The organism is Streptomyces diastatochromogenes, from assembly GCF_002242805.1.
Lineage (GTDB): Bacteria > Actinomycetota > Actinomycetes > Streptomycetales > Streptomycetaceae > Streptomyces > Streptomyces diastatochromogenes.
Map to the genome: position 1 here is coordinate 1 of NZ_MCGQ01000042.1, position 112,082 is coordinate 112,082.

General features: G+C 69.6%; 104 protein-coding genes, 2 tRNA genes and 16 pseudogenes (1 of these 122 running past the window's edge). 65 read left to right on the top strand and 57 right to left on the bottom strand.

Annotated features, from left to right (window positions below):
- The 3 genes from BEK98_RS37670 to BEK98_RS37680 form a co-directional block, all read right to left on the bottom strand.
- Positions 1-1,117: GTP-binding protein (locus BEK98_RS37670; protein ID WP_208643344.1), on the bottom strand; the 1,117-nt coding region annotated here is incomplete at its 3' end.
- Positions 1,108-2,436: an L-seryl-tRNA(Sec) selenium transferase gene (gene selA / locus BEK98_RS37675; protein WP_094221274.1), complete on the bottom strand. Its 1,329-nt coding sequence runs from the start codon at positions 2,434-2,436 to the stop codon at positions 1,108-1,110. The genes selA and BEK98_RS37670, both read right to left, overlap by 10 nt.
- A gap of 38 nt (positions 2,437-2,474) precedes the next feature.
- Positions 2,475-2,569: transfer RNA gene (locus tag BEK98_RS37680), tRNA-Sec, on the bottom strand.
- A gap of 72 nt (positions 2,570-2,641) precedes the next feature.
- Between BEK98_RS37680 and selD the strand changes: the two genes are divergently transcribed.
- Entirely contained in the window at positions 2,642-3,661 is a 1,020-nt protein-coding gene (gene selD, locus BEK98_RS37685) for a selenide, water dikinase SelD (RefSeq protein WP_425276647.1), read from the top strand.
- 112 nt (positions 3,662-3,773) lie between these two features.
- On the opposite strand, the gene BEK98_RS37690 is transcribed toward selD, so the two are convergent.
- On the bottom strand, positions 3,774-4,913 hold the full coding sequence (locus BEK98_RS37690; protein WP_094221276.1) for a glutathione-independent formaldehyde dehydrogenase: 1,140 nt from the start codon (positions 4,911-4,913) through the stop codon (positions 3,774-3,776).
- 214 nt (positions 4,914-5,127) lie between these two features.
- Here BEK98_RS37690 and BEK98_RS37695 point away from each other — a divergent pair, with 214 nt between their 5' ends.
- On the top strand, positions 5,128-5,316 hold the full coding sequence (locus BEK98_RS37695) for a hypothetical protein (RefSeq protein ID WP_094221277.1): 189 nt from the start codon (positions 5,128-5,130) through the stop codon (positions 5,314-5,316).
- 245 nt (positions 5,317-5,561) lie between these two features.
- Here BEK98_RS37695 and BEK98_RS37700 read toward each other — a convergent pair whose 3' ends face one another.
- Complete coding sequence (locus tag BEK98_RS37700; RefSeq protein WP_094221389.1) at positions 5,562-6,521, bottom strand: Lrp/AsnC family transcriptional regulator; 960 nt, start codon at positions 6,519-6,521, stop codon at positions 5,562-5,564.
- 143 nt (positions 6,522-6,664) lie between these two features.
- Between BEK98_RS37700 and BEK98_RS37705 the strand changes: the two genes are divergently transcribed.
- A complete protein-coding gene (locus BEK98_RS37705) occupies positions 6,665-8,284 on the top strand; it encodes an amidohydrolase (RefSeq protein WP_094221278.1) in 1,620 nt (539 codons plus the stop codon).
- The gene (locus tag BEK98_RS37710) at positions 8,200-9,045 is read left to right on the top strand and encodes a PhzF family phenazine biosynthesis protein (RefSeq protein ID WP_208643345.1); all 846 of its coding nucleotides are present in this window, start codon (positions 8,200-8,202) and stop codon (positions 9,043-9,045) included. The genes BEK98_RS37705 and BEK98_RS37710 overlap by 85 nt, the downstream gene beginning before the upstream one ends.
- A 7-nt stretch (positions 9,046-9,052) precedes the next feature.
- Here the strand turns inward: BEK98_RS37710 and BEK98_RS37715 are convergent, their stop codons facing one another.
- Positions 9,053-9,499 (bottom strand): Lrp/AsnC family transcriptional regulator, encoded by a 447-nt coding sequence (locus BEK98_RS37715; RefSeq protein WP_094221279.1) that lies wholly within the window; start codon positions 9,497-9,499, stop codon positions 9,053-9,055.
- Between the two features lie 153 nt (positions 9,500-9,652).
- On the opposite strand from BEK98_RS37715, the gene BEK98_RS37720 reads away from it, so the two are divergent.
- Complete coding sequence (locus BEK98_RS37720; RefSeq protein WP_094221280.1) at positions 9,653-10,837, top strand: trans-sulfuration enzyme family protein; 1,185 nt, start codon at positions 9,653-9,655, stop codon at positions 10,835-10,837.
- A 229-nt stretch (positions 10,838-11,066) separates the two neighbouring features.
- Positions 11,067-12,365, top strand: coding sequence for an amidohydrolase family protein (locus BEK98_RS37725; protein WP_094221281.1), 1,299 nt, complete (start codon positions 11,067-11,069; stop codon positions 12,363-12,365).
- A gap of 47 nt (positions 12,366-12,412) precedes the next feature.
- Here BEK98_RS37725 and BEK98_RS37730 read toward each other — a convergent pair whose 3' ends face one another.
- The 4 genes from BEK98_RS37730 to BEK98_RS37745 form a co-directional block, all read right to left on the bottom strand.
- Positions 12,413-12,904 carry a cupin domain-containing protein gene (locus BEK98_RS37730; protein ID WP_094221282.1) on the bottom strand — a complete coding sequence of 164 codons (492 nt, stop codon included), beginning with the start codon at positions 12,902-12,904 and terminating at the stop codon, positions 12,413-12,415.
- Positions 12,905-13,003: 99 nt separating this feature from the next.
- Positions 13,004-13,528, bottom strand: a complete 525-nt coding sequence (locus BEK98_RS37735) for a hypothetical protein (RefSeq protein ID WP_094221283.1) — start codon at positions 13,526-13,528, stop codon at positions 13,004-13,006.
- Positions 13,529-13,892: 364 nt separating this feature from the next.
- Positions 13,893-15,116 (bottom strand): MFS transporter, encoded by a 1,224-nt coding sequence (locus BEK98_RS37740; RefSeq protein ID WP_094221284.1) that lies wholly within the window; start codon positions 15,114-15,116, stop codon positions 13,893-13,895.
- Positions 15,117-15,203: 87 nt separating this feature from the next.
- A complete protein-coding gene (locus BEK98_RS37745) occupies positions 15,204-15,779 on the bottom strand; it encodes a helix-turn-helix domain-containing protein (protein WP_167444349.1) in 576 nt (191 codons plus the stop codon).
- A gap of 62 nt (positions 15,780-15,841) precedes the next feature.
- On the opposite strand from BEK98_RS37745, the gene BEK98_RS37750 reads away from it, so the two are divergent.
- Both BEK98_RS37750 and BEK98_RS37755 read left to right on the top strand, forming a co-directional pair.
- On the top strand, positions 15,842-16,753 hold the full coding sequence (locus BEK98_RS37750) for an ornithine cyclodeaminase family protein (protein WP_143684212.1): 912 nt from the start codon (positions 15,842-15,844) through the stop codon (positions 16,751-16,753).
- Positions 16,750-17,877 carry an aminotransferase gene (locus BEK98_RS37755; RefSeq protein ID WP_094221287.1) on the top strand — a complete coding sequence of 376 codons (1,128 nt, stop codon included), beginning with the start codon at positions 16,750-16,752 and terminating at the stop codon, positions 17,875-17,877. The genes BEK98_RS37750 and BEK98_RS37755 overlap by 4 nt, the downstream gene beginning before the upstream one ends.
- Before the next feature lie 7 nt (positions 17,878-17,884).
- Here BEK98_RS37755 and BEK98_RS37760 read toward each other — a convergent pair whose 3' ends face one another.
- The 6 genes from BEK98_RS37760 to BEK98_RS37785 form a co-directional block, all read right to left on the bottom strand.
- The gene (locus BEK98_RS37760; RefSeq protein ID WP_094221288.1) at positions 17,885-18,862 is read right to left on the bottom strand and encodes an MBL fold metallo-hydrolase; all 978 of its coding nucleotides are present in this window, start codon (positions 18,860-18,862) and stop codon (positions 17,885-17,887) included.
- Positions 18,859-19,317 (bottom strand): PaaI family thioesterase, encoded by a 459-nt coding sequence (locus tag BEK98_RS37765; protein WP_094221289.1) that lies wholly within the window; start codon positions 19,315-19,317, stop codon positions 18,859-18,861. The genes BEK98_RS37760 and BEK98_RS37765 overlap by 4 nt, the downstream gene beginning before the upstream one ends.
- Before the next feature lie 201 nt (positions 19,318-19,518).
- On the bottom strand, positions 19,519-20,433 hold the full coding sequence (locus BEK98_RS37770) for a YceI family protein (RefSeq protein ID WP_094221391.1): 915 nt from the start codon (positions 20,431-20,433) through the stop codon (positions 19,519-19,521).
- Positions 20,434-20,588: 155 nt separating this feature from the next.
- Entirely contained in the window at positions 20,589-21,668 is a 1,080-nt protein-coding gene (locus tag BEK98_RS37775; RefSeq protein WP_094221290.1) for a maleylacetate reductase, read from the bottom strand.
- The gene (locus BEK98_RS37780) at positions 21,665-22,558 is read right to left on the bottom strand and encodes an intradiol ring-cleavage dioxygenase (protein ID WP_094221291.1); all 894 of its coding nucleotides are present in this window, start codon (positions 22,556-22,558) and stop codon (positions 21,665-21,667) included. Before BEK98_RS37780 ends, BEK98_RS37775 begins: the two co-directional genes overlap by 4 nt.
- A gap of 72 nt (positions 22,559-22,630) precedes the next feature.
- Complete coding sequence (locus BEK98_RS37785) at positions 22,631-24,379, bottom strand: FAD-dependent oxidoreductase (RefSeq protein ID WP_094221292.1); 1,749 nt, start codon at positions 24,377-24,379, stop codon at positions 22,631-22,633.
- A 161-nt stretch (positions 24,380-24,540) separates the two neighbouring features.
- Here BEK98_RS37785 and BEK98_RS37790 point away from each other — a divergent pair, with 161 nt between their 5' ends.
- The gene (locus BEK98_RS37790) at positions 24,541-26,262 is read left to right on the top strand and encodes a sigma-54-dependent Fis family transcriptional regulator (RefSeq protein ID WP_094221293.1); all 1,722 of its coding nucleotides are present in this window, start codon (positions 24,541-24,543) and stop codon (positions 26,260-26,262) included.
- Positions 26,263-26,443: 181 nt separating this feature from the next.
- Here BEK98_RS37790 and BEK98_RS37795 read toward each other — a convergent pair whose 3' ends face one another.
- Together BEK98_RS37795 and BEK98_RS37800 are read right to left on the bottom strand one after the other, a co-directional pair.
- On the bottom strand, positions 26,444-26,941 hold the full coding sequence (locus BEK98_RS37795; protein ID WP_094221392.1) for a GNAT family N-acetyltransferase: 498 nt from the start codon (positions 26,939-26,941) through the stop codon (positions 26,444-26,446).
- Positions 26,942-27,073: 132 nt separating this feature from the next.
- On the bottom strand, positions 27,074-27,511 hold the full coding sequence (locus BEK98_RS37800) for a GNAT family N-acetyltransferase (protein WP_094221294.1): 438 nt from the start codon (positions 27,509-27,511) through the stop codon (positions 27,074-27,076).
- Between the two features lie 293 nt (positions 27,512-27,804).
- On the opposite strand from BEK98_RS37800, the gene BEK98_RS37805 reads away from it, so the two are divergent.
- The gene (locus BEK98_RS37805; RefSeq protein ID WP_341869031.1) at positions 27,805-28,926 is read left to right on the top strand and encodes an IS630 family transposase; all 1,122 of its coding nucleotides are present in this window, start codon (positions 27,805-27,807) and stop codon (positions 28,924-28,926) included.
- Between the two features lie 72 nt (positions 28,927-28,998).
- Here BEK98_RS37805 and BEK98_RS49625 read toward each other — a convergent pair whose 3' ends face one another.
- The gene (locus BEK98_RS49625; RefSeq protein ID WP_094221296.1) at positions 28,999-29,376 is read right to left on the bottom strand and encodes a hypothetical protein; all 378 of its coding nucleotides are present in this window, start codon (positions 29,374-29,376) and stop codon (positions 28,999-29,001) included.
- Between the two features lie 188 nt (positions 29,377-29,564).
- Positions 29,565-29,927 (bottom strand): peptidase inhibitor family I36 protein, encoded by a 363-nt coding sequence (locus tag BEK98_RS49220; RefSeq protein WP_167444350.1) that lies wholly within the window; start codon positions 29,925-29,927, stop codon positions 29,565-29,567.
- 382 nt (positions 29,928-30,309) lie between these two features.
- Here BEK98_RS49220 and BEK98_RS50335 point away from each other — a divergent pair.
- Positions 30,310-30,599 (top strand): annotated as a pseudogene (locus BEK98_RS50335) (transposase family protein); the annotation flags it as partial.
- A gap of 56 nt (positions 30,600-30,655) precedes the next feature.
- Here BEK98_RS50335 and BEK98_RS37825 read toward each other — a convergent pair.
- A complete protein-coding gene (locus BEK98_RS37825; RefSeq protein WP_094221298.1) occupies positions 30,656-31,702 on the bottom strand; it encodes an RICIN domain-containing protein in 1,047 nt (348 codons plus the stop codon).
- Positions 31,703-32,073: 371 nt separating this feature from the next.
- Here BEK98_RS37825 and BEK98_RS37830 point away from each other — a divergent pair, with 371 nt between their 5' ends.
- Entirely contained in the window at positions 32,074-32,565 is a 492-nt protein-coding gene (locus BEK98_RS37830) for a hypothetical protein (RefSeq protein ID WP_094221299.1), read from the top strand.
- Here the strand turns inward: BEK98_RS37830 and BEK98_RS37835 are convergent.
- Positions 32,558-32,824: pseudogene (locus BEK98_RS37835) on the bottom strand (IS110 family transposase); the annotation flags it as partial. The gene BEK98_RS37830 and the pseudogene BEK98_RS37835 overlap by 8 nt on opposite strands.
- 365 nt (positions 32,825-33,189) lie before the next feature.
- Here BEK98_RS37835 and BEK98_RS37840 point away from each other — a divergent pair.
- Positions 33,190-34,089, top strand: a complete 900-nt coding sequence (locus tag BEK98_RS37840) for a Vgb family protein (protein WP_094221300.1) — start codon at positions 33,190-33,192, stop codon at positions 34,087-34,089.
- Here BEK98_RS37840 and BEK98_RS37845 read toward each other — a convergent pair.
- Complete coding sequence (locus BEK98_RS37845) at positions 34,076-34,372, bottom strand: transposase (protein ID WP_244202145.1); 297 nt, start codon at positions 34,370-34,372, stop codon at positions 34,076-34,078. The genes BEK98_RS37840 and BEK98_RS37845 overlap by 14 nt on opposite strands.
- A gap of 261 nt (positions 34,373-34,633) precedes the next feature.
- Here BEK98_RS37845 and BEK98_RS37850 point away from each other — a divergent pair, with 261 nt between their 5' ends.
- Complete coding sequence (locus BEK98_RS37850) at positions 34,634-35,089, top strand: hypothetical protein (RefSeq protein WP_094221301.1); 456 nt, start codon at positions 34,634-34,636, stop codon at positions 35,087-35,089.
- Positions 35,090-35,435: 346 nt separating this feature from the next.
- On the opposite strand, the gene BEK98_RS37855 is transcribed toward BEK98_RS37850, so the two are convergent.
- The gene (locus tag BEK98_RS37855; RefSeq protein ID WP_094221393.1) at positions 35,436-35,729 is read right to left on the bottom strand and encodes a hypothetical protein; all 294 of its coding nucleotides are present in this window, start codon (positions 35,727-35,729) and stop codon (positions 35,436-35,438) included.
- 286 nt (positions 35,730-36,015) lie between these two features.
- On the opposite strand from BEK98_RS37855, the gene BEK98_RS51390 reads away from it, so the two are divergent.
- Both BEK98_RS51390 and BEK98_RS37860 read left to right on the top strand, forming a co-directional pair.
- Positions 36,016-36,186, top strand: coding sequence for a hypothetical protein (locus tag BEK98_RS51390; RefSeq protein ID WP_107428316.1), 171 nt, complete (start codon positions 36,016-36,018; stop codon positions 36,184-36,186).
- A 5-nt stretch (positions 36,187-36,191) separates the two neighbouring features.
- On the top strand, positions 36,192-36,374 hold the full coding sequence (locus BEK98_RS37860) for a hypothetical protein (RefSeq protein WP_094221302.1): 183 nt from the start codon (positions 36,192-36,194) through the stop codon (positions 36,372-36,374).
- Positions 36,375-36,536: 162 nt separating this feature from the next.
- On the opposite strand, the gene BEK98_RS37865 is transcribed toward BEK98_RS37860, so the two are convergent.
- On the bottom strand, positions 36,537-37,463 hold the full coding sequence (locus BEK98_RS37865; RefSeq protein ID WP_094221303.1) for a DUF2867 domain-containing protein: 927 nt from the start codon (positions 37,461-37,463) through the stop codon (positions 36,537-36,539).
- A gap of 53 nt (positions 37,464-37,516) precedes the next feature.
- Here BEK98_RS37865 and BEK98_RS37870 point away from each other — a divergent pair, with 53 nt between their 5' ends.
- Positions 37,517-38,122 carry a TetR/AcrR family transcriptional regulator gene (locus tag BEK98_RS37870; RefSeq protein ID WP_094221304.1) on the top strand — a complete coding sequence of 202 codons (606 nt, stop codon included), beginning with the start codon at positions 37,517-37,519 and terminating at the stop codon, positions 38,120-38,122.
- 581 nt (positions 38,123-38,703) lie between these two features.
- Entirely contained in the window at positions 38,704-40,137 is a 1,434-nt protein-coding gene (locus BEK98_RS37875) for a gluzincin family metallopeptidase (protein WP_094221305.1), read from the top strand.
- A 22-nt stretch (positions 40,138-40,159) separates the two neighbouring features.
- On the opposite strand, the gene BEK98_RS37880 is transcribed toward BEK98_RS37875, so the two are convergent.
- Entirely contained in the window at positions 40,160-40,375 is a 216-nt protein-coding gene (locus tag BEK98_RS37880) for a hypothetical protein (protein ID WP_094221306.1), read from the bottom strand.
- 83 nt (positions 40,376-40,458) lie between these two features.
- Positions 40,459-41,145 carry an HAD family hydrolase gene (locus BEK98_RS37885; RefSeq protein ID WP_244202146.1) on the bottom strand — a complete coding sequence of 229 codons (687 nt, stop codon included), beginning with the start codon at positions 41,143-41,145 and terminating at the stop codon, positions 40,459-40,461.
- Positions 41,146-42,083: 938 nt separating this feature from the next.
- Here BEK98_RS37885 and BEK98_RS37890 point away from each other — a divergent pair.
- From BEK98_RS37890 to BEK98_RS51395, 3 genes and pseudogenes are all read left to right on the top strand, one after another.
- Positions 42,084-42,479: an Imm7 family immunity protein gene (locus BEK98_RS37890; protein WP_094221307.1), complete on the top strand. Its 396-nt coding sequence runs from the start codon at positions 42,084-42,086 to the stop codon at positions 42,477-42,479.
- Positions 42,480-42,597: 118 nt separating this feature from the next.
- Positions 42,598-43,086 carry a hypothetical protein gene (locus tag BEK98_RS37895; RefSeq protein ID WP_244202147.1) on the top strand — a complete coding sequence of 163 codons (489 nt, stop codon included), beginning with the start codon at positions 42,598-42,600 and terminating at the stop codon, positions 43,084-43,086.
- A 47-nt stretch (positions 43,087-43,133) separates the two neighbouring features.
- Positions 43,134-43,331: pseudogene (locus BEK98_RS51395) on the top strand (hypothetical protein); the annotation flags it as partial.
- Positions 43,332-43,347: 16 nt separating this feature from the next.
- Here BEK98_RS51395 and BEK98_RS37905 read toward each other — a convergent pair.
- From BEK98_RS37905 to BEK98_RS37915, 3 genes are all read right to left on the bottom strand, one after another.
- Positions 43,348-43,719 carry a nuclear transport factor 2 family protein gene (locus BEK98_RS37905; protein ID WP_094221309.1) on the bottom strand — a complete coding sequence of 124 codons (372 nt, stop codon included), beginning with the start codon at positions 43,717-43,719 and terminating at the stop codon, positions 43,348-43,350.
- Between the two features lie 448 nt (positions 43,720-44,167).
- A tRNA-Tyr gene (locus BEK98_RS49225) sits at positions 44,168-44,273 on the bottom strand.
- A gap of 175 nt (positions 44,274-44,448) precedes the next feature.
- Positions 44,449-44,952, bottom strand: a complete 504-nt coding sequence (locus BEK98_RS37915) for a hypothetical protein (protein WP_143684213.1) — start codon at positions 44,950-44,952, stop codon at positions 44,449-44,451.
- A 421-nt stretch (positions 44,953-45,373) separates the two neighbouring features.
- Between BEK98_RS37915 and BEK98_RS37920 the strand changes: the two are divergent.
- The 3 genes and pseudogenes from BEK98_RS37920 (at position 45,374) to BEK98_RS51400 (ending at position 48,875) form a co-directional block, all read left to right on the top strand.
- Positions 45,374-46,116, top strand: a pseudogene (locus tag BEK98_RS37920) (ABC transporter ATP-binding protein).
- Positions 46,113-48,458 carry an ABC transporter permease gene (locus BEK98_RS37925; protein ID WP_094221312.1) on the top strand — a complete coding sequence of 782 codons (2,346 nt, stop codon included), beginning with the start codon at positions 46,113-46,115 and terminating at the stop codon, positions 48,456-48,458. Before BEK98_RS37920 ends, BEK98_RS37925 begins: the two are co-directional and overlap by 4 nt.
- Before the next feature lie 24 nt (positions 48,459-48,482).
- Positions 48,483-48,875, top strand: coding sequence for a DeoR/GlpR family DNA-binding transcription regulator (locus BEK98_RS51400; protein ID WP_425276648.1), 393 nt, complete (start codon positions 48,483-48,485; stop codon positions 48,873-48,875).
- Here BEK98_RS51400 and BEK98_RS37935 read toward each other — a convergent pair.
- Positions 48,793-49,152, bottom strand: coding sequence for an excisionase (locus BEK98_RS37935; protein ID WP_094221314.1), 360 nt, complete (start codon positions 49,150-49,152; stop codon positions 48,793-48,795). The genes BEK98_RS51400 and BEK98_RS37935 overlap by 83 nt on opposite strands.
- 68 nt (positions 49,153-49,220) lie before the next feature.
- Here BEK98_RS37935 and BEK98_RS37940 point away from each other — a divergent pair, with 68 nt between their 5' ends.
- The 7 genes and pseudogenes from BEK98_RS37940 to BEK98_RS37985 all read left to right on the top strand — a co-directional run bounded on the left by BEK98_RS37940 (position 49,221) and on the right by BEK98_RS37985 (position 57,598).
- Complete coding sequence (locus BEK98_RS37940; protein ID WP_094221315.1) at positions 49,221-50,192, top strand: Clp protease N-terminal domain-containing protein; 972 nt, start codon at positions 49,221-49,223, stop codon at positions 50,190-50,192.
- A gap of 1,420 nt (positions 50,193-51,612) precedes the next feature.
- The gene (locus BEK98_RS37955) at positions 51,613-53,532 is read left to right on the top strand and encodes an ABC transporter ATP-binding protein (RefSeq protein ID WP_244202148.1); all 1,920 of its coding nucleotides are present in this window, start codon (positions 51,613-51,615) and stop codon (positions 53,530-53,532) included.
- Positions 53,529-53,846, top strand: a complete 318-nt coding sequence (locus tag BEK98_RS37960; RefSeq protein WP_094221318.1) for a MazG-like family protein — start codon at positions 53,529-53,531, stop codon at positions 53,844-53,846. The genes BEK98_RS37955 and BEK98_RS37960 overlap by 4 nt, the downstream gene beginning before the upstream one ends.
- Before the next feature lie 343 nt (positions 53,847-54,189).
- Positions 54,190-54,751, top strand: a pseudogene (locus tag BEK98_RS37965) (class I SAM-dependent methyltransferase); the annotation flags it as partial.
- 316 nt (positions 54,752-55,067) lie between these two features.
- Positions 55,068-55,550: a GNAT family N-acetyltransferase gene (locus BEK98_RS37970; protein ID WP_094221319.1), complete on the top strand. Its 483-nt coding sequence runs from the start codon at positions 55,068-55,070 to the stop codon at positions 55,548-55,550.
- 307 nt (positions 55,551-55,857) lie between these two features.
- Entirely contained in the window at positions 55,858-56,769 is a 912-nt protein-coding gene (locus tag BEK98_RS37975; RefSeq protein ID WP_094221320.1) for an ADP-ribosylglycohydrolase family protein, read from the top strand.
- Between the two features lie 400 nt (positions 56,770-57,169).
- On the top strand, positions 57,170-57,598 hold the full coding sequence (locus tag BEK98_RS37985; RefSeq protein ID WP_094221322.1) for a hypothetical protein: 429 nt from the start codon (positions 57,170-57,172) through the stop codon (positions 57,596-57,598).
- A 380-nt stretch (positions 57,599-57,978) separates the two neighbouring features.
- Here the strand turns inward: BEK98_RS37985 and BEK98_RS37990 are convergent, their stop codons facing one another.
- Both BEK98_RS37990 and BEK98_RS37995 read right to left on the bottom strand, forming a co-directional pair.
- Positions 57,979-58,167, bottom strand: coding sequence for a hypothetical protein (locus BEK98_RS37990; RefSeq protein ID WP_143684214.1), 189 nt, complete (start codon positions 58,165-58,167; stop codon positions 57,979-57,981).
- A 343-nt stretch (positions 58,168-58,510) separates the two neighbouring features.
- Positions 58,511-59,452: an NADP-dependent oxidoreductase gene (locus BEK98_RS37995; protein ID WP_094221396.1), complete on the bottom strand. Its 942-nt coding sequence runs from the start codon at positions 59,450-59,452 to the stop codon at positions 58,511-58,513.
- A gap of 100 nt (positions 59,453-59,552) precedes the next feature.
- Here BEK98_RS37995 and BEK98_RS38000 point away from each other — a divergent pair, with 100 nt between their 5' ends.
- From BEK98_RS38000 to BEK98_RS38010, 3 genes are all read left to right on the top strand, one after another.
- On the top strand, positions 59,553-59,966 hold the full coding sequence (locus BEK98_RS38000) for a winged helix-turn-helix transcriptional regulator (RefSeq protein ID WP_094221324.1): 414 nt from the start codon (positions 59,553-59,555) through the stop codon (positions 59,964-59,966).
- A gap of 75 nt (positions 59,967-60,041) precedes the next feature.
- Positions 60,042-60,398, top strand: a complete 357-nt coding sequence (locus tag BEK98_RS38005) for an SCO4402 family protein (RefSeq protein ID WP_425276649.1) — start codon at positions 60,042-60,044, stop codon at positions 60,396-60,398.
- Positions 60,399-60,708: 310 nt separating this feature from the next.
- On the top strand, positions 60,709-61,152 hold the full coding sequence (locus tag BEK98_RS38010) for a hypothetical protein (RefSeq protein WP_094221326.1): 444 nt from the start codon (positions 60,709-60,711) through the stop codon (positions 61,150-61,152).
- Positions 61,153-61,169: 17 nt separating this feature from the next.
- Here the strand turns inward: BEK98_RS38010 and BEK98_RS38015 are convergent.
- Positions 61,170-61,749 (bottom strand): annotated as a pseudogene (locus BEK98_RS38015) (transposase family protein); the annotation flags it as partial.
- Positions 61,750-62,249: 500 nt separating this feature from the next.
- Between BEK98_RS38015 and BEK98_RS38025 the strand changes: the two are divergent.
- A complete protein-coding gene (locus BEK98_RS38025; RefSeq protein WP_094221327.1) occupies positions 62,250-62,924 on the top strand; it encodes a hypothetical protein in 675 nt (224 codons plus the stop codon).
- 114 nt (positions 62,925-63,038) lie between these two features.
- Here BEK98_RS38025 and BEK98_RS51405 read toward each other — a convergent pair.
- A pseudogene (locus tag BEK98_RS51405) lies at positions 63,039-63,191 on the bottom strand (IS256 family transposase); the annotation flags it as partial.
- A 158-nt stretch (positions 63,192-63,349) separates the two neighbouring features.
- On the opposite strand from BEK98_RS51405, the gene BEK98_RS38030 reads away from it, so the two are divergent.
- The 3 genes and pseudogenes from BEK98_RS38030 to BEK98_RS50350 form a co-directional block, all read left to right on the top strand.
- A complete protein-coding gene (locus BEK98_RS38030) occupies positions 63,350-63,586 on the top strand; it encodes a DUF805 domain-containing protein (RefSeq protein ID WP_094221328.1) in 237 nt (78 codons plus the stop codon).
- Positions 63,587-64,122: 536 nt separating this feature from the next.
- On the top strand, positions 64,123-64,407 hold the full coding sequence (locus BEK98_RS51410) for an NUDIX domain-containing protein (RefSeq protein ID WP_425276650.1): 285 nt from the start codon (positions 64,123-64,125) through the stop codon (positions 64,405-64,407).
- Positions 64,408-64,424: 17 nt separating this feature from the next.
- Positions 64,425-65,291 (top strand): annotated as a pseudogene (locus BEK98_RS50350) (Mu transposase domain-containing protein); the annotation flags it as partial.
- A gap of 12 nt (positions 65,292-65,303) precedes the next feature.
- Here the strand turns inward: BEK98_RS50350 and BEK98_RS38040 are convergent.
- On the bottom strand, positions 65,304-65,780 hold the full coding sequence (locus BEK98_RS38040) for a hypothetical protein (protein ID WP_094221329.1): 477 nt from the start codon (positions 65,778-65,780) through the stop codon (positions 65,304-65,306).
- A gap of 73 nt (positions 65,781-65,853) precedes the next feature.
- Here BEK98_RS38040 and BEK98_RS38045 point away from each other — a divergent pair, with 73 nt between their 5' ends.
- Positions 65,854-66,645 (top strand): ATP-binding protein, encoded by a 792-nt coding sequence (locus BEK98_RS38045; RefSeq protein WP_094221397.1) that lies wholly within the window; start codon positions 65,854-65,856, stop codon positions 66,643-66,645.
- 124 nt (positions 66,646-66,769) lie between these two features.
- Here the strand turns inward: BEK98_RS38045 and BEK98_RS49635 are convergent, their stop codons facing one another.
- The 9 genes and pseudogenes from BEK98_RS49635 to BEK98_RS38090 all read right to left on the bottom strand — a co-directional run.
- Entirely contained in the window at positions 66,770-67,258 is a 489-nt protein-coding gene (locus BEK98_RS49635; RefSeq protein WP_094221330.1) for a hypothetical protein, read from the bottom strand.
- Between the two features lie 315 nt (positions 67,259-67,573).
- Positions 67,574-68,437: an LLM class flavin-dependent oxidoreductase gene (locus tag BEK98_RS38055; RefSeq protein ID WP_094221331.1), complete on the bottom strand. Its 864-nt coding sequence runs from the start codon at positions 68,435-68,437 to the stop codon at positions 67,574-67,576.
- An 807-nt stretch (positions 68,438-69,244) separates the two neighbouring features.
- Entirely contained in the window at positions 69,245-70,312 is a 1,068-nt protein-coding gene (locus BEK98_RS38060; RefSeq protein ID WP_094221332.1) for an MBL fold metallo-hydrolase, read from the bottom strand.
- A gap of 293 nt (positions 70,313-70,605) precedes the next feature.
- Positions 70,606-71,373 (bottom strand): pirin family protein, encoded by a 768-nt coding sequence (locus BEK98_RS38065; protein WP_094221333.1) that lies wholly within the window; start codon positions 71,371-71,373, stop codon positions 70,606-70,608.
- A 158-nt stretch (positions 71,374-71,531) separates the two neighbouring features.
- Complete coding sequence (locus BEK98_RS38070) at positions 71,532-71,999, bottom strand: ester cyclase (RefSeq protein WP_244202151.1); 468 nt, start codon at positions 71,997-71,999, stop codon at positions 71,532-71,534.
- Between the two features lie 115 nt (positions 72,000-72,114).
- On the bottom strand, positions 72,115-72,753 hold the full coding sequence (locus tag BEK98_RS38075) for a TetR/AcrR family transcriptional regulator (protein WP_208643348.1): 639 nt from the start codon (positions 72,751-72,753) through the stop codon (positions 72,115-72,117).
- 126 nt (positions 72,754-72,879) lie between these two features.
- The gene (locus BEK98_RS38080; RefSeq protein ID WP_094221335.1) at positions 72,880-74,391 is read right to left on the bottom strand and encodes an FAD-dependent monooxygenase; all 1,512 of its coding nucleotides are present in this window, start codon (positions 74,389-74,391) and stop codon (positions 72,880-72,882) included.
- A gap of 52 nt (positions 74,392-74,443) precedes the next feature.
- Complete coding sequence (locus BEK98_RS38085; RefSeq protein WP_094221336.1) at positions 74,444-75,568, bottom strand: FAD-dependent oxidoreductase; 1,125 nt, start codon at positions 75,566-75,568, stop codon at positions 74,444-74,446.
- A 563-nt stretch (positions 75,569-76,131) separates the two neighbouring features.
- Positions 76,132-76,722, bottom strand: a pseudogene (locus BEK98_RS38090) (DUF6000 family protein); the annotation flags it as partial.
- 187 nt (positions 76,723-76,909) lie between these two features.
- Between BEK98_RS38090 and BEK98_RS38095 the strand changes: the two are divergent.
- A complete protein-coding gene (locus BEK98_RS38095; protein WP_094221337.1) occupies positions 76,910-77,245 on the top strand; it encodes a hypothetical protein in 336 nt (111 codons plus the stop codon).
- 578 nt (positions 77,246-77,823) lie between these two features.
- Here the strand turns inward: BEK98_RS38095 and BEK98_RS38100 are convergent.
- Entirely contained in the window at positions 77,824-78,390 is a 567-nt protein-coding gene (locus BEK98_RS38100; RefSeq protein WP_094221338.1) for a MepB family protein, read from the bottom strand.
- Positions 78,391-78,837: 447 nt separating this feature from the next.
- On the opposite strand from BEK98_RS38100, the gene BEK98_RS38105 reads away from it, so the two are divergent.
- Both BEK98_RS38105 and BEK98_RS38110 read left to right on the top strand, forming a co-directional pair.
- Positions 78,838-79,821 (top strand): S8 family peptidase, encoded by a 984-nt coding sequence (locus BEK98_RS38105; RefSeq protein ID WP_244202152.1) that lies wholly within the window; start codon positions 78,838-78,840, stop codon positions 79,819-79,821.
- A gap of 648 nt (positions 79,822-80,469) precedes the next feature.
- Complete coding sequence (locus tag BEK98_RS38110; protein WP_094221340.1) at positions 80,470-80,865, top strand: LppU/SCO3897 family protein; 396 nt, start codon at positions 80,470-80,472, stop codon at positions 80,863-80,865.
- Between the two features lie 40 nt (positions 80,866-80,905).
- Here the strand turns inward: BEK98_RS38110 and BEK98_RS48200 are convergent.
- Both BEK98_RS48200 and BEK98_RS38120 read right to left on the bottom strand, forming a co-directional pair.
- Positions 80,906-81,001: pseudogene (locus BEK98_RS48200) on the bottom strand (IS5/IS1182 family transposase); the annotation flags it as partial.
- Positions 81,002-81,163: 162 nt separating this feature from the next.
- Positions 81,164-81,832, bottom strand: a complete 669-nt coding sequence (locus BEK98_RS38120; protein WP_094221342.1) for a TetR/AcrR family transcriptional regulator — start codon at positions 81,830-81,832, stop codon at positions 81,164-81,166.
- Positions 81,833-81,889: 57 nt separating this feature from the next.
- On the opposite strand from BEK98_RS38120, the gene BEK98_RS38125 reads away from it, so the two are divergent.
- Together BEK98_RS38125 and BEK98_RS38130 are read left to right on the top strand one after the other, a co-directional pair.
- Entirely contained in the window at positions 81,890-83,338 is a 1,449-nt protein-coding gene (locus BEK98_RS38125; protein WP_094221343.1) for an MFS transporter, read from the top strand.
- Positions 83,335-83,739, top strand: coding sequence for a cupin domain-containing protein (locus tag BEK98_RS38130; RefSeq protein ID WP_094221344.1), 405 nt, complete (start codon positions 83,335-83,337; stop codon positions 83,737-83,739). The genes BEK98_RS38125 and BEK98_RS38130 overlap by 4 nt, the downstream gene beginning before the upstream one ends.
- Before the next feature lie 190 nt (positions 83,740-83,929).
- On the opposite strand, the gene BEK98_RS38135 is transcribed toward BEK98_RS38130, so the two are convergent.
- Positions 83,930-85,135 (bottom strand): hypothetical protein, encoded by a 1,206-nt coding sequence (locus tag BEK98_RS38135; protein WP_208643349.1) that lies wholly within the window; start codon positions 85,133-85,135, stop codon positions 83,930-83,932.
- A gap of 444 nt (positions 85,136-85,579) precedes the next feature.
- On the opposite strand from BEK98_RS38135, the gene BEK98_RS49640 reads away from it, so the two are divergent.
- Positions 85,580-86,026 (top strand): hypothetical protein, encoded by a 447-nt coding sequence (locus BEK98_RS49640; protein WP_208643350.1) that lies wholly within the window; start codon positions 85,580-85,582, stop codon positions 86,024-86,026.
- Between the two features lie 244 nt (positions 86,027-86,270).
- On the opposite strand, the gene BEK98_RS38145 is transcribed toward BEK98_RS49640, so the two are convergent.
- Positions 86,271-86,606 carry an ArsR/SmtB family transcription factor gene (locus BEK98_RS38145; protein WP_094221346.1) on the bottom strand — a complete coding sequence of 112 codons (336 nt, stop codon included), beginning with the start codon at positions 86,604-86,606 and terminating at the stop codon, positions 86,271-86,273.
- A gap of 109 nt (positions 86,607-86,715) precedes the next feature.
- Here BEK98_RS38145 and BEK98_RS38150 point away from each other — a divergent pair, with 109 nt between their 5' ends.
- The 6 genes and pseudogenes from BEK98_RS38150 to BEK98_RS48220 form a co-directional block, all read left to right on the top strand.
- Entirely contained in the window at positions 86,716-87,882 is a 1,167-nt protein-coding gene (locus tag BEK98_RS38150; RefSeq protein ID WP_094221347.1) for a Gfo/Idh/MocA family protein, read from the top strand.
- A gap of 47 nt (positions 87,883-87,929) precedes the next feature.
- Positions 87,930-88,082, top strand: a pseudogene (locus BEK98_RS48205) (IS5 family transposase); the annotation flags it as partial.
- 117 nt (positions 88,083-88,199) lie between these two features.
- A pseudogene (locus tag BEK98_RS51415) lies at positions 88,200-88,295 on the top strand (IS5/IS1182 family transposase); the annotation flags it as partial.
- A 22-nt stretch (positions 88,296-88,317) separates the two neighbouring features.
- A complete protein-coding gene (locus BEK98_RS51420) occupies positions 88,318-88,683 on the top strand; it encodes a hypothetical protein (protein ID WP_208643351.1) in 366 nt (121 codons plus the stop codon).
- Positions 88,673-89,188, top strand: coding sequence for an NUDIX domain-containing protein (locus BEK98_RS38165; protein ID WP_279635498.1), 516 nt, complete (start codon positions 88,673-88,675; stop codon positions 89,186-89,188). The genes BEK98_RS51420 and BEK98_RS38165 overlap by 11 nt, the downstream gene beginning before the upstream one ends.
- A gap of 70 nt (positions 89,189-89,258) precedes the next feature.
- A pseudogene (locus tag BEK98_RS48220) lies at positions 89,259-89,366 on the top strand (IS5/IS1182 family transposase); the annotation flags it as partial.
- 68 nt (positions 89,367-89,434) lie between these two features.
- Here BEK98_RS48220 and BEK98_RS49230 read toward each other — a convergent pair.
- Positions 89,435-89,746: a hypothetical protein gene (locus tag BEK98_RS49230; RefSeq protein WP_167444348.1), complete on the bottom strand. Its 312-nt coding sequence runs from the start codon at positions 89,744-89,746 to the stop codon at positions 89,435-89,437.
- Between the two features lie 390 nt (positions 89,747-90,136).
- Between BEK98_RS49230 and BEK98_RS38175 the strand changes: the two genes are divergently transcribed.
- The 4 genes and pseudogenes from BEK98_RS38175 to BEK98_RS51425 form a co-directional block, all read left to right on the top strand.
- Entirely contained in the window at positions 90,137-90,622 is a 486-nt protein-coding gene (locus BEK98_RS38175; protein ID WP_094221352.1) for a DUF2975 domain-containing protein, read from the top strand.
- The gene (locus tag BEK98_RS38180; protein ID WP_094221353.1) at positions 90,622-90,843 is read left to right on the top strand and encodes a helix-turn-helix domain-containing protein; all 222 of its coding nucleotides are present in this window, start codon (positions 90,622-90,624) and stop codon (positions 90,841-90,843) included. The genes BEK98_RS38175 and BEK98_RS38180 overlap by 1 nt, the downstream gene beginning before the upstream one ends.
- A gap of 478 nt (positions 90,844-91,321) precedes the next feature.
- On the top strand, positions 91,322-91,966 hold the full coding sequence (locus BEK98_RS38185) for a dihydrofolate reductase family protein (protein ID WP_094221354.1): 645 nt from the start codon (positions 91,322-91,324) through the stop codon (positions 91,964-91,966).
- A gap of 395 nt (positions 91,967-92,361) precedes the next feature.
- Positions 92,362-92,571 (top strand): annotated as a pseudogene (locus BEK98_RS51425) (DUF5958 family protein); the annotation flags it as partial.
- Positions 92,572-92,587: 16 nt separating this feature from the next.
- On the opposite strand, the gene BEK98_RS51430 reads toward BEK98_RS51425, so the two are convergent.
- On the bottom strand, positions 92,588-92,857 hold the full coding sequence (locus tag BEK98_RS51430) for a DUF6233 domain-containing protein (protein WP_425276651.1): 270 nt from the start codon (positions 92,855-92,857) through the stop codon (positions 92,588-92,590).
- A gap of 295 nt (positions 92,858-93,152) precedes the next feature.
- On the opposite strand from BEK98_RS51430, the gene BEK98_RS38195 reads away from it, so the two are divergent.
- The 5 genes and pseudogenes from BEK98_RS38195 to BEK98_RS38210 all read left to right on the top strand — a co-directional run bounded on the left by BEK98_RS38195 (position 93,153) and on the right by BEK98_RS38210 (position 97,438).
- Positions 93,153-94,370 carry a PP2C family protein-serine/threonine phosphatase gene (locus tag BEK98_RS38195; RefSeq protein WP_244202159.1) on the top strand — a complete coding sequence of 406 codons (1,218 nt, stop codon included), beginning with the start codon at positions 93,153-93,155 and terminating at the stop codon, positions 94,368-94,370.
- 151 nt (positions 94,371-94,521) lie between these two features.
- Positions 94,522-94,769 (top strand): annotated as a pseudogene (locus BEK98_RS38200) (LysR family transcriptional regulator); the annotation flags it as partial.
- A 306-nt stretch (positions 94,770-95,075) separates the two neighbouring features.
- Positions 95,076-95,207: a hypothetical protein gene (locus BEK98_RS51015; RefSeq protein WP_279635499.1), complete on the top strand. Its 132-nt coding sequence runs from the start codon at positions 95,076-95,078 to the stop codon at positions 95,205-95,207.
- A 54-nt stretch (positions 95,208-95,261) separates the two neighbouring features.
- Entirely contained in the window at positions 95,262-96,044 is a 783-nt protein-coding gene (locus tag BEK98_RS38205) for a DUF899 domain-containing protein (protein WP_094221356.1), read from the top strand.
- Positions 96,045-96,325: 281 nt separating this feature from the next.
- Positions 96,326-97,438 carry an ABC transporter substrate-binding protein gene (locus tag BEK98_RS38210; protein ID WP_094221357.1) on the top strand — a complete coding sequence of 371 codons (1,113 nt, stop codon included), beginning with the start codon at positions 96,326-96,328 and terminating at the stop codon, positions 97,436-97,438.
- Between the two features lie 471 nt (positions 97,439-97,909).
- Here BEK98_RS38210 and BEK98_RS38220 read toward each other — a convergent pair whose 3' ends face one another.
- Complete coding sequence (locus tag BEK98_RS38220) at positions 97,910-98,575, bottom strand: hypothetical protein (protein ID WP_094221358.1); 666 nt, start codon at positions 98,573-98,575, stop codon at positions 97,910-97,912.
- 625 nt (positions 98,576-99,200) lie between these two features.
- Between BEK98_RS38220 and BEK98_RS38225 the strand changes: the two genes are divergently transcribed.
- Positions 99,201-99,551 (top strand): antibiotic biosynthesis monooxygenase family protein, encoded by a 351-nt coding sequence (locus tag BEK98_RS38225; RefSeq protein ID WP_094221359.1) that lies wholly within the window; start codon positions 99,201-99,203, stop codon positions 99,549-99,551.
- Between the two features lie 914 nt (positions 99,552-100,465).
- Here the strand turns inward: BEK98_RS38225 and BEK98_RS38235 are convergent.
- Together BEK98_RS38235 and BEK98_RS38240 are read right to left on the bottom strand one after the other, a co-directional pair.
- Positions 100,466-100,807, bottom strand: coding sequence for a hypothetical protein (locus BEK98_RS38235; RefSeq protein ID WP_094221360.1), 342 nt, complete (start codon positions 100,805-100,807; stop codon positions 100,466-100,468).
- Positions 100,808-101,120: 313 nt separating this feature from the next.
- Complete coding sequence (locus BEK98_RS38240; protein WP_094221361.1) at positions 101,121-101,840, bottom strand: DUF6082 family protein; 720 nt, start codon at positions 101,838-101,840, stop codon at positions 101,121-101,123.
- Positions 101,841-102,426: 586 nt separating this feature from the next.
- Here BEK98_RS38240 and BEK98_RS38245 point away from each other — a divergent pair.
- Both BEK98_RS38245 and BEK98_RS38250 read left to right on the top strand, forming a co-directional pair.
- Positions 102,427-106,167: a CHAT domain-containing protein gene (locus BEK98_RS38245; RefSeq protein ID WP_094221362.1), complete on the top strand. Its 3,741-nt coding sequence runs from the start codon at positions 102,427-102,429 to the stop codon at positions 106,165-106,167.
- Positions 106,168-106,325: 158 nt separating this feature from the next.
- Positions 106,326-107,006, top strand: a pseudogene (locus BEK98_RS38250) (hypothetical protein); the annotation flags it as partial.
- A gap of 160 nt (positions 107,007-107,166) precedes the next feature.
- Here BEK98_RS38250 and BEK98_RS38255 read toward each other — a convergent pair.
- Positions 107,167-107,829: a Type 1 glutamine amidotransferase-like domain-containing protein gene (locus tag BEK98_RS38255; RefSeq protein WP_094221399.1), complete on the bottom strand. Its 663-nt coding sequence runs from the start codon at positions 107,827-107,829 to the stop codon at positions 107,167-107,169.
- A 611-nt stretch (positions 107,830-108,440) separates the two neighbouring features.
- Positions 108,441-109,853 (bottom strand): aminotransferase-like domain-containing protein, encoded by a 1,413-nt coding sequence (locus BEK98_RS38265; protein ID WP_167444351.1) that lies wholly within the window; start codon positions 109,851-109,853, stop codon positions 108,441-108,443.
- On the opposite strand from BEK98_RS38265, the gene BEK98_RS38270 reads away from it, so the two are divergent.
- Entirely contained in the window at positions 109,852-111,108 is a 1,257-nt protein-coding gene (locus BEK98_RS38270) for an aminotransferase class V-fold PLP-dependent enzyme (RefSeq protein ID WP_094221364.1), read from the top strand. The genes BEK98_RS38265 and BEK98_RS38270 overlap by 2 nt on opposite strands.
- Positions 111,108-112,082, top strand: the 5' portion of a protein-coding gene (locus BEK98_RS38275; protein ID WP_094221365.1) for an MFS transporter. Its footprint extends 333 nt past the window's final position; the window shows 975 of its 1,308 coding nt (coding positions 1-975); it begins with the start codon at positions 111,108-111,110; the stop codon falls past the right edge of the window. The genes BEK98_RS38270 and BEK98_RS38275 overlap by 1 nt, the downstream gene beginning before the upstream one ends.

Below are 112,082 nucleotides of genomic sequence, written 5' to 3' on the forward strand. Positions count from 1 at the left end.
CGGCCACCGCGCGCGGTGGCGCATCGGTCAGAGCGGCCAGCTCGTCGGCGCGCAACCGTGCGGCTCCGCGTCGGCTCAGCTCGGGGGGCGTCACGTCGAGTACGTCGACACCGGCGGCGATGCGGTGCCGGCCGGGATCGCGCAGCAACGCGCGGTCGCCGACGCGCAGCGGCAGGGGCCGGGCCAGCCGCAGCCGGGCGCTGCCGGCCCCCAGCGGCCGGACCCGGGCAGCGACGGACGCGGATCCCACGTGCAGTACGAGTTCGCGCGGGAGGTCGCGGCGCTCGCCGCTGTCGGCGGTGCGCAGCGCAACGTCGACCTCGGCCGTCGTCAGCCATCTGCCCGGGGTGAGGAGCGCGTCGCCACGGCCGATGGCCTGGTGCTCGACGCCGCGCAGATTGACCGCCACGCGGGCCACGGCGCGGACCTCGGGCGTGTCCCGGCCCAGCGTCTGCAGGCCGCGTACCCGCAGCACCGCCCCGGTGGACGCCAGCTGAAGCTCCGTATCCCCGCGCAGCGTGCCGGCCGTCAGTGTTCCGGTGACCACCGTGCCCGCGCCGACGATGCTGAACGAACGGTCCACCCACAACCGCACGTCGGCGTCCGGATCGGCGGGCGGCAGGGCGCCCACCAGCCGCACCAGTGCGGCACGCAGCCCGTCCAGGCCCTCGCCGGTGCGCCCGCTCACCGTCACCGAGCCGACCGGTCCCAGGCTGGTCGCCGCCATGCGGGCCAGCGCCTGTTGCCGGGCCGGTTCGGGGTCGGCCAGGTCGCAGCGGGTGACGGCGAGCAGCGCATGCCGCACGCCGAGCGCGTCCAGTGCCTCCAGATGCTCGGTCGACTGGGGCATCCAGCCCTCGTCGGCGGCCACCACGAACAGTACGGCGGGGACCGGACCGACACCGGCCAGCATGTTGGGCACGAACCGCTCGTGCCCCGGGACGTCGACGAACGCCACCTCCGCTCCGCCGGGGAGGGTCGTCCAGGCGAAACCGAGGTCGATGGTCAGCCCGCGCCGGCGCTCGTGCTCCCAGCGGTCCGGCTCCATCCCGGTGAGCAGCCGCACCAGCGTCGACTTGCCGTGATCGACATGACCGGCGGTGGCGATCACGTGCACGGCGGCACACTCGCATCGCCTGTGTGCGACCGCCGCACAGCCAGTACGGCCTCCACCACCGACTGCTCCTGCTCCGGCTCGACCGTGCGCAGATCCAGCAGGCAGCGGCCATGTTCCAGCCGGCCGATCACCGGGACCGCGCCGCCGCGCAGCAACGGGCCGTACGGCGCGGGCAGGCCGACGGCCGCGCTGGGCAGGGTCACGCCGGGCGCGCCGCCACCGCCCACGGCCGCCTCCGTACGCAGCACCTCCGCCGGTACTCCCTCGGCCCGGAGCCGTTCGACGAGCCGGGCGGCACGCTCGCGCAGGTCGCTCTCGTCGGCAGCGAGCGCGGTGCGCACGGGCGGCTCCGGACCGCGCAGCGTCGCTTCCAACGCGGCCAGGGTCAGCTTGTCGACCCGCAGGGCCCGGGCCGCTGGATGCCGTCGCAGTCGCTCGACCAGCCCCGCTTCGCCGAGCAGCAGCCCGGCCTGCGGACCGCCGAGCAGCTTGTCCCCGCTGGCCGTCACCAGCGCCGCCCCGGCACGCAGCGCGCTGGTGGCGTCCGGCTCTTGGGGAAGCAGCGGGTGCGGGCTGAGCAGACCGGAACCGATGTCCACCACCACCGGCGGTCCGAGCGCCGCCAGCTCGGTCACCTCTGCCGCCGCGGTGAAACCGCTGATGTGGAAGTTGGATGCGTGCACCTTGAGCAGAAAGCCGGTGTCGGGGCCGATGGCATCGGCGTAGTCCCGCGCATGGGTGCGGTTGGTGGTGCCGACCTCGCGCAGCCGCGCGCCGCTGGAAGCCAGCAGGTCCGGGATGCGGAACCCGTCGCCGATCTCGACCAGCTCGCCCCGGCTGATCACGATCTCCCGCCCCTGAGCCAGCGCAAGGGCGCACAGGAGCAGCGCGGCCGCGTTGTTGTTCACCACGTGCACCGCTCCGGCATCGGGTACGGCCTCGGCCAGCGCGGCGAGCGCCCCGCGTCCGCGGCGGGCCCGGCGGCCTTCGGCAAGGTCGAACTCGACGTCCGTGCACCCGCAGGCGGCCAGCACGGCGTCCCGGGCGGCGTCCGACAGCGGCGCGCGGCCGAGATTGGTGTGCACCAGCACGCCGGTGGCGTTGATCACCGGCCGCAGACCGCAGGCCCGCTCGGGCAGATGACCGACCGCCGCGTCCACCACGTCCTCGGGAGCGATCTCGCCGGCCCGCGCCCTGCGCTGGGCCTCCTCGATGGCCGCCTTCACCAGGGGGCGCCCCAGCCTGCGGACGGCGGTGGCGATGCGCGGATCGGCCAGCACGGAGTCGGTGCCGGGGACGAGACGGCGCGGATCGCTCATGGCACCCCCTCTGCTCGCGGTGGCCCTCTTGCCGGACGTGGCGGAGGCGGACGGGAATCGAACCCGCCAACGGCAGGTCCTGCCGTTCAACGGTTTTGAAGACCGGGCCGGTCACCAGGCCGGACACGCCTCCCCGCGCCACGCGGCAATCTTCGCAAAAGCCGTATATAGGCGCTAATGGAGCGCGTAGGGAATCATGGCCGAGGTGACCTCACCGACGTCGCCCCGCGAATCCGTCCGCCTCACCCAGTACGCGCACGGCGGCGGATGTGCCTGCAAGATCCCGCCGGGCGAGCTGGAGGAGGTGCTGCGGGGCCTGGGGGCCGCCGTCCAGGTCCGTGACCCCGCGGGCGAACTGCTGGTCGGGCTGGACGACGGCGACGACGCCTCCGTCGTACGGCTGCCGGACGGCACGGCGGTACTGGCGACCACCGACTTCTTCACGCCCGTGGTCGACGACGCCTACGACTGGGGCCGGATCGCCGCGGCCAACGCACTCTCGGACGTGTACGCCATGGGCGGCCGTCCGCTGCTCGCCGTGAACCTGCTGGCCTGGCCGCGCGGTGTGCTCCCGCTCGAACTGGCCCGCGAGGTGCTGCGCGGCGGCCTGGACACGGCCGCGGCCGCGGGCTGCCACGTCGCCGGCGGCCACAGCGTGGACGACCCCGAGCCCAAGTACGGCCTGGCGGTCACCGGCCTGGTCGACCCGGACCGTCTGCTGCGCAGCGACGCGGGCAAGCCGGGTCTGCCGCTGTCGCTGACCAAGCCGCTCGGCCTCGGCGTGCTGAACAGCAGGCACAAGGCCACCGGCGAGGTGTTCCCGCAGGCGGTCGAGGTCATGACGCGGCTCAACCGGGAGGCGGCCGAAGCGGCGCTGGCCGCCGGGCTCACCTGCGCGACGGACGTCACCGGGTTCGGGCTGCTCGGACACGCCTACAAGCTCGCGCGGGCGAGCGGGGTCACGGCACTGATCGACGCGACCGCCGTGCCCTACCTCGACGGCGCCCGGCAGGCGCTGCGCGCGGGATACGTCAGCGGCGGCACCCGGCGCAATCTCGCCTGGGTACGCCCGCACAGCGACCTGTCGGCGGTGAGCGAGGACGAAGCACTGCTCCTGGCCGACGCGCAGACCTCCGGCGGGCTGCTGGTGGCCGGCGAGATCCCCGGCGCGCCCGTCGTGGGCGAGCTGCTGCCGCGCGGCGAGCACGTCCTGGTGATCCGCTGAACCCGGCCACCGAGCCGACGGTCAGCCCGATCGTGGGTTCTCGCGGCCGCAGTGCAGCCGGCGCCCGCCGACCCGGGCCTCGCCCCGGCCGACGGGCGCCATCGCGCAAGAACTAACGCCCTGGGTGCAGAACCACCTTGGTGTAGCCCTCGACACGCTTGTCGAACTTCTCGTACGCCGTGGGCGCCGCGTCCAGCGGCAGCTCATGGGAGACGACGAAGCTCGGCCGTGCGCGCCCCGAGATGATGAGGTCGCGCAGCTGCCGGTTGTAGCGCTTCACGTTGCACTGCCCGGTGCCCAGACGCAGCCCCTTCTCGAAGAGCTTGCCGATCGACACCATGAGCCGGCCGTGCTTGGCCTGCTCGTCCGGTGCCCCCGGGTCGGCCGGCACATAGAGGCCCGGGATGCCGAGCGCTCCGGTCGGCCGGACGGTCTCGATGATCGAGTTCAGCACCGCCGCGGGCTCCTCGCGGTTCTCGCCCCGGGCCATGGCCTGGTAGCCGACCGCGTCTATGCCCTTGTCCGTGCCTTCGCCGTTCGTCTGCTCCTTGATCTGCTCCACCGGGTTGCCCTCGGCGAAGTTGATCGGGGTCGCGCCTATCTCCTCGGCCTTCTGCAGCCGCTCGAGCACGCGGTCCACGACGAACACCCTCGACGCACCGCGGATCATGGCCGAGTAGGCGGCCATGAGTCCGACGGGTCCGCCGCCGTACACCACGACACTCTCGCCCGGGGAGACCTGGGCGAGTTCGTTGCCGTGGTAACCGGTCGGGAAGATGTCGGCGAGCAGAATGAAATCGGTCTCGTTCTCGGTGCCCTCCGGCAGTTTCAGACAGTTGAAGTCGGCATACGGTACGCGCAGGTATTCGGCCTGGCCCCCGGTCCACGGCCCCATCGCCACATAGCCGTATGCGCCACCGGCGAAGCCCGGATTCACGGTGAGGCAGAATCCGGTGTAGTCGGCCACACAGTTCTTGCAGAAACCGCAGGCGACATTGAAGGGCATGACCACGCGGTCGCCCTTCTTGAGAGAGGTGATCCCTTCACCGATCTCCTCCACGATGCCCATGTTCTCGTGGCCGAAGACGATGCCCGGTTCGGCGGCGGTGCGCCCCTCATACATGTGCAGGTCAGAGCCGCATATAGCGGTGGAGGTCACCCGTACGATCACCTCGTTCGGGTGCTGGAGCTTAGGCTTCTGAACCTCTTCCACCGCTACCTCGAACGGTCCCTTGTAGACGACAGCCTTCATATGACACCTCCGATGAGCGGTGCGTGCTCGCTGCCGGAGGCCAAACAGCCGTCAACCGAACGTAGCCTTGTGCGAACGGGCAGTAGAAAGGTCGCGGCCGTTCGCCTCACGTGACCTAACTCTCATGGTCCCCCTATGGAAGAACATGAAACAAGCCAGCTATTGTCAATTAAATTCCGATTTCAACCTCGCGCCGATTGGGAGGACGAGGAAAGTGACTCAGCGCTTCGGGACCTTGATCGTCCCGGTGCCCGGCGTGTCCGGCACCATGTACCCGGTGGGAACGCCGGTGGCCATCAGTGGACGGGGCTCGTCCGTCGACGGATTCGTGGACGGCGACTGGCTCCCGCTCGCCTGGTGGGAGTTCGCCGAGGGGCGTACCGAGGACGTCGCCGGCAGCTGACGGCCGTCCTCCTCGCCGACGGACCGGCCTTCGTCACGGCTTGGACGCGATCGCGTCCAAGGCGGTGGGGTGGGTGAAGCGGGCGTGAGCGCCGAGCGCGTCGAACTCGGAGAAGCCCCGCGGAGGCTTCGTGCGACCTACCCGTCGAGCGGGACGCCGTGGCGTCGCATCGACGCGTCCCGCAGTTCCGGGTGGAGCCGGCGGGGACAGGTGAACGGCCGCGTGCGCGGACGTCGTCGCCTTCCTCAGTGGCGGATCAGACCCGTGCGTTTCACGGTCGCCAGCAGCGGGGTGGTGTCGATGGCGGTGACGCCGTCGAGGGGGCCGACCGTGTCGGTGAGGAAGGTGTACAGGGCGTCGAGGTCCGCGGCGGCGAGAGCGACGAGCAGGTTGGCGGGGCCGGTGATGGCGGCGCAGAACCGGACGTGCGGGTGGCTGCTGAGGGTCTGCGCGGTCTCCTGCAGCGCGCCCGGGCGTACGGCGATCCACAGCAGGGCTTCGGCGTGCGCGCCCAACAGCGCGAGGTCGAGCTCGGTCGCCAGGCGCAGGACCTGGCCGCGCAGGAGCGTGTCCAGCCGCCGGCGGGCGGTGAGCGCGGTGGTGCCGGCGCGGCGGGCGAGTTCCGTGTAGGTGGCCCGGCCGTTCTCGGTCAGAGCCGTGATCAGTGCGGTGTCGATGTCGAGGGGCGCGGGTGGCGCCGTTCGTTGTGCCGGGTCTGGGGTGAGCCGGTCCAGTTCCTCGGGGGAGAGGAGACCGGCGGTCCAGCGGAACGCGGTGGGGAAGACCCGCAGCAGGGTGTGCGAGGTCCAGGAGCCGACGGCGTCGGTGGCGGGCAGGTCGCGCAGCAGGAGGGTGTTGCGGGCGTCGGGGTCGTCGAGGAAGAAGATCGTGGAGATCTCGTCGCCGCCGCCGAGGATGTCGACCCAGACGGTGTCGGTGCGTCGGGCGAGTGCGCGCGCGACCTGATGGATCTTGTTGGGGCGGCAGCGGATGCGCAGGGCGAGGGGGATCAGGTGCGGGAAGCATGCCGGGTTGCGTACGGCCGTGGCGCGCAGGGTGCCGTCGGCGTACAGAGGTGTGACACGGCGTACGACGGTGCGCTCCGACAGGCCCAGGCCGTGGGCCAGCTCGCGCCAGGAGGCGCGCGGTGAGGCGACGAGGGCGGCCGCGATCCGGCGGTCGGTCTCGTTGAGCGTCTGGCGCATGATCTGCATCATAGGGCGCCTCAATGACGTCTTTCCTGTACGGGCGGCCGCCGAATGTCGATGGATCGGCTGAGCGGCCGTACACCTGTCTCTGTCAGTGGACGTGGTGAACGGCCGCGTCGAGACGGCGATGGGAGAAGACGATGACCGATCACGGAGCCGATCTGCTGATCCGGGCCGGTGCGGTGCACACGCTGGTGCCCGGACAGGCCCCGCAGCGGGCGCTGGCGGTGCGGGGCGACCGTGTCGCCGCCGTGTCCCCGGACCCGAACGGCCTTGACGGCCTGGTGAGTTCGCGCACCGTGGTGCATGACCTGCCCGGTGCCACGGTGCTGCCCGCGTTCGACGACACCCACACCCACCTGATCTTCGCCGCGCACGGCGCGCACGACGTTCCCGTCCACCAGGCTCGTACCATCGGCGAGTTCCTGGACCTGATCCGGCAGCGGGCCAGGACCACCCCTGAGGGCGAGTGGATCCGCACCACCACCAACTGGCAGGAGCTCAACCTGGCCGAGCGCCGCCTGCCCACCGCGGCCGAACTGGACCGGGCCACCGACCGGCACCCGGTCCTGGTCAAGCGCGGCGGCCACAACGACGTCGTCAACACCTACGCGCTGCGCCTGGCCGACATCACCGAGGACACCCCCGTACCGCCGGGCGGCGTCATCGGCCGCGACGCCGACGGCCGCCTCAACGGACGACTGGTCGGCAACGCCCTGCCCCTGGTGGAGCGCCTCCTCCCCGCCCCGAACCTGTCCGAGCGCATCGACGGACTGCGCCTGGCCAGCGGCCAGTACGCCGCCACCGGCATCGGCACCGTGCGCGACTGCGCGGTCAGCCCCGAGGACTACCGGGTGCTCCTGGCCGCCCGTGAGGCCGGTGCGCTGAGCACCCGGGTGCGAGCCCTGATCTCCGCGCTCGGTCTGACCAGCAGGGCGCAGGTGGAGGACCTGCTCGACACCATGGAGGAGTGGCGCTACGGGTCCGACCCGTGGCTGCGGGTGTGGGGCGTGAAGTTCGGCCTCGACGGCGGCCTGGAGGCCGGGGCCACCGAGGAGCCGTACGCCTGCGACCACTCCTTCTCCGGAACGCTGATCTGGGAGCCGGACGCACTGGTCGAGGCGGTCGAGGCCGTGGTCCGGCGTGGCTGGCGGGTCGGCACCCACGCCTACGGCGACCGCGCGGTCCGCGTCCTGCTGGACGTCTACGAACGCGTCCTTCAGCGCAACCCCGGCCTGCCCGCCGGCACGCTGGTGATGGAGCACGGGGGCCTGGCCGGCCCCGAACAGCGCGCCCGCGCCGTTGCGTTGGGCATCCCCGTCACCATCCAGCAGCCGCTGCTGCACGACACCGCCGAGGTGGAGGAGGGCTTCTGGGGCCCGGAACGCGTGGCCCGCCTCTTCCCCGCCCGCGGCTGGGTCGACCTGGGCGCCCAGGTCAGCGCCGGATCCGACTTCCCCGTCGGCCAGTTCGGTGCCATGCGCTCCGTCTGGGGCATGACCACCCGGCAGACCGTCATCGGCGTCAAGGGCCCCGAGCACGCCATCTCCTACGACGAGGCCCTCACCCTGCACACCACCAACGCCGCTCGGCTGACCGGCGAGGGGAACCTGCGCGGCACCCTCACCCCCGGCCGCCTGGCCGACCTCACCGTCTGGGACCAAGACCCCGCCCAGTGCCCCGACGACACCCTGCGCGACCTCAAGCCCACGCACACCTTCGTCGGCGGCCTCCTGGTCGCACCCGCCGGCACGCGGTAAGCGGGAGGGTTCAATCAGTACGGAACCCGCTGCGTCTGGCGCGCTGGACGAATCTGTCCGAGACCACGTTCGTACTGCCTCCCACTGTCCCGGAGTCGGACTACCGGCTGCGGATCTTCACCCCGGGAGGCGAACTGCCGTTCGCCGGGCACCCCACCCTCGGCTCCGCGCGCGCCTGGCTGGACGGCGGCGGCATGCCGCGGCACGCCGACCGTGTCGTGCAGGAGTGCGCCGCGGGCCTGGTCACCGTGCGCCGGGGCGAGGACACTCTGTCCTTCGCCGCCCCGCCTCGTGTGCGTGACGGCGCGCTCGACGACGACTATCTGAACCGGATCGTGGCCGCATTCGGCATCACACGTGACCGGGTCGTGGCCCACCAGTGGGTCGACAACGGTCCCGGCTGGGCCGTGGTCCAGTTGGCCACGGCCGAGGAGGTCCTCGCCCTCGAACCCGACCTGGCCCTCATCCCGACCTCGATGGTCGGCGCGATCGGCGCCCACCCCGAGGGATCCGAGTACGACTTCGAGATGCGTACCTTCGCCCCGGGCGCCGGCGTGCCCGAGGACCCCGCGTGCGGCAGCATGAACGCCGCCGTCGGGCAGTGGCTCACCGCCACCGGCGCCGCACCCTCGGCCTACCGGGTCTCCCAGGGCACGAGGCTGGGACGGGCGGCGAGCATCGAGATCGCCGCCGATGCGGACGGCACCGTCTGGGTCAGCGGCGCCGCCGTCATCTGCGTCCGCGGCACCATCACTCTCTGACCGCCCGTCATGCGGTGGGGTCGGCGGAGAGCGTCTTCATGGTGACGTAGCTGGTCACCGTGGCCACGCCGGGCAGGCTCGCCAACTGGTTGGCGTGGAAGTCCTCGTAGGCGGGCAGGTCGGCGACCTCGACCTGGAGCAGATAGTCGAAGTTGCCGGTGATGTGGTGGCTGTGGACCACCTCGGGCAGCCGGGTGACCGCACTCTCGAACGCGACCACGTCCGCGCGGGTGTGCCGCATCAGCCGCACCCCGGCGAACACCCGCAGGCTGCGGCCGACCGCGGCGGGATCGATCAGCGCCCGGTAACCGCGGATGACGCCGGCTTCCTCCAGTTGCCGCACGCGCCGCAGGCACGGTGACGGCGACAGCCCGACCCGGGCGGCCAGCTCGGCGTTGCTGATCCGACCGTGCTTTTCGAGTACGGCCAGAATCGACCGGTCCACCTCATCCATGGTGGCAGATTATTGCTCTCATGGATTGAGTACCACAATCTCATGCCTGCCCTGAGCGCAATTTGCTGCCAAAGTTGCTGAGATCCGCCCACATCGGAGCGATGGTCGGTCACGCTTCATGGCGTCAGACCGACGGTCCACGGAAGGGCAGCCATGCCGGGCAACAGCACCATCACCGTCCATGCCGATCGCGAAGTCCATCCCAGCCGCGCCGTGGCACCGCCCATCTATCAGACGGCGACGTTCTGGGCCGAGGACGGCGAGACGTTCGCACAGGTCGCCGTCGACCCGCGGGGCAAGGACTTCTACACCCGCTTCGGCAACCCGAACCACGCACAGGTCGCGGCCGTAGTCGCGGAGCTGGAGGGCACCGAGGCGGCCATGGTCACCGCGTCCGGGATGGCCGCGCTCACCACCGCCGTGCTGGCCCTGGTGTCCGCCGGTGACCACGTCATCGGGCAGAAGTCCACCTACGGGGGCACGGGCTCGCTGCTGCTGAACCTGCTGCCGCGCCTCGGTGTGTCGACCACCCTGGTGGACCAGACCGACCCGGAGGCGTTCGCGCAGGCACTGACCCCGCAGACCCGCCTGATCCTGGTGGAGTCGCCGAGCAATCCGCTGCTGCAGATCACCGACCTGCGCGCCGTCGCGGAGCTGGCCCGCGCGCACGACGTGCTGACCATGGCGGACAACACCTTCGCCACTCCGCTGAACCAGCGTCCGGCGGACCTCGGCATCGACCTGGTCTGGCACAGCGCGACCAAGTACCTCAACGGCCACTCCGACGTCTCCGCCGGAGTGCTGGCCGGGCCGGCCGAGCTCCTCAACCGGATCTGGGACGTCGGCCTGCTCACCGGTGCCACCCTCGGCCCCATCGACGCATGGCTGCTGCTGCGCGGCATGCGCACCCTGCCCCTGCGTGTGGCACGGCACAACGCCAACGGCCAGGCGCTCGCGGAGGCGTTGAACGAGCATCCAGCCGTGGCCAAGGTGCACTATCCCGGTCTGGCGACCCACCCGCAGCACAAGCTGGCGTCCCGTCAGATGAGCGGTTTCGGTGGGGTGCTCGGCATCGAGTTCACCGGCGGTTTCGAGATGGCCGACGCGTTCCTCGGCCGGCTCCGCTACCCCCGCCGGGCGGCCAGCCTCGGCGGCGTGGAATCGCTGGCTGTGCATCCGGCGTCCATGTGGCGCGGGATGCTCAACGAGGAACAGATCGCCGAGTCGGTCCCGCTGGGCCTGGTCCGGCTGGCCGCGGGCACGGAGGACACCGCCGACCTGGTCGCCGACGCGCTCGCCGCGGCCGACGCGGTACACGCCACGGCGGCGAGTGCTTGAACCACCGAGAGAGCGCCGGTCGCACGGTGCGGCGACGCCATCCATCCGTGTGCACACCCGTGACCGGCGCGGTTCTCGACACAACCGGCCCCTGAGAGTCCAGCAGCTCAGTGAACTCAGTGAAGGGGTGGATCTGCATGTCTCACCTGCGCGGCCGCGAGCAGAGCCGCGGCGGCCGCCGCAACATGATCTTGAACAATCGGAAAGCGTCTGTGAAGGAGTTCACCCGATGAAGACCCTGCTCACCGGCGGCACCGTGGTCAGCATGGACCCGGCTGTCGGAGATCTCGACCGCGGTGACGTGCTCATCGAAGACGGCGTGATCGTCGAGGTGGCCGAACGGATCGACGCGCCGGACGCCGAGGTGATCGACGCGACCGACCGGATCGTCATGCCCGGCTTCGTCGACAACCACCGCCACACCTGGCAGACCGCGTTCCGAGGCGTCGGCGCGGACTGGACGTTCCCCGAGTGGGCGGTGGCCATGCACGGCACCGTCAAGCCCCACTACCAGCCCGAGGACGTCTACGTAGGCACCTTGCTCGGCCGCCTGGAGGCCCTGCACTCCGGCGTGACCACGATGCTGGACTGGTACCACGTCGCGCAGAGCCCTGAGCACGAGGACGCCGCCGTCGCGGCGCTGCGGGACGCGCCGGGGCGGTCGATCTTCTGCCTCGGCGCCGGATGGGGCACCCTCGACCCCGTCGACGCCGCCGTCCGCCGCGTCCGCGCCGACCTGGCCGGAGACGGCCCGGTCACCATGGCTCTCGGGCTGCGCGGACCGGAGGACACCAGCATGGACACCGTCGCCCGGGAGCTGAAACTGGCGGCCGAACTCGGCCTGCGCACCAGCCTGCACATCGCCTCTGACGGGACGCAGCGCCCGGTCGCCGAGTTGCGCGAGCACGGCCTGCTGCGGGACACCACCACGTTCGTGCACGCCAACGGGATCAGCGACGAAGAGCTGCGGATGCTCGCCGACGCGGGCAGCTCGGTGTCCATCAGCCCCGACGTCGAGCTGAAGATGGGGTTCGGCTGGCCGATGACCGGCCGGGTACTGGCCGCCGGCCTGCGCCCGACGCTGTCCATCGACGACGTCCCCTCGGTCGGCGGCGACATGTTCTCCACCATGCGCACCGCCTTCGCCGTGCAGCGCGGCCTCGACGGCGGCCTGCGCTCCCGCGACCTGCTGGCCTTCGTCACCGTCGACGCCGCCCAGTCGTGCGGACTCGACGCCCGAACCGGCAGCCTCACACCCGGCAAGGACGCCGACATCATCCTCCTGCGCACCGACGACCTGACCGTGTTCCCGGTCACCGACCCGGCCGCCACCATCGTCAGCGCCGGCCACCCCGGCCTCGTGGACACCGTCCTCGCCGCAGGCCGCGTGGTCAAACGCGACGGCGTACTGGTGGACGTCGACCTGCCGGCGCTGCGGACCCGACTGCTCGCATCACGCAACCGGATCGCCGCGGCCGCCGGGATCCCGCTCGACGGCACATGGCGCCCACGGCCGGAAGCGGAGTAACAGCACCCGATTGGCAGGCGCCCCGTCTGGCGGGACGGAACGGGCGACTAGGTCCTGTCCACGGGAACCTGGTAGGAACTGGTCCGGTAACGGCTGCGGAACTCGGCCAGCAGTTCGTCGGTCGCCTCGGCCCCGGCGCTCAAGGCGGCGTGGACGTCACGGAAGTAGTTCTCGTAGCCGGCCGGGGTGTAGAGGCACAGGGCGCGGGCGAGGACCGGGCCCGCGTTGCGGAAGCCGTGCGGGGTGCCGCGGGTCGCGGCGAGCAGATGCCCAGGTCCGGCGGTCACCTCGCCGTCCCCCGTGTGGAGCGTCAACTCGCCCTCGAGGACGTAGAAGTACTCGTCGTGCCCGTCATGCACGTGCGGCCTGGCACCGATGGTGCCGGGGGCGAGGCTGAACTCCTCGAAGGCGAAGTGCCCGCCCGTGTGCTCGCCGGTGAGCCGGAAGAAGTGCGCGACACCGGCGACATCTATCAGCTCACCGTCCTGAGGACGACGGAGCAGCGGACGGGCCGGAATCCGGGACTGATCATCTGTCATGGGGGCATTGTGGCCCAGGGGTTGCCGGGCGGCAGCAGCCGGCCCGAGGGGGCCGGCCGCTCCCGGGGGAGGAGGCCGGCCCCTGCGGGGAGCGACGGCTCAGCTCAGGCCGAGGCTGGAGAGCGCGGTCGTCCAGTCGGTGATGATGGCGTTCTGTGCGTCGTCGAGGCTGACGTCACCGGCGCAGACGGCCTTCTTCAGCTTGTTCTCGACGCTGTCCTTCTCGGAGGAGGTGCCGTCGCCGGAGTGCGGCTCGGGCCAGAGGTTCTCCTCGCTCTTGGGGGCGCCGCCGAGTTCGAGGGGGACGAAGTGGTCCTCCTCGTAGTCCGAGAGGCTGGTGTCGGAGTAGCCGTACTCGGCGATCTGCTTCTTCTTCAGCGCGTTGGTGTAGGAGGTGGAGGGCCGTACGGTCGCGGTCCAGCCGGAGACGCAGATGGTCGAGTCGATGGTGTCCTGGGTGACGTCCGGGTTGAGGGCGCCGGGCGTACAAACCGGGTCGGGCAGGGGGAGGTAGGACTGGCTGCAGCTCGCGGCGTGGGCGGAGCCGGTCGTGACGGTGAGGCCCGCGGCGGCGAGGGCCAGGGTGGAGAGGGTGGTCACCAGGGGGCGCGATATTCGGGACATGTGTGGGGGTCTCCTGGTGCGATGCCCGGCAGGAATCCGGGCGGTCGCGAGCATGACAGCACCGGGATCATCTATGCGAGTAGACCCCTTTGCTCGAAGGAGAGCTCCTTTGATTGAACGTTTAGCCACTGGAGGGCAGTCGGGGGCGAAGTCTTGACGTGGTCTTGAGGGCGGGCTCCGGGAGGGGGCTTGGGCGTGCCTTCGGTACTGCGTGACGGTTCGTCAACTATGCGCTGTAGTCTGGGTTAACGCGTGTCGACGCAGCGGTACGTGCTGGTCCTTGTCGACGACATCGCCGCCTTAGGGACCGCCGCTCATGCCGTCGTGAAAGGGCTCTGGCCATCGGCTACCGACCTGGCGCGGCTCATGCGTTGGCCGTCTCGACGCGGACGGCTCGGGCGCGGACCACGAAGGGCCGGGAGAAGACGGTGATGGCGACGGAGACTGCGGCGAGAGCTGTGATGGCCGTGCCGGGGGTCAAGTGCTGGGCAACGCCGCCGGCGATCGCGGCTCCGATGCCCTGCCACGTCATTCGGCCGGCGGACTCGACTCCCTGGACCTGGCCGCGGATCGGATCAGGGGTCAGCGCGAGAAGCTGCTCCTGGAGCGGCAGAGTGGCGGCGAACCCGGCACTGGCGATGAACACCGCGGCTGTCGCCATCAACATCGGTGGGTGGATGGCGAACAGCAGGTACGGGATGGCGAGCAGCAGTCGCAGGGCGAAGGCACAGCGGCGCCGCTGGTCGGCGGTCAGCAGCCGCCCGACGGTCAGGTCGCCGGAGAGCATGCCTGCCGATCCGGCGGCCAGGAGGGCGCCGGCGTGATCCGGGGCGTAGGAGATGAACAGAGCCTCGCAGCCGACGATCAGGCCGTTGGGGACCCACAGGTTCAGCAGCAGCGCGCGTTGGCCGGAGGGGGAGAAGAGCGCGATGTTCGTTGTCCAGGTCTGACGCAGTCCGGGGCGGCGGGTCAGACGGATCGAGCGTTCCCGGACGGTCGTTGCCACAACGACCAACCCGACTCCGGTCAGGGCCGTCGCGGCGACGAAGACCTCTTGCGGGCTCAGGTACCGCAGAAGTACGGCGCCGATGGCGTAGCCGAGGATGGCCATGCCGCCCGAGGTGATGTTCATCAGCGAACGCGCCAGCGCGTACGCAGAGGTCGGCACCACCTCGGCGAGCAGCCCCATCCGCGTTCCGGTCCCCAGGGACTGGAAGAACCCCAGCACCAGGAGCAGACCGAACCGGGCGGCCAGCGGCAGCCCCGGAATCGCCTGTGCGGCAACGCCCATCAGCGAGACCCACTGGAGCGCGACGAGGGTCCGGCGAGGACGGCTCCCGTCCGCGACCGACATCAGCGTCAGCGCACCGAGGACCGTCGCGAACGTGGCGCCGTACATGCTCACGGCTGTCAGGAACGGGGACCGGGTCTGGTGGTTGACCAGCGTGCCGAGCGTGAAGCCCGACAAGGTGCTCGCGGCGACCGTCAGTGTGAAGCTGGCGAACAATCCGGCGAACTCACGGTTGCGGAGCAGGCCAAGGTAGCTGGTGGTGGGAAGCGTGCTGGACGCGGACGTGTCAGAAGGCATGAAAAAAGCCTCCGAACGCACCCGTCGGGGCGCCGAAGGCCAACGCGTTCATTCTAGCAGCTAGTTGGCCGGAAGTGCCGGCATGGGTCAGGCACCCGTGACGACCCGCACGAAGACGGCCGGTTCGGCTCCCTCGTTGAGGTAGGCGTACTGCTGGTCACTGGCGATGACCGCACTCTGCCCCGGCCCGAGGACCTGGGGTCCGGTCTCCAGGGCGAGGGTCAGGCGTCCGGACAGGACGTGGTGGATCTCCTGCGCGCCGCGGCGGTCGGGCTCGGCGTCGTAGCGTCCCGTGGGTGCCAGGGTCCAGCGCCACAGCTCCGCCCGGGGATCCTGGGTGGCGCCCAACAGGAGAGCGTGGCTGCCGTCCGGGGCCTCCCATACGAGCGTCCCCTCGACCTCCGGGCCCGCCGCGTCGTCCTCGGGCAGGGCCAGAGCGGCGAAGTCGGTGTCCAGGGCGCGGGCGACCCGGTCGACGGTGGCGAGGCTCGGGTTGGCCTGGCCCAGCTCGATGTCGGTGAGCATTCTCCGGCTGACCCTGCCGGCGTCGGCGAGCTGCTGCACGCCCCAGCCCCGCTGCTTGCGCAGTGCGCGGATGCGCCCGCCGATGCGGGTGACGAACTCCTGCGCGGCCTGGCTGTCCGCGGCGACCTCACTGCTCATGGTGAGCATTATAGTGCGCAAAAAAGTTGCCACCCCGCAGCGTGAGCAATATATTGCTCATCATGCGTGTGATCAGCTCTCCCCAAGTCGCCGAGCAGGCCGTACTGGCCTCCCTGCGCGACGCTTTCGGGGACCTTTCCCGTAGTGAGACGCCGGTGCCCGGCCAGTTCGTGATCGAGCTGCCCGGTGGCGGTGACGTCATCCACTACCCGGCCGTACTGCCCCATGCCGGCGTGTACGCGGTCAAGGTCTCCCCCTACCTGCCGGACCCGGCAGGTCCCGCAGTGGTCACGGCCTGGACGATGCTCGTGAGCCTGTCCACCGGGCAGCCGGTCGCGCTGCTGGACGCCTCGGGCCTGACCGTCGAGCGCACCGCGGCGACCACGGTGCTGGCCGCCGACCTGCTGCTGCCGCCCGACGCGGCGACCGCGGCCGTCATCGGCTACGGGCGCATCGGCCGCGCGCACGCCCGCTACCTGAGCCATCTGCGCCCCGGCATGACCGTCCGCGCGTTCTCGCCGGGCGGGATCGACGAGGTGGACGACGGCGTCCGGGCCGTCGCGAGCATCCACGACGCGGTGACGGGTGCGGATCTGGTGATGCTGTGCACCTCCGCCGCCGACGACGTGCTCGACCCCCGCACCCTGCCCCCAGGCACCGTCGTCACCTCGATCTCGACCAACGCCCCCGGAGCCCGCGAGATCCCGCCCGCGGCCGTGCCGGGCCTCGATGTGTACGTGGACGCGCGCACGAGCCTGCAGGTCGCCTCCGAGCTGGCCCAGGCCGCGACAGCCGGCTGGGACCCCGCGACCGTACGTGGCGACCTGGCCGGCCTCGTCGCCGGCCACGCACCGCGCCCCAGCGGCGAACGCCCGGTGTATTTCCGCTCCGTGGGACTGGGCATCGAGGACGCGGCGGTCGCCTGGGCGGCTTGCCGGAACGACGACGACACGACGAAGGGACTGCCCCAGTGAAGATCCGCGAGTTCGAGGTCGAGCAGTGGATGAACGAGTACGAGGAGACCTGCCGCTACAACCTCGCCGAGACATGCGTCCGCTCACTGACCACCGGTGAACTGCTGGAACTGTCCGGTCGGCGCGAGCAGGTGTTCGCCGAGCTGGACGCCACCCCGCTCACCTACGGACCGATCCCCGGCAGCTCCCGCCTGCGCCGCCTGGTCGCGGACCTGTACGCGACCCAGCGCCCGGACAACGTCCTGATCACCCACGGGGCGATCGGCGCGAACGCCCTCGTGCACGCCACTCTCGTCGACCCGGGCGACCACATCGTGGCGATCGTCCCGACCTACCAGCAGCACTACTCCATCCCCGACAGCTACGGCGCGCGCGTCGACCGCCTGCCGCTGCGCGAAGAGCACGGGTGGTTGCCCGACCTGGACGAACTCGACCGTCTGGTCACGGCGGACACCAAGCTCATAGCCGTCAACAATCCCAACAACCCCACCGGCGCCCTCATCGACGAAGCAGGCCTGGCCCGCATCGCGCACATCGCCGACCGGGTCGGGGCGTGGGTGCTGTGCGACGAGGTCTACCGAGGCATCGACCAGGACGGCGACGGATTCACCGCCTCCATCGCCGACCTGTACGAACGCGGCATCTCCACCGGCAGCATGTCCAAGCCCTTCTCCCTGGCCGGACTGCGCCTGGGCTGGATCGTCGGCCCGACCGAACTCCTGAAGGACGTCGCCACCCACCGGGACTACACCACCATCAGCGTCGGACGCGTCGACGACCTGCTCGCCTGCGTCGCCCTGGAGAACAAGGACGCGATCCTGGCCCGCTCCCACCGGATCACCCGCACCAACCTGGCCATCCTGGACGAGTGGGTCGCCGGCCGCGACGACGTCACCTACGTCAGGCCGGCCTCGGGAACCACCGCACTCCTGCGCTACCAAGCCCCCATCGGCTCCTACGAGTTCTGCACCCGCCTGCTGCAGGAGACCGGCGTCATGTTCACCCCCGGCGCGGCCTTCGACATCGAGCGCACCGTGCGCATCGGCTTCGCCGACGACACCCAGACCCTGCGCACCGGACTGCGCCTGGTCGGCCGGTTCCTCGACCGACTCACCCAGGCATGACCCCCTCTCACCCGGGTGCGGCCGCCGGCCAGGCACGCGGGTACGGCACGCGCAGCGACTCGGTCGCCACAGGGGTGTGGTCGGTGGAGGCGAACAGGCGGCCGTCGCGCAGGATGACCGCGCCGCTGCCGCGCATGGTCGTGACCAACTCGGTGGCGAGCGCCTCGGGGGTCACGTCCAAGAGGCGTGCGGCGTCGGTCAGCCAGGCCCGGGCCTGGAGGTACGCCTCGACCTCGTCGGCCGGGATGCCGTCGCGGATCATCAGGGCGAACGCGAAGATCCGGCGGGCCCCGTACCAGACGGCTCCCTCAGGGTCGTCGGCCAGCCGTTGCGCACGACGCCGGGCGGCGGCGAAAGCCGCGCCGGGGTCGGCGGGGACCGCGCCGTGCGAAGGGAGGATCACGCGCGGGGAGAGGTCGGCCATCCGAGTGAGGGAGTCCAGCGCCGTGGTGGTCGCTTCGGGGCCGTCGAGGGCGAGGTTCACCCAGCCGACGTCGTAGTCCGACAGGGCGTCCCCGACCACGAGCAGCCGCTCCTCCGGCTGCCACAGCGCCACGTGCCCCGGGGTGTGCCCCGGCGTGCGGACGACCTCCCAGTCGGTGTCGCCGAGGCGGAGGACCTGGCCGTCGTCGAGGGAGACGTCGACCGTGTACGGGGCGACCGGCTGGTCCAGGTACTCCGCCGAGCAACAGCCCGGGTCCCGGCGGGAGATCGCCTCCGCCTCCGGCGCCCCGGCCGCGACAGCGGCACCTCGCGCCTGGAGGAGGGCGTTGCCACCGACGTGATCGGAGTGCCAGTGCGTGTTCACGACCAGACCGATCGCACCGGCGTGCTCGCGGGCCCAGGCGGCGGTCTCCTCGGCATGGCCGACGAAGCCGCTGTCGACGAGGGCTGGTTGCCGCCCGTGCAGCAGGAGCGTGTTGGCGTCGGGGAACGGCCGCTGCCACCAAGTGGCCCAGGACGGCAGCGACGGCAACGGGCTCACCGCTCGGCCCTGTTGACGCGGATCAGGGTCTGCTGCCCGTTGGCGACGAGCTTCCGTTCGCCGTCGTCCTGGACGCCGTACACCTCCAACTGGCAAACGGTCAGCGTGCGTCCGGCCTTCAGGACAGTCCCGATCGCCTCGATGTGCTCGCCGGTGGCGGGCGCGAGGAGGTTGATCTTGTACTCGACGGTGAGCACCTCGGAGTCCTCGGGGAGCAACGTGAGCGCCGCGTAGCCACCGGCGCTGTCCGCGATGGCGCTGGTGGCCCCTGCGTGGACAAAGCCGTGCTGCTGGGTCACCTCGGGACGGGCCGGGAGGACGATGTGCACGCGGCCGGGTCCGATGTGGCCGATCCGTGCGCCGAGGTGGCCCATGAGGCCCTGACGATCGAAGCTGTCCTGGATGCGCTGCTGCACCTCCGGGCTCGCCTGTTCCTGCCGCGTCCGGTCTTCCACGTGCTGCTCTCCTCTCGCTCTGAGAGGGAAGAGTAGGCCGGACATGCCCGAAGGTGTTTGCGGCTTTACCTCATGATCGCGCCATGTTGAGGAGAAACTCATCGACCGATGCCCAGTAGCGGAAGATTCTTGCTGAGCCGTGCTCATGTCGACGTGGGCTTGCGGGCGCACTCTGCGGCACGACGGAACGCCCGGACGGGCCTACTCCGGTGGCGTGGGCGTGTCGTGCGTGCGGTACATCGCCTGTACGTCCAGCTCCAGTTGGATCGTCGGGCCCACCACCGCGATCCCGCGGGCCAGCATCGAGCGCCAGTTCAGGGTGTAGTCCTCGCGGTGCAGCTCCGCCTTGGCCAGGGCCGCGCAGCGGAGTTCCTCGCCGTAACCGCCGTTCACCGTGCCGAGGTAGGTCGTGTCCAGGGACACCGAGCGGCTCACGCCGTGCATGGTCAGGGAACCCTGCAGTGTCCACTTGCTGCCGCCCCGGTAGGCGAAGCGGGTGCTCGCGAAGTCGATGTACGGGAACCGTTCGACATGGAGGAAGTCGGCCGAGCGCAGGTGGTTGTCGCGGGTGTTGTTGCCCGTGGTGATGCTGGACGCGTCGATGCGGACGTGGACCCGGGACTGGGTCATGTCCTGGGCGATCTGGATGCCGCCGTCGAAGCGCTCGAAGCGGCCGTGGACGTGGGCCATGCCGACGTGCTTGGCGATGAAGCGGATGGCCGTGTGCGGCGGGTCGAAGAGCCAGGTGCCGGGCGCCGGCAGCTCCAGGGCCTGCGCGGGCTGCAGCCAGACGCGCTCGGTGGGCGCTGCCGTACCCGCCACGATCCCGACCGTCTCACGGTGCGGCTGCAGCCCCTCCGTGACGATCAGCAGACTGTACTGGCCGGGCGGCAGCGCCGCGAGGAAGAAGCCGTACGGGTCGGTGGTACCGCGGGCCACGACGCGGTGCGTGTCCAGCGCGGTGACCGTGACGTCCGCGGCCGCCATGGGCGAACCCATCGGGTCGACGACCTCGCGGCCCACAGCGCCCGCGCCGGGCGGGAGGGGGAGCGAAAGGCCCGCCGCCTCGGCCGAGGCGCCCTTGGGCCGCCGGCGCCGGAGCAGTGCGAGGGCCATGATGTTCACCTTTCTTCACGGTTGACGCGACCGCGTGAACAGCGGTCGAGGGCATGCCGAAACGGCCGCGCCTGCATACGGTCGTACCCCTGATTCGATCTTGTGGCAGGCCGTGCGGGCACGGGTGTCTCAATACGAGACAGTCGCTCCCGGTGTCAGGACGAGACGCTTGGCTCCCGCCCCGCGTACGCCGCTCGGAGCACCCCGAGGACGGCCTCTGCCGTGACCGGGCGTGGATTGGCGTACGGCCGGCCCGTCACCTGCTCGGCCGCGACCGTCAAGTCGCCTTCCTTCAGGCCGAGTTCGGCGAGCGAACGCGGTGCGCCCAGGTGAACCGACAGGTCCCGCAGGGCGCGCGGGGCGTCCCGTGTGTCCAGTGCCCGGTGCAGGGCGGCCATCGCCTGCGGCACCGCGGGCGCGTTGTAGGCGAGGGCGTACGGCAGCATCACCGTGTGCGTCTCCGCGTGCGGGAGTCCGAACGTTCCGCCGAGGACATGGCACAGCTTGTGGTGCAGTCCCATGGTGGTCGCGCCGAGGCACGCTCCGCACAACCATGCCCCGTACAGGGCCCGGCCGCGTGCGTCGAGGTCGGCGGGCTCGGCGGCCAGCCGCGGCAGCGCCCCCGCCATCGCGCGGATGCCCTCCTCCGCCATGAGCGAGACGAGCGGCGAGGTGTCCGGGGCGTACAGTGCCTCGACTGCGTGCGCCAGTGCGTTGATGCCGCTGGTCACGGAGAGCGGCACCGGGAGGGAGAGGGTGAGTTCGGGGTCGTAGACGACGCTGCGGGGCTGGACCACCGGGTCGCGTCCGGTGCGCTTGACCCCGCCTTCCGTCAGGCCCCAGACCGGGGTCATCTCCGAACCCGCGTACGTGGACGGCACGGCGATCAGCGGCAGGCCGGTGCGCAGCGCGATCGCCTTGCCGAGGCCGATCGCCGAGCCGCCGCCGACCGCGACGCACCCGTCGGCCCCGGCCTCCCGCGCCACCGCGACGGCCCGGTCGGCGACCTCGACGGGAACATGCATCCGGGCCTCGGCGTGCAGTCCCGCGCAGGCGTCGCCCAGGGCCTCCGCCACCGCCCGGGCGACGCTCTCGCCCCGCCTCCCGCAGACCACCAACAGCCGTCGCAGACCGAGGCGTCGGGCCTCGTCAGGGACCGCGGTCACGGACGCGCCGGGCCGGAAGACGACCCGCACGGGCCGTGTCTCGTGCACGAAGTCGGCCGAGAACGTCATGACGCGCGCTCCAGAACGAGGTCGAAGCGCGCCTGCCGGAAGGGGTTCGGGACGCCGAACTCCCGGGCCAGAGCCGGATCGTCGATCTCCGCGAACTCCTGCACCAGGCTCTGCTTCACCGCGAACACGGCGTCGGAGTCCAGATAGTCGCTGCCGGCCACGAAGATGTGCGTGGTGACGGGGGTGTGGCCGTCGGCCGCGGCGATGAAGTGGATGTGCGCGGGCCGGTAGGGGTGCCGGCCGGTGGCGCGCAGCAGTGCGCCGACCGGGCCGTCCGTGGGGATCGGGTACGGGGCCGGTACACAGGTGCGGAACCAGAAGCGGCCCTCGGCATCGGCGGTGAACAGTCCGCGGCCGTTGCCCGCGGGCTGAACATCCGGCTGCTGCACGTCGTAGTAGCCCTCGGGGTCCGCCTGCCAGACGTCCAGGACCGCGCCGGCCAGCGGGGTACCGTCCTGCGACAGCACCCGGCCGCTGACCACGCACGGCCGGCCGCCGCCCACCAGGTCGATGTCGTCACCGAGCTGACGAGCGGGCGACTCGGTCAGGTGGAAAGGGCCGAGGACGGTCGACTCGGTGGCGCCGGGGACGCGGTCGCCGTTGATGGTCTCGACGAGCATGGAGAGGCCGAGGACGTCCGACAGCAGGATGAACTCCTGCCGGGTGTCCGTGCAGGTCTGCCCGGTCGCCGTCAGGAAGCCGACGGCCTTCTCCCACTCCTCCTGGGTCAGCCGGGTCTCGCGCACGAAGTCGTGCAGATGGCGGATCAGTCCGCCGAGCAGTTCGCGCAGCCGGGGATGGGCCGTCGCGCTCAGACTGGCGACCGCCTCCTCGGTGACAGCCTCGCCCGCGCCGGTGGTCTCCGTGACATCGGTGGCATCGGTGGTCATGCTCGCTCCTCGTCGTCCATGGCGTCCCGCGTCCCGCTGACCACAGTGTTCCGCTTCCTCGTGTTCCCGCACTCAGGCGTGCCCGAGGATCCGCCGCAGCGCGTCCGTCAGCAGTTCCCCGGCTTCCCCTGCGTCCGGGGCCGCCGACGCGTGCCGGAAGGCGACGAAGCCGTCGGGCCGTACCAGCAGGGCACCCGCGTCGGACACCTCGCTCAGCCGCGCCCAGTCGCCGTACGGGTCCTCGTACTCCTGCCCGGAGCCGATGACCACGGTGGCGATGTCGATCTCCTGTGCCTCGGCCGCGCGCACCCAGGCGTCGCCGCCGATGCCGGTCAGCAGGGTGAAACGGCCCTGGCCGACGGTGTCGAGCGTGGAGAGTGTGCGGGTGCCGGAGGTGATCCAGGCGTGCGGCAGCTTCGCGCCGGGGCGGGAGGAGGGCTGGTGGTACAGCTCCGGGTCGCGGGGGAAACCGGGGTCGGGGGTGCCGTCGGGCACGATCGCGTCCGAGTCGTACCGCTGGTTGAGATCGACGCCGTGCGCGTTGAACTCGTACACCTTGAAGGCGATCGCCTCGCGCAGCCGGGCGCGCTGCTTCGCGGCGGCCTCCGTGGCGTCCCTGCGGGCGGCGATGTTGGCCCACAGTTGCTCAGGGGTCTGCGGGGAGAGCCCGTCGAGCGCCTCGAAGATGGGGGCGGTCTCGCCGATGGACTTGTTGGCGCGGGTGACGATCTGCCGGCCGATCGGGGCGCGTTCGGCGGTGTAGGTGTCGAGCAGCCGGGGATCGGCGGTCCCGTCGAGCACCATCTTCAGCTTCCAGGCCAGGTTGTACGAGTCCTGGATGGAGGTGTTGGAACCGAGGCCGTTGGACGGCGGATGGCGGTGCGTGGCGTCGCCGGCGCAGAAGACGCGGCCGTTCGCGTACGTCTCCGCGTACATCTCGTTGACCGTCCACGCGGAGGACGACTTGATGGTCACGGGGATGTCGTCGTCGCCGACGAGCTTGCGGACGACGGACTCGGCGTACTCGGTGGTCAGATCGGGGGCGCCCGCGGACACGTCGTACCCCCACACGATCAGCCACTCGTTCCACGGTCGCACGCAGCGCACCAGCCCGGCGCCGATGCCGCCGACCGTCGCGCCCGGGGCGAGCACCCAGTAGAGGGTGGACGGACGGTGCGCGGTGTACTTGGTCAGGTCCGCGTCGAAGACGATGTTGATGCTGCCCGCGACGCCCATCTGCCCGCCCATCGCCAGACCCGCGTCCTCGGCGACCTTCGACCGGCCGCCGTCCGCGCCGATGAGGTACTTGGCTCGGATCTCGTATGTGTCCCCGCGCAGCCGGTCGCGGACGGTGGCCGTGACGCCGTCGGTGTCCTGGGTGTGGGAGAGGTACTCGGTCTGGAAGCGCAGCCGGGTGCCGCGGGCGACGGCGGCGTCGACGAGGACCGGCTCCATGAGGTGCTGGGGCATGTCGCACATGCGGGTGGGGCTCGCGAGGTCGTGCGCGGCCTGGACGAGCGAGTCGTTGCCCCAGGAGCGCACCCGGCCGAGTTCCTCGCCGGCCAGGCTGGTGCAGAAGGTCGTGTCGCCCATCAGGTGCTGCGGGGTGGCCTGGGCGACGACGTCCTGTTCGACGCCGAGGTCGCGCAGCACCTCCATCGTGCGCTGGTTGGTGATGTGTGCGCGGGGCGTGTCGGCGAGGCTCGCATAGCGGGTCACGACGATGTGGGGCACGCCGTAGGTGCTCAGGGCGAGCGCGGCCGACGCACCGGCCGGGCCACTGCCTACGATCAGAACGTCGGTCTCGACGACGGTGGACACGGGGCGCTCCTGCGGGAGAACGGGCTTCAGGCATTCATGATCATGGAGCGGAGCGCCGGGGTGCGGGTGTCTCATTTCGAGACAGCCGGGCTTCCTCGCCCAAGGGGAGCGGGAGCACACTTGTTGCCCCTTCAACTGAATCCGATACGGTGGGAAGCGTCGTGACCACAACACAGCACTCTCCTTCCGACCCCGCGCTGCCCCCACTGCGTCTGGCACGCGAGCGGTTCCTGACGGGGCGTCCCCTGCCGGACGACGTGCCGGACGAGGTTGTCGCCGCATGGCGGCGCGCGCGGTTCTTCGGGGTTCCGCACGATCTCAAGGAGACGACCACCGGGCCGGCACGGCCGCAGGAGTCGGCCCTGCTCGGCGCCGCCCGCCCCGTGTTGGAGCGGATCGCCCCCGCCCTGGGGGCCGGTGGGTCGGTCCTGATCCTCACCGACCACCGGTTGAGGGTGCTGTGGACGGGCGGCAGCACCCCAGGGCTCGAACTCTGCACCGACCTCTCGGAACAGCAGGTCGGCAACAACAGCGCGGCGCTCGCCGTACGCACCCGGCACCGCGCCGAGGTGCACGGCCCCGAGCACTTCCTCGACCGATGGCAGGACCTGTCCGCGGTCAGCGTGCCGGTGCTCGCGCCGGAGAGCGGGCAGGTGCTGGGCACGGTGACCGTCGCGACGGGACTGTGCGGCGGATGCCCACCGCACCCCGGCGCGGCGCTCGCCGAGGCCGCCGCCACCGCGGTGGAGGCCGCGCTGCTCGCCCGGTCACGGACGGCCGAGCGAGCCCTGCTGGACGCCTACCGCCGGGCGGCTCAGGGCCCGGACCGCGCGGTGGCCGTGCTCGACGGCCGCAACCGACTGCTCAGCGCGGTGGCCGAGCGGATGCTGTCGCCACAGGCGCTGGCCGCGCTGGAACGTACGGCCGTGGCCGCACGCCACAAGAACAATCCTGTCGACGACACGGCCGAGCTGCCCGAGGACGCGGGATGCACCGCGCAGGTGACTCCGGTATGGCATGAGGGAGCCGTCATCGGCGTGGTGGCCGTACTGCACCCGCTCGCCGACGCCGCCGTACCCTCCGTGCCGCGCCCGTCCACCACCACCCTGACCGGCTCCTCGGTCCCCTGGCGGCACGCCGTGGCACGAGCCCTCGACCTGGCCGGCTCCCGGGAACCGCTGCTGCTGACGGGAGAACGCGGCACAGGCAAGACGACACTGGCGCGTCAGCTGCCGGGCGGGGGCGCGGCGTGGGTCGTCGACGCGGCGGAGGACGGGCAACTCGACCGCATCCACTCCGAGCTGGTGCAGGGCCGACCCGTCCTACTCCGCCATGCGGAGCGCCTCACACAGCCGGCCGTGGCCGCGCTCAACTCCCTGCTCGACACATACCCCGACGCGCTCCTCCTGGTCACCTACACACCCGGCACACCGCCCGGCCCCTGCCTCCAACGTCTCCTGGACACGCTGGCCGCCCGCTCGGTCACTCTGCCCGCACTACGCGAACGCCCGGAGGACATACGGGAGTTGCTTCCGGCGCTGACCCCACGGCCCGCGCCGGGACGGGCTCCGCTCACCTGGACGTTGGACGCACTGCGCGCGCTGGAGCAGTACCCATGGCCTGGGAACGTCACCGAACTCGCCCACGTCGTACGGACACTGACGGAGGTCCGCCGGGCGTCCGGACCCGTCCGGCGGGCCGAACTGCCGGACCTGGTGCGTGAAGGGCCTGCCGCACGCCACCTCAGCGCGATGGAACACGCCGAGCGCACCACGATCCTGGACGCGCTACGCCGCCACGGCGGCAACAAGGCCCGGACGGCGGCAGCTTTGGGTATCGGCCGGGCGACGCTGTATCGGAAGTTGCGGGGCTATCAGGGCTGAGCGGTCATCGGACGTCGCAGCTGCCGGTCGGGTCGCGCGAGCGCCCTGGTGTGAGGTCCTGTCCGCCCGGCGCAAGGAACGCGCCCGCGTCCGCGGCGAGAAGGGCATCCGCTGGGGTGGACGCCCACTCACCGCCGCAGCCTGACCAGCCAGGAGACCCCACCGCGCCCTGGTGCGGAGATCAAACGGTGGCCAAGCTCTTTGCCATGACCCGCTCCCTGCGAACGCCGTCGGACAGGAGATCGCCGGGCTCACCCGTGTCCATGAAACCGTGCCGCTCATAGAGCGCAAGCGCCTTGCTGTTGTCCGGCATCACAGACAAGCGCAGCGTCCTGGCACCGCGATCCGACGCCCACCGCTCCACTGCCTGGATCAAGTAGTCACCCAGGCCTTGGCCCCGAGCAACAGGGTTGACCCACATCGAGATCAACTCGACGCTGTCTTCCTCCTCGCCCGGAACTCCGCTGGCCATGCCCACCGGAAGGCCGTCGAGGAGCGCGACGAGATCGTGCGCGCCAGGAATCGACAGACGGGCACGCCAGCGTTCCTCTCGATCGCCGAAGCCCTGCCAGTCGGCCAGCGTCGATCCGAACGCATAGGGCGCCTCAGCAAGCGCCGCCAGTCGCAACTCCCGCCAGAGAGGCCAGTCGTCCGATTCCAAAGTGTGCAGTTCAATCATGATCCAGACCCTGCCCGCCCGCCGCGGCGACAGCAAGTTGATTACGGCCACGCAAACGAGGTCGGTCAGCCCCGCGAACAGCCGAACCGGCAAGGAGCGAAGCACGCGTAAGCTCTCCGGAGGTGGAGCCGTCTACCCGTCGAGCAGGAAGCGATAGACGGTCGACTGCCTGGCTCGGAAGCCGAGACGCTCATAGAGCCGGTTCGCCGCCGCACGATCCGGCCGGGAGGTGAGATCCACCGTCCGTGCGCCCGCCTCCCGCGCAATCCGCAATGCCTCCTGCGTGAGGAGGCCGGCGACTCCCTGGCCTCGGGCCCCGCTGTCAACGACCACGTCTTCGATGCGGGCCCGCAATCCAGACGGCAAAGGCGACAGCAGCAGAGTCAGGGTGCCGACGATTGCCTCGGACGTCCGGGCGACGAGCACCGTGTTGGCATCACACGTCACCATCCGGTCGACCGCTTCGTAGTCGAGCGGCTTCGCCGTCGAGGAGAGCTGCGGCAACAGCCGGCCGAAAGCGTCGACGAGTTCTTGGCTCGCTTCCCTGACGATGTCTACGCGCACGTCCATGCCGTGAGGCTATCCGTCGCCGAGCCACGGCACCGGTGAGATGGCAATCATGTCGGCCGAGACGGAACACCAGCCGAGCTCCTGAGCGCGCTGGCGGAACACTCCAGACCGTCCGCTTCGTCGGCACCTACCGCCGCCCTGTGCCGCAGCACCGCAGACGCCTACGGACAACACCTTCAGCCTCAGCCTGGTCGAACGCCTACTCGCCTAGTGCTGTGACCGCGTAAGTTCGCCGGGTTGGTGGTCGTGACGGTTGGATGTGCGGTGACGTTCATTCGACCGCTGGAGACGCGGTGCCTGAGCCTGTCCGTGTACGCAGACTGACCGACAAGGAGGGGCAGAAACTGAAGCAGATCGTGCGCCGGGGCAGCACGAGTTCGGTGCGTTACCGGCGGGCGATGATGCTGCTCGCTTCGGCGGGCGGAAACCGGGTGCCGGTGATCGCCCAGCTGGTCCAGGCCGATGAGGACACCGTGCGCGACGTGATCCACCGCTTCAACGAGATCGGCCTGGCCTGCCTGGACCCTCAGTGGGCGGGAGGCCGTCCCCGCCTGCTCACCCCTGCCGACGAGGACTTCGTCATCCGGACGGCCACCACTCGCCCCACCAGGCTCGGCCAGCCCTTCACCCGCTGGTCGATCCGCAAACTCGCCGCCTACCTGCGGGAAGTGCACGGACGTGTCATCCGCATCGGCCGTGAAGCCTTACGGTGCCTGCTCCGGCGCCGCGGTATCACCTTCCAGCGCACCAAGACATGGAAGGAATCACCCGACCCTCATCGCGACGCCAAGCTCGACCGGATCGAGCAGGTTCTGGACCGCTTCCCGGACCGGGTCTTCGCCTTCGACGAGTTCGGGCCGTTGGGGATCCGGCCCACCGCAGGCTCCTGCTGGGCGAAGCAGGGCAAGCCGAACCGGCTGCCGGCGACCTACCGCCGCACCCACGGCGTCACCTACTTCCACGGCTGCTACTCCGTGGGCGACGACCGCCTGTGGGGCGTCAACCGCCGCCGCAAGGGCACCGCCAACACCCTGGCCGCGCTGAAGTCGATCCGCGCCGCCCGACCCGACGGCGCCCCGATCTACATCATCCTGGACAACCTCTCCGCCCACACCGGCGCCGACATCCGCCGCTGGGCGAGGAAGAACAAGGTCGAGCTGTGCTTCACCCCGACCTGCGCATCCTGGGCCAACCCGATCGAGGCCCACTTCGGCCCGCTGCGGCAGTTCACCCTGGCCAATTCCCACCACCGCAGCCACCCCACGCAAGCCCAGGCACTGCACCGCTACCTGCGCTGGCGTAACGCCAACGCCCGCCACCCCGACGTACTTGCCGCCCAACGCAAGGAACGCGCCCTCATCCGCAGCGAGAAGGGCATCCGCTGGGGTGGACGCCCCCTCAACGCCGCAGCCTGACCGACCGCGAACCGCAGCCCCGGAGTGCCGAAAGGGACAAGTTCACGAGAAGGACAGCGACAGAAGGACGACTCAGGAGGCGGACGGCTCGATCTCCCCCGCAAAGACGATGACCTGGTCGATGAGGCTCCGCCGCAGATGGACGACGTCCGTTCCCGCCAGGCGGGGGCCTCCATCCGGCGTGGTGAAGACCCACTGGTACCGGGCCCACTCGTCAGGCATGTCCACCGCTGAGCAGCGCACCATCGTGCCGGTCCCCGCCGGGTGGCGCCGGATGTCCAGCACGAACCGCTCGACCGCCACGATTCCTTCGCTGCGACCCAACGGCCCCCAGAAGACCACGTCTGAGGTCAGGGCCTGGGAGAGCAGGGCAGTCACATATCTGTCGTCCGAGGCGTTAAACGCGGAGATGAACGTGTCGATCGCGGAGCGTGCCGTCTCTTCCTGCATGCCCCAGTAATACCAGCCGTTGCGCGTACGCTCGTCCCGCGAGCCGCCTTCCGATCACGGTGGACCATCCCGGTCACAGCACTAGCTGCCGTAGTCGATATTCCCCTGGCGGCACGATGCACGTTTCACCCGAGCAGGCCGCTCCTCCCCGCACCGGCGAGGATGCGGGGAGGAGCGGGGGTGTCATGTCAGTCGAAGGAGCGGATCTTGTAGGAGCCCTGGAGGTTCCCCCGGTACGACACCGAGCCCTTGCGCTGTGTGAAGTTCGTGCCCGCGTAGATGTTCACGGCGCCGCCGCTCGTGCGATTGAAGGCCGACTTCGCGTTCTTGTTGCCGACCCAGCCGCCGCACTCGGCGACGGTGTCGTCCACGGCGGGCACGGCCTGGCAGATCTTGCCCTGGCCGTTCCAGTCGCTGAAGAAGCAGAACTTGCCCTCCTGGCAGCGGTCGTACCCCGTAGCCGTGGGCGCCGCGGATGCGGCGGAGATTCCTGCGGCGCTGAGGACGGTGGCCAGCGAGGCGGCGGCGAGCGCGGCTCGCAACTTGCCCATGGGTGTCTCCCTCGGTAGGCGGACTTGCGACATCACAAGACGCTGGCAGCCCCTCCGGACCGCTGCCACGGCACCGCTTAGTCCCGGACGGACGAGCCGTTGTCCGGGCTGGTCAGCGGCCTGTCCGGGACATCGCCGGAATGCTGTCCGGGACGCGCTCGCAGGTCCGGTCCGGCTGCTGTCCAACCGTCCGCGTGGGCGTCCGCCCCTTACGTCGTCAGAAGGAACGAAGGAGGACGGGCCGCGCTCCTCAAAGGCCGTCCGCATTGCTCTGAGGGCGGTGAGGGACTGGGCTCGGCCGTGGCCCTACTGTTCACTCGGTGATCAGTCGCGCCTGGTCGAGTGCGCGGCGTCGGTTCGCGCCGATGGGGCGTCTTGACGGCTTCTGGTGGCCGCGTCCTGGCGAATCAACCTGACACTGCGGCAGCTCGCCCCCTTGTCCGGCATCTCGAAACCAACACCAACCGGATCATTCACCGCACCGAGCCGTAGCTTGCCCTCAAGCAGCAGCAGCGCTTCCGTCGAGAAGGCGTGCTTGTCGGCGACGGCACCCTCGTCCCCGCCCGCGATCACGCGGGCGCCGAGCAGTCGAAGAACTAGCGCTATTCGACGAACCATCAGAGCGTCATCGATGACGACACCCGCCTGGTCATCACGGTCGGACGGCCAGTGCCAAGTCCCGGTCCGGGCCGAGCACGGCACGCTACAAGATGGATTGCGGGACAGCCTTAATCGATATCGTCCACCAGGAATTCCTGGTCGCGGGCTCCCGTGCAGAGCTGCTGGGTGACTTCGGCTCCCGCCACCCGGTCGTCGTCTCCGTTGATTCCCAGGCACAGCCCGTTCTGCGCCACACGTATCCGATAACCGCCGACGACAGGCTTGTCGATCGGCTCGAAGAGGAAATGCTGACTGGTCCGGTCTGCCGAGCAGCTCTCCCACGGCCACGGTTCGAGCATGCCCGTGACGACATGGTCGCTGCCCAACGCGGTGAGGCAGCCAAGGCCGTGGACGGGGTGCCGCCACTGAATGTAGTAAGCGCCGTCCCTGCCGGCGGACGCGAGGGACGTCTGTGGAGGTGTGGCATCGCCACAGGGCCGTTGGACGGCGACTTGACTGCGGTAGCGTCCCTGGCGGTCGTGACCTTCGGTCACGCACAGCCGCGGTGCCCCGGCCGGACGGATCCGGGACGGGCCCGCCGGAAGACGGGCGGCAACGCCGGCGGTGGAGGCTGAGGCAGCGGAGGGCGACCGGACGCTTTCCGACGCGCGTGCTTTCGCGCCCTGATGACCTGCTCCCTCCGGGAGCAGCGCCCAGGCTCCCAGAGCGGCTAGCAGGAACCCGGCGGCGGTCGAGAGAAGCACCGTTTGCCGCCGATACCTCGGCACCGCGCCGGGCGCCTTGGTCGATCCCGCAGTGCCGGAATCGGCCGCTACCGTCTCTGTTTCGGGCCCGAACTCCGCCTGCCTCGACTGCTGCTCCGCCGGGTCGATTCCTTGGGCGGAGGCCAGTCGGTCCCTGGCCTCCAGCCAGACATGTGCATCGTCCCCGTACCCGCAGGCTCGAAGGAAGGCGATGAGTACGTCGGAGCGTGGCAGCGAATTCCGGCGAAGCGCGTCAGCCAGAGTGCTGCGCGCCAGAACGTCTCCGTTCTGCGCCGCCCGTGCCTCCAGTTGCCGGAAGGTGAGGCCCACCTGTTCCTTGAGGCATCGCATACAGCGCGTGAACTCGGCGACGCTCTGCGCCTGCTTCGGCAGTGGATCCTGACTTCCCATGCTCGGCAATCCTCGTTCTGCTCCGAGAAGGGAACAATCCAGGATTCTGCCAATCCCGTGGAGCGGTCGTCGCACTCGGCGCGATCGGGCGGTTGGAGGTGAGGAAGACACCGCTGGCGCCGTCGTGGCGCCGCAGGTCATCAAGCGGATCTCAGACGCCGGCAGGTGAGTCCAACGCGGCCCGCACCGGGCGCCACCTCGGCGACCAGCGGCCCCACCGCCGCCGTGCCCTCTGCCACGTCTGGCCATACGTCGTTGACGCCGGAACTACGCCAACTTCACTGATGGCGCACGTCTGCTGCGGGGGCACCTACGGGTTCCGTCAAGGAAATCCGGGTGCGTTGTGTCCGGGGTGGGGTCAGCATTGCCGGGTGTCTGAGCTGCTGTGGGGTGACGTGAAGGGTTTCTTCGACCTTGAGTGGGAGGGGTGCCTTCCGGATGTGTGGGTCGCGGGAACCGGGGTTGAGGATTGGCAGGCGGTCCTCGATCTGGTCGTTGCGAGCGGCTGGCGGAGTGAGTACTCCGAGGGCGGTGTCGTCATGCCGTTGCCGCGTGCTGGAGAGGTGCTGTCACGGTCGGCTGATGCCGAGTGCGCGGATCTGCGAGTCTGGCCGACGCCGGATGTGCTGGCGATCTTTCGGTTGGAGTCGGCTGACGAGATCGGTTTCGACGTGGACCTGCGAGAGTTGCAGGGACAGGAGCGGCTGGACGTCCTGTGCGGGTTTCTTCGTGCGATCGGGCACCGGCTGGGCAAGCCGGTGGTAATGACCCCCGAGGGCGACTGGGACCGAAGCCACCCGATCCTGGGGTTCGACGTCGAGTCCGACCAGGTGGTGCTGCTGGCGGAACCGTCGATCAGCTGACCGTTGCCGTCGGACGTGATGCGTAGAAGGTTCCGTCGCGGAGCATGGCGAAGAGGACGCCGGCTCGGCGCCGGGCTAGGCAGAGCAGGGCCTGGGTGTGGTGCTTTCCCCGCGCGATCTTCTTGTCGTAGTAGACCTGCGAGGCCGGGTCGCCAAGCGCCGCGAACGCGGACGGGAACAAGGCACGTTTGAGCTGCTGGCGAGTCGGCACTCCTCCGTGCACTGACCGGCCTGCGGTGCAACGCATGCGCGCAGGTGCTTCCTTCCACTGACCTCGGCCGCCCCTCGCGATGGTGTTCACCGGAACCGCCGCCGGCGATGCGAACGCTGCGGGACACGGCTGATCCCCACCCACCGAGGACGCCCTCCTCACTGGTGTTCGGCCTCTTGCCGCCGAGCCGCCTACGAAGATCGCCAGAGGGCCAGCGAGGCAAGGACTGACAGTTCCTGAACGAACCGGCTCGCTACCCACCAGGCCCACCCAAGGTCAAGCGCACGCCGAGGCCCCTGCCAGCTGCCGAGACCGTATCGCGCAGCAGGATTAACCAGAGGCGGTCACGGAGCGCTCTGGATAGCATCCGCAGTCGCTGAACTCCACCACCCACCGATGAAGGAACCCACCCTATGCCGCGCCGTCCGACCGCTCCGATCGCAGAATTCCCCGTGTCCGGCAGCGACGCCGGGCCCTACGGAATCACCTGCGGCCCCGACAGCGCACTGTGGTTCACCATGGTCCACCACGGACGGATCGGCCGGATCACCACCGGCGGCGACGTCACCTCCTACCAGCTCGAACCCGCCTCCAGCGGACCGTCGATCATCACCACAGGACCCGACGACGCGCTGTGGTTCACCGAATTCCGTAGCCACCGGATCGGCCGCATCACCACGACCGGAAACATCACCTCGTTCCCGCTGCCGACGCCGGATGCCGGGCCGTTCGGCATCACCGCCGGCCCCGACGGAGCACTGTGGTTCACCGAAGCAAGCGCCGACCGCATCGGCCGCATTACACCCGACGGTGACGTCACCGAGTTCCCTCTCCCCCTCTCGGGAGCCTTCCCCTCAGCCATCGCCACCGGCCCGGACAACCGGCTGTGGTTCACGATGAACCAGGCGAACGCGATCGGCGCCATCGGACTCGACGGTGGTGTCACCATCAACCCGTTGCCCACACCGGCCGCCGCCCCGGTCGGCATCACCACGGGCGCCGATGGCGCCATGTGGTTCGTCGAGATAGGCGCCGGTCAAATCGGACGGATCGCGCCGGACGGAAAGATCGACGAATTCGCACTGCCCGACCCCGCGTCACGCCCGCACGCCATCGCAGCCGACGCCGACGGAAACTGCTGGTTCACCGAATGGGGAGCCAACCGCATCGGCCGGATCACCCCCGACGGCCGAATCGACGAACACGACCTCCCCAGCCCATCCTCCGAACCACACGGCATCACACTGGGACCGGACGGTGCAATCTGGACAGCCCTGGAGATCGGAACGGTCGCACGACTCACACCACGCTGAAACCGAACTTCCCTGGTTGGCGCGACCTACACACGTTCATCAGGTCCATGCCGTACCGCACTCGATGCGCTGCCGCCCGGTCGGTGAGGTTCTCGGCGAACTGCAACACCGTCACCAGCGCGAGCCGGCCTGGTGACCAGCCCGGCCGCCCTCTGGCCCCGAACGCCTCGGCGAACTCGGCGTCCGGGAACAACTCGCCCAGCTCGTCATGGACCCGCATCGCCAACGGATACGGCCCCCGTGCCGCCACCGCCCGCGCCACTTGCGCGGTCAGCTCAGGCACCTTCGGCCACGGCCTCGGCCGCATCGACATTCCACACCCCACCCGCGACCGGGAACGCCAAGACCGGCCGCTGCTGTCCCGACCAACGAGCCGCCAGCCCTGCTGGGCACGGAATAAGCCAGCAGGATCGTCACCAGCCGCAAACGGCGCTGCGTCTGCTCTGCCGACCGCGAAGGGCGAGGCAGCAAGGAAGTGCGGAGATCTCGCGATTAAGCATTGAAGACCGCGCCCGTTGGTCATGTACAGGCAACCATCAGGAACATGAAGAGGACTCTTGCTGTCACCTCGCTCGCCCTGGTCGCCGCCCTCGCCTTAGCCTCACCCGCCGAGGCAGCCCCCACTCCTCCCGGGGACACCCCGGCGCTGGCATGCGGGCTGGGCACGGTCGATCTCACCAACCCCCCTCTCGGCTACCCCGTCGCCACGATCAACGACCTGGCGAAGAGGCTGGGGCTGGCCGAAGTCCCCACCGCCGTCGGCCTGGGCTGCGACAAGTCCATACCGACCGACCCCTACTCCGGCACCCACCCCTACCCCGGGTCCGGTCCGGTCGTGCTCCGCACCAGCGAAACCGCTCCGACACAGGTCTACTGCACCAACTCGGTCAGCGCCCTCGGCAACCTGCTCGACAGCGGCGGCGTCGTCGTGCCGGGCGGGAAGACGCTCGCGGTGATCGGGTCGGGCTGCGTCGTGGAAGCGAACCCGATCATCATCTAGCAAGCGCCCGCGCCCGCCGAAGCAGCAGCCCGGTACTCACGAAGACGCCGTCACGGGACATCTCCCGTGACGGCACGCTCGGCTACGTCCTGGACACCTGAACCAGTGACCTTCAATCGATGACGTGTGCCCTGATTCCCTCGGTCGGGACGATCGGCGACGCGGGCAGCCCGGCGCGCGCACGCGCCGGGCTGCGGTTGGGCGATACGTACAGCTTCCCGGATCCCGAGCAAGGCCGGTGAAGACCGCGTGTCTCACCTCCGGTTGCGGATCGGCGGCAGCTCCGACCTGGTGTGCCTTTACGTACGGGGCGCCCCGACCCGCCGCGCGGAGACGAGCGTGTCGGTCAGCGGGTGACCACGTTGTACGCCGGGATGATCTGCGGCTCGCCGTCGGCGTGGCCCAGATCGGAGAGGATCGGCTGGAGGACCTTCGAGAAGTTCTCGAGCGCTTCCTCGGACTCCCACACGTCGACGACCCGCCACCCGCCGTCGACCGGCCCGGCCGCGTGGGAGATCAGCCCGGGTGCGGGGATGTCGGCGAGCGAGGTGAACTCGCCGCCGTCGGTGAGGCGGTTGATGCAGGCCTCGTAGAGCTCCTGCCCGACGCCCGGAATATCGAATGTGACGATGATGGCCATGTTGTCCCCCCACTGCTCGCTCACTGTGTGCGGCGATCGCTCCGGTCGGCGCGACCCCCCTCATGCCTACCCGACCGCTGACCGCGCGTCGACGCCCTGAGGGGGCCGGGTGGAGGAAGCTGAGGCGCGCCAGGGACTCCCGCGCCCCTGGCGCGCCGACTGCCACCCGGCGCGCGCTGTACGGCGGCCGTTCGAGGGTTTGCGCCCGACCTGCCTGCGTCCGGGGGCCTGAGGTCGGCATGGCGGGCCGACGGTCACCTGGCGGTCTCGGTCGGCGGCCTCGGTTGTGCTCGGCATCGCCACCGGCGGCCTGCACAGTCCGGCGATCTCCGGCCAAGGGGACGTACTGGCTTGGGGCTGGAGCAAGTTCGGTCAGCTGGGGGACGGCACGAACAACGACGGCAACACCGCCGTCACGGCACCATCCCCGTCGTCGCCGGTACGGCGATCGGACTGACCGGCGTGTCGCGTATCGCGGCGCTGACCGTGCCGAACAGCCGCGACGTCCTGACCTTCAGCTTCAACCAGTTCGGCCAGCTTGGTGACGGTAGCACTGCCCCCGACGGCAACAACCCGGCCACCGTGACCGGCGTGAGCGGGGGACAGGCCATCGTCGGAGGCGACTCGCACAGCCTGTCCGCGTGACGCTGTCGACCTGGCGCGGTCACGCGGCCTGTAGAGGCCGGACGCGTTGCGCTTCGCGTGCGCACTGCTTCGCCAACTCCCTTGCCGTCACGATGGGTTGGTCTCGGCGACGGCTGGACTGCCATCGTGCGGGCTGATCGCCGCTGTGGCGTTGGATCGGGCTCAACTCCCTGGCGGCACGGCCGGAGCCGGCGCGTTCTGCGCGCGTTCGGCGGCGCTGGGAGCCGCCAGGGCGAGTCGGCGGTGGATGCGGCGGAGCATGGTGCGGGCCATGAACGGGTGGACGCGTTTGACCACGGCCCAGTACAGCCTGCCGCGCCAGTTGTGGATCCTCACGACCGTGCTGAGCGTGACCTGACGGTCGTCGACGTGGATCGAGGCGCGGAAGTCGAGGTGTCCGGCGTCCTCGCCCAGGAGCACTTCGCCGCCCTCTCTGCCCACCACCGGGAAGGGGGCTCCGCGCAGGACGCCCCGCCAGGACTCGGGGTCCCGCGGCATCCCGGGACGCATCCTCATCCGCCACGCGTCGCTGTAGTCGGTCCGTCCGAAGGCTGCCCGGACCAGGCGGGCGCCGGTCGGGAGGTCGCCGGCGGTTGCCCTGTCCCACGTCAGCCGGTGGAGCAGCCGGATCCATGGTGACCAGCGGACGGGGCTGGGCACCGTCCCGGTGGCGGCCCGCTCGACGTTGTCGAGAAGCTCTTCGAGCACCGTGTCGTGCATCCAGCGCACCGCCAGGGCCCAGCCCAGCAGCATCGGGCCACGGCGTTGCAGCTCCAGGGTGTGCCGCACATGGCAGCGGTCCTGTCCCAGCGGCTCGATGACGAACTCGTGGTGGCCGCTCATGGGCGGGTTGAAGTCGAAGCGGGCGCGGCGGCCGGGTTCGTACGCGGAAACGCGGTATCGGACGAATCCGTGGCCGCCGTCCGCACCAACGCCCAGGGGCCGGTCGAAGCGGACCGGGGGCCAGGCCGGCGCGGGCCAGATGGGGTCATGCGGTGAGGACAGCCGGTCGAGGAGGGTCCCGACGGTAGGGGCGGGTGCCTCGATGATGCGCTCGTGGACATTGCGGATCGTGCGGAACCTGCCCATAGCCCGCCTCCATACGGTGCCGTATGTTGTCGACCATACGGTAGCGTATGGATATGGCGCAACGGCATGAGACGGTTCCCCGCGGGGGCGGGCGGAAGCGGCTGACCGCGCACGACTGGGCGGACGCGGCTCTGACGGCCATGGGTGAAGGCGGTCTCGCAGCGGTCGCCATCGAGCCGCTCGCCGCTCGCCTGGGCACCACCAAAGGCAGTTTCTACTGGCACTTCGCCAACCGTGAGGCGCTGATCGAAGCCGCGCTCGACCGCTGGGAGCAGAAGTCCACCGAGTCCGTCATCGCCGGGCTGAAGTCCGAGCCGGATCCGGCGATGCGGCTGCGCAGGCTCCTCGCAGAGGCGTCCGAACTCGCCGCCGAAGACCCGCTGGAGGTCTCCCTGCCGGCCTCGGCCGGGCACCCGCGAGTGGCCGCCGTACTGCGTCGGGTGACGGAGCGTCGGGTCGGCTACCTGGCACAGCTCTTCATCGAATTGGGCTTCCCTCCGGACGAGGCGCGCCGCCGTGCACTGCTGGCGTACACCGGCTACCTCGGGCACACGCAGCTGGCGCACGCGGTCCCGGAGACGCTTCCGGCGGGCGAGGACGGCAGGCGCTACCTGGACTCGGTGCTCGACACGCTGATGACGGCCACCCCGGGGTCTTAGGCCGTGTCCGCACAGTGGTTGCTGCGTTGACCTGCACGTGCTGCGTTGGCCTGACCTGACTGAGCAGGCCAGGGGGGTGATCGAGCCGTTGCTCCGCTCTGCCGCGGATCGGCTGGTTGGCGCGAGACCCGGCGACAGGTCCTCAGACAGCGGACGGCGTCTCCTGGCAAGGGGTCGGCGGGCGGGCGCCGCGCCGACTCTTCCTGCGGAGGCAGCATGCGCCGCCAGGTCGCTGACCTCGCCGCCCGCGAGGGCCTGACGTACGACCTGAACAGGTCCGCTGCGGTCAACACCTTCGACGCCCGAAGGCGTCCCGCCCACCCACCACCGGTGGCAGCCCGGGTCACCCGTCTGGCTGCCATCCCGTCGCGGGTCTGGTGGCACGTACGCATCGGCCGCTGGCCAAGAGCGACCGGCCGCTCCTCTGCTGCCACAGCAGGCCGAAGGCGGCCCCATCTGCTTCTGTTCGGATTGACATCGGACGACAAGGGCCGCGTACTGAAGATGAGGGACTCTTGATCAAGAGTTTCCCGGTTGGGGGGTTCCAGCATCCGCAGTCTCTGCGCCCTAACGGAGGCACCATGACGGTGCAGCAACAGCAAGCTACGATCCCGACGGTTCTGGTCTACGAGGACGACCCCGGATTTCCTCCGCAGGTCAACATGCCCGTACCGCATCCCGTTCCGCATCTCGACACACAGCCCTTCCCGACGGCCATCGCGGAGTCCGTGCCGCAGCCGGACGGCGCCGGGCCGGGCACCGAGGCGTTCCGCTACTGGGTGGCGGCCGATGCGCTCAGCAGGGCCAGCCAGACCTGGGGTCCGCTGGTTCCGACCGGAACGCAGTGGCATCCGACGGTCGGACGCGCCCTCACCGCGCACCTCAACGCAGGAAACGACCTCAACGCCTTCTACGACCGCAAGGGCCTGTGGTTCTTCCGTCGCACAGTGCAGGGTGTCACCGTCGCCTCGTGCGAGAGCTCCGAGGTCGTCGAGCACGAGACGGGGCACGCGATCCTCGACGCCCTGCGCCCTCAGCTGTTCGACGCGGCGAGCGCGGAGGCGGCCGCCCTGCACGAGGCGTTCGGTGACATCAGCGCGCTGCTGACCTCACTCGGGCTGGAGTCGCTGCGGATCGCGGTGCTGGCCGAGACCCAGGGCGACCTCGAACTGTCCTCGCGGGTATCGAGGATGGCCGAGCAACTGGGCTGGGCGATCCGTCAGGGTCACCCGAACGTGGTCGACTCCGACTGCCTGCGCAACCTGTCGAACAGCTTCTTCTACCGCGACCCGGTCGAGTTGCCGCCGAGCGCACCGGCGAACCTGCTCTCCAGCGAGCCGCACTCGTTCTCCCGCCTGTTCAGCGGCGCGTTCCTGAAGGTCGTCGCCGGGATCTTCCGGCAGCAGGACCTGCAGGACCAGGCAGGTCTGGCCCTGGCGGCCCAGACCGCGGGACAGCTGCTGGTGGATGCCGTCGTGGCGGCGCCCGTCGTGTCCGCCTACTACGCACAGGTCGCCGGTCACATGATCGCCGCGGACCAGCGCCGCAACGGCGGCAAGTACGGTCCCTCCCTGCGCTCGGCGTTCATCCGTCACGGCATCCTCTCCCTGGAGGCCGCCACCTCCATCACCGAGCCGGAGGTGGCGCGCAAAGCCGCCGCCATCGCCGAGGCGACGCCGGGTGGCGGTGCCGACGAGGGGCTCACGGCCGTCACGATCCACGGATCGACGTACGGCCTCACCCAGCCCCTCACCCTCTGCGCCCCCGCGCAGGAACGACGGTTCGGCATCGCGGGCTCCGACCCCGCCGGCGGCTCGGTGCGGCCCGCCGACCCGGAGCGGGTCGCCACCTCGTACCTCGAGGACCTCTTCCGCCGTGGCCGCATCGAGGTACCCGAGGAGCACCGCTCCGGTGCGGCGATTGCCGACGACAGCCCCACCCGGCTCAAGACGCACGAGATCACCCGGAGCACGACCGGCGAGGGTCTCGCCCTCATCCGACGGTGCTTCGACTGACCCGCCAGTAGAGCCAGCGCACTCAGCGGTTAAAGCGCAGACGGCGGACGGTGAGCCGTCCGTCGTCTGCGCGCTTGACGACGTGCGTCGTCCGTGACGTGGGCTCCTCACCCTCGAACACCGCCTCGCCCCGCGCCAGCAGGTCGCTGATGAATTTCTCGGTTGCCCGGCGCTCGGCGTCATCGCTCTGCCCGCCCTCACCGGCACTCTCCTGACCCTCATCACCCTGTGTACTCATGCAATGCGCTCCATGTTGTTGCTGTTCGGATACGTGCCGGAAGCGGACCGCGCGGCCGCCGGATACGGCGTCGGTACGACTGCCTACGGGGCCTCGTGAGGTACCTCCGCACGCGATTCGGCTGCCGAGACCGACCTGTCGTCCCTGACCGGGAAGACCGCCGTGTCATCCACCGGTCCTCGCAGATCCACCGTGAAACCGGCACGTTCGAGCGTCTCGGCGCCCTGTGCGGTCACCATGGCGAGCGCGAGCCGCTCCGAGACGGCCTCCACAACAACGGCCTCCGTCCCGTTCACAGCCGCGGTCAACTCGCCCACGCCCACACCGTCCGACACCTCGATCCGCGCCCTGAGCACAGGACGGCCTTCCATCGCCGCGAGTGCGAACACCGGGTGGGCCGCCGTACGCATCCCCACCTCCCGCGCGAATGCGCGCTCCTGGGCGTCCTCGCCCACGAAGACACACTCGCCGGCCGCCGCTTCCCCCGTGCTCGCGACCGCCTGGTCGAAGATCAAGCGACTGTCCTTGGCTCCCCAGTGCACAAGCGCCTGATCCGTGAAACGGCCGGGGAACGCCTCGTCCAGCGCAGCCGCCACCCGTGCGGCGGCACCGTCGCCCGGCCCGGGGTTGGAGATGATGCCCTTGCGCACCTCACGCAGGGCATCGAGTACTGCCATGACGCGCGGCCGGGGCCGAAGGACCAGGGAGCCGTCGGGTTCCACATGGGCATCCGCCAGGGTCGCCCCGATGTCGAAGAAGATCACAGCCATGCCAAGCGACTCCCCACGGTGAGCGCTTTCGAGTCGGGGCCGCCCGGGTGAAAGACCCACACGACCCGAACCGCTCCATGGCGCCCTTCCACCCTCCGCGTGCGGTCGTCTCCCCGAACCGCGTGGGTCTCCCCGTCCGGATGCGAGCCGCGGCGCCGGTATGTCCATCCCCGGTGAGGAGACGACCGTCGGATCGTTGAGCCCGCTCTTGCCGTGCTGGGCCGCAAGGGACACAGCAGCACTCACGGCCGCCGGGTACGCCCGCGGACGGCTGATCGTCGCCAAGGCCGCCGTCCATCCCATTCCAATGCCGTCGAGTACGACGTGCCGGGTGCCCGGACCGTCATCTACCTGGAGGGCGCTGTGCCCCCTTTGTGGTGGACCTGTACCGGCAGCCGGCCGCGGTGGTGCAGCACACCCGTTTCAAGGAGGCGGGGGAGCGGCCCCCACCTGGGCCCTCCCCGCTCAAGGACCCGCCGAATGACTCCCAAGTCGAATCCACGTTTCGCGTTCCTCATGGCTACGACCGCCTCGGCGCCCGGTCGACCTCCCTAGGCCCTGACGCTGCCCCGGGCGCCTCTGAAGGGGCTGCTCGGCAAGCGATCGATGTCTGTCTACGAACTCCTCGATGGTGGCGCCAGCGCGGCTCTCATCCTTGCCTGCACCCCTTGTCCAAGAGGCACCAGGACAGCCAGGACGGCCAGGAGAACGACCCCAGCGCAGCGTGATACCTGCCCCAGGACTGGTGCCCACAGCCCCCGCATCCCGTGACCCAACAACGCGCGCAAGTCTCCGGTCACCTCCATCGGCGTCCGCTTGCCGGTCTGGTCCTTGTCCTCGGAGAACGTCGTCACGCTCGTGGAGCCCTAGGTACTGTCCGGCGGATCTTGCCGCGGTCGGGCGTGGTGACGTACGGCTGACCTCATTAGGATCGCGGTGTGTTCGAGTACCACGGCTGGATCACGGTCAGGGAAAACGCAGTTGATGACGACGATGAAGTCCGACTGAGGCACGTCGTCGACGAGCTGCGGCTTCGCATCGCCCAGATGGCCAGCCCTTACCTCCTTGACCTCAGGTGGATGAACGGCGAGCCGTTCATCCACCTGGGAGGCCATTCCAATCACCGCTCATCACCTGACGTTGTCGGTCTGTTCGAGCATGTGGCGAAGGTTGCTTCCGGCTCCTACGGACTTCTCCACATTCGCGATGACGAGGATCCGAGCCATGAGAACGAGGTACGCGTGCTCAGGCTCGCTCGGGGCACGGTCACGCAGCACACCGAGGCGCTGCTGTCTCCGTGCATCCCGACGCTGGAAGACCCCTTCACCGGTTAAGTGTCGACGGTCACGGAATTCCCCAGTTGCGACGCGTCGAGCCTCACGGAATTCCTCACCCTCACGGTCACCCGTTGCCATGGGGACGGCGGTCGCGGGGAGTTGAGAGACTCGCGCTATGGGATCTTGGGGAACCTTGGGGCCGGCACTGTTGTCTCTGGCCGGTGTCGCACTCGGTGCTGGCGGGTCGATCTTTGGCCAGTACGTCGTGTCGCGCGCGAGTACCCGGCAGCTCGAAGTGCAGCAATCAGCAGCACACCGGGCGGAGTTGAAGAACGCGGTCCTGAAGTTTCTCGGCATTGCGTCTCAGGTGGAGAAGGCGGCGCTCGCGCGCCCGGTCGATGGTGGCACGGCAGACGATGCGGTGCTCGACCGACTCGTCGATGACCTGTGGCTCGCGCAGGCGGAGATCGACCTGGCGGCCAGAAGCGAGCCCTTGCGAGGCTCTGCCTATCGTTATGCGTTCCGCCTGGGGCAGGCAGTTCGGGGAGAGATAGCGGATCCCTCTGCGCTGCGCGGGCCGCAGGCGCAGTTCATGGACGCCGCGTATGACGACATGTGGCCCGGTCGGCGGCGGGCGGCCGGGGATGCGGCCACACCTTGGTGAGGCGGACGGAGGGTTTCCCATGGACCAGCAGGCACGGACGGAAGCCTCGGAGCGAGGGCTCCAGGTGCGGCCTGCCCCCAGACCTCTGCAAGGAGCGGAACACCGTCGAGCGGCTGGTCAACAAGCTGAGGGCATGGCGACGCATCGCCACCCGGTACGAACGGTCCCCGGATGGCTACCTCGCCGGTCTCCATCTCCGCGCCTCGATGACAGGGATCAAAGACCTCACCCGGACGACCCATTGATCACGCAATACGCGCTCTAGGACGGTTGACGGGCTTCGGTGACGAAGGTGTAGAGCTCGACGATGACGCCGCCCTTGCAGTGGGCGATGTCCATCCCGGTCATGACGGGTGGTTGGCCGGCCGGACCGTACTGGAAGCCGAGGTGGCCGAGGTCGTCGTTGACGGAGACGGGGCCGTCGGGTCGGAAGACCCAGTCCGGGGTCTGCGCGTGCAGCTCTGTGGCGCGCTCGGCGAGGGCTTCGCGGCCACGGACGACGCGGTCGGGTTCGTGCCACACGACGTCCTGGGCGTAAGTCTGGGCGATGGCCGCGCTGCGGCGCTCGGGGTCCGGTTCGTTGAAGACGTCGAGGAGGTTGCGGCGCATCAGGTCGGCGACGGTGCTGTTCATGGGCGGTCCTTCGGGGTGTGCCGGTTGGCATCATCGGTCAGGCGTTCTAGTGCGGGGTGGTCTGGAGGTGCCTTGCCAGCTCCGTTCGGGAGGCTTCGTTGAGCGGCACGATAGCGACCTCGCCGGTCTCCACCTGCGCGGCTCGATGATGTGGCGCAAAGAGCGCCGGGAGATCGACGCGACCGGTGTCGTCCTGGTCGGCGAGGACGGCTTGACGCTCGCCCACCCTCACCCTGCCGCGCGCTGACGGCCGGACTGCTCTACGGCCCGACCCGGGGTGGAGGGCGCGCGCGAGTGCACGGGTGCCGCGGCTGGCTGAGCCGCCGGACACGACGAAGCCGCCCGCCTCAACTCCCCCGTGGCGGGCGGCCCGTGCCGTGAGTGTGCAGAGGTCAAGGTCGGCGACGGCAACGTAAGTGTCCTAGGCCGCTGGACGACACCGGCACGAAGCCGGCGACGGGATTCGAACCCGTGTTGCTCTCTTTACAGGAGAAGTAGCCGCTGCCTGCGCACCTGCACAGCAGGGACGATAGCGCGGGCTGGATCACGCCCGCACGAGATTTTCGGGGCGCTGACCGGCAGTTCACGGGGGACAGCGCCGAGGACGAGGTGGAGCAGCCGAAGCGGCTCCGTCCACCTGGTCCGGGCAACTGACCCGCGCCTCTCGGTCATCCGAAGCCGACCAGTGCGTCGCTCCAGTGAGCGTCGACCTTGGCCCGCATGCAGCGGTCACACGTTGATGTCGAGCACGTAGTTGTTGGTGATGAGGAACGTCACCAGGCCCGTCCCCGTACCGAAAGTACCGGTCCCGGAATCTTGTGCCTGGCTGCCGGAACCCCCTTCGGTGGCGTTGCCGGATGCCGCGGTGGTGTCCCGGTCGAAGCGGCGGTCGATCGTGAACTGGAAGGTCTGCCCCGTGTCCGTCCGCCTGAGGGCGTCGGTGGTCCTGGTCGTGAAGAAGAGGTCACCGCTGCTTGTCACCGAGCCGGACATCGTCAGTTCGGCCGCGAAGGACTCGTCCGGCGTCGCACAGCGGAAGTTGCCTCCACTTCTGCCGTCGACGGCGCCGTTGAGGGGATGAATGTTCACGTTGATCGAGCCCGCGCAGTTGACGGTCGCCAGTCGTGCGCGGGCGACGTCGGCCGCAACGGTCGGTGCCGAGTTGGCCGCTGCCAGGAGCAGGGCTGCGGCACCGACAGTGGCCCAACCACGAGTGGACACAGGGAATTTCACGGTGCTCCTTCGGCCTGCGGAACATGCAAGCGTGCGAAATGTGGATGATGTGCGCACCGTACTGGCCGGTGTCCCGTCGCTTCGAGACTGTTCGGGGCTGTCTCACCCCGGTGGGTGATCGGATTCACCGAAGAAACGATCACGCCGTGCCCAGCTACAAAGAAAGCTTCCGAATTGACAGACTAGATTGCGAATCGGTCGCACCTGGAGGTCCTTGAGGCCATCCAACGCGGCGACCGCCGCTCGGCCATGTGAGGCACCGCGCTCCTGCGCTGGTACGGGGCCTCACATGGCTGCTGGTCCATAGGTGGGCGGGCTCCACCTGCGGGATCATCCTTATACATCCCCGGGATCAGCACCGCTCTGGGCTACATCCGGCGGCTGACGACCGGGCCGGGGCGCACCGCCTACCGTCCTTGTCATGATCAGCGAAGAGAGCAGCGGTACGGGCACCGGGGCCGGCGTGGTCGCCGCGCCGGATCAGGCGGTCGTCGGGGTGAGCGGGTTACGCAAGGAGTACGGCGGCACCGTCGCCCTGGACGGGGTGTCGCTGGAGATCGGCGCCGGGAGGCGGTGGCGGTGATGGGGCCGTCCGGCTGCGGCAAGTCCACGCTGCTCAACATGATCGCCGGGCTGGACCGGCCAAGTGCCGGTTCCGTCTGTGTAGATGGCGAGGACCTGGGGCGGATCAACGAGACCGGGCTGGCGCTCTTCCGGCGTCGTCGGATCGGCATGATCTTCCAGTTCTTCAATCTCATCGACGACCTGCCCGCGATCGACAACGTCGCCCTGGCTGCCCAGCTCACCGGGACACCGGCCCGTCAGGCCCGGCGCCGGGCGCTGGAGTTGCTGGACGAACTCGGCATCGCCGACCGCGGGAACGTGTACCCGGCCGTACTGAGCGGCGGCGAGCGCCAGCGGGTGGCAGTGGCCCGTGCGCTGATGAACCGCCCCGCGCTGCTGTTGGCGGACGAGCCGACCGGCGCCCTGGACAGCCAGGCGGGGGAGCAGGTGATGGACCTGCTCATCGATCTCAACGAACTGGGCCAGACACTGTTGTTGGTGACGCATGACGAGCGGCTGGCCACGCGGTGCGCCAGTCAACTGGTGACGATGGCGGACGGCCGGATCACCGGCGAGCGGACCCTGGAGCGGACGGCATGAGCGCGGTGTGGCGCGCCTCGCGCGCGGCCGTGCGCCGCCGCCGGCTTCAGACCTCCGTGATCGGGGTGGTGGTCCTTGTCTCCAGCTTGGCCCTCGTGGTCGCCCTCGGCCTGCTGGACGTCGTGTCCGGGCCCTTCGACCGGATCTTCGGCCAGGCGCATGGCGCGCACGTCGTCGCCACGTTCGACGCGGCGAAGGTCACCGGTGAGGAGTTGGGGCGGACCGCGCACGGGCCGGGCGTACGGGCCTCGGCCGGGCCATTGGCGCAGGCCGTGATCGAGATGCCGGAAAGCGCGGCGTCCCAGATGCCCGGGATGGCGCCCGGCCCCCTGACGGTCGTAGGGCGGGCGGACCCCGGTGGCGACGTCGACCGACTGGACCTCTTCGCCGGGCACTGGGCCACCGGCCCGGGCCAGATCGTGCTGGCGTTGCCGGACGCGCCCGGGATGGGCAACGGGCCGCACTCACCGATCGGCAAGAGGATCCGGCTGTCCGGGCAGCGGCCGTTGACCGTGGTGGGCCTCGCCTCCAGCGTGAGCGGCACCGCGCAGGCATGGGTCTCCCCGCGGCAGATCACGTACCTGCACCCCACGGCGTACCAGATGCTGTACCGGTTCGACCACGTCGCGACAGCCCGTCAGATCAGTGAGGACACCGCGGCGGTGAGCGCCGGCCTGCCGTCCGGATCGCTGATCGCGCATCAGTCGTACCTGACCTTGAAGGCGCAGGTCGCGGCCAACCCCAACACCTTCGTGCCCTTCCTCATGGCCTTCGGGATCCTCGGCCTGCTGGTGGCCGTCCTGATCGTGGGCAATGTGGTGAGCGGCGTCGTCGTCTCCGGCTTCCGGCACATCGGTGTGCTCAAGTCCCTGGGCTTCACGCCCAATCAGGTCGTCGCGGTCTACCTGGTGATGGTCTGCGTCCCCGCCACGGCGGGCGCGCTGGTCGGCACGGCCCTGGGCGGGGTGGTCGCGCGACCGCTGCTGCACCAGGTCTTCCAGGGCACGAACCTCGGCACCGCGACCGTGGACCCGACGATCGGCTCCTGGGCGTACGCGACCACCGCACTCGGCATGCCCCTGACGGTGCTGCTGGTCGCGCTGATCCCAGCCCTTCGCGCACACCGGCTCTCCGCGGCACGCGCCATCAGCGCGGGCAGCGCACCGCACCGGGGACGGGGACCGGCAGTACAGCGGTGGCTGACCGGCGTCCGGCTCCCGCGCTCGGTCACCCTCGGTCTGGGTCTGCCCCTCGCCCGGCCCGGCCGCGCGCTGCTCACCGTCGCCTCGGTCCTGCTCGGCGTGGCGACCGTGACCTTCGCCACCGGCCTGTCGGCCACCATGGTCTCCTACAGCGACGCGACCCAGGGCGTCGGCAAGGCAAAGTCGACCGTCTGGCGAGGACAGACCAGGTTCGATCAGACCGCCCCGCACCACGACGATGCCGCGACGCAGAAGCTCCTGCGCGGTCTGCCGCATGTCGCGGACGTGGCCGCCGTGGGTTTCGCCGACGTACGGATCCCCGGGCGGAGCGAGGGCGTGGCGATCGAGGGCGTGCGCGGGGGACGGTCGACGCTCCCGGACGACCTGGCGCGGGGCCGCTGGATGCGGAGACCCGGCGAGGTGGTGGCCTCCGGCAGATTCCTCGCCAAGCAGGCGCTGCGGCTCGGTGACTCCTTCACCCTGACCGCGGCGGACGGCCGGCAGGAGCGCGTGACCCTGGTCGGGGAGATCCTGGCCGGACCCGAGGACTGGATGCGAGCGGACTGGTCGACGGTGACCGCTTTGGCACCCGACGCGCAGGCCAACCAGTACTGGGTGCGGCTCGCTCGCGGCGCCGACTTCAACACTTACACGAAGGCCGTACAAGCCGCCGACCCGGGGCTCTACTCGACAAAAAACACCACGGTGAACACGGACGCCGCGACCGTCATCAGCTCCGCATACGCGCTGACCCTGATGCTGACGCTGGTCGCCGCGACGGGCGTGTTCAACACCGTCGTGCTCAGCGCCCGGGAGCGCCGGCGCGACCTCGGGATGCTCAAGTCGATCGGCATGACGCCACGCCAGGTCACGGTGATGATGGTGGTGTCCATGGCCGGGCTCGGGCTGGTCGGCGGGATCCTGGGACTGCCGCTCGGCGTCGCGGCGTACCACGTGGTCATCCCGATAACTGAGCACGCGGCCCAACTCACCTTCCCGGACCGCATGCTGGACGTGTGGCACCCCGGGTTGATGACGCTGCTGGTGCTGGCCGGGGTGGCGATCGCGGCACTGGGCGCGGTGATACCGGCGCGCGCGGCGGCACGGCGGACCATCGCCCGGGTCCTGCGCACGGAGTGAGTGAGGGCCGGCACGGCGACTGCGGTGCCCGAACGAGGTGATCGAGGGCAGCAGTTGCGGTCGATCACGCCATATGTGGTGTTCCTCGGCGCGGACGGGCTCGTCGCCGGGCGTGGCCTGTGTGTACCGACGCTGGAGCAGGCACAGCTGAAACACGTGATGCTGTACGCGACACGGACCGCGCTGGTGTCGGCCGACCACTCCAAGCTCGGTGCCGGCCCGTTCCCCTACGGGGCGCCGCTGGATCGGCCATACACCCTGGTCGTCGATGAGCAGGCGGATCCGGCGGCGGTGGCACCGCTCCGGGCCGGTGGCACGGTGCTGCTCGCGCCGGTCACTTCCGCTCCAGCGCGGCCAGCCGCAGCTCCAACTGGTCGACCCGGTGCCGTAGCAGAGCGACCTGGGCTTCCAGGCTGACTTCTCGTTCCGCCCTGCGCTGAATGCGCGGTGACGCTGCGGCGCGTTCGATCACCGCGTCCAGCCGGACCAGGCGCTGCGGCCCGTTCGGGCCGTCCACCAGCCGGGACTGGATCTCGCCATTGCGGTACCAGGACCGCAGGGCCGAGCGGGAAACGCCGGTCTCTGCTTCCGCCTTGGCCAGCGTGACCCAGGGTGTCTCGTCCAGCTGCTCGAACAGCTCTAGCTCACTCTGCCAGCGCGCGAGCCGGCCCTCCCAGTCCGACGGTGTCTCCATCACACCCTCCCTTCAGCATGGTGACCCTATCAATACCAGTGTATTGACAGGGTTGAGACCATGGAGCCATGTCATTCGAAAGGTTCACGGTGAAAGCCCGCAAGGTGGTCGTCACGGCTCAGGAGGAGGCCAGACTGCTCAAGCACCATCACATCGGCACGGAGCACATCCTGTTGGGGCTGCTCGACGTGCCGGACAGCACGGCGGCGAAGGTTCTGCACCAGCTCGGGTACGACAAGGAGACGGCGCGGGTCGATATCGCCGCGGTGGTCGAGCCCGGCACGACGGAGCTGAGCGGCCATATCCCGTTCGCACCGGGCGCGAAGAAGACGCTGGAACTCGCCCTGCGCGAGGCGCAGCAGCTGCACCACACCTCCATCGGTACGGAACACATCCTGCTCGCCATGGTCAGGGAAGGTGAGGGCGTCGGCGCGAAGGTGCTTGCCGAGCGGATCAATCCGATCAGCAGGATCCGTGCCGCGGTGCTGGCGTCACTGGAGGGATCGCAGGACGTCGCGGCCGCCCCATGGCCGGCCGGCACACCGGCCGCCGAGGACACCTTGTCCGCCGCCAGCGAGCTGGCCGGGGGCGCACCGGTCGGCAGCCATCACCTGCTTGAGGCGATGCTGCGGTCGGAGAACAGCATGGCGGCCAAGGTGCTGCGCGAACTCGGGGTCGACCCGGACGCGGTCGCCGCCAAGATCGACGAACTGGATCCGGAGACGACCACGGACGCGAACCCGGAGGAAGCCGCCGCGCGCAGGATGGAAATCCGGCTGGTCGACGATGAGGTGCACCTGATCCTGCGGGACCCGGCAACGGTCACGGTCGCCAAGAAGGTCACCGAGCTGTCCGGTGGCCCGATCCAGGGCGTCGGGCCGGTCGCCGGCATGTTCGTCCCGCTCTGGCGGTCGACCAACCAGCTGCTGCAGCAGATCCAGCGCGTGCTGGAACCGGAACCCGAAGAAGAAGGCGGATCCGCCGCGAGCAAGGTGGCCAAGGTCGTACGCACGGTGCTCGCGCCCCGGCTCCGCCGGTGAACCGGCTGATCAGCGGGCCGGAAACTGCCGGGGGGACGGGCGAGGACGGGGGCGTGGCGGGCGACGATGCGCCGGCGTCGTTCTCGTCGGCGAACAGGGCGTGGTTCACAGGCGGGTTCGCCGCGCCCACCGAGGCGCAGCGCGGCGCGACGCCTGGCAGGCCGTCGCCGTCGGCCGGCACGCGCAGAGCCAGGCGCACGGTGGCGAGGCTGGTTCCTTCGCGGTCGGCGATGTCCTGGAGCGACGGGAGGTCCTGTTCGTACCAGACGCGCCACTGGCCAACGCGGGTGGCGGTGTGCCGGTTGCGGTGAAGCCGGGGCGGGCTCCAGCCGACGGGGTGCTGGGACAGCACGTAAGTGACGTGGGCGGTGGTGGTGTTCAGAGTGCGCGCGACGTGTGCGATGGAGAAGTCGCCACCAGGCACGGCCTGGTGGAGTGCGGCCCCACGCAGTGGACGTCCTTCGCGATCGTGCCGAGCCGGGCGAAGAAGCCCGGCGAGAAAGTGCGGGGGTCGTCGCCGAGGCGGACAGGAGAGGGAGCGCCGCCGAGGTGGCTCCTGCACCATCCAGCCCCGGCCGATGATTTCCGGCGACCAGTCGGCGAACAACACGCGCGGAATGAGGTCCGCGAAGGTCGCGAGGTAGGGCACGGGGCGTACTCATTGCGCATCAACTCGTGCTCGGAGACGAACTGGAGCTCCGGGGCGGGGGCGACGCACAAGATGACCGGCTCTCCGAGCCCGTCCCCGGCGATCCGGTAGGTGGTGCTGTACATGCCGCCGCCCAACTCCACCGTCGAAGTGACCTGGGCGGTGGTGCCGAAGGCTCGCCGGCACATCGCCTAGACGTCCTCCGCCGTGACGGACTCCTGGAAGGCATGGGCCTCTCGGGCGATGGGTCGGAAGTCCATGACGTTCCTTATCCGGCCTTAGCGAGGGATCGACCACCATCGGGCCTCGTTTCGACGCACGTCGAGGCCCCCCGGCGGCCCGGCTGAGCCAGCCTCCCGACTGGTATCCGACGGAGTCCTAAGGAGGTCATACGGGAATCACGGGGCGCGCGGTTCCAAGCCGCGCATCCCGACCGGACTGACAGCCTGCCCCCCGTACCGGGTGCGAGGGCCAGACCTCAAATGTCCCCTACAGGGGTCGGCCGTCGCAGTCGACGCACTCGCCGTGAGCCCGCAGACCCGATTGCCCACCGGCACCGAGCCGGCCACAAGCCATGAGAAGCCCCCTGCACGAACGACAGGGGGCTTCAGCCGTCTCGCAGCAAAACACCGGCGCACGGGAGCGTCTTCGCCCCGGCCGGATGCTTCTGCGATGCGTTCACACATTCGAGTGCAAGCCGCCTGTCGCCCCGGCCGCGCACTCACCCGCACGGCACTCTTCCAGTCCGAACACCCATGAGAGAGGCCGCATTTGAGTACCGATACCGACTCAGACAAACCCACCACGCCCGCCGAGGAACTTCGGTTCCAGTCGCCCACCCTGTCCGTGTTCCAGCGGAACCAGGTCACCACCTGGTCCATGACCCGCCGCCTTCCCCAGCTCGTCAAACGCGCACTGAAGCTGGGCTGGCGGGTGGACCGGACCGCGATCATCGTTCTCCTCGCCTGTCAGGCCGTCTCCGCGATCCTGGAAGCGTTCGGCCTGGTCGCCACCACCAGCACCATCACCGCCCTGATCGCCTCCGGCCACATCCAGGACCGGCTCACCGACGCCCTGCCCGCGATCAGCGTCCTCGCCGTAGCGGCCGGGGCGCGGGCCCTGCTCGGCATCGCCATCGTCAACGTCTCCAGCCGCCTGTCACCGCGGATCTCCCGTGAGGCGGAACTGGAGATGCTGAACGCGGCCGTACACGCCGAACTCGCCGCCTACGACCATCCCGGCTTCAACGACAAGTGGGACAACGCCGACCGGGGTGCCGACGTCGCCCAGGACCTCATCACCGAGTCCCAGCAGCTCATGTCCTGCCTGGCCTCCATCATCGCGGCGGCTGGGGTGCTCACCGTCCTCCACCCCGTCCTGCTGCCCCTGCTGCTGATCGCCGTGCTCCCGCAGGCCATCGCCAGCATGAAAGGCGCACGCATCCAGTACGAGACCAGCCGGGCCATGGCCGCCGAACGCCGCACCCTGGGCCTGCTGCGCTGGTACATCGTGGACAAGGACATCGCCGACCAACTCCGCGCCGGCACCATGGCCGACTTCCTGCTCTCCCGCTACCGGGCGATCGGCGCCCGCGTCGACGCCGTCACCGACAGGGCCGTCAACCAGGGGGCCCGCTACTCCCTGATCGGCGCCTTCGCCGGCGGCCTCGCCTCCGCCGGCGTATGGGCCGCCCTCTGCCTGCTCCTGGCCCTCGGCCACATGACCGTCGCCTCAGCCGGAACCGCCGTGTTCGCGCTGCGCACCGTCGGCTCCTCGCTGCGCGGCATGGTCGGCTACGGCACCCAGCTGTTCCGTACCGGCCTGTACGTGGATGACTGGGTGGAGTTCATCGAGGAGGCCGGCGGACACCGTATGAACCGAGGAAGCCGCACCCCCGACGGGCCCGAAGTCGTGCGCGCGGACGGGCTGACCTTCCGCTATCCCGGCTCCGACCGGCCGGCCCTGGAGAAGGTCACCGTGGAGGTACGGCGCGGTGAAGTCCTCGCCCTGGTCGGCGAGAACGGATCGGGGAAGACCACCCTGTCCAAGCTGCTCACCGGCCTCTACCTGCCCAGCGAAGGCACCGTCACCTGGGACGGAAGTGACATCGCAGACTTCGATCCGAAGCACCTGTGGAAGCAGACCGCCGTGGTACCGCAGTCGTTCGCGCACTGGCCGCTGTCCACGCGCGAGAACATCACCCTCGGCCAGCCCCACGACGGCGGCGACCAGGCCGTGGAGGAGGCTGCGGTGCGGTCCGGCGCCCACGAAGTCGTTGCCGAACTCCGCAGTGGCCTGGACACGCTCCTCGCCCGCGAATGGTTCGGCGGCGTCGAACTCTCCGGCGGGCAGTGGCAGCGCATCGCCATCGCCCGCGCCTTCTTCCGGCCCGCCGGCCTCCTTGTCATGGACGAACCCACCAGCGCTCTCGACGCCCGCGCCGAGCACCGCATCTTCGCCGGCCTGCGCGACATCGCCCGCAACCGGGCCGTCGTCCTCGTCACCCACCGCCTCGCCAACGTCGCCGTAGCAGACCGCATCGTCGTACTCGACCACGGCCGGATCATCCAGGAAGGCACCTTCGCCCAGCTCGTCGCCGCCCCAGGCCTGTTCCGCGAGCTGTGGGACCTGCAAAACGACCGAGGCGTGCCCAACCAGCGCAGCCACAGCGAGGAGACCACCGCGCCATGACCGACCCGTGGCTCACCATCACCGCACTCGCCCACCGGCTCGACACCGCCGACCGCGCGCAGGGCCTCACTCCGGAAGACAGCTGGATTCTCCAGGTCCTGAAGATTGCCGAGGAGACCGGCGAAGCCGCGCAGGCCGTCATCGGGGCCAAGGGCACCAACCCGCGCAAGGGCAACTCGCACACTTGGGACGATGTCCACGCCGAGGTCGCGGACACCGTGATCACCGGCCTCGTCGCACTTGCCAGGATGCGCCCCGATGCTGCCGACTACTTCGCCGCCCAGCTGAAGGAGAAGGCCGCCAAGTTCATCTGACCCGGCGAGCACGGCCCGGCACCGCCCCTCAGGGGCGGCGCCCGGGCCGGGTTTTTGTGCGGCCGCAGCTCGGTACGGCGCGCCTCGTTCCGGCTCGTGGTCCTGATGCTCGTCGTCGGCCGGGAGCATCGACTCTCGCGCCACGGCGGCCGAAGCCAGCGGTACGTGTTGCATCTGGCCGGGGCGAGCACCAGGAATCCGGCTCGGGACTGCCCGTCTTTACGGTCCACGATCCAGGCGACACCGGGGTGCCGGGTAGCACGAACGGCGATACGACGGCCACATGAGGGGCCATCGACGGCGCGGACTGCTCCCCGTACGACGACGAGGTCCCCGACAGCCACTGCGTAGGCGTCCCACAGTTCGGTCTCGGCGGCGAGTCCCCGAGTCCGCGTTCAAGGACGACGCCGAGCCCACGCTCTGCTGGACCCAGTACGCCGGGCGCGGGCCCCGGCCCGAACTTCTCGGCAGCCCGCAGCGAGTCCTGGAGATCGGCTGCGGCACCGGCCGGGCTCTCGCGTTCCTGGCACAGCAGGGCATCGAGGCGCACGGCGTCTACCTCTCTCCGGGCATGGTGAAGAAGAGCAGCGAGCGGTGAGCGGACACCGGTGCCACGTTCGCATGTGGGGGAGGTCCTGAAGTGGCTGGCCGCCGGTGAGGGCATGCTCGACGCGGTCTACTCGATCTTCGGGGCGGCCTGGTTCGCCGACCCGAGCCGTCTTTTCCCGCTCGGGCGGGCTCGACTCAACGCGGGAGGTGTGTTCGTCTTCTCCCAGCCGCCGGCGATCCCGGGAGCGTACGGCCCGCAGGGCGTGTACAAGGGCGGATTCGCAGGCAAGGCGATGTTCACCTACTGGTACAGCTACCGCCCAGCAGCCTGGGAACGCTTCTTGACCCGCGTCGGCTGCAACCGCCCGTGGCCCATTGGGGCCGACATCGAGGGCTCGGATACCCACTGTGCCCCGGCGGTCGTCAGCAGTCCGAACTGAACGACGTCGCGTGACGACCGCCCTGGAGCGCCGCCGAGCGACATGCGGCGCGCTGCTCCGCGACCTGGCTGTGACGTCGTTCAGCGGCTCCGGCATGTCGCATTCCACTGCCCCCAGTTGGGCAAGATCTCGCGCTGCCTGGACGTCTTGAAGTGGCGCCGCGGATTGGCCTGTGTCGGGACCACGTGAGGCGGCGCCAAAGTGTCAGTGGCAGCCGATAGCGTCGCGACCCATGAGTGATCAACGGCATGTGGTGGTTGTCCGCAAGGCCGAGCACGCGGATGTCGACAGTCTTGTGGCGTGCAGTCGTGCCCTGTTTGCCGAGGATGCAGGGACTCGTGATCCGAGCATCAACGTCGACTGGCCGCGCGAGCACGGACCGCAGCGTTTTACCGCCGGCATCGACGATCCGGACCGGCTGCTGCTCGTTGCCGACCGGGATGGCGAGGTCGTCGGCCATCTCACGGGTGTCGTGGCGGAGGGGTCCGCGATGAAGCCGGTGAGGGTGGCGTCGCTGGTGAGCATGTATGTGCAGCCCGCTCATCGCCGGGAACAGATCGGTGGGCGCCTGATCGGTGAGTTCACGGCTTGGGCGAAGGAAAGGGGAGCACAGGTGGCGGAGGTGACGGCGTACTCGAGCAACACCGAAGCCATCCGTTTCTATGAGCGCAACGGCTTCGCATCCAAGTCAGTGACCTTGGAAATTGCGCTGTAGACGTTGGTCTCACCTGGTCGACGGCCGTCTCACGACTCGTGCGGCGGCCGTCTCACGCCGCTGCCACCGTCATTCTTCGCGCCTGGCCCGACATGGCGAACGCCCGCTCCACGCACCAAGGTTGGGTAGCCCGGGCGAGAGCCGTGCTGGGTACACCGGTGGGCGATCAGCGGCTTCCGGGTCCCACACCAGACGGCGGTACTTGCTTTGGTTGTCACCGCGGTTGCCCAGCATCACGTCCGGGTCAGAAGCATGTCCCCGCCGAAATCGGAGTGCAGGAGCGCCGTCGCGTTGCGATACTGCGCCGATGATCAACGTGCCTACCGCCGTGCTGGACTCGTTGTACGGGCTCGCCTTAGGTGACGCCTTCGGTGACCGTTGGTTCGGCATCCTGCGCCGGGACGGTCCGGCAGCCCTGGAGGCGCGGACGCTGCCCCCGGAGCCGCTGTGGCGGTGGAGTGACGACACCGCCCAGGCGCTCGTTCTGGTCCGGGAACTCGTCGAGGGGGGCGGCACCGTCGACCAGGACCGCCTCGCCGTGCGCTTCGCGGCGGCCTACGCCGACGACACGCACCGCGGCTACGGAGCCTCGATGCATGACGTGCTCCGTCGGATCAGCGCGGGCGAGCCCTGGCGGGAGGTGGTCGCCGGACAGTTCGGCGGCCAGGGCTCCTGGGGCAACGGCGCAGCCATGCGTGCCGCCCCGCTCGGCGCCTGGCACGCCGCCCACCTCGACGCGGTCGCCGAGCAGGCCGCCCGCCAGGGCGCGGTCTCGCACCACCACCCGGAGGCGGTCGCTGCGGCCGTGGCGGTCGCCCTCGCCGCTGCGCTGGCAACCCGCAGCCGGGGCGGGCCCGGTCCGGCCCGGCCGGACTTCCTCCAGGCGGTCGCCGAACGACTTCCCGACAGCGACGTCCGGTCGGGAGTCCGGATCGCGGCCCGGATGCCGGAGCACACCTCGGTCCGGCACGCCGCGGAGGTCCTGGGCTCCGGCTACCGGATGTCCGGGCCCGACACCGTCCCGTACGCCCTGTGGTGCGCGGCGGGGCACCTCGACGACCTGCACGAGGGCCTGTGGTTCACGGTCGCGGGGCGCGGCGACATCGACACCACCTGCGCTATCGCGGGCGGGGTGATCGCCGCTCGCACGGGCGTCGCCGCCCTCCCCCCTGCCTGGCACGCAGCCCGTGAACCGCTGCCTCCGGTCGTGTCGGAGTAAGAACTCCTATCGGGATGAGTCCAGGTGCCGCCAGCAGATGAGTGCGCATCCGAGAGTGAGGAAGACTTCGTGGATGTCGTCGCGGATCTCCCAGCGGATCCGCGGGCGGCGGAACCAGTACAGTCGGGCGCATGCGCGCTCGACGACCCAGCGTTGGGCGGCGTGAAGGCAGCAGAAACGTCGCAGACCGCGATCACCACTCACGCCGAGGAGGATCCGGCGGAGTAGTGACTGAGCCGCGCCCGCCGGCACCCCGCCCGGCCGGGCCATGCGACTCAGTCCTCGTTGGTCGCTGCCGTAGCACTGGCATGAGTCCATGAGCAAAGCGGCCTGGTCTGTTCGTGTGACAGAGGGTGGCGCCGCACGGAGCCCCTGTCTCCAGCCGCCGCATAGTGGCGGCATGACTATCGATCATGCCGACGAGCTGTCTGTCCTGCAAGCCCCCCAGGCGGCGGTCCTGGCGCGTCAGCTTGTGGAGTCAGTGGGCAATCACCAGAGGAGGAGGGCGACGGTGGTCCTCGCCTCCTTCCGGGGCGGCTACTGGCTGCGCCGGTTCATCGAGGAGCCCGCGCTGGGCGCCGTGGAGCCGCCCGACCGCCCGACCGCGGTGAACTGGGCGGGTGTCCTGGAGCTGCTGCGGACGCCCGAGCTGCTGGACGACCATCGCCGAGAGCCCGGCACCATGGGTCCCCATCTGACCGTGCTGGAGATCGCCGCATCACTTGCCGCAGGTCACCCCCTCGACCTGCGCCGGGCGGCCATGCAGCTTTCCGGGGCGGAATGGAGGGACGTCCTGCTGAGGATGGAGTCGGCTGCCGATTTCGTGTGATGCCCCGGCGGGGCGTCGCATCCCGGAGGGGTGGACATCAATCTGACCGGTCCACTGACGGTTCGATTCCCTCCCTGCTGGGAGAAGAGCAGTACATGAGGTTGGTTGAAGAGGATCCGCACTGCGAGGTGTTGATGGATCTGACCGGCTGGTAGTGCGTGGGCGCGCCATACGCTCCGCTACAACGGCACGCCAACCGCTGTTTGGTCACCAGCTGATCTGGATGGCGAGGGCGGATCAGGTTGCCGCACTGGCGATCACGACCGGTGTGTGAGGGATCGGGTGGCGCGGGTGCGATTCTCCGGCCGCCGACCCCCCCCGTACCCCCGTACCCCCGTCGGGGTCCTCTCTGGCGAATCGCGCGCTTCTGTCCGGGGCTATCACCACATGTCGATCACGTACGACTCCAAGTCGGTGGGCATCTCGATGTCCTCGCCGTCGCCGATCCGCCTGACCGCCTCATCCCGCCGTGCCGGCGCGGCCGGGCCGCTCCCGAAGCGGTACACGCGCACCCCGTACAGCCCCGGCCCCTCCAGCACCAGCCACTGCCCTTCAGGCCCTCGCATCATGGAGTGCACCGAGATACGGCCAGACTTGGAGAACAGAGCGCCCCGCCCCAGCAGCTCGCCTCCAGCGCGCCCTGCCGGAACCCCCGGCCAAACGTGCACCTGTACCTGCGTCTCGTGCTCCTGGATGGCAAGTCCGGCTCGTAGCCGCCGACCTGATCGCAGCCGGGGCCGGCTCCCTAGCGCAGCCGGTCGTCCGGCTTTGTGGAACTTCGCTTGGTAGAGCCTGGCGAACACCCGGATCGCCTGCTCGGCGTGTTCACGGTCCGCCGGGGCCCGCTTCGAACGCGGGCCTCGACGAGCGGTGGGAAGACGCCGCAGCCTGATCACGCCTCACGCGGTCCGTTCAGACCGTGATCGCAAGCTTGCCCTGCACGCCGCCCGCAGCCAGTACCTCGTGCGCCTCTACCAACTTCTCCAGTGGGAAGACCTGCTGCAAGTGCACCCGCAGCTTCCCCTCCTCGACCAGCTCGGTCAGTGCCTCCAGGCCGGCGGGGTCCGGCTCCACGCCGACCGCTGCGAAGCGTACGCCGGACTGTTCCGCAAGCTCCGGCAGGGTGGTGCTGGTCCGCTCCACCGCCGTCACCAGCAAGCCGCCCTGCCGCAGCACGCCGAAGGAACGCTCGGCGTTCCCGCCGCCCAGGGTCTCCAACACGACGTCCACCGGCGCGTCCTGGAGCACTTCGGTGTAGTCCTGGGTCCGATAGTCGATCAGCTGGTCCGCACCCAACCCGCGCAGGAAGTCGTGCTTCCCCACGCTCGCCGTGCCCACCACCTCCGCGCCGAGGTGCCTGGCCAGCTGGACCGCGATGTGCCCGAGCCCGCCGCCCGCACCGTGGATCAGTACCCGTTGCCCTGGCCGCAGCTGCGCGATCTCCACCAGTGCGTGCCATGCGGTCAGGCCGACCAGCGGCAGCGCCGCGGCCTCCTCGTGGCTGATTCCTGCGGGCTTGCGAGCCAGCTGCCGCGCGGGGGCGACCAGGTACTCGGCGTTCGCCCCGGCGGCGGCCGGGAAGTACGGCATCCCGTAGACTTCGTCGCCGACCTTGAACCGGTGCACACCCGGATCGACCCGCTCGACCACCCCGGAGATGTCCCAGCCCAGGACGAAAGGCGGCTCGCCCAGCAACGGGAAGGCGCCGGAGCGGACGAACAGTTCCACGGGGTTGACGCTGGTCGCCCTGACTCGGACCAGCACCTGCGTCGGTCCGGGGGCCGGCTTGGGGGCGTCGTCGACGAGCTCGAGCACCTCGGGGCCGCCGAAGGTCTTCTGGGTGATCGCGCGCATCGTCATGCACTCCTCTTCGGAGAGTCGCTTGGGATGTCCCTATCCTCGGCGGGCCGGTAACCGTTGAACAGAAGGCACCTCAAAGGTATATAGGTACCTCATGGGTACTACTGACAACCTGCGGTTCTACGGCGGCGCGGATGCCTATCTGGCTGCCTGTCCCTCGCGCCAGATCCTGGACGTACTCGCCAACAAGTGGACCATGTTGGTCATGGGCGCACTGTCCGACGGCCCGATGCGCTTCGGCGAGCTGCGGCGCCGACTGGACGGCATCACCCAGAAGATGCTCACGCAGACCCTGCGCACCCTGGAGCGGGACGGCCTGGTCACTCGCACGGTCTACCCGACCATTCCGCCCAAGGTCGAATACGCGGCCACCGGGCTGGGCGAGAGCGTCACCGCGCTGATGCACGCGATCCGAGCCTGGTCGGAGGAGAACATCAATTCCGTCCTGGACGCCCGCGACGCCTACGACGCGCGGGCCGCCCAGGAGGTACAGCCAGTCACGGTCTGACCGCCTCCGGCTCGGCAGCTTCGGACTGGTCATCGAGACCTGGCCCGGCTTGTTCACCCTGCGCCACAACCGACGATTCTCGCTCTGGCGAGTCCCTCATGGCAACGCGACGTGTGGCTGCAGCCGGAGGAGCTCGAGGACCTGGACTACGTGGTCAACGTGCTGTTCGACGACTTCTGCAACGCTGACGACCCCGCACCGTGGCTGGGCAAGAGCCTCCGGACCGAGGAGGAAGTCACGCTCATCGAGGAGTTGGGCACGGCCTACTCGGCAGTGCAGGAGTCCGTGGGCCGCGGCGCCCCGGATCGGGCTTGTCTCGATGCTCCGGGGTGGGGCATCGTGATCACCATCGCGGCCAGACCGGCTCAGGTGATGGTGACCAATGACCTTCAAGCTGCGGCTCTCCATCAGGAGCAACGTCAGCACTCCTGACGACCGGGGCCGTGCTGCAGGGATATCGACACTGGAAGCCTTTGCCAACCTCGCCTGTTTGCCTGGGCTGCTCACATGTGGTGGCGCGGGGGCGTCGGTCCGGCACCTTGGTCGCAGCGGGCAGACCTTGCACAGTGTGACAACTCTGCTCGGCTCTTCGTCGACCATGCATGTGCTGGTCCGCTTCTTCGGTACGTGTCCGCAGTTGGTGCAGGAGGACTGTCGTCAGCCTTCTTGGCCTGTCGGCGGCGACCGCTAACGTTCCTGTGGCGTAGTGCCGCGTTGGCAGCTGACTCGGAAGGGGTACAGGATGGGCGCTTCGGCCTGGGACTACTACGTGCCGTACCAGGAGGATCTTGGCGCCGCGCTGGAGGAGTTGCGGCATCGAGTGTTCCTCGCCGGTGAGTACTACTGGGTGCGCGGCGGCGACTGGCTTCCTGAGGAGGAGCGCCGTCCGCGGCCTTTGACCCTGGACGAACTGTGGGCGGATGAGTGGACGCAGCACTCTGGCACCCACTCGATTCTCGATGTCTTCCACGTTCAACGGGAAGATGAGGAGCCCGAGGTTTGTGCAGTACAGCCGGTGACCGCTGAAGAGGCCCGGAGGGCCACGGGTACTGAACGGCTGACCCGCGAACACGTTCCAGCGATCCAAGACCTCGCTCGCGAGCGCGGGTACGGCCGTTGCGCAGTACTGCACGACGACGACGGGACGCGACAGAAAGTCTACTTCTGGGGCTGGTCTGGAGATTGAGCCATCTACCTGTCGTGCCAACGGCCGCGGTAGGGCACGCGGACGGTGCCGCCAGCGCCTTGGTAGCCCTTGTCAGCCCAGCAGGGGATGCCAGCGTCCGTCAGGGCGTCGATGATGCCGTGGGTGCGGGCTGCCTTGATGTCGTGCACGGCACCGGGCAGGGCCGGCGAGGCCATAGCAGCCTGCCCAGCGGGTCGGCGACGACCTGCACATTCATCCCGTGCTTGCGGTGCTTTCCCGAGTAGTACGGCCGGCCTGCGGCGATGCGGTCGATGGGCAGCAGCGTGCCGTCAAGGATCACGAATCTCTGCGGGTTGCGGTGCGGGAGGCGGCGGCGAGGTCTGGTGCGCTGGCGGCCAGCACCTCGACGGCCTCGGCCACGTACCGGTAGACGGTGGTGGTGCCGATGCCGAAACCGGCCGCGAGCTGAGCATAGGTGTGCCCGCACCGCAGATGCGCCAGCACGAGCAGTGCCTGCCGATCGGCCGACAGTCGGCGCCAGCACGTCCCGCGCTCGCGGCGCTGAACAGCCAGCAGGCCAGACAGGAACCGAAGGGTCGAGCTGGACAGATCGATCGCCGATGAGTAGGCAAGCACATGAAGCTCCGGTCGGACAGGTTGATCTTGATCAACAGCCCGTCTACCAGGTCTGGCGAGCCGTCGACTGGCCGTCCCGCCTTCACATAGTCGAGGTATGCGTCCTGAACCACACCGGCGTTGACCCACCTTCCGGGTACTGCTCCAGCGGCCTCTTCGGCGGCTACGAGGGGGCACCACGGTCTCGCATCTGGACTCTCTCGGTTTCACCACAACCGTCTGCTGCTACAAGCGCTGGTCCGCCCCATCACAGCGGGTGCCTCTAGCGGCGGCCGCGCGCGGTCGTCGGCCGGGGGCAGCGGCACGTCATCGCGGTGGCGAAGGGGGTCCGGCCGATCACTTACAGGCAGAAGGTCGCCCACGGCTGGGATTTCATCAACTTGTGGTGTAGATAAGGCAGTTGTTGTGTCTCCTAGATCGCAACAGGCGGTGATCGTGGAAACTTCAGTCACTCTTTCTGCGATCGCCGACCCCCCTCATGCACAGCGAAAGGCACATGTATGGCGAACAACCGCAGGATGCGCTACGGCGGACACATGCTGGCGCTCTCGGCGGCTGCCCTGGGCATGGTCGCGGCGATGGCCGCCCCGGCCTCGGCCGATGACCAGCCCACCCGGGCGCAGCTCATAGCCGACTGCGACTCGGGCACAGGCAAGTGCACCTTCAACGACCCCCAGTTGGGCGAGGCGTACCTCGGAGACTTCCACCGGGTCTCCGATTCGCTCTACAACTGCAGCACCTCGCCTGCCACCCAGTCGATGACCTGGTCCGACACGGTCGGTTCCACGGACTCGGCGGGCGTGTCCGTGACCGTCGGCGGCAAGATCGCGGACATCATCGATCTCAGCGTGACGGCGACCTACAGCCACACCTGGTCGAGCACGCACTCGGAGACCAGCTCCATCAACATGACGGTGAAACCCGGTGAAGTCGGCTGGATCTCCCGTGCGCAGGTGATGCAGACCGTCTCCGGCACATGGCAGACCCACTACGACGACCGGAAGTGGGGCCACTACTTCTGGTTCGTCCCCGACGTCATCACGGGGCCTGCCCCTAACGGGACGGACGGCCAAAGCAACGCGGTGGTCGTCAAGTCCCGGAAGATGACCGCGAAGGAGAAGCAGTCCTGCTCCAGCCGCTCCGGTAGGGCCAAGACGCTCGTCGTCGAAGGCTGATCCACCGATCGCGCGCCTGGCTGCCTCGCGGTCCGTATACCCGCGAGGCAGCCGGGGCAGCTCAGCAAGGGCGGTCAGCGCGAGTTGTCGTTGACCTGCGAGCGCCCGGGCCCGCGCCCTCGCCTCCACCGCGCCCGCCGACGTGGTGACCTTCCGCGGCTGGCGGTGGCCATTGCGCACCACCAAGCGCCGCCCCTGCTCATCGCGCTGGTCAACCAACTCGGCTATGTGGGAGTTGACTTCGGCTTCCAGCGAGGCTGCCAGCATTGAGACCCGTCGATCCATCGGGAAGGTACGCCCGTCCTTCAGACTGATCCACAGCTCTCGATCATTGCCCGCCATCGAGGACGCCGCCATAGTCTGATCGCCAGTACATCGGTTGCACGCAACTGGCCAACCTCCCACGCCCAGCGGCGCAATACGGGGTGCTGGGCGGCATCGGCGTCGCGACCCACTCGTCGGCCCTACTCGCCGGCGCCGGCATTGCCGTGCTCGTACTCCTGCTGCCGACGGGGGGCACGGTCCGCTCCGCCAGGTGGATCTTCATCCATCTCGTCCCGACGATCGGCGCCATTGTCCTGCTGGTCCTCTGCTCCGAGGACAGTAAGGCGGGCGCGAACCAGTATGGCCCGAACCCGAAGAAGACCCGGGCGCTCGCGTGACGCCGCGCCTTCGGCATTCGCCGCCCCGAGAAGTCGCCCGCCGACGTTGTCCGGGCGTCCTCAGACGTGCACGGGCACCAGGCGGCGCCGGGAACGCAGCACCTGGGCACTCATAGCCCAGCCCCTGGAGCTCCTCACGTGATCGCATCGACGTGCATGCGAACCTACTGCCGTGCATGTGCGGGCCAGCGGCGGCTGAGCGGCGAGGTGACAGCTGGCGCGGGCCTCCTCGGGCACTTCCACCGCGGGCGGCGGCCGGTAAAGTTGTCCTGCAACGCCGCCGTGCTGCGGCCCGCCCTTGGCCCGCCCAGGCTCACGCGGCGACCGCCGACTGCTCCCGGAATGCACGCTCATGCGGGCGCCCTGCGTGCACCTCGCGCCGGGCGCCAGCAGTTGTCGACAGTCACGCAATTCCCGGGACTGTGGTCATGCAGGGCCCCAGGGGCCCGTGGTGGATCGTGCCCGTCGGGCACGGTTGTCAGTGGCTCCTGCGAGCATGCACCTACTTCGTCGTGCTCGACCACGTGCGCGGGCAGATGCTGCTCGTCGCGCACCGCAAGGCGGGTCTGTGGCTGCCGGCCGGAGGACACGTCGAGCCGGGTGTGAACCCGTGGGCCGCCGTGGTCCGCGAATGCCATGAGGAGCTGGGCATCGAAGCAGTGGCATCACCGATCACCGGCGGGATCCCCTCTTCCTCACCGTGGCCCGAACCCGGGGAGAGCACGCGCACACCGACGTCTCGCTCTGGTACCTGCTCGATGCCGACGCCCGCACCATCACCTCGTACGACCAAGGCGAATTCAATGCAATCCGGTGGCTGACCGACGAACAGGTCCCCCCCGAGCTGGTGCCGATCGCACGCTACTACGGGACTGTGGTGCGGTCATGCGTGCCGGCCTACCCGGCCTCGAAGGGCGGGACGGAGGCGACCGTTCGGATCGCGAAGCGGGACCTGGTCCCGGCCGCGGTGAACCTGCGGCCCGAGTATGCCGACTTCGCCGAACTCCAAGAGGCCTGCGAGGACTTCATGAGCGAGGTGAACGGCCGGGGCCACTGTGAGATCCGCCGGATCCCGGCCGAGTTGCTGGCGGAGGAGCGGCTGCGGTTGCACCCGGTGCCCGAGCAGCCGTTCACTGCCGCGTTCGGCGAGACCCGCAGGGTCGGCAAGGACCCCACGATCTCGGTCGAGTCGGTCCGTTACTCGGTCCCGCACGAGTTCGTCGACGAGTGTGTCTGGGTCCGTTTCCACGGCGACGAGCTGATTGTCACCGCGATGGCCGCGGGCAGCGCGGTCGAGGCCGCCCGCCACCCGCGCTCGGTTCCGGGCAGTCCGCGGATCGCCGACGAGCACTACCTCGACGCCCCGTGCGGCCAACGTACGCCGCGGGCGACGAACCCGGCCGAGGCCCAGTTCCTGGCGATCGGACCTGGGGCGGCGGCCTGGCTGGTCGAGGCTGCGGCGACAGGCGTCCGGCGGATCCGGGCGAAGATGGGCGACGCCGTCGCGCTGGCGAAGCCGCACGGGACGGCCGACGTCGACCGGGCGCTGGGCACCGCGGCGACAGTCGGCCGGTTCGCCGAGCGCGACCTGCTGTCGATCCTGGAACACCAGGGCGAGCACGACCGGACCGATCCGATCCGCCGCGGTGAGGCCCACAGCCTGCAGCCTGGCACCTCCGCCTGGTCCGGGTTCACGACGCCGTGAGCCACGCTGGTCTCAGTCGGCACCGTCGGCGGGATGGTCCTGCCAGCCGGGCAGGGTCAGCTCGTCGTCGCGAAGCTGCCACACCGGCTGTTGCCCGGACGACGGTCCGGCAAGGACCCGCAACTGTTGCGGGCGGTATTCGTCGCGGGCGTCCTCCACGCTGAAGCCCGCCGAAGCCAAGACCTGGGCCATCGCCTCCATCATCGCGGCCCCGACCGCACTTGAATGCCGCAGGACCGGCTCATCGAGTTGCTTGAGCCTGAATGCGCGACTTGCGCAGGCCCGCAGGCGAGGGTTTGCCTGCCAGGCCACGAACACTCCGCCGGCCGCGTCGGCACCGTCGTCGATGTCCACCTCGGCGCCACCGGTCAGGACCGGGTTCACCCCCGAGGCGAGCACGGGCAGGCCCGCGGCTGCCAGCTCGTTGCGGACCTTCCAGGCCAGTGTCTCCAGGGCCGCGGACTCTTCAGCACCCACTCGTTCGAACATCCGCTCAATCTAGCCAACCGAACAGAAGGAACCCCTGATGACTGACACCGCAACCGCAACCGCCCGGCCCCGGCTGGCTGCCCCGGCGTTCGCCGTCGCGGCCACGACCGGCGCCGTGTTCGACGAGGCGATCGCTTTGACGCGGCGCCTGAAGCAGCCTCACATCCGCCGGGCGATGGCCGAGGTCATCCCGACCGCGAGGGCCCAGCGTTGGGAGTCGGCCGAGGTCGTCCGAGCGCTCCTGGCCGAGGAGGCCGCAGGCCGGGACGCAGCCAACTTCCGAACCCGCCGCACCCGGGCGGCCTTCCCTACCGGCAAGACCTTCCACATCTGGAACGAGGAAGCCTCCTCGATCCCCGTCCCGACCCAGACCGCCCTGCGAACGCTGGAGTGGGTCGGCCGACGCGAGAACCTCGACGTGGTCGGCCCGTCGGGCACCGGAAAGCCGCACTTCTGCGAGGCCCTCGGGCAAGCAGCCGTCAACGCCGGGATGACCGTCGCCGGGTTCACCATCGAGGACCTCGGCGCGTTGGTGCGACGACACCGTGTCGACGACTCCGTCGCGAAGGCCATAGGCCGGATCACGCGAACTGATCTGATCATCGTTGACGACATCGGGCTCTTGCCCGTCTCTCCCGACGCGGCCGAAGGCTTCTACCGGCTGGTCGATGCCGCATACGAACGCCGGAGTCTGGCCGTCAGTAGCAACCTGCACCCGTCAGGATTCGACGAGATCACGCCGAAGACCCTCGCCACTGCGACCGTCGACCGGCTTCTGCATCACGCCCACGTAGTCGTCACGCAGGGCGACAGCAACCGCCTCGCCGAGGCCACCACTCGCCGAGGCGTCGTCCTGCTCGGCTGACCCCACCACCTGGGAGAGCAACTGTCCACCGGGGATGTTCACTGTCCGCCAGTGGGGAGATCAACAGTCCGCCCCCGGGGAGTTCCTACTGTCCCTTGACACCTCGCGCCGTCGGCCGACGTACTCACGGCAGGTCGTCGCGTCCCAGCCACGCCGGCCTGACAGGCACCCCGTCCGGGTACCGCTCGACTTGTTGCTCCACCGGCTCCACCGGCTCCACCGGCTCCACCGGCTCCACCGGCTCCACCGGCTCCACCGGCTCCACCGGCTCCACCGGCTCGGCCGGTGCGGCATCAGGCACGGTCGATGACTCCGCCACAGGTTCTGGTACGGCGGGCGCGTCGGAGTCCTCCAGCAGCTCCGCCACCGTGAACCGAGTGACGAACGACTGCCACGCCCCGTCGATGACGAGGAGGAACCCGTCGTTCTGTCGCAGGAGCCGACGGCGCTTGGGGCTTCTCGGGTGCTCGGGTGAGTGGCTCCGCGCCCGCCGTTCCAGCTCTGCGAGTGCCTCCTCGCGCAGTCCGGTGATGTGAGCCACCACGTGTGCCTCGGTGTGTTTGCGTTCCCCAACACCCACGGTCGTTTCGATGACCAGCCCCCACGTCGTCACGTTCTTCGTCCCTTCACCTCTCGTGTCGCTTCCTGCCGTAGAAGGCACGGCGAAACCGGCGGAGCCGTATGCCGTCATGCAATCGCCGGTGGAGATCACTGTCATCCTGTCCTCCACACTGAGCAGCTCCGACGGACTGCGGCCGCCGCAGTGGCCTTCCTCGCTGCGACGAGGACGCGAACACCGCAGGTCTGGTTGCGCGCGACGTCGACTTCGCCGCCTGCTTGGCCCGCCGTCGTGACGCCCGACAGCGCTGGGACCACGAGAAGCCCGCGGCCTGCACCACCGCCCACGGACGCCCCGTCGAACGGCCGATCAGATCACCGGCGGCCCTGCCTCGATGCGGCGCAGCACTGGGCGCAGGCTGTCCAGGTCGGGTCCGGTCTGGACCTGTCGCTCGTCCCACCAGGTGGCGCCGGCGTCGTGCAGCGGACCGATCACGTCCCTGGCCTTCGCCGCGTCCGGGGACGTGGCGCCGCCGAGTACGAATTCGAAGGAGCGCTCGGCACCGGCCGCACGGTGCTTGCAGATGTAGCCGACCAGATCCCGTACCTCCGCCACATCCGGCACATGCCCATGCCGGGCCGTCTCGAAGAGCGGGACCGCGCCGTCCCACCGCGCTGCCCGCCGCATGGGCGCACGACGCGGCCAGAACCCGCCGATCCACATCGGCGGACCGGGCCGCTGCACGGTGGCGGGCAGCAGCGTCACGTCCCGGACCTCGTAGTGCCGGCCGTGGTGGTTCACCGGCTCGCCGGACCAGAAGCGCCTCAACAGGTCGAGTCCCTCGTCCAGCCGCTCGGCGAGAAGGCGTGGCTCGGCGGCGTCGCCGAAACTGCGGTATTCGTCCTCGACCGGACCGCCCAGGCCCGCGGCGAAGATCACCCGGCCGCCGCTGAGGTGGTCCAGGGTGGCCACCTGGCGGGCGAGTTGCTGCGGGCGGTAACGGGGGACCGGCGTCAGGAGGGTACCGAGTCGGATCCGGGAGGTCGCCAGCGCGGCCGCGGTCAGCAGCATCCAGGGATCTCCGAAGGGACGCCCCTGGTGCTGTCGGTGCAGTACGTGGTCCCAGACGAAGAGCCCGTCCCAGCCGGCCTGTTCGGCGGCAGCCGCCACCGTCGCGACGTTACGGGGGTCGGCGAAGTCACCAAAGTTGGGGATGTTGATGGAGAAGCGCATCCCAGCAGGATGCGCAGCCGGCCGCTGAGGGGCAATCGGATTCGGATACAGGCGGCTTCACGGCAGGCCGCTGACACGCGCAGGACTACGCGCGTTCCATCGGGATTCCCGAACCGCCGGCTGGGCTGGCAGGACTGACCCGTCCGTCTCCGCCGCACTCGCGCGGTCCGACAGCTGCTATGGCCACGAACCGGGGAATTGCGTGAGCGTCCTCCAGCGTCTCCGGCTCGTCCAGCAGCCGTTCCAGCCACCGCCAGGAGCGGGTCCGCTGGAGGGCCTACAGCGGACAGTCGAAGAACAGGGTCTCACCCCGGCCGTGCCGATCGCCCCGCAGGGAGACGAGAAGGGCGCCCCCCGATCGCCGCACCTACCGTCTACGGGCCTTCAAGAAGGCCGCCCATGAGCAGACCACGGGCAGCTGGACCCAGTTGAAGCGGCAACTCGGCTCCGTGCTGTGCCTCAAGGCCCCGACAAGGCTTGAGGGATTTCGGGTCAGGAGACCCACTGCATGCCTGCGGATACCTTGAGAGCCGTGGCCTTGGCGACCCCGCCGTGTCCGTTGGAATCGACCATCAGCGCCCATGGGTCGAGGGAGGTCATCGCGACCAACTGCCCGCCGCCTGCCCGAGCGCGCGCCGCAGAAGGTCGCAGGCGGCCCCGGCGTCCCATCAACCGCGACACCTCGGACAGCGGAGGCGACGCGACAGGCCGTGGGGCTGTCCTCAGCGATCGCCCGGGTCTGCGGAGTGGTCGAGAGCCGAACCCAGGTCGCCAGGGATCCTGCCCCGCCCGGCAGGTGGCGGTCCGTCAGGCGTGGACCTGCGAGCCGATGCCGAGGTCGAGGCGGATGGATTCGAGGATCACGAACGCGGTGCTCTGGGTGTAGACGTCGGCTGCGGCAAGCACGCCGGTGTACTTCCTGATGACCGGATCGGCGGCGTACTTGGTCTGAGCCGACTGGTACTCCTTCACCGCGGCCCACGTGTTGTCGCCGTACTTGACGAAGAACGGTGTGGGGTCGACGTGGGTGAGCGCGGCCTTGACGCCGTCGACGAGGTCCGCGATGTACTGCTGATGGACGGTCATGTCCTCACGGGTACCGAGCCGGCCCATGTGGCCGCCGACGTGGTGCTTCCACGGGTAGGCCAGGGCCTTGGCCGGGGCGGCGATGGAGCCGGGGCCGTCCTCGTCGAGGTTGAAGCTCTGGAACGGCACCCAGCCCGGCAGGTTGACGTCGACCAGCATCAGCGTGTCGTGGTCCGGGAAGTGGATGTAGACGTTGTCGGGCGTGTGGTTGGTACCCAGGTGGGCCAGTTCGATACGTTCCCCGCCGATGTGCAGAGTCTTGCGGCGCTCGAAGGTGACATCGGGCACGGGGCGGGCCGGATCGTTGTCGCGCAGCAGCAGGCGTCGGGTCTCGGCGTGGCCGATGCGCTCCACGTCACGGCCGAAGAGGGACGACGCGCCGAGGTGGTCGGCGTGGTGGTGCGAGTACACGATGTGGGTGACTTTGTTGGACACGCCGTTGGCGCGGGCGATCTCGTCGATGGCGCGCTGCAGGTTGCGTCCGATGGTGGGGGGTGCGTCGAACAGCACGACGCCGTCCTTCGTCGTCAAGAAGGCGGCCTGGTAGGTGCCGTCGGTGACCCAGTACAGATTGCGCTCGATCCGCCCGACGTAGTAGCCCTGCGCGTTGACGGCGGGGCCGAGCGCGGAGGGCGGGATCGGGGCGTAGTCCGGCAGCCCGGTGGTGTCGGCGGAGGCCGGTGTTATCAGAGCGCTGCTGCCGAGCGCCGCGATGGCGGGGACGGCCGCGACCTTCGCGGAACGGGCGAGAAGGGAACGGCGGCTGGTGGGGGAGTCGAACACGGACATGGTCTCAACTGCCTTTCGCTACGTCGGGTCGGTCCGGTCGTACGCGGTTCGAGAGCGGTTCGTGGAGTGGGCGGCCTGTTCGCGCTCCTGGGCTGACTCACGCGTCTGCACAGGTGAGGCGACATCAGCGGGATCTCGTGGATGCTGTGGCGGCGTGCTGGCCCGTAGTCCGTCGGGACAGGTGGGGATGACGTTGACCAGGCCACCGCCCTCAGCCGGTGGCGATACGCGTTCCGTCCGCCGTGCTGCACTGGGCCGCGCGAGCCGGTGCCCGGCGCCCCCCCCCGGCACGGTCAGATTGCGAGGTCCGCGTGCATTTCCCAGACGAGAATTTCAGCGGGTGCGGAGACACTGATCCGCTGGCCGCCGCTGGCGGCGAAGCGGACCGCGTCGCCCGAGTTCAACGTGCCGGTGCCTTCGAGCTCGACCGAGCCGCGGGTGACGAACAGGTGCAGATAGGGAGCCTCGGGCAGCTGCACAGGCCGGCCGGGCATCAGCCGGGCCGCGTGCAGTGCAGCGTGACGGTTCCGGATCCGGATGGCGGCATCGCCGTGATGCCGGGCCATGCCCGAGGCCACCGTCACCAGGCCTCCGGACAGCAGGTCGTTGTCGACTTCCAGCTGTTCATAGCCGGGCGTCACGCCCGTCTCGTCGGGTACGACCCACATCTGGATCAGATGCACCGGGTCTGTGTGGCGCTCTCGACCGAGGCGCGGGGAGTCGTTCTTCTCCGAGTGCAGGATCCCGGTGCCGGCGCTCATCCGCTGGGCAAGCCCCGGATAGATGACTCCGGAGTTGCCGGCCGAGTCCTGATGTACCAGCGACCCCTCCAGAACCCAGGTGACGATCTCCATGTCCCGATGCGGATGGGTGTCGAAGCCAGTACCAGGCTTGATGGTGTCCTCGTTGTGGACCACCAGCAGGCCGTGGTGGGTGTTGCCCGGATCGTAGGGCTGGCCGCCGACCCAGAACGAGTGCCTGCCGCGCAGCCACGTCAGACGGGTCTCCGACCGGCCGTCGGAGCGGTGGACATCGATGAGCGGTGCGGGTGTGGTGCCCACGGGTATGCCCTTTCGAGTCGGGTCGGGATTCGCCGCGCACCGTCTGGTCGCGCGGCACGGTGCGCTGGCCCGGACTGCGGGCCGTGTGAGGGGGCGGAAGGAGGAAGGAGTCTGTCTGCCGGGCGGACGCACACCTTCCTCCTCCTCGGCCGGGGTGGTCAGTTCGCCGCGGGCGTCGATGCCTTGACGGCGGAGGCGAAGTCCGACTGCACGCCGAGCTGGGCGAGCATGACGCTCACGCCCACGTAGCAGTTGAACTCCTTGATCTTGCCGTCTTCGACGTACCAGAAGTCGGCGGTCGGGATGTCGAGCTTGGCGCCGGTCGGCTGGATGACCCCGGCGGGCGTCTCGAACGGCCCGGTGACGGTGCCCTTGACCGACAGCTCGACGGTGACGATGTCGCCCATGACGTGGAACCTGTGCAGTTCCCGGTGGATGTCGGGCGCCAGCCGGCCCATGTAGGCGACCAGGTCGCCCAGGTGCTCACCCCGGTAGCTCTCGCCCGCGACGACGTTGTTGAACACGCCGTCCGCGGTGAACAGGTCCTTGAACCCCTGGACGTCCAGGACGCTGCCTTCCGCCGCGTGGTACGCCGCCCGGACCACGGCTTCTGCGTCAGTAGCCATCGCTACTCTCCACTTCCGCGATGGTAATCAAATGATTGCTTTAATATATGCCGACAGTCGGGGGCCTTGTCAAGCAATCGTTTGAATTCTCTGGTGGCGACGGCCTTTGGGCTGGTCAGCGGCCGACGGCGGGGTACCCGTGGAACGCCCCGGCCACCACGGGGACCAGCTGCCGCTCGATCTGCTCGGCGGGCATGGCGGCCAGCTCGGCGCCGATCGGTGCCAGCGCGAGCCAGTTCAGCAGGCCGGCCGCGCATCGCGTACGGAAGATCAGTTCCTGCTCGTCGACTCCGGGAAGGTTCGCCGACAGCACTCGAAGGGCATCCCGCCGAGTCTGCTCGAACTTGCCGGCCAGCCGCTCCCACCCCTGGGGCGGATCGATTCCGACGCGTGCCACGGTCCGCATCACGGCCAGGTCCTGTCCGCCGGCCGCCAGCGCGCGCATCATGGGCCGGGCGAACGCTGCCGCCAGCTCCTGAAGTGTCGAGGTGGAGTCAAGGGAATCGAGTGCCAGGATCTGCGCGTCCAGATACCGTTCCAGCGCGTGCTCGATCGCGGAGTCGCGCAACGCCTTCAACGACCCGAAGTGGTAACTCACCGCGGCGACGTTGGCTCCGGCGCGATCCGTGATCTCGCGGAGTGTCACGCCCTCCTGGCCCCGTTGCGCGAGCAGCTCCAGGGCGGCCGTCAGCAGACCGTCCCGTGTGCGCTGACCAGCCTCTCGACGCAGATCCGTCTTTTCCGCCCGTACCACGGAATGAACTCAAGCAGCCGCTTGAGTTCATTGTCAAACAGCTGCTTCAGCGCACCGCGGTCACCCTTCGCCATCCGCACCGAATGCCGGACCGACGGCAACGCGCGACGGGAACGGGGTACCTGCTCAGATCGCCGGACTGCCGAACCAGTGGCCGGCTGCCCGCTCGAACGCTTCACGATCAAAGGCGCTGTCGCCTGCCCAGGCGACGATGCCGTCAGGTCGGACAAGCACGGCACCGAATCCGAGGTCGTTGCGGGCCGGCCCGGCTACGTAGCGGATCCGCTTGGCCCAGCCCTTCGCCGAGTCGTTCAGACGGCGGTCGGTGGTGAAATCGAGGGCGACGCCTCGTCCTTCCCGCATCAGGTCGCCGAGGCGGGTGCCGTCCTCAAGACGAAGTTCCGGGGCGTTGCGACCGACCAGCGGCTGCTCGCTGCCGAGGTCGTAGCGGACCGACGATCCGGACAGCTTCTCGAACACGTAGGCCGTTCCGTCACGGGTCCCGATCAGGTCGCGGATCAGCGCTTGAACCGCCTGACCGTGCCGGTCCGGCATCATGGTCGCCACCTGGGCGCGAGTCCAGTCGAGCACCCATGCGCCGATCGGATGGCGCTCACGGGTGTAGGTGTCGAGAAGCCCCTCCGGCGCGTCCCCGCGCACGGTCGCCGCGAGCTTCCATCCCAGGTTGAGGGCGTCGCCGATGCCGACGTTGAGTCCCTGCCCTCCAAGGGGAGAGTGAATATGTGCGGCGTCGCCCGCGAGCAGGACACGTCCCTGCCGGTACGTCGTCGTCTGCATCGCCCGATCGGTATAGGTCGAGGCAAGGTGGACATCGCTCAGCGTCACATCGGTGCCGGACACGCGGCGCAGAACCGCCTCGAGGTGTTCGCGACTCGGCGACTGCGAGCGATCGAACGCGCCTGCGTCGAACTCCATCACAGCGATGTGTCCTTGCCCGGACATCTGCAGGTACACGCCCCTCGGCGTCAGATGGAACCCAGGGCGCAGCTTCTCGGGATCGGCGACGGTGGCGAGCATGGTGTAGCCCGTGAACTGCGGCTCTGTGCCGACGAAGTCGAAGCCCGCGAGCCTGCGCACCGTGCTGCGTCCGCCGTCGCAGCCGACGAGCCAGCGCGCCGCGTACTCGTGCGCGCCGGTGTGCGCGACCACGTTCTCCTCGTTCTGCGTGACGCCAGAGACCCTGACACCGCGCCTGATCTCCACGCCCAGCTCGGCTGCCCGCTCGGACAGCACCCGCTCGACCGCGTCGAGGTGTGTCAACACGCCTTCCCCTGCCGGGCTGGGAAGCCGGAACGGCAGTGCGGCGACGTCGACGTTGGCCGGATCGAGCACCATGCCGGCGAAGTGGCCCACCTGACGAGGAGGCGCCGGCTCGTCCGACGCGTCGGGATAGTTGTTGACGCCCGACGCCGTCAGCAACTGCTGCAGCATCCCGCGACGGTAGAACGTCTCGACCGACGCGGCTGACAGGCCCCGCAGCCCGAGGGGGAGTGCCCTCCGCGGGGAGTGGAGCCCCCGCTCCTGCTCGAGCACCAGGACGGAGCAGTCCGCGAGGCCGAGCTCGCAGGCCAGGAACAGGCCGACCGGGCCCGCGCCCACGATCACTATGTCGTACACGAAGATCACCTTTCTGAAGCGGATATATCGGCCCAGTGGGTGACCGGCATGCTCACCGGCCCTGCTCGAACATGGTGATCAGGCGCTGGGGTGCGTCGTCGCCGAAGAGGAGGTCGTTGAGCTGGGCGCCTTCGGCGGCCGCTGCGGCGCTGCGGGGGAACATGGCCTGCTCGTATCCGCTCAGCGCGGTCTCGATGTCATCGGGGTGTGCGGCGATGGCCTTGCCGAGTTCGGCGCCGTCGTACATGGCCAGGTTGGCGCCTTCGCCGTTCGGGGCCGTGAGGTGGGCGGCGTCGCCGAGCAGGGTCACCCCCGACACCCGGTCCCAACGGTGCTCGATCGGCAGGGCGTGGAGGGGGCGCAGGACCGGCGTGGTCTCGCTGTCGGTGATCAGTGCGGTGAGCTCCGGCGCCCAGCTGTCGAACTCCCGCGCGATCCGCGCGGTCGCCGCGGCGCAGTCGGTGAAGTCGATGTCGGCGAACCACTCCAGCGGCCTGGAGAGCGCCACGTAGGTGTGGAGGGTTCCGCCTCGCTCCCGGTGAGCCTGGATCCCCTTGCCCGGCGCGAGCGCGAACAGCGAGCCGTCGCCGACCGCCTTCGCGGTGGCCGGGTGCCGGGTGTCGCCGTCGAACAGGTAGGTCTCGACGAACGACCTGCCGGTGTACTCGGGTGTGGCGTCGGAGAGCAGCGGCCGGACCCGGGACCATGCACCGTCCGCGCCGACCAGCAGACTCGTGACGACGGTGGCGCCGTCGGCGAAGGTCACCTCGTGGCGACCCTCGCCCAGAGCACGGGCACTGCTGACCTTGTGACCCCACCGGACGGTGTCGGCCGGGAGCGAGTCGAGCAGGATCTGCCGCAGCTCGCCGCGCTGCACCTCGGGGCGCTCGCCCGTGCCGTCGTCGGGCACGTCGACCAGAACGGTCCCGTCCGGCGCGAGGAACCGTGTCGCCTCGCGGCCTTCCAGGATCAGGCCGCGGAACTCGTCCGTCAGGCCCGCCGCCTGGAGAGCCGGCCGGCCGTTGTAGTCGTGGATGTCGAGCATCCCGCCCTGCGCGCGCGCCCTCGGGGAGGACTCCGCCTCGTAGACCGTGGCCGGGATTCCGTGGACGTGCAGGACGCGGGCGAGAGTCAGGCCGCCGAGTCCGGCACCGATGATCGTGACGTCATTGCGCATGGTGACTCCTTGCCTGTCGTACGCCTGCCGGACGGGCACCCGGCAGGATCTGATGGAAAGATGCCGGACCCCGCCGACAAGCCGCCGACATCGGACCGACAGGCCCCCGATACGTGCGGGCCAGGCCATCTCCCCGAACCGGCGCCGGACTTCGGCAGCTCGACGTCCCGGGGCCGATACAGGCGGTCCTCCAGGTGCGCGGTCAGCCTGCCGCCCTCCGAATCCGCGGCGATCGGAGTGGGAGCTCATCTGGCCTTTCCTGCCCGCGTCGTTGCGCCGGCGCAAGCGGCCGGCCGACCGCAGAGTCCTCAACGGGGATCGTGCGCAAGTTCCGTACGGGCACAGCATGGCGGGACATACCCGAGTGGTACGCCCGAAGTCCCGAGGATCCGCTTCAAGGCGTGGCTCTCCGATAGCGAAGCCAACAGGTGGGCGCAGCCCTGCTCTGGGAGTCGAAGGACGCGGCACAGCAGGCATTGCCCAGCAAGGCCCCCAAGTTGATCGGCTGACCGGCGGCTGAAACTCTCTCGTGGCGCCAAGCCGGCCGAGGAGTGCTGGGGGCATCCCGATGAACGTAGTTCGGCGCACTCGTCGGCAAAGGCGCAGAGCCGGTGGATCAGGCTCAGGTAGGTGGCGGGGGACCTGGACACGCCGCCTGCTGGCGTGCCTTGGAGCCACTGATACCAGAGGCCGCCCGGGGCCAGAAAGCGCGCGGCCTGGTCGGCGCCGAAGTTCAGGTCGATGTACAGCAGGGCTCCCAGAGCTACAGGCTGGTCGTGGGCGAGGTCGGGACGACGGAGGTAGCGATCGAGGTAGGCGGCCAGCAGGTCAGCATCATCGGGCGTGCCGAAGGTGGCCAGGGCCAGGCAGTACGCCAAGCCCGCACAGCAGACCTCGCTGGCCAGCAGGAGATCTCCCAGGCGCTCGCGGAACTCGGTTCGGCCGGAGACGGCGATGAGCCAAGCGGGGGTCCTGCGCTCACGCCACCCGCCTTCCAGGAGTACGGCGAGCTCGTGCGAGGTGATGATTCCGGCGTCTTCGCTGAGAGATCGCGTGAATCGGCCGTATTCAGGACCCTCCAGGCGCAGCAGATTGCCGCTGAGTTTCAGGTAGCGGCGATCCGGGGTGACATAGCGACGGACCAGGTCCGGCATCTCGGCACCCTCATGGGCATGGCGCACCACAGGATCATGACTCGCTGAAGCGCCATCGGACCAGTCCTTTCCCACATCACGCCGGGGTTCGGCGCCACCGGCGGTGACGACTGCCGTGCTTCGGCACACATGCTCAGCGCCTACGGGACACGTCCGGCGCAGTGAACGAGGTTGCTAGTGTCCGACAGTGACCTTGACGGACCTGGGGAATGGCTTTCGGGACGATGATCAGCGGCGGCGCGTCCAAGCGGTGATCCATGATCGCCTTGCGGACGACCGCGAGCCGCAGGAATGCCGCTACCTCATGCGGTTCTGGTGGCAGCTGCGCATGCCGTACCGAGAGGTGTCGTTGGAGCAGCTCAGCCTGAACGTCAGCCAGCCGAAGCTGGACGTGCTCAACCAGCTGATCAGCGCCATCAGGACGTCCCATGCCGAGATCGACGCGTGGGTGGCCACCACGCAGGATGCCTTCCCGGTGATTCAAGACCGTGGCTTCCGGGCGGCATCGGGCGGCGGGGGCTAGCGCAGCAAGTCGAGGTGCTGGCAGTTGCGTCGTCCGCGCGTGCTCGGCCTGCTCGATCCGTATCGTGCGGCATTCCCAGGCGGCGAGTGAGCAGTCCAGCGAACACGCTCGGCGGCGCGGCGCCGCAGACCGCGCGCTGGGTCAGTGGGCGGTCTAAAGCCGTCTGGTGCGCGTGGGCGCCGGCGAGGCGCAGCAGCCCGCGAAGTCTGTGTCCGAGGCGGTCGTACGACGGATGCGTGGCGGCTCAGCCTCTGCGATGAGCGCTCGGTCGACCGTCCAGCTTCTACCGCGAGTGCTGGCAACGCCGAGGCTGGTGGGAGTCCTTAGGGGAGGCGGGAGACGTACGACGGTGGGGGTACGTGGTGGAGATCGCAGCAATGGCGGTGTCGTTGCTGGCCTTCGCGGTGTGCGGCTGGCGCAGGCGCGGACGTTCGTGCACGAGCCGCTGCCTGCGAAGGGGCCGACGGACCGGACCGAGGAAGAGCGCTGGGCGGTGCTCATCCAGACCGCTTTGAACCTCTTCAGCGGCGCTCCGCACGATGACTCGGGCACCACCGCAGAGCTTCGTGGCCTCCCGTTCAGGGACGTACGACGTCTGTCCCTCCGTGCCGCTGATGCGGGTGCGGGCGGTAGAGGGCGTGGGCGCGCGTCAGGTCGGCAGGGCCGTCCTGGCCGAGGTGGAGGAAGTAGTTCACCTGCCATGCCTGCGTGGTGCGGGCCTGCCGGCTGGTCGTGGTCACCCACGGCGGGTACACGCGGAAGCCGCGCTTCCCGCCGGAGGCGTCGCGGGAGACGATGCCGTGTTCGCACAGCACCTCGCCAGGGAACACGAACTGTCCGAAGCCGTCCTTGTGGTGGCTGCTGATGACGAAGAGGTCCACATGGTCGTCGGCGTCGAAGGGCCGGATCGGCCCCTTTGCGGACCGCTGCCACACGGTGACGAACTGGCCCACTTTCTTCGGGGTCGTCTTGGCCACGCGGAACCGGATCGAGCGGCCATCGAGTGTGAACGCGCACGCAGCGTACTCGGCGCCTTCCGGTTCGGGCACCGGCAGCGAGCAAGCGAAACCACTGGCGTCGTACACCAGCGCCTTTGCCGTTTGCAGATCACCGTGAAGCCCGGCCCACGGCTGATTCGTCACCATGCCGCCATCCTGTCACCCTCGTCCGGAACGACGTCCCGCCGTACTGATCGGCAGGAACCCTCGCAGGGCGTGGTCGCCGACGACAGCGGAGTTCACCCCGTCCTTGGCCTCCGTCCGGTCGAGCCCTTTTTCTCTTTGCGGGACGGGGGCTCCGGGGTACCGGCATCAAGTCCCGCCCCGGGAGCGGCCGGACAGGCTTCGGTCGAGCGTGTGAACCGACCCACCCGAACCTTCCGCTGGAACCGCCCGCTTCCTGTGGTCGTCTTGTGCGCTGATTGTGTACGAAGCAGGGGTGTGGGGGGCGTTGTGACACGGAACGTGACGAAGGCCGGGCTCGTGGCGGTGGCTATGGCGACGGTACTCGGGGCTTCGGCCTGCGGCGGGGAAGCCGGCTCGGCGGCCGGGGGGAGCGGTGGGAAGCTCCCCGCGCACGGGAAGGGGGAGTCCGTGGCGCTGTCCGGGGACGGGACGTCGTCCGGTTCGGCGCCGACGTCTGCGGGCACCGTGGGGAAGTTGTCCGGGATCGCGCAGACCGGACTGGCGCCCATCACCCGGCACGTGCCGTGGAACCTGGACATCCTGGACCAGCGGTCGCGGCCGCTGAACGGGAAGCTCACCACCACCGCCACGGGCAAGGGCGTTCACGTCTACGTGATCGACACCGGAATGGACATCGCCCACAAGGAGTTCGGCGGACGCGCCCACCTCGGCGCCGACTTCGTGGGCCCGAAGGACTCCGGCGACTGCTTCAGTGAGGCAGGGATGGGCCACGGCACCTTCGTCGCGGGCATCATCGGCGGGGCGAAGTACGGGGTGGCGCCCAAGGCAGAGCTCGTACGGGTCCAGGGCGTGCTGTGCGAGAGCGAGGGCGGTGGCTCCCCGGCGGCGGCCGAGGCGGCCGTGGTGAAGTCGGTCAAGTGGGTCACCGCGCACGCGCAGAAGCCCGCGGTGGTGAACATGTCGCTCAACTTCGACCGCCGGTCGGCGGCCGTGGAGTCCGCCGTGAAGAAGATGGTCGACGCGGGGATCCCGACGGTGGTGTCGGCCGGCAACTTCCATGACGACGCCTGCAAGCACTCCCCGGCCGGCGTCCCCGGCACGATCGTCGTGGCGGCCTCGACCTCAACCGACCGCGCGTGGAGCGACACCGACTCCTACGGATCGGGTTACGGACGCTGCGTGGACCTGTACGCCCCCGGCCAGAAGGTGACTGCCGCCCTCGCCGGCGGCGGTACGACCACGGAGAACGACGGCGCGACATCCTGGGCCGCGCCGCATGCGACCGGCGTGATCGCGCTGTACCTGTCGGCACACCCCCACGCCACGGCCAACGAGGTCCACGTCTGGCTCGATCACGCGGCCACCCGCGGTGTCGTGCGCGGCGTCCGCTCCGACACCCCCAACCGGCTGCTCAACACCGGCGGCCTCTGACCTGCCCCGGCCGCCCCGATCGCACGGCCACCCAAGCGCCGCGCCTCATCGGAATGGCGGCCGCATGTCGCGCGGCCACCGCGCCCACACCATGCGGACCCGGTCGTCGCGGGGACGGCCGCCAAGCAGGCTCTGGATGCGTTCGCCGCCTCCGATCCGGGCGGGCAGCTACCGCCGATCGTCCGGATCTGGCAGGCAGCCTGGAGCGAGTTCACCCCTACCTGGCCCCGCCGAGTCCGTGGTGCTCGGCGTCGGCCGGTTCCTGGCCGGCGCGGAGAGGACCGATGCCGTTCTCTCGCGACCGGGCAGCCGGGTTCTGCCGGAGGTGGAGGGCCGGCCGGGCAGTCGCGCGGATATGACCCAGGCCAGACAGCTGGGGCTGGTCAAGCTCCTGGCCGACGGACCGCTCGTGGAGATCCTCGCGGATGCCGGCTATCAGGGCATGGGCGCATGGGCGCATGGGCGCGCAGACGGGCGGGCGGGTGGTGACACCGCCACACCACACATTCAAGAAGAACGCTCCCGCCTGGTAGGTGACGGACGCCGTCGCCAAGGTTCTTCCAGCAGGGGGCGGCAAACGACGAGTACAAGCAGCTGGGCTAGATTCGTCGTCGTCTTCGCGATTCCCCACCGCCTGAGGAACTACCCGTGTCCCAAATTCCGCCCCTGGGTGGCCTGAACGCCTCGTACACCTCGGAGCAGATACGGCGCAACCGCCTGATCTTCCTCGGTCTGATCCTTGTCCTCGCGGGCATGGTGGCGTTCTGGGCCTTGGGCCCGTACGACACGAAGGACCAGTCCGCGACGCTCAAGGCCGGTGACTGCTTCCAGAACATCGGGACGGACAAGGAGGCGAAGACCAAGAAGCTCGACTGCACTGACCCGCATGCCGACTACAAGGTCCTGAAGATGGACAGGGACGGAGTCGTCGATACCTTCTCGTGCTCCGATGTCCCGGGCACGACCGGCTCGCTCACCCAGTCAGGCCCCGGAAAGTGGTTCGTCGTCTGCTTCAAGAAAAACGACGAGAAGGGCGAGAAATAGCCGGGCGCAGCCTACGCTCGCCAAGTCTCGGGTGGGTCCCGGACAGCCAGCCGATGCTCCGTTCGACGACCCAACGATGTTGGCCCAACCGCTGGGAGGACTCAATGCCCTTGCGTGCCAGGCGGTGGCGGATGCCGCATGAGGTCAGCCACTCCGGCACAGGTCTACGATGGCCTCCTGAGCAGCGGTGATGCGCTGACCACTTGAATTCGCCATCGTTTGCCGACAATTGACGGCCCTGGGATCCGCACCGGGAGTGTCCGGTCAGCGGTCAGGCGCATCTCCTCGGGGAGGCTCGTCAGCCGGCAGCAAGGAGGCCTTCCACCAGGGCTCGGAGCCCATCGAGGTAGGTGTTCTCGGCGGTCAGCGGTGCCCAATGGGCCGCGAGCTGCGCCAAGCGGGGAAATTCGCTCGGGTCGAGATCGGCGAAGACTCGCTCCCGGTAGGTGGGACGGTCGTCGTCTGTGCGCCTCCGGGCCGCTGTCGTCCGGACCACGATCTCTCCGGCGGTGTAGTACCAGATCGTGCGGTATCCGTGTACGGCCCGCTCGGGGGTCAGTCCGCACCCGACCAGGCCGTCGACGATCTGTTCCACGAACCACAGGGCGGATGTGGACATCAGGTCGTCGGCGGTCAGCACCTCCACGATCCAGGGACAGGCGGCGAGCGCCTCGTGGATCGCGGCAGCGGCGACGACTACCCGCTCGCGAGGCTGGGCAGGCAGTTCCGGGCGGTGCAGCGTCCGCGCGGCGTAGTCGTCCAGCAGCAGGACGAGCAGTTCTTCCTTGTTGCGGACGTGGTGGTAGAGCGCCATCGGAGTGCTGCCGATCTCCGTGGCCAGCCGCCGCATGGTCAGCCGGTCCACGCCTTCCGCGTCCACGATCCGGCGGGCCGTTGTGACGACCTCCTCACGGGAGATGCGGGGAGGTCGGCCGAGGGTTTTGCGCGGTGCGGACGGTTGCGGCATGCCCTCATCATCCCCCAGGTGTCGACAGCGGCGATCCCCTGAGGTTACTTTCTTTACATGTATAAAAACTCGCGAGGGCGGCCCGGAGTGGTGCTGGCGGCGGTGGCCGTTGCACAGTTCGCCGTCGCCTTGGACCTGTCGGTGGTCAACGTCGCACTGCCCGCAATGCGCACCGCGTTAGGGTTCGCACCACTCGACCTGTCGTGGGTCGTGCACGTCTACGCGCTCACGCTCGGCGGATTTCTGCTGCTGGGGGGCCGCGCATGCGACCTGTACGGTCGGCGTCGGCTGTTCGTGCTGGGCCTGGCCGTCTTCGGGCTGTGCTCGCTGGCGGGCGGGCTTGCCCAGGCCCCCTGGCAATTGATCGCCGCCCGCGCAGGTCAGGGCCTGGGGGCTGCCGCAGCCACCCCGGCCACGCTGGCGACGCTCACCACCTCGTTCACCGAGGGCCCGCAGCGCGTACGCGCGCTCGGAGTGTGGAGCGGGGTGAACGCAGCGGGCGGAGCGCTGGGGGTGCTGGCGGGCGGTCTGCTGACCCAATACGCGGGCTGGCGCTGGGTGATGCTGATCAATCTGCCCATCGTGGTGGTGGCTCTCGCGCTGGTTCTCGCAGGCGTGCCTGCCGATGCGCGCCCCGCCCGGCGCGAGAGGCTGGACGTGCTTGGCGCCGTCCTGGCGACCGGTGGAGTCGGGCTGCTGGTGCTCGGTGTCGTCCGCACCGACGCCCAAGGGTGGGGTTCGCCCGCCACGTGGGCGATGCTCGTCGCCGCGACCGCGCTCCTGGGCGCCTTCGTCGTCGCTGAATCCCGGGCTCCCGCACCGCTGTTGCGCCTCGGCCTGCTGCGCAGCCGCTGGGTCGCCGGCGCCAATGTGCTGGTGTTCTTTTCCACTGCCGGGCAGTTCGCGGCGTTCTACTTCGTGTCCCTGTACATGCAGCAGGTTCTGGGCATGGGTCCCGCAGCGACCGGCGCCGCGTTCCTGCCCTTCTCCGCGAGCCTGGTCGCCGGCAGCCTCGTCGCGACCCGCGTCACCTCGGCACGCACCCCCCGTGCATCCCTGGTGCCCGGCGCCCTGCTCGCAGCCGCCGGCCTGGCCTGGTTCGCCTTCATCAGCCCCGACGGCGGCTTCCTCACCGACGTGCTGGGCCCCTGCATCGTCACCGGTGTCGGCGTCGGACTGGTCATCGCCCCGATCGTCGCCGCCGCGACCACCGGCGTCGCCCCCGGCGAGGCCGGCATGGCCTCCGGCCTCATGAACAGCTCCCGCCAACTGGGCGGCTGCATCGGACTGGCCGTGTTGGCCACCCTCGCCACACACCGCACCGGCACGGCCGCCAACCCTGCCTCGCTCAACGACGGCTACGCCCTGGGCCTGGCCATCGCCGCCACCCTCTTCGTGATCGCGGCGGTCGTGGCGATCGGCGTGCTGCCCCGCCACCGGACCGAGACAGCTGCGCCGCGGCCCGCCGTCCCCGCAGAGAACCGACTGGAAGGAACGCCGTCATGACGACGACCCCCATCTCACCCATCGACCTGTTCGCCTCGGCGCTGCACATCCACCCCGACGGCGGCGTCCAGGCTGCCGAACGGCGGATGACGAGCGGCGACTTGGGCGCCTGGCAGATCGCGACGTTCCACGTGGAGACCGACGCCGACGTCCACGCCGACCACTGGGAGATGCACCCGGAGGCCGAGGAGGCGGTGTGCTGCCTGACCGGCGGTGTCCGCCTCTACTTCCGTCCCGCCGGGCCCGACGGCGACGAGGACATGGTGCAGTTGCCGGCAGGCACCGGCGTGATCGTCCCCCGCGGTCGCTGGCACCGCCTGGAGCTGGATGCCCCCAGCGACCTGATGTCGATCACCCTTCGCCACGGCACCCGCCTCGAAAAGCGCACCGGCACTCGCTGAGCGGAATGTGGCCCGGCGGATGCGCTGCCGGGCCACCACAACCTCGCCCAGTACGCAGGCCGAAGCCCGCCACGCCGCACTCGAATCCTCCGGGCAGCTGACGTTCGAGCTGTAGCGGTTGCTTTGCAGGGACGCGACCGGCCAGGAGTCCACATGGGACACCGTGACCGGTCGTGTGCGCTCAGCGGTATTACAGCTGTGGCTGTGGCATCCGCTGCCAGCTGAACGGGCCGTAGGTTGTGTCGGTAACGGGGTAGTTGGCGTTCGGATCTGCGGTCAGTTTCAGCCATTCGAGCGGGGTGGTGCTGCCGTGCACGACGATTCGGTGGAAGTTCGGCACGTTGTAGTACGGGTGCTCGTTCCACGCGTTGTTGTGTGGGTCGTGGGCGCACACGCCGGCGCCGGTGGCCGGGTCCGTCTCGCCGGTGCACGCCGCCGTCGGCGACAGCGGGTTGTCCGAGCGGTACAGGTGCGAGTCGCCGTTGAGCATCAGCACCGGACGGCGGAACTCGGTCGTCTTCGCCGCGACCTCGCTGATGATCGGCTCGTAGTTCGTCAGGTGGTCCTTGGTCTTGCCGTCGAGGTCCCACATGTCGGCCTGTGCCGTGATCACCACGGCCTTGGCGTGCTCGGCCCGGGCGTCGGCGAAGGCGGCATCGAGCCAGCGGATGTCGGCTGCGGTCCGGTCGGTCCGCTCGTCGGTCTGCGCCTGAGTCGCGGTCGGCACCTTGTACCAGGGGTCGGCGTCGTTGTTGGAGCCGCCCGGCACGTTGATGGTCACGAAGACGATGTCGTGCTGTGCCCACCTCACGTTCTCGACGTACTGTGCGTCGCCCGGGTGGCTCGGGTCGTAGGCAGTGGCCTGGGACACCACGTTCAGTGTCCCGCTGCCGAGGGTGCGGCCGGGCTGCGCGAAGAAGTCCTGCCGGACTTTGGCGAGGTTGTCGAGCGGGTTGCCGCAGTGGTAGCTGACGCAGTCCGCCGTGTTGGTCGACAGGCCGCTCGTGCCGATGTAGTTGATCGCACCGGAGGCCGAGTCGTAGAAGCCGCCGCCCTGACCAGGCGAGGTGAGACTCGACGCCTTGTGGCAGTCGGCCCATTCGTTGTCGCCCGGCGTGTACACGAGCGGCTTGGTGAAGGTCTGCCACGCGGAGGCGATCGAGGCGTCGTAGGCGTCGGTGCAGAACTCCTTGCCCGAGTGGATGTCGCCTACGTGGATGACGTCGCTGATCGTCGGGGCACTGTTGATGGTGCCGATGAATGCCGGGGTCTTCTGGAACTGCGACGTGTCCGCGCTCTGCCCCGCGGGCGCGTACGCCGACTTGCCGTACGGCGAGTCGCCGAACACGGCGAGCGTCAGCGGGGTGCCGGCCGCCGATGCCGTGGTGGTCGACATTGCGGAAGAGGCAAGGCCGACAGCGACGAGCGTGACAAACCCGCGCTTCAGCATGCGTCTCGACATACGTCCCTCTTTCAGGTCCGGTTGAGGGGGGCGCTCCAGTGAACTGGATCCCCAGGGAGCGCGACATGGCATCAACGGCGGCCTGGAGATGACGAACAGGCGAAAATTCAGCCGCGACCGTTTTCTTCGTCCCGGAGTGCCTGATGACTGTCAGCTGAGCGCCGCCGCTTTCTACTCGGCCGGATTCCTTTCCCGGACCGGTACGCACCTCTGCGTTGCGGCCGTTGATTGCCTGCCTACGCCGAACGCACACGCTGTCAGGCCGAGGGGCAGCGCGATGGTTCGCACAGCGAGGACCGCGATGACCCGTGGGCGGTGCCTGGGCCCAGCCGTTCACATCGTCGTAGAAATCGTTGATCGTCCCATGGGACCCACTTCTTGCCCTGGCACCTGTCCTTCGACTCTGCCTCCCCGGCCCGCAGCACCGCTTCGACATTCAGCGTTTGGACAGCGACGGCTTCCAGCGACTCGTATGCGCGGGTCAGCCGCTCCACCAGCAACCCAACTCCGCTCGCCCAGCACCAACGGCTCACCCTGCTAGGGCAGGCCGTCAACCGCGACGACATCCTTCTCCAGGACCGCATGGCCGCCGCGCTCGTCCCCCTCTACGCGCAACCGCTCACCCGGAACGCACGGCTCACCACAGACGATGTCCTCCGTGAGGACGGCGAGGTCCAGATTCGAATCGGCGACCCACTGTCGCCCGTCCCTGTGCCCTTCGCCGGCATGCTGCTGGACTACCTGGGCCAGCGGCCGAACACCATGACCGCAACCAATCCGGACTCCGGATGGTCTTCCCCGGCCGTCGAGCAGGGCAGCCCATGACCCCGGACACCCTCGAACTGCGCCTCCGCCACTTGGGTTTCCTACCCAGCGAGGACGCACGTCGGCGATCCGCCACCTCGTGCTCCAGGCCCCCGCCCCCGTGGTCGCCCGCATGCTGGGCCACCACGACGCCACCACCGCCCAACTCGCGGCCGAGGCCGGCGGAACCTGGCCGCACTATGCCCCTGGAGATCACTCACGTTGACCGCAGACCCGAGTCAGCTGAGAAGTACACGATTCTCGACTACGAGAGGGAGCCAATTGCGGACAGCTCGCGCAGGACGAGGTCGAGCAGGCCGGGGAAGCGCCGGTCCAGTTCCTCGCGGCGGAGGGAGTTGATGCGGCGCGTGCCCTCGTCCCGCTGCCGGATCACTCCGGCCTCGCGCAGTACTCGGAAGTGACGGCTGCTGGTGGATTTGCCGACCGGGAGGTCGAAGCAGCCGCAGGCCACCTCGGACTTGGCACCGAGGGTTGCCACGATGCTCAGGCGGACGGGGTCGCTGAGGGCGGCCATCACCGTGAACAGGTCCATGTCCTGCTCGTTGGGGTGGAGCAACGGGGATGAGGTTCGACTGGCCACGTTCCCAGTATCCACGCAGCCCCTGAAAACCTATGTTCGCATTCAAGCGAACATAGGTTTACGGTGGTGATCACCAGCCGGTGGCACCGGTCATGCGAAGGGAACTGCCATGCCCTCCTCTCTTTCGTCCACACACGTGTCCACCCCCGCGTCCGCTCCGCCCGCCCCGATCGGCGTGGGCATCATCGGGCTCAGCGCCGACGGCGGCTGGGCAGGAAGGGCCCACGTCCCGGCCCTCGCCGCCCTGCCCGACGCCTACGAGCTGCGCGCTCTGAGCGCCAGCAGTGCCGAGTCGGCCAAGGCCGCCGGGCAGAAGTTCGGCGTTCCGTTGGCGTTCGGCAGCGCCGAGGAGCTGGTCGAGCGGGACGAGGTGAACCTGGTGGTCGTGACCGTGAAGGTGCCGCATCACCGGGAACTGGTCACCTCCGCGCTGTCAGCCGGGAAGACCGTACTGAGCGAGTGGCCGTTGGGCAACGGAACCGCGGAGGCCGAGGAGATGGCCGCGTTCGCGGATTCGCGGAAGCTGCGGGGCTTCGTCGGGCTTCAGGCGCGCTCCGCCCCACCGGTCCGCTACCTGCGCGACCTGGTCGCGGACGGGTACGTCGGGGAGGTGCTGTCCACCAGTGTCGTCGCCTCAGGAGGAAAATGGGGCGCGACGTATGACAGCCGCAGCGCCTATATATGGGACCGTGCCAACGGCGCCACGATGCTGACGATCCCGTTCGGTCACACCATCGACGGACTCGCCTCGGTGCTGGGCGAGTTCACCGAACTCAGCGCCACCACGGCCACCCGGCGCACCGAAGTCCGGCATGAGGAGACCGGGCAGCCCTTGCCCACAAACGTCGACGATCAGATCGCCGTGACCGGAACCCTCGAATCGGGCGCCGTCGCCTCCGTCCACTACCGCGGCGGACTCGCCCGCTCCACCAACTTCCTGTGGGAGATCAACGGGACCGAGGGCGACCTGCTGATCACCGGGGACTCCGGGCACCTCCAGTTCGGGCAGGTCACCATCCACGGCGCCCGCGGCAGGGACGCGGAACTGGCCGAGTTGCCGGTCCCAGGACGTTACGACGCGAACGTCCCCGCACTCGCCGGGCAACGCCACACCATGGCCTACGCTGTCGCCCACGCCTACGCGCAACTGCACGCCGACCTCACCGACGGCACCCACACCGTCCCCGACCTCGCCCACGCCGTGCGCCACCACCGCCTACTCGATCACGTCCAGCAGGCGGCCACCACCGGCGAGCGCCAGCGCGTCAGCGGCTAGGACGTGTCCGACGGGTCGCGTGACTCGCTCTCTTGCCGATCGTTCCGGTGTGCCGCGCTCACCAGCACGCCGCCGGCGCTCGCAAGAAGGCGCCACGGAAACGCGGCAAGCGCACCCGCCCCACCCAGCACCGTCCCGATGAAGCCCTCGGCCGTTCACGTGGCGGGCTCAGCACGAAGACATCTCATGTCGCCGAGAGGTCAAGTTCGGCGGTCAGGCAGCGAGTGAGACGGGCAGGGCGCATGCCCCTTCCGGGTCGTAGGTCGTACGGTTCTGCAGGCAGTGGTAGAGGCAGCCGAGGAGCTTAGGGGCTGCGGATGACGCAGTTTTCGGGTCTGTTGAAGGTGGTGCGGGAGCGGGGCGGCAACGGCACTTTGCGGGGCCGGCCGTGGTCGTTGCCGCTGGTTTCCAGACCGTGAGGTGCTGTGCGGGATCTTGTACGTGCTGCATGCCGGGATTCAGTGGGAGTACCTGCCGAAGGCTGTCCTCGGCGGGGTGCCGCCGAGCCGTCTGCGCGCCACCGCCCGCACCCGGCTGGGGCGCCTGGAGGGCCCGCTCGGGGTCGAAGGCAGCAAACCCGTCGTGGAGGGCGAGATCGATCGTGCCCAGTGGCTGATGGATGTCGCCTTCGGCGTCCTCGATCCCGTCGAGGCAGTTGTCGAACAGGATCGGCACGTCGTGGCCGAGATTACCGACCTGCGTGGCGTTCGGATCGTCTGTGAGCTGCGTAGGCGTCCGGGACGTTGTTCGACGCCATCCCGGTGTCAGACCGTCGCCCTATGTTGTCCCGGTGATTCATGATGCGTTTGACCATCGGGTAGTAGAGGCCGCAGCTACGGATGTCCGGCTGGCGAGAATGGAGTTCGACGGCGCTGGCAAGTGGTTGGCCTCCGCCGGCCAGGGGCGTTCGGAGCCTCTTGCCGCAGAGGTGTGGGTCTTCGACGAAGATCTCGCTCGGGTTCTGCTGGTTCACCACCGGTGGCGGGGTTGGGTTCCGCCGGGCGGACGCGTTGAGCTGGGGGAAACACCCCGAGAAGGAGCACGCCGCGAGCTCTTCGAGGAGACCGGTGTCGAGGCGGAGCTGCTGCCGGAACCCGCCGCGGCGACGGTGCGCTCGTATCACCCGGAGTGGTCGGCGACACTTGGGCTGTCATTCGTCGCGATCGTGGATGCTGCAACACCTTTGGCCCCAGAGAGCGGACAGCCAGCAGCCTGGACGCACCTGGACGAGGACTGGGCCGGCTACTTCCCTGAGGACGCATCGCGCGTCCGTCAGCATGCGCGATGGCTGGAGTCCGCCCGCTGATACGAAGCGTCCGTCACTCGGCAGTCCGCTGCAGCTCGACAAGTCGAGCCTCCGAGTCGGCGATGCGCTCCTGCGGCGACGCCAAATCAAGCACACCATCCCGGAGCCAAGGGACCAGCGGGCCCACCGCCGACACCGAGGCAGCAAGGGCGGTCGTCCGACCGGGTTCGACAGGTCAACGTCGCCGCGATTCGGCTGTGGCTCCGCGCCTGATCCACAGCCGAACCGGTGCCGATCCCTTGTGCATTACCGCAAGACAGGGCAATTGGCCGCCGTGTACTCATCCGCGATGTTGAAGACGCTGGCACAGCTTGGGCACTCCGCCTCGCCGAAGAGATGGGCGATCCCGTTGGCGAGCACGTCTTCCCCATCGCAGACGGCGGTCTCATACATCCATCGGCCGATGCCGGAGAGTTTCTCGGCGGGCGCTGGCCGCAGGTCGCGTCTGTACACGTCCCCCAGATCCCAGTCCCGGATCGCCGAGTAGCGCCCGTAGCCACCGATGGCGACACTCCGCGATCGCGTCGGCGCAGTCCGCCAACAGATCGTCGCAGCCATGGTGCCCTGCTGCGCGTTCCATGATCTCGCCAGCCAGACCGCGTGCCTCCGGGCTGCCAGACGCGAGGCGGACCAGGTGTGGCAGAGCGGCGAAGCTGGCGGGCGTAACCAAGTCATGCTCGAGGGTGAGCCGGTATCCCAGCTCCTTCGACCCTTCGGAGTCATCGTCACGCTCCACCCGTGCCAAGAGCTCGGGGACGCGATCAGTATCGAAGCGGCAGTCATACATCTGACCGGACATGGTCTAAATCCCTCAAATGCCAACGCCACGTTATGGGTGGGGCGGCGTCCCATCACGGTGTGAAACCGCCGCCCACCCTGCGTCCCAGCCCTTGCTTCACCTATCGAGATTCGATAGATTCCCATCGTAACTCGATTGAAGGATGCGTCATGGGAAAGCTGACAGTGGGTGCGCTGCGTGCCGTGCTCGTGGTGGTGCTCGCCGGCACTGTGTTCGTGCAGGCGTTGATGGTGTGGGCGTTGGCAACCGACCCGGAGGACGGGTCGCTCCCGCTGACCCCGCTGCGCGTGATCACGATCTTGGGCATGGTCTCGGCTCAGGTCGCCCTGGTCTGTGTATGGCGGCTGGTGACGATGGTGCGACGGGGAACCGTGTTCTCCCATGCCGCCTTCCGGTACGTGGACGGCGTGATCGGCGCGATCGTGGCGGCTGCCCTGGTGTGGTTCGCGGTCACGGCTCTCAATGCGCCGGGCCAGCGGGACGACCCGGGCGTCACCCTCATCATGGGCGGGATCGGCCTGGCCATCCTGGGGGTCGCGCTCATCGTGCTCGTGCTGCGGATGCTGCTCGCCCAGGCCGTCGCGCGCGACGTCGAAGCGGCGCAGATGCAGGCCGAGTTGGACGAGGTGATCTGATGCCGATCACCGTCGACATCGACGTGATGCTGGCCAGGCGGAAGATGTCCGTGGGCGAGCTCGCGGACCGTGTAGGGATCACGCCCGCCAACCTGGCGGTACTGAAGAACGGCCGGGCCAAGGCGGTGCGCTTCGCGACGCTCGCCGCGCTCTGCGAGGTGCTCGAGTGCCAGCCGGGCGACTTGCTGCGCTGGGAGGCCGAGGACGCCACGGGCGGATGACGTGCCCCAGGGTGGGCGTGGGTGCCCCCTCACCCACCACCGCAAGCCCCCGTCCTTCCAGCGCGGAAGGGCGGGGGTTGGTCGTTGGGCGAGCGTCAGGGCTTCGCCGTAGTCGCTTGACCCCACTCTTCATCCGAGAGATCACCTCGCCCCACGTCGATCGGAACGACCCATCCGCGGATGAGTCACTCGACTCATCGGACACGGCCTGCTGTGACCGGGAGGTTCGTCGGGTTGGCGGTTGGAGCGGTTGGATGGGTGGTGACGCCGGTTGCGACGCATGCGAGTGGTCGCGGCGGCAACCTCGGCCGCCTCGATGCCGTCCGCGTCCGCCGCGGCCACACCGCCAGCGGAGCCGCTTCCCGACGCCTCGGAAAAAAAGTTACGGGTCGCTGTCGATCCGGCCACGTCCCATTCGACGTCATGATGTGCGGCGCCTCGCCACACGATGACGCGACAGGACCTGACGAGGAAAGACGTGGATCAACTGCTGAGAGTCATGAACTTCAACGTCTCGAGTGACGGCATCGGTGCCGGTGAGCACCAGAGTCTCGAGCGACCGTTCGGCCTCGACCATCCCGAGAGGCTGTTCTCCTGGGCCGGAGCCACGGCGAGCTGGCCCATGCGCACGGATCCCGGGGGGAGCCGGGGCCTCGACGACTACTTCACGCGAGACTTCGCACGCAACATCGGTGCCGAGATCATGGGCCGCAACAAGTTCGGGCCCCAGCGCGGGCCCTGGCAGGACCATGAGTGGCGCGGCTGGTGGGGTGACGAGCCCCCGTTCCGCACTCCGGTGTTCGTCATGACTCACCACAAGCGCCCGTCGTTCGCGCTGTCCGACACCACGTTCCACTTCGTCGACGGCGACCCGGCCACGGTCCTCGAACGGGCGCGGGAAGCGGCGGAGGGCAAGGACGTGCGACTCGGTGGCGGGGTTACCACCATCCGGCAGTTCCTTGATGCGGACCTCGTCGACACCATGCATGTAGCGGTCTCGCCGGTAAAGCTCAGGTCCGGACTACGACTCTGGGAGTCCCCCGATGAGCTGCTCGACCGGTTCCACCTGGAGGTCGTGCCCAGCTCGAGCGGCGTGACGCACCACCTGTTCTGGCGAAGGTGACGCGAGGGCTCACTCGGGGATGCCGGCGCAGTGGATGCCGGCATTTCGGTAGATGATGGGGTAGTTGCGGGCGCTGTTGCCGATACAGGTCGCGAAAGTCGTCCGCAACTATCCAATGGTCGTAGGGCTCATCGGCCTGCTTGGTTGCTGTGCGGTTCGCCGTCAAAGCGGGCACGAGCCAGGGCGGTGTCCGGCTGGATGCCGCGAGTGCAGGCCAACGCGACTCGGTCTGGCACTGGCAGCCGCCCTGGGGGGGCGATGGCGCCGGGCTGGTCGCTGCGGCAGCAGTGGGGCTATGCGCTCCCATAACTCATCGGTGACGAGATCGGTGGTCACGGCAGGAGCTTGCCGGACGAGTCCTGTTGAGCGTGTTAGGTATGTTGGGCAGGCTTGGGATGCTCGCCCGAAGAAAAGTAGCGCGCTGTGATTCCAAGCTCACCCAGGGCTTGCGCCCGCTGTCCCAAGGGCTCGCGTGGTTCGAGGGGCTGGCGGATGAGGAGCAGGCCGTTACTCTGCGGGATCTCTGCCAGTTCTGCGTCCAGGCCCGCGCCACATCCGAGGACGCCTGGGAGGGCATCCGGCGGTCCGGGCTCCGGCCGATCCGCACGCCCTCGATTCTTGTCACGCGAGGACGCATGGACGAGCAGTTGGGAAAGTGGGTGCAGGCGGTGACGCCGTCGGCGGCAGATGCCGCGCCTCGCTCCGGTCGATGGGGCGGCGCCGTTTGCCTGCCATGTGGCAGCTGCCCTGGCGCAGCTGCGTGGGTGTCTGGCCGACGCCGATGCCGAGTTGAACGATCCAGTCCGGCGGCCTTGGCCTCGTCCGTCGGCCGTGGTCGGCCCCGGCCTGCCGCTGAACGAGCAGTTCGATCTTGCGGTCGATACGTGCCAGGCACCTCGCGTGTCAGATCCGGAGCATCTGCAGACGCTCGAGGTCGGACAGCGAGTCGCCGAACATATGTTTGATTCTAGATCCATGATCGGCTGCCACGCACTCGCGTGTTCGATGCCCTGTCCCAGTGAAGAGTGATCGTTGCCGGCGAAGCTTGATGATCAGCGAATTCGTGCCGTCGGCCACTGATCGGCACGCCGGCCGGGCGGACCCCGCTGCTCATCCGGCTGCATCCGGCATGACCGTGTCTGACGTGAGAGGTGTCGGGATCGGTGTGAGACTGGGCGCGGAAGGGGTGATCCCCGTGTCCGACCCACCGCACGCGTCCGCCGGTTCCGACGCCGCCGTCGACGAGAGTCGGCTGGAGGCGCTGATCATCGAGGCTCAGACGGCCCTGCCGTTCGAACTGTCGGCCCTGGCGAACCGGTGCGCTTCGGCTCTCGGCCTGGATACCGCGCTGATCTACCTCGTAGACCTGCAACAACGGCTGCTCATCCCACTCGACGAGGCTTTGGAGTCGCTGTCGGTGGCCGGCTCATCGGCCGGCTGGGCGTACCGCACTGTCTCGCCGCGGGTGGTCGACGCCGACGACGGCGTGATCGTCTGGATGCCTCTGGTCGACGGTGCGGAGCGGCTGGGCGTGCTGGCGGTGCGGACCGCTTCGCTCGACGGGGTACGGATGCGCCGCAGCAGGATGCTGGCCCATCTGTTCGCCATGCTGATCACCTCCAAGCGTGCCTACAGCGACTGGCTCGCCGCCCGCACCCGCACCTCGGCCATGCGGTTGCCCGCAGAGATGCTGCGGGCATTCCTGCCACCCCACACCGTCGGCAGCAGCAGGTGTGTCTCGACCGCGGTCCTGGAACCGGCGTACGACATCGCCGGCGACGCCTTCGACCACTCGGTGGTCAAGAACGTGCTGCACACCATGATCCTCGATTCCATGGGGCACGATCTGGCCTCCGGCCTGACCACGTCGGTCGCCATGGCGGCGGCGCGGAACACCCGCCGCGGCGGTGGCGACCTGGCCGACATCGTCGGCTCCGTCGACCAGGCGCTCGCCCAGTGGCTGCCCGACCATTTCTGCACCGGCGTGCTGTGTCGGCTCGATGCGGTCACCGGGGTGCTGAGCTGGGTCAATTGCGGTCACCCTCCGCCACTGCTGATCCGTTCCGAGCGGGTGGTCGAGGGCGCGCTGGACAGCCCCCCGCAGCCCCCGATCGGCCTGGCCGGCCACCTCGCCCCGGCAGCCCGGCAGGTCCACGAGACGACACTGAAACCGGACGACCACGTCCTGCTCTACACCGACGGCGTCGTGGAGGCACGCGACGCGAGCGGAGTGGAGTTCGGCCTGGACCGGTTCACCGACTTCATCATCCGCTCCTCCGCCGCCGGACAGCGCCCGGCCGAGGTGCTGCGGCTGCTCATCCACGCCATCCTCGACCACCAGCGCAACCAGCTGCGGGACGACGCGACCATCCTGCTCTTCGAATGGCGCCCGCAGCTCCGGTGAAGCGGTGGCTTCCTCGACGGTCTCCCTGAGACATGAGCCTTCCCCCGGGCGACGGTCGACAAGGGAGCTGCTCGATATCCCTGGGGTCGTCAGTCCGCTGCACCACGGGTATGCGGCCAGTCGCATGCTCGACGAGCCGCTCCAGCTCCTCTTCGGCTCCGACGCGCTCCTCGACACCATCGCCGACACCCCGGCCCCGGCCACCTTCATGGGTGAGCACACCCACCTCGTCTGGCCCGCCGACCACGGCCTGCGCCGCATCCCGGTGACCGACCCGACACCCGTCTACCCGCACTCGCTCCTCTGGCACCGCGACAACCCCCACCCAGCGCTGGCCCCCTCCGCGCCCACCTCGCCGCCACCGCGGCCAAGCGGCAACACGGGACAGCCGTCCACTGAAGCGAAGCGCGCCGCGGTGCCGGACGTTGCGGGCGCCACCCGCCGCCAGGGCCCCGCGCAGCCAGAGGGCCGGGACGCAGCCGGGCCGCGGCCACGCAGCTCCCAGCGCGACGAGCTGGGCCGTGACGTACTCGTGGTCCTGCTCCCGGCGGCGGATCTCCTGCGCCGCCCGGTCGGAAGCGCGCGGGTGCCCGAATTCTCTGATGCGGTGAGGCCCGAACCCCACCGCGAGCGCCGTCGCAAGCCGAGGCAGCTCGCAGGGTGTGGCTTGACCTTCGGCCTGAGTCGAAGGTCTACCGTCGAGATGTGAGCACGATGCGGATCTCCCAGCTCTCCGGGCGCCCTGGCGTTCCGGCCACCACCCCGCGCTTCCGCGCCGGCTCGGCCGAGGGCCCCGCTGCGATGAGTTCCGGCCGGGTCGCGGGTCTGTTCTGGTGACCGTCGTAGGGCGTCGTACGACGCTGCCCGGCACGAGACACCACGGAGGACATCATGACGACCACGCCGGACGACCCGACCACCACGCTGCCCGGCCGCCCACCCGTCGTTGACCTGGCCACCTGGCAGGCCGCCCGGGACGAGCTCCTGGTCCGCGAGAAGGCCCACACCCGCGAGGGCGACGCCCTCGCCGCGGCCCGCCGCCGGTTGCCGATGGTGGAGTTCGACGGGACGGTCGAGGTCGTCGGACCCGACGGCCCCGTTCCGTTCGTGGACCTGTTCCAGGGCCGCGACGAGCTCGTGGTCTACAAGCACATGTGGTACGACGGCGCGCCGCACCAGGGGCAGTGCGAGGGCTGCACCACCACGGCCTGGCACCTGAAGGACGCCGTCTACCTCAACGCTCGCGGCGTCTCGTTCGCCATCCTGACCACGGGCCGGTGGGACGAGGTGGCCTCCTACGTCGAGTTCATGGGCTACACCCAGCCCTGGTACTCGGTGCGCGACGTGGACGCGCCGGTCGGCGGCAGCATGGGGTACCTCACCTGCTTCCTGCGCGACGGCGACCGCGTGTTCCTCACCTACTCCACGACGGGCCGTGGCAACGAGCCGGTCAACGGCTCCCTCAGCCTGCTCGACATGACGCCCTACGGCCGCGGCGAGACATGGGAGGACAACCCCGAGGGCTGGCCCGAGGGGCGCAGCCCGTGCTGGTCCTGGCGCTCGGACGCGGACGGGAACGCCACCTGGGGCCCGACGAGCCGCCCCGTGCCGCAGTGGACCCGCCCCGGCGCGACCCCCGTGGAGACCCTCGGCCGGCACGGCCACCACCACTGACGCGCCTCCGCCGACAGCGTCGGCAAAAGGTGTCAGGTGCCGGTCTCTGAACCTGTTCGGCGCCCTCCGAGGGCCCGGAAGCGAGTTCTGCCGCAGCGTGACAGCGACCCTGACCTGGCAATAATCGGTTGCCCGTTGGCGATCGGGGTGGATGCAATGTCCGGCATGGTCACCCAGGTGCGCCCGCCACGGCGAGATGAGATGAACGCGCACTACCGGGCCTTGCCAGTCTGCGATCCGCGCACACCGCATCCGGATCGCCACACGGGAGACGCCACCGCATGAATACGCCACCATCGCCACCTGAAGCGGAGCGGACTGACGGATCATCCGTCCAGATCGGCGCTCTCGTTCCGCTGACTCGGCCTGGCTGGGCCGAGGCAGGCCGACACTTGCTCGCCGGACTCGAGTTGGCCGTCCACGAGGTCAACGATGCCGGCGGGATCGTCGGACGACCACTCGAGCTGGTGGTCCGAGACACCGCGGCCGATCCACAGAGGGCCGCAGCGGCCGTAGACGAATTTGCTCGCTTGGGCGTGGCCGCCTTGGCGGGGGAGTACCACAGCGTCGTCGCTCGCGCTGCTGCCGCCAGGGCCGACGCCCTCGGCCTGCCGTTCCTCTGCTCGTCAGCGGTTCTCGACGCGCTCACCGAACAGCCGACGGAATGGGTCGCGCGCCTGTCCCCGCCGCAGTCCCGCGGGTGGCAGTTCTACGCGGACTTCCTCCTCGGCGCGGGCCACAGCCGAATCGCCGTAGCAGCCCAGCCGAGCGTCTACTGGGCATCTGGGACCCGCATTCTGCGGGACTACCTTGCTCCGCGCGGCGGCACCGTCATCGAACTCGACATGAGCGCGCTCAGCCCCACGGCCTTGTGTGACGAGCTCGTCGACCATCGCGCGACAGCCCTCCTTCTTCTGGTCGGCCACCCGGAGCCGGCAGTGCCGATCGTCAAGTCCGTCCGCCGCGACCAGCGCCTCGCCGAGATCATGATCGGTGCTCCGGCCGGGCAACCGGAGTTCGCCGAATGGGCGACGTTGCTGGGCGACGACAGTGCCGGGGTCCCGTTCTTGCGCTACTTGCCCGAGCGCCTCAGCCCACTCGGTGCACGAGTCGAGAAGGCCCTCCGTGAGCGGCTGGCCGAAGCGCCCTCCTTCGTCGCCTTCGAGGGCTACGACACGGTCACCGTCCTCGCCGATGTGCTGGGTTCTCACGGCGCGGACCGGGCGCGCACCGCCGAATCCTGGCCGCGCGTTGCAGTCGAAGGCACCCGCGGGCAGATCCAGTTCTCCCGCACGCCAGGCATCAGCGTTTGGCAATGGGCTTGGACACCCATCCAAGTCGTTGATCGAGATCCGGCGCAACCCGATCGCTTTCGGATCCTGCACACCGGATGAGAGGGCACGGAGGTCGCGGGGCCGGCCTCGGCGGCCTGTTCCAGCAGGCCCCGTGCGCAGTCCGCGCAGCGCATGGCGGTCTTCTCGTGAAGCCCGAACATCTCAGCAAGGTGGAGGGGGTCGGGGCCTCGGACTATGGCCTCATGAATGCCCCCAGCCCCCTGGATCGCGAGCAAGTCCAGCCCGCTCTCACAGAGTTGGGACGCGCAGAAATTCCGCAGGACGTGCGGTGTCAGCTTCTCGCCCCACCCGGGCAGGTGTGCTTTGGACGCGGCCTTGAGCCCGCTGCGCGGGGCGCCGTCGCTCACCCGGCGAGAGGAGCCGTCGGCGTTCTTACGCTCTGAGAGGTTGTTCTGTGGGTCTTCGTCTGGATTCAGTCTGAGGTCACGTCTCCGAGATGAGTGCGACCGGGCAGGCTGCGGTGCCCGGCCTGAAGGCCGGGCACCGCGACCATCTCCTGCGCAGGCGGCGTCAGTGCTGCGGGGCCGGTGAGCCGACGGGTGCACGTCGTGCGGCGCTGCGGTAGGTGGAGATACCCAGCGCGAGCAGCCAGTAGCTGAGGAGCGCGCCCATCAGGGCGGTGGTGCCCCAGCCGTTCGCCGCGTAAAAGTGTGCCGGGGTGTTACCGAAGAACAGGGACGGCACGAAGATCAGGTTGGCCCCGGCCAGGACGTAAGCCGAGCGGCCGGTCCAGCGCGGCAGCAGGTTCGTACGACTGATGCCATAACCCACCGCGATCAGGAAGATCGCGAGCATGAGGCGACCGATCGCCCCGTAGAGGATGTAAGTGCCGCTGACCGTAATGGTCGGGTCGATCGGGTGGTCGGCGGCGATGACCGCGCCAGCTTCCAGCCCGCTGGAGACCAGGGTGATCGTCGCGTAAACCAGTCCGGTGGCGAAGGCCATCGTTCCGACCCATTCGTAGGCGGGGCTCACGCGCTTGACCAGTTCGCGGAAGGCCGTCACAAACACGATCAGGAACGCCAGCGCGATCATTGCGATCAGTAGCCTGGTCAAGACGTTCGAGTCCGGCGGCGGGCCGGAGTAGATGAAGTACAGGGGCACTTCGACGATGAAGGCGGTCGCGGCGGCGATGCCGGCGAGGCCCGTCAGGCGCCTGGCGATGGTTTCGTTCATGGGTGTCCCCCTGGGGTGTCCGTGTGCTGGGTTCCTCGTCGGTTCATTGCCGATGAGGTGAATCGTGCCGCGCACGGTGCTCCTCGTCGCTGGGCCTGGACACCGAATGGGGGGTGGTCCTACCGTCACCTGCTGCCTGGCGAAGTTGCTGGTGTCGATCTCAGAGGTCGTTAAGTCCGATCTTCCTCGGTTCGTGATCGCTCGATCGTGGTACGGATCGCCATACGGGCCGACTGTTCGCCATGTGCATGCGGGGATGCGCGCATGGACCGAAGACCGAATCCGAGCGACCTCTTGGACGAGCAGTGGGCATTCCCCATGCGGGGCGGTGCTCCTGAGGATTGACGGTATTTCACCTCTGCCCGTGTCGGCCGCGAGCCCGCGCCCCCTCAGGGTCCGGTGTCATCCACAGGTCTGACACGGCTTCGCGCGGTCCGACCGAAGTCGTCCATCGGAACGGGAACTGCGGCTGACTTCACGGCCCGCTTACGCCGGGACGATGGAACGGTCCCCAGAAAGCAGTACCCGTAGGGACAAGCGAGCGTCGTGAGCGTCGCCGGACCCAGTACGGCGGTGGCCCGCCTCGGTGCCGTGGGACTACCGATAGCGAGAGGAAGTATCGAAGATGACCAAGCTGCAGAGCCTGGACCCGATTACGCCGATCTTCGCGCAGTTCAAGGAGAAGACCGGGCCCATCGTCCTGGCCAACACCTTCTTCGTTCCGAAGGAGAGGACCGAAGCGTTCCTGGCTCTCTTCCGGAGGCAGGCGGAGTTCATGAAGGCTCAGCCGGGATTCGTCTCCCTGCAGATGCACAAGGGAACGGCGGACAGTCAACTTCTGATGAACGTCGCGGTCTGGGAGTCGACCGAGGCTCTCGCCACGGCGTTCGGCAGCCCGGAGTTTCAGCGCACGGCTGCCGAGTTCCCCGACGACATCGTGTCGTACCCGCACATCTTCGAGCAGGTCGACGTATGACACAGCAACTGTAGAGGCGTGACCGTGCTCGGCAGCGACTCCGCCCGGCGCGGCACCGTCTCCTTCCATGGTCGACGGGTTCCTCGCCCCCCCTCTCGTCCACCGCGGCGGTTCACGTCCGCCGAGTTCGAGGTGGAGGCCAAGATCCTCGCCCGCGACGGCGAAGTCCGCCCGCCCTTGACCAACGTCACCCGCTCACGCCTGGGACGACCCGTCCACCAAGTACTCCTCGAACAACCAGCACGCGGAATATCGCAAACGGACTTAACGCCCTCTGAGGGGAACAGCGGGGCGCCGGGACGGGTGTGGTCGTCGTCGAACTGGCCCCAGACGTCCTCGTTGAACCACCGCAGTGTCCGGTCGGCGCCATTGATCAGCGGGACCACCCGCTCGCGCGGCCCGGAGCCGTCGGCGCCCTTGCCGAGGCGGACGTGGGGCTTGCCGAATCGGCCCAGGTCCCACTTGATGTCGCCCAGATCGAGCCCACATGCCTCGCTCACTCGCAGGCCGACCTGGGACATCAGGTTCGAGGCGGTGTAGTTCCGTGCGGTCGGGGCGAACTTGCGGCAGGTGGCCAGCTCGCCACGTGAAGAGCGTTCCGGCCTCCGGCTCGGCGGTTGTCAAGATCCGCAGCTGGCGTCCTTCGTGCCGCGCGGCCGGTTCATCTCGTCGATCGGGCACTCGATGACCCGACCGGTCATCCGATGGAGCTCGACCTTGTGCCGCAGCTCCAGCAACATGAAGGGACAGCACGTCGGCCTCGAACCGCTCCAGCCCCTCCGCCGACGCGGGCGCCCAGTGCTCACGAAGGTCCCGTACGGCCGCCAGCGCCGCCAACCCGAGCCTCCTCGCCCTCGGCCCGACTGCGCACGTACGGACGCCCGGCTCTTCCCCGGACATCCCGCCCAGGCCGGCTACCAGATCTTGGGCCGCCGCTTGTTCCGCACTGCCCAGTCCACCGCATGGTCCTGCTTCGCCGCGAAGTTCCCGAAGTCCAGTGGCCGGCGGCTCTCGTCGACCATCGCAACACAGAACAATTCCCGACCAACGGCGGCAGCAAGAGGCGGTGGAGTCGTCTCCACCAGGTCAGCCACCTGCCCATAGAGCGGATCGGAGACCGCAGCGAACCTCAGCCGTTCCACGAGCTTGGCGCGGGCCTGTTCCCCGGTGAAATAGGGCTCGTGCGCCCCGTCGATCTGACGGCCGTTGCCATGCGCATCGAACCCGCTCCATAACCACGCCCAGAGCCCGTCCATCCCCGCCCCCTCCTCCGACAGATGGCATGGGACTGTCAAACTACCGGAGGCGGTACGGGCCCTGACAGCGTTTGGCGCACCTCGCACATCCCGCACACATCCTTGCCCTCCGTGGAACGGTACGCCCGACCCGGCGTCGACACCGCAGGCCCACAGCTCCGTGGCCAGGGGGTTCGCCATCTCGCCGGTGTCTCGTCGTGGTCTGACGTAACTTCGGGATTTGTGAAGCATTCTCACGCGGAGGGTCCGGTTGCCAGACGAAGCGTTCGGAGTCACCGGCGACGAGTAGATGTGGGCGTGCTGAGGGCAGCCTTCAGCGTCGACTCCGCAAAAAGGATCCGAGGGCCAGACCAGTGCCCAGCCCGATCAAGGCGCCGGCCGAGGTCCGCCATCGGTGCGATGCCCATGCGGCAGGCGTGGGAGGCGGGCTGGGAGCACGCGGAGAGTGAGCCGGTGGTCCGGCAGCGACAGCGCGCGCGTGCTCCTCGCCCACGACGGTCACGAACCGACGACCGATACGGCTCCCGGACGAACCGGCGATCCATGACGTCTGAGCCCTGCCCCAGTAGTCGCGCCCGGCCTCCCCGGTGAACATCCCGGACAGCATGTCCCGAAGGAGACTCTCGGGAATCATCCCGATTTCGAAGCCCATCCACGCATAGTTCATCATCAGATCGGAATAGACATGCCGTTTCTGCTTCTCCGGCTCGACGATGTCCGTGTGGCCCCAGACGGGCTGGAAGAGCGCCATGTCGTCAAGCTCCAACCGGACCAGTTCAAGGTAGTAGGTGCGAATCCCCTGGATCTGCTCCGCCCTGGCCTGCCGGTTCTGAACGATCAGCGACACCGCGACGCCGGCCAACGCCAGCGTCGAGACGATCGCCGACGTGAAGCCGTACGCGGCACCGATCTGACTCAGCCGGTTCCAGTCCACGCCCTTGGAGCCGGACATCTCCTCCAGCACGAAAGGCGACAAGAGCACCACCGTTAGTGCAATCGCCGCAGCGGCGACCAGCCCCAGAGACTTGGCCATCCGGCGAGCCACCGATGCTGCCCCCGCCGGATGATGACGAACTATCAGGTCGATCAACCCCAGGCCGGCCTGCCCCTGTGACTAGGCCGAGCCTGGGCAGCCTACTTCCAGCCGACGAACAAGCCCTGTGGTGGCGACATCTCGGGCAGCTGTGGAATCCGCCAGTCGGCGTCGGATTGAGCTGCGAGGTCGGTCAGGGACCGGGTTGCGGGGCGCATGTCGGTCACGCTCTGGCCGTCCTCTGGGACCATCGCGTCGAGGCGGACCAAGTATGCGATGCAGCCGGGAGTACGGGCGTATCAGGCTGTCGGCCCAGTCCGCCCGGGATCCTGCCGGTAGGCCTCGGCGGGCCGTCCGTGCCGGTCGGTTCTGTGGACAACGGCCGCTGTGTTCCCCTCCGTTGTGTCGGCCGTCGACGCTGCCGTCGTTGTGGTGAAGGCGCCTCGTAACGCGTGGAGCCCTATCCGGCGTTGTCCCCTCTGGCAGGCCTCGGGGGCACTAGCCTGTCCTCGATCAGCGACGACACCTGCCCGCCCGCGGCCCGTTGCGGGGGAGCGGACTGGGATCATCGGTCGCGGGGGGATGCATGGCCGACGAGAAGCAGTGGGACCACGGCGGGGGAGACGTTGCGGCGCTCCGGGCCTGGGCCGCCGTCGCCGTTCGCCAGGCGCACGAGCTGTGGCCCCAAGCGCGGAAGAATCCGCAGCTGCCCGCGTTGCTGCTCGTGACCGAGCATCTTTCCACCGTCGAGAGGCTGTTACCGGCGGAGGACCCGGCCCGGGCGGCCGTTGTGCCCTGGCTCGGGCTGCTGATGAAGGCGCGGCTCAAGGGCCGGCCGCACGCCGATCCGCGGGAGCGGGCGGCTGCCCTGAGCCATCTCCGGTGGACCGACCGTGCCAGGCCGCTGGACGACCGGCTCGCCATGATGGCCCGGGGCAACCTGGCCGAGCTGCTCATCCCGCCGGGCATTCCTCCGGAGGCGCGCGACGGCTCGGGGCCGCCCGCTCTGGCCGCATCCCTGCGGGAGCAGCTGACCGAGGCCCTGAACGTTCTCGCCCGCATCGTCGCCGGGGACCTGACGACGCGGGAGAGCATGGTGGCCGTCATGGAGAGCGTCGCGACGATGCTGTCCTCGCTCCCCGGCCCGCCCGGGGGGAGTGCGCCGTCTCCGCCTCAGGAGGGCAACGATGGTGAGGAGGAGATGGCGGGCCCGGCCGGTGCGGTGCCCCAAAGCGAGCCCGTGGAAAAGGCCCTGGCCGCCGCCGTCCAAGGGGTGCTGGACTGGGCACGCCGGGACGCGGTGCGTTTCGCACGCCTGCTGGAGTGGCTGTGCGTCACCGTGAACGAACCCCGGGTCGCCACGGCGGACGCCGGCCGGGAGCTGGCGGATCTGGGCCTGGACCAGCCGGAGTTCGCGCCGCTGCACGAGCTGCTCGCCGCCCTCAGATCGGGCGGGCAGGATCCCCGGTCGCTCGTCGAACGCGTCCACAGAGCCGCGCAGGCGGCCAGGGAGGTGTTGCTCGCCCTGCCTGCGGACGCACCTGAGCGGATCCGCGTCGCCAAGTTCCACGCGGCCCTGCTGGTGGCCGGGAACTTCCGGATGCCCGAAACGCTGGACTTCGGCGAGGTGGACGCGGCCGCGATGCAGCCCGACCCCGACCCCGCGGCGCGTTCGGCCTGGCGGCGAGAGCTGAGCCTGGAACTGATCCTGTCCACCTCGATCGACAACCTGTGGGTATCGAACGGCGAGCTCGCGCGCGTGGAGCGGAGCGCGGAATGGCTCCGGGAGTGGATCGACGCCCTTGACGCGGACGGGGCGAAGGCCTCAGCCGCCCGGCGATACCTGGCCATCCTCCTCGCCCATCGCGTCGCCACCGCCGCCACGCTCGGAGGCAGCCTTCAGGACGGCGCCGCCGCCCTGTCGATGGCCGAGGTGCTGTCCGCCGCCGATGAACGCGACGAAGTCCAGGCGCTGTTCAGCCTCTACACCGGGTTCCAACTGGCACGCCTCAGCCGAGACCAGGCCGCGCTGGTCCGCGCGGCAGAGGACCTGATCCAGACGCTGAGCGACCGGTACGCCTCCCCTGCGCCCGACGCGGGCACACGCTTCGTCATCACCGGCATGCTGGGCCTGGCCCACAGCGAACGTGCCGCCCACACCGGAGACCAGGCCGACCTCCGCGCCGCCGCCCGGTACCTGCGGGAGGCGGTGGAGACCGATCCGGCCACGGTCCCACCGCTGTTCGCACCGTTCTTTCCCACTACACGGGCCCAGCTGATGACCGGGCTGGCCATGGTCGACCCCCGCCGGGAGGTCATCGACCGCGCCATCGCGGAGGTCCACCGGGTGATCGAGGAATCGCGGACCGTCCCTTGGGAGGAAGCGCGGCTGAGGCTCGCCCTCGGCCGGGCCATGATCCGCGCGACCACCCACCGCAGTGACGTCAGCCTGCTCGACCCGTGCATCGCCGAGCTGAGCCGGGTCCGCGCCCTGGCCGCCGAAGGCCATGGCATGTCGTTGACCGTCGAGGTTCTGACGGAGCTGTCCACGGCCCACTGGATGAGCGTGGTGACCGGTGGCCCGCGCGCGAGTGAGGACCGGAAGGCGAGCCTGGACACCCGCCGCGAGGCACTGGAGCTGATGGCCGCCGATGTCCTGCTTCAACTCGGCGCCGAGCACGCCCTGGCGGTGGCCCGGGCCGCGACCGGCCACGTGCTGTGGCTGGCCCTGCGGTGCGCCGAGGACAGCCGCCCCGCCGAGGCCGTGGAGGCGCTGGAGCTGGGTCGGGCCCTGGTGCTCCAGACGGCAGCGGCCGCACATGGCGTACCCCGGCTGCTGGCGGACCGGGGTCACTCCGACCTGGCCGAACTGTGGCGGGCGCAGGCCCCGCAGCATCCACTGCAGCGGGATCCGCGCGAAGGGGATCGGGTTGAGGGGAACGCGGGCGAGGGGCAGCCGGCTGAGGAGGATCCGCTCCCGCCGAGGAGAGCGGCCGTGGTGGCGGCCCCGGCCCCCGGCGCTGAGCTGCCGAGCAGCCTGCGGCGCAAGGCGCTCGCCGCACTGGGGGCGGGAAACGGCACCGGCGCACGGGAGTTGCTCGGCACTCCGGACGCCTCCGCACTGACCTCCGCGCTGGCCGCATCGGGGGCCGACGCACTGGTCTACCTGGTCCCCGGCGAGGGCTTCCGCCCTCACATCCCGGGACGCGCGCTGATCTTGCGCCCCGGTGGCGCCGAGCCCACCGTGCTGGCTCTGCCGCTGCTGCTCTCCCCGGGCAGCCACCAGTTGGAGCGTTACCTCGCCGCCGCCGCCGACCGTACCCGCAAGGCGGCCGACCCGGACGCGTCGGGTGCGTCGCGGGCGGCCGCCGAGACGGAATGGCGAGCGGCGCTGAGCGAGCTGTGCGACTGGGCCTGGCCCGCTGCCGTAGGGCCGGTCCTCGACTCCCTGGAACCCCTCGGCCGCCCGCCGCGGATCGTGCTGATCCCCTGCGGCCCCCTCGGCGTCGTCCCCTGGCATGCGGCGCGCAAGCACATCCCGCTGGGCGGTCACCGGTACGCCTGCCAGGACGCGGTGTTCAGCTACGCCCCGTCCGGGGCGCAGTTCCTGCGGGCCGCCGCCCGCGACCGGCTGCCCGTCGGCGGGCGCCGGGTGCTGGTCACCGACCCGCGGCTCAGCCTGGTGTGGGCCGAGGTCGAGACGGAGGCGCTGCGTTCGGCCTGCTACCCGGACGCCCGGCGCTACGGCGAGTTCGTGGCCGCCGAGGGCGTGCCGGATGCGCCGGGGAACTGCGAGGACCTGCTGGCCGTGCTCCCGGGCGGCGGTCAGCCGGCGGCTCTCGTGCACGTGTCCTGCCACGGCGTGGCCGGTCCGAGTCCTACGCGATCGGCGCTGTCGCTGGCCGACGGCGAGCTGACCGTCGCCCGGATCCTGGACCACCCCGCGGCCGCGGCGCCCGGCCCGGACGGCCCGCTGGTCGTGCTCAGCGCCTGCGAGACCGACCTGAGCACGGGCGACCACGACGAGGCACTGACCCTCTCCACCGCCCTGGTCGCCCGGGGCGCGGCCGACGTGGTCGGCTCCCGCTGGGCCGTCAACGACAGCGCGACCGCCCTGATGATGGCCGCCTTCCACCACTTCCTCACCAGCCAGGACCTCGCTCCCGCCGACGCGCTGCGCGCCGCCCAGCTGTGGATGCTCGACCCGGACCGCCGGCCCCCGCCCGGCCTGGGCAACCCGCTGCGCCGCGACGCCGCCCGCGCCGACCTGAACGAGATCCACCTGTGGGCAGCCTTCACCCACCAGGGCAACCCCGCAGCCCGCTGAGCCCCGCCCGCGCGGCGCCGGACGTCCAGCCCTCGCCCGGGATCTCGTCAACCGCTCCCGAGCCGAGTCAAGAACGGCCCCCACAGCTCCCGCAGAGCCCGGTCTTCCTGGGCCACCTGGTGCACCCGGAGCCTGAGGGTGGTGTTCTCGGTGGCGAGTTGACCCGCGCTCGGGCACTGCACGCGGGCGAGGACCTCAAGGCCGCCACGGCGGAGTTCGTCACCCTCGCGGCCGCGTCGGCCGACTGGGACGACGACCCGGGAAGCCACGCCATGATCGCCGCGGAGACCGCCATACTCCTCGGAGAATCCGGCGAGTTCGGCCGGGCCCGCGAAGCCGCCGACCAGGCACTCGCCGCCCACGCCCGCGCCCCGCGCTACGAGCAGCTCAGCAACTGCCTGCGCGAACTCGCCCGCCTCCAGGCCCAGCAGCAGGGCCCCGACGGCCTGGCCGACGCCCTCACCCTCCTCGCCGACGCGGGCCGGATCGCCGACGAGGCCCGCGCCGCCGAATACGAGGCCCATGGCCGTTCCCTGGACACCGCCCTGGCCTACGAACACGGACGGGTGAACGCCTACGCCGGCGAGTACGAGGATGCACTGGCCGCCCTGGAGAAGGCCCTCGCCCTGCTCGGCGAGCCGGGACGGGAGGATGACCACGTCGGCGAGTGGGCCGAGTGCATCCGCCTCGCGGGCGCCGTGGAGGGCCTGTACCTGGAACGCCCCACTCCCGCCCTCACCCGCCTCGACGCGGCGATCTCCCGCCTGACCGCCCTGGGCCACACCGAGGAGACCGAGCCGCTGACCTCCTTGGCGGCCCGGCTGCGCGACAAGAAGTGACACGCCGGTGCGGGGGCGACAGCGCGCCCCGGCACCGGCGCCCACATCCTGATCGGAACACCCCCGCGTCGGCGGAGCGCTGACCAGCGTCTCCACCCGGAGCGCCCGGAGACCCGAGCGCACTCTCCCACGGCACCGCGCTGTTCAATAGGCGGGGGTACTAAAACAACTTCCAGTGGCCCTCGGAGACTACTTCGACGGTGCCGTCGGCCACCTTGATGGCGGTCTGCTCGTCAATCGCGTACGCCGGGCCCGCGATCCCGGCCGCCCATCGTTCTGCCGTGGCCATGGTGTTTTCCGGGCAAGCCGGATGATCCAGGTGCGGGAAGATCGAAAAATCAACCACGCCCAGCGTGCTGTCGCCGCCGGTGGGCGGCTTCCAGCCCACGAAGTCCTCCCCGATGCGGGGGGTCATCACCATGCTCCCGGCGCTGAGTCCCACGTAGACCGTGTCGGGCAGCGACGGCAGGAGTTCCGCCAGCCCGGATTCCCGCATCCAGTGGCCCAGGTACAGCGCGTCACCGCCATTGACCAGCAGGACGTCGGCCTCCCGGACCCAGGAGACCCAGCGGGCTTTGTCGATGCTTGGCAACGCGGTGAGTTCCAACACGCCCACCGACTTCCACCCCAGCCCGGTCATGGGGCTGGGGGATCGTCCGCTGATGAATCGCCATGGCCCGCCCGGATCGGCGTCGGGGGCCCCGTACCCCGCGGTGGGGATGCAGAGGGCGCTGGACTCGGCGATCGGCTTGCCCAGGAGGTCGACCAACGCATCCTGGATGCTCGCGTTCTTGATACCGGAGTCGGTGAGGAGAAGCTTCATCATGTCCTTCCCGAGGAATGTCGTCGACGTGGTCAGAAGCGGTAGTTGGTCTGGCTGAACGGACCGCCCTTGGCGTGACCGTACGCCGTGCCGGTGTGCTGATCGACGAACACCTCAGGCAGGGCGCGGGAGAGTCGTCACAGTGGCTGCTGGCACGAGCGGATACCTCATGATGCCGAGAGCGGCGCTGCGCTCGGTGCCGTCCAGGAGGTAATCAGTCTCCGGATCTTCCCCATGGCGATGGCGGTGAAGGGGATGCCCTCGCTCGGAGCGACGCGGGCATCCAGCCCTTCCTCAGTGCCGATCCACAGCACCTGCAGGCTGCGCCCGGGGCCGGACAGGAGTGACCGCCCGTCCCGTTACCCGTGACAGCCAAGCGGAAGCCGCCGGAGGAGCCGACGTGAGGACCGTCAGGAAGCAAGCTGTTCACGATGAAGGGTTGCCATCTGGGCCGCGCTGAACTCGCTCGTGCCGTAACGGATCCCGAGCCGTCCCCCTGCTGGCTCCGCAAGCCGTCAGCCGGCTACGGGAACAAAGCATCTGGAACGGCGCGGGAATGGCATGCGACGGCGGCGCGGCACCGCACGATGAAAACAGGCTGCGCCCACACCTCATGCCGTAGCGCAGGTTCGCGCCGCCTCACCGAGGCGGCGGACGCCCTCGGTGAGGTCGGCGAGGTCCTCCGAGGCCGCGAAACCGAGCCGGAGGCAGGGGCCTGGTTGCTCGGCCGGGAAGTAGCGGGCGCCCGCGTTGACCGCCACACCATGGGCCCGTGCCGCGTCCGCGACGGCGAAGTCCTCGAGGCCGGGCGGGAGTTGGACCCACAAGTGCAGGCCGCCCTCCGGGATCCGGGTCGGCGTCCAGTCGGGCAGTTCGCGCGCCATGGCACCGGCCAGTACCGCACAACGCTCCCTCAGGTGCGTGGAAAGAGCGCGCAGATGCCGGTCCCATGCGGGAGTGCTCACCAGCTCCAGGGCCGCCTCCTGCAGCGGCCTGGCGACGAAGAAGTCGTCCACCCGGCGCATCCCCTGCAGTCTTCGCATCACCGGTCCACGGGCGATCACCGCTCCGATGCGCAGGCTCGGTGAGGCCGGCTTGGTCAGCGAGGTCAGCTGGACCACTGTGCCGTCGCGGTCGTCCGCGACCAGGGGGAGGGGCACCGGGCCGCCGTGGCCGAGGTGGCGGGCGAAGTCGTCCTCGACGAGGAACGCCCCGGCGGCGCGGGCGACGTCCACGACCTGGCGGCGCCGCGCCGGCGCGAGCACGGTGCCGGTCGGATTGTGGAAGGTGGGCTGGCAGTACAGCAGCCGGGCTCCGGTCACGGCGAAGGCGTCGGCGAGCAGGTCGGGGCGGATGCCGTCGCCGTCCATCGGTACGGCCACCGGGCGCAGCCCCGCCGCGCGGGCTGCGGCCAGCGCGCCCGGGTACGTCGGCGACTCCACCAGCACGGAGCTGCCCGGCGCGGCCAGCGCCCGGAACAGCATCGACAGTGCGCCCTGGCCGCCGCCGGTGACCAGCACGTCCTCCGGGCCGACCGCGCTTCCCGCCGTTTGGGCGAAGACCGCGCGCAGCGGCGTCAGTCCCGCGGCGGGTGCCCGGTCCCAGGCGCCGGGACGGCGGGCGGCGCGGGCCAGCGCCGCGCTCAACGCCCGTTCCGGGCGCAGCGATGGGTGCAGATAGCCGCCTGCCATGGCGATGGCGCCCGAGGGCGGCGGATCCGAGAGGCCGTCCGCGGCGCCCGGATCGAAGTCACGTCCGGCGAGTGCCACTGCCTGCCAGGAGGTGTCCGGCACATCGGTGGCAGAGCGGGCGCGGCGCGGGGCGACGTAGGTGCCGCTGCCCGGGCGGGTGACCACCTCGCCCTCGGCCGACAGTTGGGCGAACGCCCTCGACACCGTGACCGGACTGACGCCATGACGCACCGTCAACTCCCGGCTGCTGGGCAGCCGGTCACCGGGTGAGAGACGGGCGATCTCCGTACGGAGCATCCCAACCAGCGCCTCAGTACTGCTACTCTCAGACATGAGACAACAGAGTAACGCTTCTCTCCCTGCTGGAGAATCGCTCCTCGACACGGCGGCGGAGATTGCGGAGCTGCGCGCCGACACCCCGGGCTGCGAGTCGGTCATCCACTTCAACAACGCCGGCTGCGGCCTGGTGGCCCGCCCGGTCCTCGCGGCGATGACCGACCACCTCCGACTGGAGGCGGACATCGGCGGATACGAGGCCTCCGCCGCACGGGAGGTTCAGGTCCGCGACTTCTACGCGTCGATCGCCGACCTCCTGGGCACCGCCCCCGGCAACATCGCCTTCGCCGGCAGCGCGACCCACGCGTACACCAAGGCCCTGTCGGCGATCGACTTCCGGGCCGGCGACGTCATCCTCACCACGCGCAACGACTTCATCTCCAATCAGATCGCGTTCCTCGCCCTGCGCAAACGCTTCGGCGTCGAGATCGTCCACGCCCCCGACCACCCCGACGGCAGCGGCGTCGACGTCGACGCCATGGCGGCGCTCATGCGCTCCCGCCACCCCCGCCTCGTCGCCGCGACGCATGTACCCACCAACTCCGGCCTCGTGCAGCCGGTGGCCGAGATCGGCCGCCACTGCCGGGAGCTGGGCCTGCTCTACCTCGTCGACGCCTGTCAGTCGGTGGGGCAGTACCCGATCGACGTGGACGAGATCGGCTGCGACCTGCTCACCGCGACCTGCCGCAAGTTCCTGCGCGGACCGCGCGGTTCGGGCTTCCTCTACGTCTCCGACCGCGTCCTGCGGGAGGGCTACGAGCCCCTGTTCATCGACATGTACGGCGCCCGCTGGGTCGAGCCCGAGACGTACCGGCCGGTGGACAGCGCGGCACGGTTCGAGGAGTGGGAGTTCCCGTACGCCACCCTGCTCGGCTGCGCGGCGGCGGTGCGCTACGCCCTGCGGGTCGGCCTGGAGCCGATCTCCCGCCGGACGCCCGCACTGGCCGCCCGGCTGCGCGACCGCCTGGCGGACATCGCCGGCATACGGCTCCTCGACCGCGGCCCGGCCCCGGCGGCGCTCGTCACCTTCGAGGTCGAAGGCCGGCAACCGCAGCCGTTCAAGACGGCCCTGGACGAGCGGGGCATCAACTCCGCCCTGAGTTTCCGGGAGTTCGCACAGTACGACTTCGGCGACAAGAACGTCGACTGGTGCCTGCGCCTGTCACCGCACTACTACAACACCGAGGACGAGGTCGACACGGTCGCCGCAGCCGTCGCCGAACTCACCGAACAGGGACGGAGGAACCGCTGATGGCGTCGGCGAACGTGACGGCGGCCGGACCGGAGACGCCGGCCACCGGGAAACCACCCAGGACCCTCTGGCACAACGGGGACTTCCTCAAGTTCTGGCTGGGCGAGACCGTGTCGCTGCTCGGCACCCAGGTGACCACCCTCGCGCTGCCCCTCACCGCCATCCGCGCGTTCGGGGCGAGCGACGAGCAGGTGGGACTGCTGCGGTTCCTGCAACTCGCCCCCTACCTCGGCCTCGCCCTGATCTTCGGGGTGTGGGTGGACCGGGTCCGCAGACGCAGGGTCATGCTCGCGGCGAACCTGGTCCGGATGGTCCTGCTGGCGCTGGTCCCCGTCCTGCACTGGGCGGACGCCCTCAGCATGGTCACCCTGACGGTCATCGCGTGCGCCGTCGGTGTCGCGTCGGTGCTGTTCGACGTGAGCTGGATGTCGTACGTCCCCACCCTGGTCCGCGATCCCGATCATTACGTCGAGGCGAGCCAGAAGATGGGCGTCAGCTCCTCCACGGCGGATGTGGCGGGGCCCGGCCTGGCAGGCGTCCTGGTGTCGGCGCTGACCGCACCGGTGGCACTGGTCGTGGACGCCTTCTCGTACCTGGTCTCCGTGATCTCCCTGCTGCTCATCCGCACACCCGAGCCGCGTCCGGAGCAGGGCGCTCGCCGCCACATCTGGTCGGAACTGCGGGACGGCCTCCGCTGGGTCATGACGGACAGGATCCTGCGAGCCCTGGCGCTCGTCGGATTCTGCTGCAACTTTTCCATGATCACCGTATGGACGATGTTCCTGCTCCACGGCACACGCGACCTCCACCTCGCCCCGTCGGTCCTCGGCGGCATCTTCGCCACGGCCTCGGTCGGGGGCCTCATCGGCGCGTTGATCTCCGGACGGGTGATCAAACGGTTCCGCCTCGGACGCGTCTACTTGCTGGCCCAGTCGGCCCTACTGCTCGGCCCGAGCCTCCTCGCCACCGCCGCC

Excerpts from the sequence above, each read along its gene's own strand:
- selA (WP_094221274.1), bottom strand. The coding sequence starts at position 2,436 with ATGAGCGATCCGCGCCGTCTCGTCCCCGGCACCGACTCCGTGCTGGCC.
- BEK98_RS37690 (WP_094221276.1), bottom strand. The coding sequence starts at position 4,913 with ATGAAGGCTGTCGTCTACAAGGGACCGTTCGAGGTAGCGGTGGAAGAG.
- BEK98_RS37700 (WP_094221389.1), bottom strand. The coding sequence starts at position 6,521 with ATGCGCCAGACGCTCAACGAGACCGACCGCCGGATCGCGGCCGCCCTC.
- BEK98_RS37705 (WP_094221278.1), top strand. The coding sequence starts at position 6,665 with ATGACCGATCACGGAGCCGATCTGCTGATCCGGGCCGGTGCGGTGCAC.
- BEK98_RS37715 (WP_094221279.1), bottom strand. The coding sequence starts at position 9,499 with ATGGATGAGGTGGACCGGTCGATTCTGGCCGTACTCGAAAAGCACGGT.
- BEK98_RS37720 (WP_094221280.1), top strand. The coding sequence starts at position 9,653 with ATGCCGGGCAACAGCACCATCACCGTCCATGCCGATCGCGAAGTCCAT.
- BEK98_RS37725 (WP_094221281.1), top strand. The coding sequence starts at position 11,067 with ATGAAGACCCTGCTCACCGGCGGCACCGTGGTCAGCATGGACCCGGCT.
- BEK98_RS37730 (WP_094221282.1), bottom strand. The coding sequence starts at position 12,904 with ATGACAGATGATCAGTCCCGGATTCCGGCCCGTCCGCTGCTCCGTCGT.
- BEK98_RS37735 (WP_094221283.1), bottom strand. The coding sequence starts at position 13,528 with ATGTCCCGAATATCGCGCCCCCTGGTGACCACCCTCTCCACCCTGGCC.
- BEK98_RS37740 (WP_094221284.1), bottom strand. The coding sequence starts at position 15,116 with ATGCCTTCTGACACGTCCGCGTCCAGCACGCTTCCCACCACCAGCTAC.
- BEK98_RS37745 (WP_167444349.1), bottom strand. The coding sequence starts at position 15,779 with ATGAGCAGTGAGGTCGCCGCGGACAGCCAGGCCGCGCAGGAGTTCGTC.
- BEK98_RS37750 (WP_143684212.1), top strand. The coding sequence starts at position 15,842 with ATGCGTGTGATCAGCTCTCCCCAAGTCGCCGAGCAGGCCGTACTGGCC.
- BEK98_RS37770 (WP_094221391.1), bottom strand. The coding sequence starts at position 20,433 with ATGGCCCTCGCACTGCTCCGGCGCCGGCGGCCCAAGGGCGCCTCGGCC.
- BEK98_RS37775 (WP_094221290.1), bottom strand. The coding sequence starts at position 21,668 with ATGACGTTCTCGGCCGACTTCGTGCACGAGACACGGCCCGTGCGGGTC.
- BEK98_RS37780 (WP_094221291.1), bottom strand. The coding sequence starts at position 22,558 with ATGACCACCGATGCCACCGATGTCACGGAGACCACCGGCGCGGGCGAG.
- BEK98_RS37795 (WP_094221392.1), bottom strand. The coding sequence starts at position 26,941 with ATGATTGAACTGCACACTTTGGAATCGGACGACTGGCCTCTCTGGCGG.
- BEK98_RS37800 (WP_094221294.1), bottom strand. The coding sequence starts at position 27,511 with ATGGACGTGCGCGTAGACATCGTCAGGGAAGCGAGCCAAGAACTCGTC.
- BEK98_RS49625 (WP_094221296.1), bottom strand. The coding sequence starts at position 29,376 with ATGCAGGAAGAGACGGCACGCTCCGCGATCGACACGTTCATCTCCGCG.
- BEK98_RS49220 (WP_167444350.1), bottom strand. The coding sequence starts at position 29,927 with ATGGGCAAGTTGCGAGCCGCGCTCGCCGCCGCCTCGCTGGCCACCGTC.
- BEK98_RS37825 (WP_094221298.1), bottom strand. The coding sequence starts at position 31,702 with ATGGGAAGTCAGGATCCACTGCCGAAGCAGGCGCAGAGCGTCGCCGAG.
- BEK98_RS37840 (WP_094221300.1), top strand. The coding sequence starts at position 33,190 with ATGCCGCGCCGTCCGACCGCTCCGATCGCAGAATTCCCCGTGTCCGGC.
- BEK98_RS37850 (WP_094221301.1), top strand. The coding sequence starts at position 34,634 with ATGAAGAGGACTCTTGCTGTCACCTCGCTCGCCCTGGTCGCCGCCCTC.
- BEK98_RS37855 (WP_094221393.1), bottom strand. The coding sequence starts at position 35,729 with ATGGCCATCATCGTCACATTCGATATTCCGGGCGTCGGGCAGGAGCTC.
- BEK98_RS37865 (WP_094221303.1), bottom strand. The coding sequence starts at position 37,463 with ATGGGCAGGTTCCGCACGATCCGCAATGTCCACGAGCGCATCATCGAG.
- BEK98_RS37870 (WP_094221304.1), top strand. The coding sequence starts at position 37,517 with ATGGCGCAACGGCATGAGACGGTTCCCCGCGGGGGCGGGCGGAAGCGG.
- BEK98_RS37875 (WP_094221305.1), top strand. The coding sequence starts at position 38,704 with ATGACGGTGCAGCAACAGCAAGCTACGATCCCGACGGTTCTGGTCTAC.
- BEK98_RS37880 (WP_094221306.1), bottom strand. The coding sequence starts at position 40,375 with ATGAGTACACAGGGTGATGAGGGTCAGGAGAGTGCCGGTGAGGGCGGG.
- BEK98_RS37885 (WP_244202146.1), bottom strand. The coding sequence starts at position 41,145 with ATGGCTGTGATCTTCTTCGACATCGGGGCGACCCTGGCGGATGCCCAT.
- BEK98_RS37895 (WP_244202147.1), top strand. The coding sequence starts at position 42,598 with ATGGGATCTTGGGGAACCTTGGGGCCGGCACTGTTGTCTCTGGCCGGT.
- BEK98_RS37905 (WP_094221309.1), bottom strand. The coding sequence starts at position 43,719 with ATGAACAGCACCGTCGCCGACCTGATGCGCCGCAACCTCCTCGACGTC.
- BEK98_RS37925 (WP_094221312.1), top strand. The coding sequence starts at position 46,113 with ATGAGCGCGGTGTGGCGCGCCTCGCGCGCGGCCGTGCGCCGCCGCCGG.
- BEK98_RS37935 (WP_094221314.1), bottom strand. The coding sequence starts at position 49,152 with ATGGAGACACCGTCGGACTGGGAGGGCCGGCTCGCGCGCTGGCAGAGT.
- BEK98_RS37940 (WP_094221315.1), top strand. The coding sequence starts at position 49,221 with ATGTCATTCGAAAGGTTCACGGTGAAAGCCCGCAAGGTGGTCGTCACG.
- BEK98_RS37960 (WP_094221318.1), top strand. The coding sequence starts at position 53,529 with ATGACCGACCCGTGGCTCACCATCACCGCACTCGCCCACCGGCTCGAC.
- BEK98_RS37970 (WP_094221319.1), top strand. The coding sequence starts at position 55,068 with ATGAGTGATCAACGGCATGTGGTGGTTGTCCGCAAGGCCGAGCACGCG.
- BEK98_RS37975 (WP_094221320.1), top strand. The coding sequence starts at position 55,858 with ATGATCAACGTGCCTACCGCCGTGCTGGACTCGTTGTACGGGCTCGCC.
- BEK98_RS37985 (WP_094221322.1), top strand. The coding sequence starts at position 57,170 with ATGACTATCGATCATGCCGACGAGCTGTCTGTCCTGCAAGCCCCCCAG.
- BEK98_RS37990 (WP_143684214.1), bottom strand. The coding sequence starts at position 58,167 with ATGATGCGAGGGCCTGAAGGGCAGTGGCTGGTGCTGGAGGGGCCGGGG.
- BEK98_RS37995 (WP_094221396.1), bottom strand. The coding sequence starts at position 59,452 with ATGCGCGCGATCACCCAGAAGACCTTCGGCGGCCCCGAGGTGCTCGAG.
- BEK98_RS38000 (WP_094221324.1), top strand. The coding sequence starts at position 59,553 with ATGGGTACTACTGACAACCTGCGGTTCTACGGCGGCGCGGATGCCTAT.
- BEK98_RS38010 (WP_094221326.1), top strand. The coding sequence starts at position 60,709 with ATGGGCGCTTCGGCCTGGGACTACTACGTGCCGTACCAGGAGGATCTT.
- BEK98_RS38025 (WP_094221327.1), top strand. The coding sequence starts at position 62,250 with ATGGCGAACAACCGCAGGATGCGCTACGGCGGACACATGCTGGCGCTC.
- BEK98_RS51410 (WP_425276650.1), top strand. The coding sequence starts at position 64,123 with ATGCTGCTCGTCGCGCACCGCAAGGCGGGTCTGTGGCTGCCGGCCGGA.
- BEK98_RS38040 (WP_094221329.1), bottom strand. The coding sequence starts at position 65,780 with ATGTTCGAACGAGTGGGTGCTGAAGAGTCCGCGGCCCTGGAGACACTG.
- BEK98_RS38055 (WP_094221331.1), bottom strand. The coding sequence starts at position 68,437 with ATGCGCTTCTCCATCAACATCCCCAACTTTGGTGACTTCGCCGACCCC.
- BEK98_RS38060 (WP_094221332.1), bottom strand. The coding sequence starts at position 70,312 with ATGTCCGTGTTCGACTCCCCCACCAGCCGCCGTTCCCTTCTCGCCCGT.
- BEK98_RS38070 (WP_244202151.1), bottom strand. The coding sequence starts at position 71,999 with ATGGCTACTGACGCAGAAGCCGTGGTCCGGGCGGCGTACCACGCGGCG.
- BEK98_RS38085 (WP_094221336.1), bottom strand. The coding sequence starts at position 75,568 with ATGCGCAATGACGTCACGATCATCGGTGCCGGACTCGGCGGCCTGACT.
- BEK98_RS38100 (WP_094221338.1), bottom strand. The coding sequence starts at position 78,390 with ATGGTGACGAATCAGCCGTGGGCCGGGCTTCACGGTGATCTGCAAACG.
- BEK98_RS38120 (WP_094221342.1), bottom strand. The coding sequence starts at position 81,832 with ATGCCGCAACCGTCCGCACCGCGCAAAACCCTCGGCCGACCTCCCCGC.
- BEK98_RS38125 (WP_094221343.1), top strand. The coding sequence starts at position 81,890 with ATGTATAAAAACTCGCGAGGGCGGCCCGGAGTGGTGCTGGCGGCGGTG.
- BEK98_RS38130 (WP_094221344.1), top strand. The coding sequence starts at position 83,335 with ATGACGACGACCCCCATCTCACCCATCGACCTGTTCGCCTCGGCGCTG.
- BEK98_RS38135 (WP_208643349.1), bottom strand. The coding sequence starts at position 85,135 with ATGTCGACCACCACGGCATCGGCGGCCGGCACCCCGCTGACGCTCGCC.
- BEK98_RS38150 (WP_094221347.1), top strand. The coding sequence starts at position 86,716 with ATGCCCTCCTCTCTTTCGTCCACACACGTGTCCACCCCCGCGTCCGCT.
- BEK98_RS49230 (WP_167444348.1), bottom strand. The coding sequence starts at position 89,746 with ATGGCTGCGACGATCTGTTGGCGGACTGCGCCGACGCGATCGCGGAGT.
- BEK98_RS38175 (WP_094221352.1), top strand. The coding sequence starts at position 90,137 with ATGGGAAAGCTGACAGTGGGTGCGCTGCGTGCCGTGCTCGTGGTGGTG.
- BEK98_RS38180 (WP_094221353.1), top strand. The coding sequence starts at position 90,622 with ATGCCGATCACCGTCGACATCGACGTGATGCTGGCCAGGCGGAAGATG.
- BEK98_RS38205 (WP_094221356.1), top strand. The coding sequence starts at position 95,262 with ATGACGACCACGCCGGACGACCCGACCACCACGCTGCCCGGCCGCCCA.
- BEK98_RS38210 (WP_094221357.1), top strand. The coding sequence starts at position 96,326 with ATGAATACGCCACCATCGCCACCTGAAGCGGAGCGGACTGACGGATCA.
- BEK98_RS38220 (WP_094221358.1), bottom strand. The coding sequence starts at position 98,575 with ATGAACGAAACCATCGCCAGGCGCCTGACGGGCCTCGCCGGCATCGCC.
- BEK98_RS38225 (WP_094221359.1), top strand. The coding sequence starts at position 99,201 with ATGACCAAGCTGCAGAGCCTGGACCCGATTACGCCGATCTTCGCGCAG.
- BEK98_RS38235 (WP_094221360.1), bottom strand. The coding sequence starts at position 100,807 with ATGGACGGGCTCTGGGCGTGGTTATGGAGCGGGTTCGATGCGCATGGC.
- BEK98_RS38240 (WP_094221361.1), bottom strand. The coding sequence starts at position 101,840 with ATGGCCAAGTCTCTGGGGCTGGTCGCCGCTGCGGCGATTGCACTAACG.
- BEK98_RS38245 (WP_094221362.1), top strand. The coding sequence starts at position 102,427 with ATGGCCGACGAGAAGCAGTGGGACCACGGCGGGGGAGACGTTGCGGCG.
- BEK98_RS38255 (WP_094221399.1), bottom strand. The coding sequence starts at position 107,829 with ATGAAGCTTCTCCTCACCGACTCCGGTATCAAGAACGCGAGCATCCAG.
- BEK98_RS38270 (WP_094221364.1), top strand. The coding sequence starts at position 109,852 with ATGAGACAACAGAGTAACGCTTCTCTCCCTGCTGGAGAATCGCTCCTC.
- BEK98_RS38265 (WP_167444351.1), bottom strand. The coding sequence starts at position 109,853 with ATGTCTGAGAGTAGCAGTACTGAGGCGCTGGTTGGGATGCTCCGTACG.